We start from the raw sequence: 115343 nt of genomic DNA, 5'->3' as shown, positions 1-115343 counted from the left end.
CCAGATGTATTTGCGGCATGTCCACTCATCACAAATCCTTTATTCCCACTGCTGTCCTCTGCAGCAAATGATAATGTTGACGCAAACCATGATCCGGTTGAATTCTGGTAATTTATTTTTATTCCTCCAATCATATCATCCCATCTTGTAGTGCGTGAATCAAGATGCACGACTTTTCCTTTTCTAAAAACGACTGGAATATCAGATAGTTCTGCTTCTTTTGTATTTGCATCTATTATATTGTAAAATTTGTCAATCGTAGATTTATCAACATCTCTTATCCCTTCATCAAAGTCTACAAATATATATCCTCCATAGTTAACACCAAATCCAGTTAAAGGACCTCCGTATTCTTTCATGTAAGGATGAAGTTCACTTTCTGAATTATTGATATTTTCCCACATCGAATCCAGCCATTCTACTTTTTCTTTATCCTTTGTAAGTATAGGTACAGTTCCTCGAGTTTCAATCACATCTGAACTTTTCTTTAGGGACTCGAGTGTGGTTGATTCATATTCGGGAAAATAATATTCTTCTTCAAAAGCTTCATCTTGGCTGGAATCTGATGATTCTGCCCATGCGAAACCAGTGAGCATAATTCCTATAATACCTATAATCAATATGCTCAAGGTCATTTTAGTCATATTCTTCATTCTTATTTACCTCTTTCATTTATTTACTCCAGAGGCAAAGCTAAGCTTATATAATGAAAACGACAAACTAACCTTGCCTTTGGGCTAATGTGGAGTTTTGGTTGGTTACCAATTATCTGAACTCCACATTCTAAATGATACATTATACTAGTTCTATTTATAATTGGTGACCGTGATTTGCGAATATATTCTTTTATTTTAGATAAAAGAAGTATTTATCATAATATCGAGTCAATTTATATGTTACTTGTATATAAATGGGCTATTTTCGATCATATGATTCCAAAATATAAAAATCACTCTCTATTTGATGGAACATCTATGATCGCGATTTGAGCTTCAAACGATTTCCCTCTCATACAAATACCGTTTTTTCGGGAGCTGCAGCCAGCGGCCACATCATATTACAAATGCCGATCTATCCACATATTTTCGGCATTGGGTCAACATAATGATTAGTTTAAACTGTTTTTGTCTCAACAAAATATAGTTAAAATTTTAGTTTTCATTATTATGATATAAAATAACGAAATCTAGGCTTTGTAGAAATCCTCAATATTCTGGCAATAATTCGAGTTAAAAAATATTATGGGATGTGTGACACGGTGTTGGAATATAATCTCAATTACAGTCCACTGATGTTGATCTTTATAGTTTTTCTACAGAGCTGGAAAATGGTTCATGGAAACTACATATTGTGAAAATTTGTCGTAGATGTGGTAAAGTAGAAGGAACAATCAAAGATAAGGCATGATCAGTGTACGTGAAAGAGCAGGAATAAACTAATTAGGTGGTAGAAATGGAATCGATTATGCTGTTTTTTTCGTTTACGCTTCTTTTATTGATTATTAATATATACAATCAGTCATATTAATTATATTTGACTAAGCTGCATAAAAGGACAGATATAAGTGGGAATAATTCAGATACTCTATTAATTTAATAGGTTTTAACAGGTTTCAATAGTTTAGTACTAGAATTGAACGATCTAAGCTAAGAGGTAATGGGGGATGTTTGCAAACAAATGGACAATAATTGAAGAACTTGATAATATATCAGATCTTGAAATGTTTGTAGAAGTTACGTTATTAACGGGAGCAGTTAGAAAAGGCAGAATTCGTGCAAACAAAGATTATATTATATTGGACGATGAAAGGCGCGGAGAGAAACATATTATTCCAGTTTCTGCAATTCTTTGTGTTTCATATGGGGTTTCCTGAACGAAGATGCCAAAAAAGTATACGGCAAAATATTGATACTACCATTGTTGGAGTTGACCTAATGGCTCAAAAGAAAATTCTATACATTGCCATGAGCCTGGACGGCTATATTGCAACAAAGTCCGGAAGCGTTGATTGGCTTATCGACATTCCCGGATATGATTTCTATGACCGATTCATAGAGAACATTGGTGTTGTCGTAATGGGAAGGAAGTCCTATGAAATGATACTCTCATTTGATGTCGAATGGCCCTACAAGTTCGCGCGATCATATGTTCTTACTCATGGTAATAAGTTCGAGGATACCGACCTTGTGAAGTTTACCAACATTTCTGTTAAAGGGCTTGTGGAAGAGCTCTCCTCTGAAACGGAAAAGGATATCTGGGTCCTGGGTGGTGGGGAAGTTGTCCGGGAGTTTCTCGACTCCAAGCTCATCGATGAGATCATCATTGGGGTAATGCCCATTCTTTTAGGTGAAGGGATTCCATTATTCCGTGAATATGCACATCAGACCGAACTGAAGCTACTTGATGTAAAACAGTATGAAAAAGGAATGGTTCAGCTTCATTATGAAACATTGGCCTAAAGTTTTCTAACTGATGCGATAAATGCTCTTTCTTAGAAAAACATTATCTATCAGTATTCTCAATATAATTTGGTTAGTTAGTTAGTTAGTTAGTTAGTTAAATACTGGTCTGACATTATATCGTTTATATTGTTTAGAAATTCACAGGTATCACAATGCTTGAAAAATTATTTGATCCGGCTTCTGTGGCTGTCATCGGTGCCTCCCGAACTGAAGGGAAAGTGGGGCGGGCGGTGCTTGACAATCTGCTTGAAAGTTACAGTGGCAGGATAATCCCTATTAATCCTAAAGCCGATGAGATCCTCGGTCTGCCTTGCTATCCGACCATTCTGGACGCACCCGGGGGAGCAGAGCTTGCAGTCGTTGTTGTGCCTGCTGTGCTTGTTCCCGATGCGCTTGAAAAATGTGGTCTGGCAGGGGTAAAGAACGTAGTTGTTATTTCCGCAGGTTTCAAGGAGGCAGGTATCGAAGGCTCGAAGCTTGAACGTAGGTGTGCTGAGATCGTAAAGGAACACGGGATGCGTATGGTGGGGCCGAATTGTCTGGGTATCATTGATACTGCATCAGGTCTGAATGCTTCCTTTGCTGCATCCATGGCCAAGAAGGGCAACATCTCAATGATGTCCCAGTCAGGTGCAATATGCACTTCGACGCTTGATTGGGCGGATGCAAGAGGGGTAGGTTTCTCAAAGTTCATCAGTCTTGGGAACAAGGCAGATCTGTCCGAGAACGATTTCCTGCTTGAAATGGAGGATGATGAAAATACTGCTGTAATAGCTGCTTATCTTGAGGGTGTGAAGGACGGGCCGAAGTTCATGGAGATCGCACGCAAGGTTTCACGCAAGAAACCTATCATTGTGATAAAATCAGGCAGGACTGCGGTTGGGTCGAGAGCTGTTTCTTCTCATACCGGCACGCTCGCAGGCTCAGATGAGGCTTACAATGCTGCATTTTCTCAGAGCAATGTCATAAGGGCCGATTCCGTTGAACAGCTAATGGATCTCATGCGTGCTTTTTCCAGCCAGCCAATACCTGATGGGCGAAACATTGCTATCATCACAAATGCTGGTGGACTTGGTATTCTAGCAGCAGATGCTTGTCAGTTCGCGGGGCTTTCCCTTTCATCATTTGATGAGAGTACGATTGAAAAGCTGCGGAGCAAACTTCCTCCGGCATCCAGTCTCTATAATCCGGTAGATGTATTGGGTGACGCTCGTCCTGACATCTACGGATTTGCAATTGAAACGATACTCGATGATCCGAACGTGGATGGTGTTATCCTTCTAACTTCTCCGCAGGCAATGACGGAAATTAAGAACATTGCGGAAGTGGTTGCTGAGAAATGTGCACATACGAAGAAGCCCATATTATGCAGTTTTGTGGGGGGTACGCGGATCGAAGAGGGTGAAGCTATCCTGAATCGCCATCATATTCCGAATTATCCTTTCCCCGAAAGAGCAGTTGTTAGCATGGCTGCTCTATGCGACTATGGCGTCATGAGGGAACATGAATATGTCCTGCCTGAGAAGTTCGATGTCGATAAGGAATTCGTATCTTCTCTGCTAAAGGATGCCATCTCGAATGGGAGGCGCACTCTTGGGCTCGAATCCTTTGATATTCTCAGGGCTTATGGCATACCTGTGGTTGAAACCCTCAATGTGAAGACGTTGCAAGGTACGTTAGATGCATGTGAGAATATGGGCTATCCCGTTGTGATGAAAGTGCTTTCTGCTGATATCTCCCACAAGACCGATGTGGGGGGTGTTCGCATAGGGCTTGAGAATGCGGATGATGTTGAGCGGGCATACCTCACAATGATGTCGGATGTGAGACGCTACATGCCACACGCAGTGGTCTCTGGTGTACAGGTCCAGAAAATGATCACTGGTGGTAAGGAGGTCATCATTGGTATGAACCGGGATGTGCAATTCGGTCCACTGCTTATGTTCGGTCTTGGCGGGACATACGTGGAAGTGCTTAAGGATGTGTCATTCAGTGTTGCTCCTGTTGGAGTGGATGTGCTCAAGAAGATGGTATCATCCATCAGGACATATCCTATATTGACAGGGATAAGGGGCGAGAGTCCTTCTGATATTGCATCGATCGTTGATACTCTTTGCAGGGTGTCACAACTTGTATCGGATTTCCCTGAGATACTTGAATTTGAGATAAATCCTCTGATGGTGTTGCCTGAAGGTCAGGGATGTGTTGCCATGGACATAAGGCTGACACTTGGAGGAGAATGAATATGCTGATAATTCAAATTAGAAGAAATGGAGGTTGGGCAGTTTGGCTTCAATATTGATAAGTTCCTCTGAGAAATATTCCGGAAAAAGTTCCCTGTGTATAGGTATTGGTACTATCCTTAAGGACAAGGGTTATTCTATCGGTTACATGAAACCGGTGGGTAACATGCTGGTGGATGTTAATGGTGTGCTCTCCGATGAAGATGCAGAGCAGGCGCGTAAGGTCTTCGACCTGAAAGATGATATTAAGAACATAACTCCTATACTTCTTACTGATAACCTTGTGGAAGATGCTCTCGCAGGTGTCGAAAAGCATCTTGATAAGACAATTCTCGATGCTTATGGCGAGATATCCAGGGACAAGGATGTTGTTCTTTTGGAAGGCACAGGCGGCATTGGTGGTGGGGCAATATACGGTCTGTCCGACCCGCAGGTTGCTTCTATTGTCGGGACCAAGATCCTTCTGGTCGCCCGATATGAGTCCATACATGCTGTGGATCGTATTCTTTCTGATATTGAATTGATACACGACCCGGATATGTTCGCAGGTGTCATTCTTAACGAAGTGGATGAAGGACAGCTTGAATATGTTTGTGAGCTGTTGGTTCCCTTCCTTGAAAATAAAGGGGTCAAAGTGCTTGGTGTGCTTCCAAAGGACACTACCCTTCGTTCGGTCCCTATCTCTGAGATAGTTGAAGACCTTCACGCAGAGGTTCTTGCAGGGTCTGAGAATCTCGATGTGCTTGTGGATCACTATCTTGTGGGGGCAATGGAAGTGAATTCCGCTATCAAATATTTTAGGCGTACTCCCAATTCTGTCGTGATCACAGGGGGCGACAGGTCTGATATTCAGATGGCTGCGATCGAGGCACGTGTGAAATGTCTTGTCCTGACCGGAAATCTTCAGCCAAGTGCAGCTGTACTTGGTAGTGCGGATGAGGCACAGATACCTGTGATCCTTGTTCGGGGGGATACGATGTCTACCATTGAAAGAATGGAGCGCCTCATTGGTCGTGCAAGGTTCAGGCGCGAACATAAGCTCGGTCGTATTGTGGAGCTTATTAATGACAATGTGGATCTCAAAGAGCTGATGTCGCTGATTGGCCTCTGATCTTCTTCATTCTTTTATATTTTTGAAAACATCCTTTGGGATCCAGATGGATATACATAAATATATATTGGTTTATAGTGTCGTGCACATCATTCATTTCAATTGCAAATTCAAATTATCAGGATTATATGATCAGCATTACCGGTGATGAATACCTTGACTGCTAAAGATTTTCTCACGATAGACGATTTTGATATAGGGGATAGAACAATTCTTGTGAGGGTGGACCTGAACTCTCCAATGAGTCCTGGCGGTGGCATACTTGATGATATGAGGATCAAAAGCCATATACCGACCCTTATGGACCTGGAGGATGCGAAGGTAGTGCTGTTAGCTCACCAGAGCCGACCAGGAAAGAACGATTTCACTACTATGCAACTACATGCTGATGTGATGTCCAGTTCACTGGGTCGGAAAGTTACCTATATCGATGATATTTTTGGTACCCATGCAAGAGATAGCATCGCTTCAATGGAAAAGGGGGATGTTATCCTTCTGGAGAATGTGCGTTTCTATTCTGAAGAAAGCTTGAGAAGACCTGTTGATGAACATCAGGGGACTCATATGGTGCGAAAACTTGCTCCGCTTTTCGATATTTTCCTGAACGATGCATTTGCGGTGTCCCATCGTTCCCATCTTTCGATCACAGGGTTTTCTGGAGTTCTTCCGTCTGGAGCAGGTCGTCTTATGGAGAGGGAAATAACTTCTCTTGATGTGAGCCTTAAAGGATCTGAATCTCCATGCATATTTGTTCTTGGCGGTGCGAAGGTCGATGATTCTCTCAAGGTGGCTGAGCATGTCCTTTCAAGTGGCGGTGCTGACAGGGTTCTGGTTACAGGAGTGGTCGCAAATGTCGTGCTTGCTGCATCAGGTGTTGATATTGGTGGACCTAATATGAAGTTCATCGAATCCCAGGGATATCTTGACCAGATAGATAAGGCGAAAAATATCCTGGAGAGATTCGATGGTAAGCTCGGTTTTCCAAGGGATGTTGCTCTTAATGATAATGGAGAACGTATCGAGGCAAACATCGATGATGTGGCTTCGTCAAATCTTCCAATTAATGATATCGGTCTTGAGACCATTGTAGCGTATTCAAGCGAGATTGAAAATGCGAAGACGGTTGTTTTAAATGGTCCTGCGGGCGTTTCTGAGATAGAGGGCTTTGAGATAGGCACCTCTGAGATCATCAAGGCAGCAACAAATGCCGGTTATTCAATTGCTGGCGGTGGCCACATTACTGCTGAAGTGCGTAATATGGGTTATGAGAAGATGTTCTCACACATAAGCACAGGTGGCGGGGCATGTATTGATTATCTTGCCGGGGACCTCTTGCCTGGCATTGAAGCTTTAAAGGTTGCTGCAAAAAGATATAGGGAATTTGAATGAAATCGTTGTGGGGGTTACTATGCTAAGTGCTTCTGAAGGGGAACAGACCGTAAGGCTCGCAAGGAATACTATTGAGTCATTTCTGAAAGATGGGGAACAATCAGATTCCATTGATCTGCCGGAGGTGTTCGGTGAATTGCGTGGTGTTTTCGTGACTCTGACAAAGAACGGCAATCTGCGAGGTTGTATCGGTCATCCTTATGCGGATTCGGTTTTGGAAAGTGCAATTGTCGATTCTGCGATCTCGGCGGCCACAAGGGACCCTCGTTTTCCAATGGTCGATATTTCCGAGATGTCTGATATTATCGTAGAGGTCACGGTCCTGACACAACCGGAACTTGTCGATGTTCTTCCGGATAAGTTGCCTGAGGTCATCGAAATCGGTCGTCATGGTCTGATCGCGAAGATGGGCATGTATCAGGGGCTGTTGCTTCCGCAGGTCGCACCGGAGAACGATTTTGATGCTATCGATCTTTTAAACCATACCTGTCTAAAGGCAGGCTTGCCACAGGATGCATGGCTTACTGGTGCACAGATGTACTGGTTCGAAGGGCAGATATTCAAAGAGGTTGAGCCCCGTGGGGATATCGAGGAAAATAAGTTCAATTCCTGTTGTAAGTGAAAATAGAGTAGGTGAAAGAAATGCTTTCATCTATATTTCTTCATGGTCTTCAGAAGGTCGGTCACGTTCGTTTCTAGCTCATTTGCGGACTCTCCGATCATGAGATTTACAAGTCCTTCAGGTCCCAGTGTCCTGAAATCGGTTTTCAGGCCGATGATCGTCTTCTTCTTAGAATATGCATACCCTATTTCCCACGCTGTGCCTGAATCAATATCACTGCCGCCATCAAGGACTGCTACCACTATATCACAATTGTCAACTGCTTCAAGGTTCAACTGGAATATCTTGTTGGAGTCCATCTCTTCCCTTGCTGCTTCTGTATCGTTGGAATCTTCCTGTGGCACAAAGACATCGAATCCTAGATCTTTCAGTGCAGTTTCCAGTTTCCTGTTATAATCCTGTTCAGCTTCTGAAAAAAGTGGTGCTGCCAAATATATATTTTTGGTAGTATTCATTTTATCTCCTTTAGTCTTAATAGTGCCCTCTACGTAATGTTGGTCAAGGTTGATAATTATTCTTATTTAGAAAATAACAAGCTTAATTAGTATTGGAAATATACATAGCACCATGACCGATATGATAAATGCAGGAATTGTCGGAGCTTCCGGTTATACCGGTGGTGAACTGATGCGTCTGCTTTTGAACCATCCGTATGTCAATATTGAAACGGCTACTTCACGCCGTTTGTCAGGTGAAGCGGTAAGTGACACTCACAAACATCTGCGCGGACTGGTGGATATTGAATTTGAGGACCTTTCTCCTGAAGATATCAGGGGTAGATGTGATGTTGTCTTCGTAGCTGTACCCCATGGGACCGCAATGAACATAGTTCCCGAGCTTATTGATGATAATACTAAAGTTATCGATCTTAGTGCCGATTATCGTTTGAAGACAAGTGTCTTCGAACAGGTCTACAATATGGAGCATGTTGACCCAAGGGATGCTGTTTTCGGTCTTGTAGAACTCCATCCTGAAGTGAAGGATGAGTCCTTCGTTGCAAATCCGGGATGTTATCCCACAGGTGCAATTCTGTCAGCTGCTCCTCTTACGGCTGCAAAACTTCTCAAGATGGCCATATTCGATTCCAAATCCGGAATAACCGGGGCAGGGATAAATCCTACAATGGTGTCCCATTATCCTAACATGGCAGAAAATGTCCAGGCATATAAACTGACCACTCACAGGCATCGGGAAGAGATTCTTCAGGAACTGAACCGGTTGGACAATGCTTTCACTGATGTGAATTTCACACCACACGTTGTTCCTTCCATTCGTGGTATTCTTACCACTGCACATCTTTTCACAAAGGAGAAAATGTCGTTGGAGGATGTACGCGGTCTTTATCACGAATTCTACAAGAACAAGCCTTTTGTGAGGGTCGTTGATGATATTCCTTCCCTTAGCGCTGTAAAGGGCTCAAACTTCTGTGATATTGGGTTTGAGGTAGATGCCAACACCGGGCGTGTCGTTGTTGTTTCAGCAATTGATAATCTGGTAAAGGGTGCTTCAGGTCAGGCGATCCAGAACATGAACCTTATGTGCGGTTTTGATGAGACCACCGGTCTTCGTATAGCTGCAACATCCCCATAAATTACATAGGAGATTTGATCATGAATGTAAAAGATATTATGAGCAGTAATGTCATTGTATGCAGTCCACAGGATACTATTAGCAGTACTGCACAGTTGTTAAAGAAAAAGAACATTAGCGGTGTTCCTGTTGTTGATGAGGGCAAGGTCGTAGGGATAGTTTCCGAAGTTGACCTATTGAAATTGCTTAACATCCCTGAACATGGTGGTCTCTGGCTTCCCAGTCCTTTCGAGATAATTGAGATACCTATACGTGAGCTCATTGGTTGGGAAGATACCAAAAAGATGCTTTCTGATGTTGGTTCAAAACCTGTCAGCGACATAATGGAAAAGGATGTGTTCACGATAGGTCTGGAAAGTTCAGTGGAGGACGCTTCCAGATCAATGAGCCGGCACAAAATTAACAGACTTCCTGTTGTCGATAATGGTGAAATTGTAGGCCTTATAACCCGCGGTGACATCATTCGCGGTCTTGCAGGTATTTAAAGTGATGTTATGAAAACTAAAGATAGCGGCCTATGTGCAGTAAAAGGAGTTCGTGCTTTCGGTATCAAGCCGGGAAAAATGGGCCTTGCGATAATCGTGGCTGAAGGGAATGCTGCGGGCGTTTTTACCAGGAATAAGGTCATAGCTGCTCCACTGATCGTTACAAGGGAAGCCCTTGGTAAGAATGGCAGACTGGCAGCGGTGATAGCAAACAGTGGAAATGCCAATGCTTTTACAGGTGAGCAAGGTCTCGCCGATGCAAGGGAAATGGTCTCTATCCTTTCTGAAAGACTGGGTGTCGATAGTGACCTTGTCGCAGTGGCATCTACCGGTGTTATTGGCAGGAAGCTCGATATTGACTGGATACGTGATAATGTCGATGAAGTGATGAGCGGTCTTGTAGCATCACCTCAGGGTAACAGCCATGCTGCAAGGGCCATAATGACCACTGATACGTTCCCAAAGATGACTGCGATAGAGCTTGATTGTGGTGTATGTATAGGCGGGATCGCAAAGGGTTCCGGCATGATTGAGCCTAACATGGGAACTATGCTTGGTTTTGTCTACACTGATGCAGCTCTTTCATCGGACGTACTTGATGGATGCCTCAGGGAAGCAGTTGACCGAAGCTTCAATATGGTCGTAGTGGATGGGGACACAAGTACTAATGATATGGTGCTTCTTACAGCTACGGGAGCTACCGGTATCTCTCCTGATATAAATGAATTTAAGGAAGGACTTGAGCATGTTCTTGTAGACCTTGCAAAACAGATCGCAAAGGACGGTGAAGGTGCTACCCGGCTTATCGAAGCACAGGTAACTGGTGCAATCTCTGAGGAGGATGCTCGCCTTGTCGCAAAAGCCATTGTACGTTCTCCGCTTGTGAAATCTGCTATTTTCGGCAAGGATCCGAATTGGGGTAGAGTTGTTGCAGCAGCAGGATATTCCGGTGCTGAACTGGAGCAGGATAGGCTATCTCTTGCTTTTTCTAATGGTGTGGATACTGTTTATCTTGTGGATGGGGGTAAGATCCTCTCTGAAGATAAAGAACACCTGCAGAAGCTGGAAGCTATCATGGGAAGTTTGGAAGTCATTATCATGGTGGGCCTTGCTCTTGGCAGTGCAAATGCGAAGGCATGGGGTTGTGATCTTACGTATGATTATGTAAGGATCAATTCTGAATATACTACATGATACTGCTTTGACGTTTTTTTATCGAAGGTGATCTTATGAATATTAGAGAGTGGGAATTTGTTTATCGTGAGTCCTATGATGACATTTGTTCGTCTCTGGACAATGTAAAGGGTATGTTCGTAGCTTACAACAGTAACATTGATGCTATCAAACATGTGAGTGAGGAAGATATTTCCATGCTGTTGGCTCAGGTTGACCAAAATGAAGTCCAAGATAAGTTGTTTGAATATCCTCGGCAGATCGATTCTCCTTCCGATCTTATGGCAAGACTTATTATTGCTATGCGGGATGGAAAAGCTGCAGAGGTTCCGACAAATACGACTGATATCCATGAGTGGCTTACTGATCATTTGGGGTTTGATAATGCACGAATGGGTGGTCAGGCAGGTATAATCTCTAATCTTCTGGCATCTATCGGACAAAATGTGATAACGTATGTCCCCTGGCTTTCCGCGGAACAGGCCGAATATTTTGTAGATTCGGACAATCTTTTATTTCCTGTTGTTGAAGGCGATCAGCTTAGACTTGTTCGTCCCAGGGATGCTTATGATCCTCAAAATAAATCTAAGGTGAACTGGATACTTGAATTCTCAAAAGGTATGGGTGTCAATTTTAAAGGAGAACATTTCATTGTGCCAAGGGACAATCGTCTCATCATCTCTTCTCGTCCAAAATGGATTCGTATAGAGATGGTTCCGGAATTGTATGAGCGGATACCTTCTCTTCAGGCGAATATAGATGGTGCGCTACTTGCCGGTTATCAGATGATAAAAGAAAAGTATGAGGATGGTTCGACCTATATGGATTACATTGATAAAGCTGTCAATGTGATAGAAAGGCTAAAGGAAGGAAATCCGAATATCCGCATACATGTGGAGTTCACGTCCATTCAAAATAAGCTTATCAGACAATCTATCCTTAAATATATCGTAAAAAAGCACGTTCATTCATTGGGGCTTGATACAGTTGAAGTCGCAAATGCGTTGAACGTTCTTGGTTATGAAGAGCTTGCATATTCTGTCATCAATAAGGGCGAGAATGCGATAGTTTCTCTTTTTGAAGGTGCGGTGAAGCTTTTAAAAGAGCTGGAACTTGAAAGGGTGCACGTCCATTCTCTTGGCTTTTACATCTGTGTTGTTGCTAAGGATTGTCCTGTGTCTGTTCTCGATCATCGTAAAGCATTGTTGTTTGCTTCCACTACCGCAGCTTCACAGGCATTACTTGGGGAGATCGTTTCACTCGAAAGTACAGTTGCAGGTCTTGATGTTCCTGTTTCTGACAAAGGACATGGTGACCTTGGGAGATTGGAGGACCATCTTGTGAATAGTGGCATGTGCTGTATGGAGGATTTCGAGAATGGCTGTATTCGTACACCCCAGTATGATGCTATTGTTATTCCTACAAAGGTTGTTAGTGAGCCAGTAGCTACCGTTGGCATTGGCGATGTCATTTCAGCAGCTGCATTTGCAGGTTTTCTTTCAAAGCTTAAATGAGGTAAGATGATGAAGTTCCTCTGCGGCTACAACATGAATTTGGATGCTGTTTATTCTATTACAGGGGAAGATATTGCTGAATTGCTGGAATTAGTGGATGGGGATGTTCTATTCGACAGTTTTCAGCGTTCTTCGGGCGCTATCACTTCGATCTCTGATCTCATTGCAGGTCTTGTTGGCTGCATGCAGGATGGGACAGGCGCTGAATGGTTCATTCAGGAAGTGTCCGTTTTTAGGTTTCTGATGGACCATTTTTATGACCGGGCGGTGATACGTGTTGGTGGAAATATGGCGATCATGGCAAACGTTATGTCTGAGATGGGAGCAGAAGAGGTTGTCGTTAATCCGGTGGGGGATGTTGGATCGATAAGGCCGTTGATATCAGGAAAGAATGTGATCTTTCCAGAAGAACGTGATAATAATCTGAAAAGCAGTCTTAAAGGTGCTAAAGAAAAGATCGTACATTTTGTCTTTGACTTTAAGGAAGGGCTTAGTTTTGAGCTTTTCGGGAAGAATATCACTGTTCCGAGGGAGAACCGGTTCATTGCTACTTATGATAATGTGAATACTGAACTCTATATATCTCCTGCTTTTGAAGATTACAGTCTTGAATATGTGAAAGTTGCGAATGGTGCTATTGTTTCAGGTTTTAATCAGCTTCGTTCAAGTTATCCAGATAGTTCTGGTCCTGTTGAGAAGTTTGAAAAAGCTCTGTTTTTGATAAAGGAATGGAAAGAATTAAATTCGGATCTGCTGGTCCATGCTGAGCTTGGACATTTTTCCACCTATGAGATGGCAGTTTTCATATTTACGGAACTTTCGGGCATTGTGGACAGTATTGGGATGAACGAGGATGAAATAGCTATGTTATTTGAGATACATGGCATTCCAAAAGAACGATTTCAGGAGATAAATTCAATTGTTATAGTTGAAGCATGTGTGAAATGTATTCATGCAACCGGCCTTAAGAAAATGGTTGTCCATACTCGTGATTTTATTATATCGGTCTTTAGAGATACGGTCTCTTCATGTAATCATGAGATGCAAAGTCTGGAATTTGGAATTATGTGTGCTGCATTTTTTGCAGCGACAGGTAAACTTCCATATAGACCCGATATTGAAAGTTCCGTGACTAAGTTTTCCAGAAGTGAATACGGGTTATAGCAGATGGGAAGTGTTCAAGATCTTCTGGATGGGGATGTTGTCCAAATGGGTTCAGAAGTGGGATTGTGCGGGAAATATGGTTGTCTCAACGTTTGTATTTTGCCAACTTTGCTTTGCGATGATCCCATATCTACGGTCGGATTGGGGGATACGGTTATGTCAGCTGCATTTTTGAGATGGGTAGAACTTTTGAATAGTTAAACCCGATATATTTTCGTACATACATTTAAAGGATGTATTATTATCTTTCAGATTCAATATTATATTTATATTATGCTAGTACTTCTATATTCTTTTAAATAATACTTTCACCTCGCTTGGCTGTCTGTTATATATTTAAGTGCCAATTTATCAACTAATGAGTGCTTATAGACAGAACGAACATCATCTGACCTTATCAGAGAGAATGCAGATCCTCTCTGCAGGTACTAAATATGACAGTTGCAATCAGAGTGCTGTCTGTCATGCTTTTGGTCCCGATGGAAGGTGTATACAGCTCTATAAGACACTGTTATCGAATTCCTGTGCAGGGGAGTGTGCCTATTGTCCGAACCGCTGTGAGCGTGAGACTAAAAGAGCCTTTCTTGAACCCGTAGAAATTGCAAAGATCACCTGGTCATTTTACAGAAGGAATGCCATCGACGGTCTGTTCCTGTCTTCTGGCATCATGGGGGATGCAGAGTATACTTCGCAGAAGCAATTAGAGGTGGTGGAGCTGTTGCGTGGTCAGGGGTTTAAAGGCTACATCAATATTCGCGTGATGCCTGGCACTCCGAAATATCTGCTTGAGCAGATCGCAGACCATGCCGATAAGTTTGGTGTAAATGCAGAGACTACCAATTCCGTTAATTATTCAGAGATATGTCCGAATTTTGATTATAAGAACGATGTTCTGCAGAGGCTGAAATGGACAAGGGACCTCATTGAGAAGAAAAGAAGTGAATACTCCGGTATGGGGAAAATGGTTGGTGCAAATGACACTCAATTCGTGTTGGGTGCGGTCGCTGAGTCTGACAAAGAGGTCGTGAAGACGGTCCACAGGTTCATGGACAAGTATGCATTGCGAAGACCTTATTTTATGAGCTTTGACCCTGTCCCTGATACTCCGCTCGAGAATGGTTCACCTTCACCTAAATGGCGTGAGCAGAGGTTGTATCAGATGTCCTTTCTTTTAAAGGACTATGGTCTCAGGTCAAGCGATTTCGATGAGATCTACGATGAGTATGGCTATCTTTCAAATGCTGACCCAAAGGAAGTGCTTGCACGATCACAGCCGGATCGTTTTCCGGTGGATATCAATTCCGCTGAAATGTCCGAGTTGCTTATGGTTCCCGGAATTGGGCCGATAAGTGCTAACCGTATCGTGCGTGCCCGTCCGATAGTTTCCGAGCAGGAACTTTGCCGGGTGGGTGTGGTAGTTTCCCGTGCAAGACCTTACATTTCTATCAATGGTTCAAGGCAGATGAACCTTTCATCCTTTATGGGGGCATGTTCATGATAATAGCATTTAGGTCAAGTGTAGAAGGGGTGCTGCTTGCATGTTTAGCTTTCAGGGATGATCCTGGTTCTGAACTGATATTTGCTAACGATGTGGGGGAGCTTAAGAGGAAACTCGATCTTTCAGGTATTGAGGGTGAGATCAATATGGTAGGGTTTGATCCTTCCTATAGGTCCGAGTCCTTATCTAAGGAGATATTTGGGAAAAGTAAACCTCGTATGGCAAGGTTCGACCCTGAACCTCTAAGGTACGTAGATCTTCTTCTAAGGCACAAGGGTTGTGATCCTGCTGGACTTGTGCGATTGTTAGTTTCCTGCAATGGTGATTCTGATATACTCTATTCAGGGAATGACATGATCGCGAAACGTTACTATAATTATATGCGTGAAGTGGGCAAGGCATATGAGAGGTTGTGTATGTTCGCACGTCCGGAGCTTAAAGGTGGCATTCTGTCTGTTGTTATTGATACTCCTCACGATATTGCTGATATGTTCTGCAGGTGGCTTGTCAGAAAAAATCCAGATGTTCCTGTAGCCGTTATTAAAAATGATTCTGCGTGGGTGGGCAACGGTGATCTTATTGGACTTGATCGGTTTGCAAAGATCACTGCATCCTTTGTGGAAAGCCTTCGGTCAACATCAAGATCAGATGATGTGGATAAACTCTGGGATCTCTACTATAATTCCCAGATGATAGATTCAAGGAGAAATCCTGGGCTTGCGAAAAAAATGCAGCCTAAAAGTTCTGCTTCGGTAAGCAAGATGGCAAAAAGAGACCGGTATAAGGTTGAAAGGGGCATTGCCAGCTGTACCCTTGATAGTTTTGCATGAAGATGGGTGATATAATGAACGGGTTACAGGATATTCCGCGTATTGGTGAGAAAATGGCGAAACGCTTTCAGGAGCATTTTGGTGGGGAGGATAGGGCAATGGATGCTATTTTAAGCGGTGATATCGCAAGTATTTCCGAAGTTGAAGGAGTAGGGCAAAGATATGCTATTTCTCTTGTACACGAAGTGCGTGCACAGTTCGAAGGTGTTAGTATGGAAGATTTCCTTAAGACAAAGGAAGCTTCGGATATCTATGAGAGGCTTCTGGATATCATCAAGCAGTTCACACATACAAGATATGCAAAGGACAAGCTTCATGTCTACATACCTTATCCTGCAAGCAAAAAGGCACTCATCGAGGATATTAGGAAGGATGTTGCCGGGTATATGAGGACTGCTTGCGTATTGGGTGACAATGAAGAACTTATCACGCTTCTATCCAATGTAAAGGCTCTGGATGTCAAATGCAACCCGCCGAAAGTTAGGTCCAGGGCAATTCTGACTGCCGATAGCAAGCAGTATGAAGTTGCACGGCAGATGTTCGGGGATCTTCTGGATGTCCAGTTCGTGAAGGGTGCGGGGGAGTTCGTTGATACTGCAAGAGGGTATTCCCATGTTGTTGCTGCTGATGACAAGTGCATGGCCTTTGACCTTCCTGAAGATGTTGATCCTGAGTTCATTCCTGATATTCGCAAAGCAAATATGTGGCAGATAGTGCCGGAGAAGGAGATCTACTTCTTTGCGAGGAATCTTAATACGCTTGAATGCTGTATCCAAATGGTTGAGATATTACGCTGTTCAGGTATATGTTCCCTTGAAGATATTGCGGACGATGATATTGAAAGATTAAAGCAGACTCTTTCTCTTATAGATGGGGATGGGGATGTCAGGGAGGGTTCTGATAATCGTATCGATCGTCTTATGATGATCTCCAGAAATGTCGATAATTGTGTTTCAGAAACCATTACTGCTGCCAATGTCACTCTTAATTCCTGTCTGGAAGAGAGCAAACTTACGCTTAGTGGTCAGGACATGCTTAAGGTAATGAACGGGAAAATGGAGATAAAGGACCTGCTCGAAAAAGAGCTGTTCCATTCTTACAGTTCTGTTATCAAGACCGCAAAAGAAAAGATCGTGGCGGACCTTGCGCTTGAAAGGAATGAGCTGTTGTCCCTTGATTCCTTTTTCTCGGATGAGATCACCTATCCTCTTGAAGTGAAACAGGAATGCCTGTATTCTTTTAAGCAGCAGATCGTAAATCAAGTGGAAAAACTGAAGGTTCGGCACAAATGCAATATTGCGAGGACACTCTCGGAGTTCCATGATGTTGCTCAGAGGATGGTTCATGAAGCCCTTGATTTCGATGTGGGCTTTTCAATAGGTTGCTTTGCAAAGGAGTTCGACCTTCATCTTCCTGATTTCATTGAAGGGACTGGTATTGCGTTCGAGTCGGCATCGAACCTTTTCATAAGAACTCGGCATGGTTCGGTCGTACCTATTGATTATTCGGTAGGCAATACCTCCTATGATCCTGATGGGAATGGCAGTCGAGTTGTCCTTTTGAGTGGTGTCAATTCAGGAGGAAAGACCTCTCTGCTTGAATTGGTGGCACAGTGCGTTATTCTTGCCCACATGGGCTTCCCAACTCCTGCGGTGAACATGGAGATAGGTCTTGCGGAAGAGTTCTATCATTTCGGAAAATCCAAAGGTACCCTGGACGCCGGAGCTTTCGAGACCACACTTGTTGATTTTTCAGTTGTTGCAAACGATTCTCCAAAGCTTGTTCTGGCAGATGAACTGGAATCCATTACTGAGCCGGGAGCTTCTGCAAAGATAATTTCGGGAATACTGGAGGTGCTTTCTGAGAATGATAATGGCATGTCGATTTTCGTGTCACATTTATCAGAACTTATCCTTGAGAACACTGAATGCAATGTACGAGTTGACGGTATCGAAGCAAGCGGGCTTGATAAGGACCTGAACCTCATAGTTGAAAGGACGCCAAGGTATAATTATGTTGCAAAGAGCACTCCCGAGCTCATAGTCGAGCGTTTGTCAAGAAAGTCAAATGGTCTGGAGCAGGACTTCTATAAAAGATTGCAAAAAAAGTTCAAGTAAGCCGTAAGAATACGGCTTTTTCGCTTTGTTAGGCTGCTTTAAAGCACACCTTTTGTACTTTTGATGCCTTCGCCTTCTATTTTAACAGCACGGCGGAGGGCGTATGCAAATGCCTTGAAAAGGGCCTCTATCTTGTGGTGGTCATTGTAACCTGTGACAGCTATGTGCAGGTTCATCTTTGAATTGTCTGTGAGGGATTCAAAGAAATGTCTCACAAGTTGAGTGTTCATTTCACCAACTCTTGGAGCTTCGAACTCAGCCTTCATTACGAGATAGGTTCTTCCTCCCAGGTCCAGGACCACATCTGCAAGCGCCTCATCCATTGGGATACGTGCATCTCCGAATCTGGCAATTCCGTCCTTATCTCCGAGTGCTTCAGAGAGCGCCTGACCAAGAACTATTGCAGTGTCCTCTATCAGGTGATGTTCATCAACGATCAGGTCACCGGTGGCTTCGATGATCAGATCTAAATTTCCGTGTTTGGCAAAAGAGGTCAGCATATGGTCAAAAAATCCTATTCCGGTATCAATGTTGGATGAACCGGTGCCATCCAGCTCGAGTTCCATCTGGATGTCCGTCTCTTTTGTCTTACGTGTGATCTTTGCGTTTCTCATACTTTTCCTCTGGCCGATTTCGATAATCAATTTTTATCACTGATTATATTTATTGCTTCCGTCAATGTGAACCTTTTCTTGTATAATGCACTTCCCACAACAACACCTGCTGCACCGGTGTTCTTCAGCGTGACAATATCTTCAAGGGTGGTTACGCCACCAGATGCAATAACAGGTATGGTGACAGCATTGACAAGTTCTTCTGTAGGTTTTGGGTTTACTCCATTTAGCAGGCCTTCGGAGTCAATGTTCGTGAACAGGATGCTTCCGGCTCCCTTCTCTTCAAACTGGCTTCCCATCTCAACTGCTGTATGTTCTGATTCCTTTGTCCAACCTTCGATGGATATCTTTCCGTTCTTTGAATCGAGTGCAACATTTATGTGTTCACTTCCAAATTCATCGGAGAGTTTTTTGATAAGTTCGGGATCCTTTAACGCAGCTGTACTAAGAATTACTTTGTCAATACCAATATCGAGTAAGGTTGCAGCATCTTCGAAGGAGCGTATTCCTCCACCTACCTGGATGTATATTCCCTGTGGTTTGCATTTTTCGACGATCTTTTTTATAATAGGTGCATTTGTTCTGTTCCCTTCTATCGCACCATCAAGATCGATAAGATGTAGTGTTCTTGCACCCTGGGAAACCCAGTCAAGGGCGACTTCAACGGGGTCATCGAGGGATATCATCTCGCTTCCGGGCACGCCTTGGACGAGCTGCACACATTTGCCGCCTTTCATATCAACTGCTGGTATCACTTCAAAGCTCATCTTGTCACCTTTAGGGTATCATTCTTTCGATAGGCATCACAAGTATGTCAAAAGCACCTGCAGCTTTAAGCTTTGTAATAGTGGCAAAGATGATGTCTGCGTCCACGACGGCATGTACTGCCACGATATCTTCCTTGGATTCGACTTTCATTATAGTTGGTCCGGCAAGTCCGGGAAGTACTTCCTTTAAATCATCGACCACTGTGATTGGAGCGTTCATCATCAGATATCGCTTTGCTTTGGCATGCATTACGCTCTCAAGGGCTGTTTTGATGTGTTCTATCTTCTCTTCCGTTTTTGCGGTTTCGTGATTTGCGATCAGATATATGGATGATGAGAATACCTTTTCGATGACCTTGAGATGGTTCATTACAAGGGTCGTTCCTGAACTGGATATGTCCACAATGGCATCTGCAATGCCGACATGTGGTGTCATTTCACATGCACCGCTGACCTTTACTACATCAATTTTTATCCCGAGATCCTTGAAATACCTTGCAGTGATGCCGGGGAACTCAGTTGCCACACGCATTCCATCAAGGTCATTTGCCGATGAGATATCTGATTCTTCAGGTACTGCAAGTACAAGGTCTGCTCCTCCATATTTTAGGTCAAGGAGCATCTCAACATCTGATTCGGTCTCAGAGATAAGGTCCAGTCCGGTGATGCCGACATCTGCTGCTCCATCCTGGACATATTCCGGAATGTCTGCTGCTCTTGCGAACAGGAATGTGATCTCCGGATCGTTTGTTTTTGCAAACAGCTTTCTGTTGGAACCTCCAAGTACGGGAAGTCCTGCTTCCTTGAACATCTGTATGGTGGGCTCGTGTAATCTTCCTTTGTTAGGTATTGCAATACGTATCATATGAAGTCCTTCTCACAGAACGGGTTTAGTTGTATTTGTTCTATTTATTATAGAACTGTTCTTGGGTCTATGTCTTGAAACACATTTATCCTTTATAAGTATTGCATGGTAGCATTGAGACTATTGACATTATCTCTTTTTCTTTTTATTACTTTTTATTATTACCTGAGGTTATTAATGCGCACGTGGGTAGTAATGATTATATATAAATTGTTCATCTTATACACTAAATCCAACTGACATGTGGTTTTCACATTTCTATCTGATTTATTGAAATTTTTAAAAAGAGGCTAAATATGATCCGAAATATCAAAGTGGAACATCTCCATGAGACTCCTATCGAAAAACAGGAGACCGAACTTGTTGAAAGAAAGGGTGTAGGTCATCCGGACAGTATCAGCGACGGTCTTGCAGAAGCTGTGAGCCGTGCTCTTTGTAAAGAATACATTGACAAGTGTGGAGCTATTCTTCACCACAACACCGATGAGACTCAGATTGTTGCAGGACGCTCCCGTCCTGAGTTCGGAGGCGGTGAGGTCCTCAAGCCTATTTACACTCTTCTTGTGGGGAGGGCTACCATGGAATTCGATGGTATGGAGATCCCTGCAGAGACAGTTGCCCTTCAGGCTGCACGTGAATATGTCCGTAATACAATTCCTGCTATGGACCTTGAGCGTGATATGATCATTGATTGCAAGCTCGGTACAGGCTCTTCTGATCTTAGGGATGTTTTCACCAGGGACCATGTTCCAATGGCGAACGACACTTCATTCGGTGTAGGTCATGCTCCTTTCTCTGAACTTGAACAGGTTGTTTACAATACTGAGAGGCAGCTTTTGACGGATCTTAAGAAAAAGAAGATCCCTGGAATTGGGGAAGACATAAAGGTCATGGGTCTCAGGGAAAATAATGATATCTCTCTTACTATATGCTGTGGTATGGTCGGTAGACACATCGATGACATGGACCACTACATAAATGCAAAGGAAGAGATGACCGAATACGTTCTTGATCTTGCTACCAAGTACACCGACAGGACAGTTTCAGCCCGCATCAATGCTGCTGACAAGGTCGATGGTGGCTGTGATTGTGTTTTCCTTACCGTTACAGGTACATCTGCTGAAATGGGTGATGATGGTTCAGTAGGGCGTGGAAACAGAAGCAACGGTCTTATTACTCCAAGCAGGCCAATGAGCATGGAAGCAACAAGCGGTAAGAACCCTATCAACCACATTGGTAAGATCTATAACTTGCTCTCTACCCAGATGGCAAGGGATGTTGTCAGTGCTGTTGATGAAGTAAGCGATGTTCATATCAAGCTTCTCTCCCAGATCGGAATGCCTATCGATCAGCCACTTGTGGCAAGTGCACAGGTAATACCTGAAGATGGTGCTAACTTTGCTCACATCCAATCCGAAGCGGTAGTCGTCATTGATGACTGGCTTGAGAATATCACTAAGATTACCGATATGGTGGTTAAAGGCGAACTTGATACTTTCTAATTTCGATATATCTTATATATTGGGACATAGATGTATGCGAGATCCGTTTTCGATCAAAACTGCCCCATCCTTTTTATTTTTACGGTATTTCTGTCATTTTCTAATATTTTCTTCGATTTTTTCACATCTCTATATGCGGTTTCTACATTTCGGTCTATTCTTTGTCCATTTTGATCGTCATTATGTTCATATGCATCCCCTCTGTGGGTCGATTGGCGAAAAGAATAAGTATTATTATATCTATAGAGGGGTTGTATCTCACTCAAGTGGGATGGGATTATGCTGATTTCAGTATGACCCGCCTTAACTCAGTGGTAGAGTGCGCGGCTGTAGTATGGAATATGCGACTTGTCGCACATATCGCGCAGGCACCGCGATGTCCCCGGTTCGAGTCTGGGAGGCGGGACTTAACATCCTAAATTCGCGAAAGGTTTATATGCCTATCAGCGTATTAGGGGTGTGCTCACACAGCAAATAAACGCAATGTCCGAATAGTGTAGAGGCCTATCATGGAGCCCTGTCGAGGCTCCGACTCGGGTTCGAATCCCGGTTCGGGCGTACAATCTTACCGGCTGAAAATGCCGGTAAACATATCTTTTTCTAATACATTTTGATTTCATGTTGATTTTTTCTTTCAGGTCCTTAAAACTGCTTCTCAGTTCGGGGTTTGTGTTTTTGAGATAGCTTTATATATAATGAGCAGTTTTCGAGAAACGTTATTATAATACTGCTTACTTCCGACTGTAGCATGAAAGTGATCACATGGCATACAAAATAACAGAGAAACGTCAGTTGGTGCCGGATGTGCACCTGATGAACATCCAGGCTCCCGATGTGGCTGCGGCTGCAAATGCAGGGCAGTTCATTATTCTTCGCATCGATGAAGCCGGTGAGAGGATCCCTCTTACAATCGCAGACTACAATGCAGATGAAGGGTCTGTCACCATTATCTTCCAGGAAATGGGGAAAACGACAAAACAGCTCGCAAAGATGAGTGCCGGCGAGGATCTTCTTGATTTTGTAGGGCCTCTTGGCAAAGAGTCCGAGATCGAAAAGCTCGGGACTGTTGTGCTTGTTGGCGGCGGTGTTGGTATCGCTCCTATCTATCCTCAGGCAAAAGAATATCGTGCAGCTGGAAACAAGGTAATTTCCATTATTGGGGCACGCAATAAGGACATGCTCATACTTGAGGATGAGATGATCGCTGCCAGTGATGAAGTTCTTGTAGCGACTGATGATGGTTCAAAGGGCCACCATGGTTTTGTAACGGACCTTGTCAAGCAACTTCTTGATGGTGATGAACATATCGACAGGATCGTAGCCATCGGTCCTCCTATTATGATGCGCGCAGTTGCAGGTGTTACTGCCTCATATGATGTTGAGACACTCGTTAGCCTTAATCCGATAATGGTCGATGGTACCGGTATGTGCGGTGGCTGCCGTGTCAATGTTGGCGGTGAGGTCAAATTCGCTTGTGTGGATGGGCCTGAGTTCAACGCAAAGGATGTGGACTTCAATCTGTTGATGAGTCGTCTGTCCTTTTATCGTAAAGAAGAAGCTGATGCTATCACAAAGTCCCAGAAAGGCTGTGGGGATGATTGCAAATGTCAATAAGACCGAAAATGCCACAGCAAGCTCCTGAAGATCGTATCACTAACTTTGATGAGGTCGCTTTAGGATACACTGAAGAACAGGCTATCCTTGAAGCAGAGCGCTGCCTTGAGTGTAAGAACCCTAAATGTGTGGAAGGCTGTCCTGTGAACATTGATATTCCAGGCTTTATCTCAAAGATCAAGGAAGGCGACTTCCAGGAAGCTATCAATATCATAAAAGCCACGAATATTCTTCCTGCTGTATGCGGTCGTGTATGCCCTCAGGAAGAGCAGTGTGAGAAACTTTGTATCCTCGGAAAGAAAAGCGAACCAATTGCCATTGGTCGCCTTGAAAGGATCTGCGCAGATATTGAGCGAAAAGTTGGTGTAAAGGACCCTGTTGTAGCACAATCTACCGGTAAGACCGTGGCAATAGTCGGTTCAGGTCCTGCAGGTCTGACAGCAGCTTCTGACCTTGCAAAGGCAGGTCATTCAGTTACAATATTCGAAGCCCTGCATGAGGCAGGTGGTGTACTTGTCTATGGTATTCCTGAGTTCAGACTTCCAAAGGCAATTGTGAAGGAAGAGGTGGATCATATTCGTAAGCTCGGTGCTGATATCAAAATGGATTACGTTATCGGTCGCATACTGACCCTTGACCAGCTAACTGACAGATTCGATGCGGTCTTCCTCGGAACCGGTGCAGGTCTGCCAAAGTTCATGGGTATCGAGGGTGAGAACCTCAATGGTGTCTATTCTGCCAATGAGTTCCTTACGCGTGTGAACCTGATGAAGGCATACAATAATGATTTCGACACTCCAATAAAGCGAGGCAGCAACGTTATTGTCGTAGGTGGCGGGAATGTGGCAATGGATGCTGCACGCAGTGCTTTAAGACTTGGTGCAGATGAGGTCAGCATTGTTTACAGGCGCAGCGATGAGGAACTTCCTGCAAGGCGCGAGGAGATCGAGCATGCAAAGGAAGAAGGTATTGTGTTCCGATTACTGACCAATCCTGTGCGTATCATCGAAGGCGAGAACATGTCTGTCAATGGCGTTGAATGTATTAAGATGGAACTTGGAGAACCCGATGATTCAGGACGCAGGCGGCCTGAGGTCGTAGAAGGCTCTGAGCACATAGTCGATGCTGATATTGTTATAATGGCCATAGGTACTTCACCGAACCCCATCATTTTCGATGGTTCAAAAGGTCTCGAGGTTACGCCATGGGGTACAATTGTCGTAGATGAGTCCGGTATGTCCTCCATTGAAGGCGTTTGTGCCGGCGGTGATGCAGTGACCGGTGCAGCAACCGTTATCAGTGCAATGGGTGCAGGCAAGCTGGCAGCTGATACCATCAACAACTATCTTTCAAAATAATTGGATGAGTGGCAGATATATTGATCTGCCATCTCTTTTTTTATATTTTGCTTCTGACCATATGGAAGTATTTAATACCTGCCTATTCTATTCTTGAATTCAATGCATTTGAAAAAAAGCGATGCCCGAATTCACAAGATGCCTTCGAGAAAAGGCGTAGTTGATAAAAAGAAGCATTCAAGGAATCCAGTGTCTAACGAGCAGTCTACTATATACTGGTGTAAAAATTGCAATGTTCCCCTTCTCGATAAGAATTGTGGCGTCTGTGAAGGTGAGATATTTGAAATTAAGCTATCCGGGCCTGGCGACATAAGATTCTGTTCACCGTATGAACGTGAACTTCTAGGTAAGCTTTTGCTTTCTGAATTTGGCTGTGATCCTTTGGGTGAAAGGCTGGTCCTGTTGAACAAGATATCCGGGGAGGATAAGACCGCTCAGGTCATAGTGGACGGTCTGGACATCGGCACTCTTCTTTTTGATATGTCCCTGATGGAGCACCACTTCGAGATATCTGTGGCAGGAGCACAGGTATTTCATGGACTTATCGGTAGTAGAACCGTCACTCTGAAAAAAACAAAAATGCATCTGAACGGAAAAAAGGTCAGTTCTGAACTGATCGAAAGTTCTACCAATGACATAAAAACAGGGGACCCTGTGATAGTTGTGTCCGGTAATCTCGTTGGGGTCGGGATATCACTTGTAGATAGTGATAATATGGCAACTGCAGATTGTCCTGTCTTAAGGGTTCGGAAGATATCCAGTGGTGACCTTAAGTTAAGCTCTAGGGTAGCAACTCTCGAAGATGCCATTACTGCTAATCTTCCTCACCTGCGAAAAATTGGTAAGAACGCAATGAATACCATCAAAGGAATTGCGAGCCAGAAGGAGCACCGCAAACTTCCTGTGCATGTCTCATTCAGTGGTGGAAAAGATAGCCTTGTTGTCCTTGATCTTACTCTAAGTGCCCTGAAAGGCAGGGATGTAAGGGCATTTTTCCTTAATACCGGTATCGAATTCCCTGAAACTGTGGAATTCGTTCATTCCCATTGCGAAAATAGGGGCATCGAACTTATTGAATCAAAAGCTGAAAATGCCTTTTGGGAGAATCTTGAGAGCTTTGGTCCTCCTGCAAAGGATTTCAGGTGGTGCTGCAAGGTTTGTAAACTTGGGCCCGCGGGTGCTATCATTGATCAATGCAGCGAGAATGGGGGTGTATGTCTGACCATTGATGGGAAGCGTAAATTTGAATCATTTTCCAGGTCAAATATCTCTGCCAGCGAAAAGAACCCCTTTGTTCCGAACCAGTTGAACATATTCCCTATTCGTGATTGGCGTGCCATTGAGGTATGGCTCTATATCTATTGGAGGAAGCTCGATTATAATCCACTCTATGATGTTGGTTTTGAACGGGTGGGCTGCTACCTTTGTCCTGCAGAACTGTCTGCTGAGTATGAAAGGCTGAAAGATCTCCATCCTTCTATCTATGATCGATGGAACAGTTTCCTTTTGAAATGGGCAAGGTCTAAAGGCCTTTCTGATGAATATGTGCGGCATGGTATGTGGCGCTGGAAAGAACTTCCTCCCAAAATGCTAAAACTTGCGAGCGAACTTGGTATTGAGACCGAACCCTCCAGTGTAATTGACGATTTCGATATTACGCTGACATCTGGTTTTTCACCATGCAGGGAAGGTGGCTTTACTGTGGAGGCAAGTGTCAAAGGTGTACTTGTCAGCGAAGCTTCTGCGATTCTGAACATGCTGGGTTCAACTGTCTTTTCTGAAGAACTCGGAATGGTCCTACTTAAAATGGATTCCGGAACTGTGAAATTCTTTTCATCAGGCAGTTTGAAGGTCACAGCGAATTCCAAAGAATATGCGCATTCCTGCCTTGAAGCGACTGCTAAGCAACTTTTGCGTGCGAGTAAGTGCACTGAATGTGGTATCTGTTTGAAGGTCTGTCCTGTAAATGCCATTGAATTGGGTTCGGAAAAAGGCAGGGTATACATAAATGATTCGTGTATAAGCTGTGGGAAATGCACTGATGGATGTGTGGTACTGAAATATTCGGACAAGATCCTTTCTGCCATGTTGAATGGCAGGAAGTGAACCTCTATTTTTGAGTGAACTTTTAATAGGGTGTAATTGCTATATTATATACTAATTAATATTATTCATACATATTTAGCGTGTATTCAATGGTCACAGATATATCGGGCGATTTGTTCCCTCAAATTAGTTCCAAATGGAAAATGGTTCTTAGTGTAGCTTTAGTTCTACTTTTTTCACTATTCATCATTATTCTCCTACCCATTGCTGATGGTATCATGCTGGGAATCGTATTCGCATATATTGGCCGCCCGATCTACAATTTTATAAAAATGAAACGCCATCTCGGTGCTCTGGTGGCTACGATGTTCATTGTGATCCCTATTGTGATGATACTTGGGATGGGCATCATCGAGATCGCTAATCAGTTGATGTGGATTGCTGAGAATCAGGGGGCAGTAATTGAGTCTCTACTCGATTTCATCCGCAATCTCAATATTCCGGATGCTTATTACGAGAACATTCGGCAAACAATATGGAATTCGTCTATCTCCATCCTCCCTCTTCTTGGGAATCTGGTTTTCGTATCCTATGCCCGCGGTATAGCAATGTTCATGATTAATCTGTTAGTTGCTGTTCTAGTTTGTTATTTCCTTCTTGCGGACGGGGATGGACTTTATCGTTCTGTTCTTAGAATTATTCCAAAAGGTAATCAGCATTTAGTTAAAAGATATGTCCATCACATGGATATTATCCTTAGTGGGGTTTTCATAGGGAATGCTTATGCAGCACTCTCAGTGAGCACTCTTTCGGTCATAGTGTTCTATGCTTTCGGTCTTTCGCATGTACTTGCACTGGCGACTCTCATATTCGTAGCATCGGTAATTCCAATGTTTGCAGGTTATATGGTCTTGGTAGTGCTTACGATCGTACGTTATTTCAGTTTGGGATTTGAAAGTGCGCTGATCTTCTTTGTTGTGTCGTCGATAATTATTTATGCTCCACCTGAATTTTTCTTGCGTCCTTATCTTGCAAGCATCAAATCACACATTCATCCTTTCTTGATCATGCTGGCTTTCCTCGGTGGTGCATTTGTTGGCGGTATCGCAGGTTTCTTTGCAGCACCCATACTTCTTGGTACTTTGGTATCGGCTTACCGTGTTTATGTTGAAGATCTGGAGTATGTTTCGCCTGAGACTTCAGCAGACGAATAAAATTTTTATAATTGAAGGTTTTAGACTTTTCAGTTTATTGCTGATAGTGAGATTATCTTTTAATATAATGGATCATATTTATTTTTAACAATAAAAGCTGGTTTTTATGACAGAGGTTATAGTAAATTCTGATGTATGTGGTTTCGTACATAATATACATGGTATCCTGGATGGTGGGAATATTGTGATAGATATCGATTCTCCTTGTGAGAAGATACAAAGAATGGGGCACCTGGAGGTTCCTATACTTGAGACCCTCGATATTAAGGATAATTATGTTATTGATAGGGCTCAGAAAGAGAATTGTTCATCAAATTGCCTTGTTCCATGTGCTATTCTGAATGTTTGCAAGATAGAAGCTGGATTTCTTGCTAGGTCACTTGTCAAAAAAGCGGGTGGATTGAGCATAGAATTTAAAGATGCTTGATCATTTCTTTTTTTCTTTGTTTTTAAGGACATGCCAAATATGGTTTCTACAATTGTTATTATCGTTCAGTTCCCTTGCAAAAGTATGGGTAATTATCTTTAATTGAGGAATGGTTCTGTTTTTCTAAATTCCTTTGTGTTCTCATCACAAAGGATATTTAAAGAATGTATGTATAACATGTCGCAAGACATCAAGTAATCATCCTGTCTTTTATGATCTTTACCGGAGATACTCAGATCTTGATCTATCTTCAATATTGTAGAGGTTGTTCTATTCACAGGACCATCAAGCGGTGAAATCATGCAATTATTACTCATTCATTCCGATTATATCGAATACGAAGTAAAAAAGAGCACTCCTGTGGCGGAAGAGATCGAAGAGTCCTTTAAACAGGGTCGTCTTGAGGACGCACTTACGGCATTCATGGCCGTTGAGAGCTTCGATGAGGCAAACCCTCAGGAGATAATCGATCGCGCAGTCTCTGAGATAGAGAATGTTGCAGGTCAGGTCAAGGCAGAGAATATAATGCTTTACCCTTATGCTCATTTAAGCTCCGACCTTTCATCTCCGAAAGTAGCTGTTTCAGTCCTAAAAGGCATTGAAAATGCACTTGAGGGCAAGTACAATGTCATGAGGGCTCCATTTGGCTGGTATAAGGCGTTCCGCATCAGTTGTAAAGGTCACCCGCTTTCTGAACTTTCCCGTACTATCAGGCTGGAAGGGGCTGTGCCATGCGGAAAGGTCGTCTCTTTGGATGCTGAAAAGAAAGAGGTTGTTTCTGAAGCCCTTAAAGCCGAGGATTCTGCAAAGTCCTACTGGCGTATTCTAACGCCTGATGGTGAGCTCCACGATGCAGAAACCTTTGATCTTACAGGCCATGATAATCTTCAGAAGTTTGTGGACTATGAGATATCCAAGAATAGGAACATAGAGAAAGCACCTCCTCATGTTGAACTTATGCGTCGTCTCGAGATCGCGGATTATGAACCGGGGTCTGATTCCGGCAACATGCGCTACTATCCAAAAGGCAGGTTGATGAAATCACTGATCGAGAACTTTGTTCTCGAGGAGTCTTCAAAGATCGGGGCAATGGAGGTTGAAACTCCACTGATGTATGATATGAATCACCCGACCTTGAAAAAGTACCTTGATAGGTTCCCGGCACGTCAGTATTCGATTGAGTCTGACAAACGTCATATGTTCCTGAGATTTGCTGCATGTTTCGGTCAGTTTCTTATGAACCATGACATGACTATCTCTTACAAGAATCTCCCTCTTAAGATGATCGAGATGACGAGGTACAGTTTCAGGAAAGAACAACGTGGCGAGCTTGTCGGGCTTCGCAGACTTCGTGCTTTCACAATGCCTGATATGCATACTCTCTGTCCTGATATGGAAGCCGCTATCTCTCAATTCGGTGAACAGTACAGCATGTGTATTGATATCCTTCGTAAGATTGGTATCGATGTGAGTGACTTTGAGGTTGCTATTCGCTTTACTCGTGAGTTCTATGATGATAACAGGGAGTTCATAACCGAGCTTGCAAAGAAGGTCGATAAGCCTGTTCTTGTGGAGATGTGGGATACTCGTTTCTTCTATTTCGTACTTAAGTTCGAGTTCAATTTTGTTGATGCTATAGCAAAAGCGAGTGCACTTTCCACTGTCCAGATAGACGTGGAGAATGCAGAACGGTATGATATCAATTATGTTGATGCAAATGGCAAGATAAATCGTCCTACTATATTACATTGTTCGCCAAGTGGTGCTATAGAAAGGTGTATCTATGCCCTTCTTGAAAAGGCGGCAATGGATGCAGAAGAAGGTAAGGTTCCAAATCTTCCTGTCTGGCTTTCACCTACTCAGGTGCGTGTTATTCCAATTGCTGAACGGCATATGGATTTCGCTCAAGAGGTCGCTGATTCTCTCTTGTGTCGTGCAGATATTGATGACCGGGAAGAGACCGTTGGTAAGAAGATACGTGATGCAGGTAGAGAGTGGATTCCTTATGTGGCAGTGATCGGTGATAGTGAGGTTGAGAGCGGCAAGGTCACTGTGACAATTCGTGCAGAATCTGAACCAAAGAAGCCGATGAAAGTGGAAATGACTGCTGAAGAATTGAGTGAACGCGTATTCAATGAGATCGGTGATATGCCATATCGCAGTCTTCCTCTTGCAAAACTACTTTCCATGAGGCCAAAGTTCATTTAATGATTTGTCGGTGTTGAATTTATGAATACGACAGATGATGTGTCCTGTGCGGAGATATATGTCTCTGGCAGGGTTCAGGGAGTCTATTTCAGGGGGTTTACCCAGAAGACCGCTACTAGTTTAGGTCTGATGGGGTATGCCCAGAATCTCCCTGATGGTCGTGTCAAAGTGGTTGCTCAGGGGAAAAGGTCCTGCATTTCAGAACTGTTGGACCATTTACATATTGGCCCTGAGCTATCAAATGTTGAATGTATTGAAGTTGGCTGGATGGGTCTCTCTGATACTTTCACTGATTTTTTTATCAAAAGATGATCGTTTGACATGGGTTGCTATTATCTGGGATCTTTACGATTTTAAAAGGATATGCTCTAAATTCAGTGTTCACTTTCTTCGAACATCTCATATTCAGCTTCAGCAACCTTCTTTTCAATATCCTCTAATCCCAGTATCTCTTTTAGTTCTATGATACAATCCATGCAGACATGGCTATGGCCTATCATTCTGCCTTCTGATATTTTGTTACCATAATCCCCTTCAACGCCTGCTTCCCTACATGCTTTTCCGCAAAAGATGCAACTCATTTATACCACCTCCAATGGCAAGAACAATTATCTCATCAATTATAAGTTTCATAAATCTCTCTATATAATGTTATCGTTCTATATGAAAAAATAATGTCAGTTTGGGATGATTATTTAGGTCTGTATGTGATATTCCATATTAATGTCAAAATTTCATCCTGGCAGTGGGTCCTCTGCAATTAAGGATCATTTGAAAGCTCCCTTTTCTGACTATCAGTGGAGGCTCGAATCGATCGAGCTCATACTTGCTGAGCTGGCGGAACATTCCAATAATGGAGCTATTATTCTGGCTGAAGGGAAACGTGACATCATTTCGTTGAAAAAACTTGGTATCAACGGTCCTATCGAACTCGTCACGCAGTCCCCTCTTACGGAGATCTCTGAAAGGGTTGCAAGTGAGAAGAGACGAGTTATCATTCTTACTGATTGGGACCGGAGGGGTAACATCCTTGCTGCGAAACTTTCTGAGGACCTGGTATATCTCGGTGCTGATGTTGATATGCAGCTACGTGATAAGCTAAGTTCTTTGGTTAAAAAAGAGATCAAGGATGTTGAAAGTCTTTATACTTATATTATAAAATTAAGAAAAATAGTCACTGGTGATCAGATCGATATCTGATCACGATGTGTGACTAATCGTGTGGCACTTTTATAACTGGTCTCTACTGATGTTGTACTGCCACATTTACTGCAGTAGTACATGAGATTGCCTCCCATCTTCATACGCCTAAGATCGATCTCGCAACGATGGCATTTTAGTAAACTTGTCATAAGATCGCCTTATCCCATTATCGTGATCGAATCAAGTCTTGCAGTTCCTGCTTTTGTCCAGTATTTACATACCTTGCATACCTGCAAGCTGTCATTTTCTAGCTCAAGCTCTGAGTTACACTTTGGACATTTGTCTAATGTTTTCATTATATACCCCCACCGATCCATGATATGTAAGTAATATCGTATTATAGTGCAAAAAAGTGTATTGGAAATCCCACTCCCCAAACTCACTCCTTTGTTCTATATTGCATTTCAATATAGTCTTCGTCCTTATGGATAACCCTACCTATGTGATTCATCCATACATATAGTTTTCTTTTTTGTTCTAAAATTGCTATCATTTGCCTCTACCAAATAGCTTAAAACAGATGCATGATTAGTATGGGCCATGTTCGATGTGGTCATTGTAAGGTATGGAGAACTAGCACTTAAGAGTCCGGGTGTCAGGAATCTATATGAAAGGATCCTTGTACGGAACCTTGAAGCTATGTTGAGGCAGAAAAACGTCTCATTTTCCAGAGTTCATCGTGAATGGGGTCGTATCTTCATTACTTCCGATGACCCGGAAGCTGCAATAGCAGCTGCGGACGTCTTTGGGGTTGTTTCCACATCAGCAGCTAAAATGATAGATGCTGATGTTGATGAAGCTGCAAAGCTTTGTGCAGATATTGGTGTCGATATCATAAATGAAGGTGAGTCCTTTGGAATTCGTGCACGCCGTGTGGGTAAAGAGGGTCCTTCTTCCACGGACATTGGCAGATTATGTGGGGATGCGGTCTGGACCAGGCTTGAATCTATTGGAAGAACTCCTAAAGTGGACCTTTCAAATCCCGACCGTGAGATCTCCGTTGAAATGAGGCAGAACAAGGCATATGTTTTTACGGATATTGTCAAAGGCGTGGGTGGTCTTCCGCTTGGCAGTCAGGGTATTATGATCGTTCTAATGTCAGGTGGCATCGATTCTCCAGTGGCCGCATGGCTGATGATGAAGCGTGGTGTGAAGGTTATACCTGTCTATGCGAACAACATACCTTTTTCTGATGATAGGGCACTTGAACGTGCGATCAAAGCTGTTGAGCGGCTTCAAAAATGGTCTCCTGCAGACCCTATGAAAATGTATGAGGTTCCTCATGGAAAGAACCTTGATGAGTTCATGAAGAAGTGCATTGTGAAGAATACCTGCCTTCTCTGTAAACGCACAATGTATCGTATGGCATATGAGATCATGAAAAAAGAGAATGCTGATGGCATTATCACGGGTTCATCCATTGGTCAGGTGGCTTCACAGACCGCTGCCAATATGCATGCTGAAGTATAGGGTCTGGGAATCCCGCTTTATCATCCTCTCATAGGCCTTGACAAAACCGAAATAATCGATATTGCCAAACGTATTGGTTCCTATGATATTTCTATAATGCCAACCTCAGGCTGTGGTGCTGTTCCTGTTCATCCAGAGGTGAAGGCAGTGTTTGGTTCCATTGTCAAAGAAGAAGAAAAAGTGGACATTGAATCTCTTGTTAATGAAGCGGTTTCCAACGCAAAAGTTATCCATATGGGGGAATGAATAATCCTCTTATTACTCTTTTTTATTCATCTGATTGCTTCATTTCAATGATCTCTCTAATGGACTCGGCGGGATTTGAACCCGCGGCCTTTACGTTGCGAACGTAACGATCTACCCCTGATCTACGAGCCCTATGGATAAATAATAAAAAGAGAAATAAAAAAGTAAAAAATTTATAGTTAAACAGGTCTTCCCAATTCAGTGACCTGTACGCTCTCTACACCAGGTACTGCTGCAAAAGCTTCTTCTACAGGCTCTGTGCCGCCTTCGAGGTCGCCAACGAGGACTACTAGTTTAAGTGCTTTCAAACCAAATGCGACAGGTTCTATCTCTGAGCCAAAGATAGATGCGCCTTCTGGTAATACTGCTTCAAGCCTGATCTTAAGGTCATCCAGGTCGGTATCTACCCCTTCTGGCATGATCTTCATTGTTGCTGCTACTTCACCCATTATGATTCCTCAGGGTCCTACAAATCCGCATTTTGGACATGTGTAAGGGTTGCTCTGTTGTCTGCACTTGGTACATCTTCCAAGTTCGGTTTCGCATGTTGGGCAAGGGAGTCTTGTGAACCCTTTCTCAACAAGGTGAATTCCGCATGATGTGCATTGTTCAACTTTTGCCATATTATAAATCTCCTTTTTAATTCAGTAAATTGTATGATGCTGGAACGAAACGTATTGTTTCGCTATAAGCTATTAACGGTTTCTGTACATACGCGGTATCTAATTTAAGCATTCCCCTTGATATAAGTTCCTATTACTTTTTTTCCTTCAATGGCTGCAATCACCCTCTCAGGATGATCTCCATTCACGATCACGCATTCCATGCCGTGCTTTATCAGCATTGTGGATAACATCCGATCAGCGCATGTTTCTCCCATTACCTCAAGTTCCTTTAAGGTTATTTCCTCTATCATTTTCCCATTATTGAAAATACCATCAACATCGGTGGCTTTGACAAGTCTTGCACTCATCCTTTGTGCCACCCATGCTGCAATGGTGTCTGAGGTAACATCCCATGAATGGGGTAGTTCATCTGTATCTTTCAAAAGTCTGTATGGGAGTAATATTGATACATTTGCGTTGATATTGCTTGTATTCTCGATGGTTGGTATGCTGCTTAGATCTTCGAGAAGGTGTGCATATTGTTCCATTGCTGCTATAGCCATCCAGTGGGCTGCTTTTTCCGTGAGTGAATACTCTTTAGATATCCTGCGTATAGTATCTGCAAAGATGCCTCCGCCGGGCACAATGATCACTTGCATATTCCCTTCGGTTGCGGCAAAGTGGTCAGATATGGCCTTTATGAGCTCTGATGATCTGTCTATCAGACTTCCTCCAAGTTTAAGGACGACCTTCATGAGCAATTTCCCTTATCATTCGTTCTTTTCCTTATCCATCGATCTGGCCGCAGCATATGCGGGAAATACCTTCGATATATTCTTACTCCACTTGTCCGCAGTTGAGAAACAGTCATAACCGAGCCTTTTTGCAGCCTTTTCTATCATGAACTCTCCTAAACCTGCTGACACTATCATGTCAAGTTCATTCGCTTCAGCAACGGCAGATACTGAATTACATAGCAATTCTATCTGTCTTTCCTTAACGTTCTTTGCCAGCCGGTATATGTCCTCTTCTGATATTTCGGTAAGGTCTGCACATACAACGCGGGCAAGTCTTCTCATACAATCGATTCTGTCTTTGCCTGCACCGTCTGAAGTCTCGCATGTATAGAGTTCTTTATCGATATCTCCAAGCATCATATATGCATCTGCTGTATTTGCAAAGAGTTCAGATGATACCCGGCATGTGCCAGCATCAAGGTTTACGGTTTCAAGCAATGCCGCAAGGTTCGTGCGCAGCGTACCTGCATAGAACAGTTCATCTCTGAGCAATCTTGAAAAATCAGTATGTCCTGCAACATGTTTTCCATTCTTGATGGGAATCACATCACTTGTAGTGCTGCCTACGTCTACAAAAATGCAATCTCCGACCTCTTCTCCTATCAGGCGGGCAGATGCAGCCCAGTTTGCTGCGGCAAGTTCTCTGTTGTTTTGTGTACTTTTCTGGAAATTACCGGTATTGTTGACGTATCTCACTTCACAGTCGAAGGCGTTGTTCACTGCATCCATTATGAAGTTGATACCTTCCTCCTTGTCGACAAAACAGTCTGCCAGTTCTCCTGTCATAACAACGGCCAATCCATCAGGTTGCAGTCTGTCAGCCAGTTCCTTAAGTGCGGATGGGAGGATCGTGTCTTTCCAGAGCGGAATGTAGAGCAATTCTGTAATTTCGCCATCACTTGATGCAACTTTAGTATTTGCTCCGCCGATGTCTACTCCTATATATCTCATCTCAGTTCCTCTTTGGTGAATGAATATTCTCCGGTTATCTTTATTTCTGGCAGTGATTCTCCCATTCCGTTCTTGAGAAGGAGTTCTGCTATCTCTTTGTCCATTATCTTCGTAATACCTACAAGGGATGTTGTAGGTCTTGGATTAACATCTACTATGTATGGTCTGTCCCCAAGTATGATGTCCACTCCTATGTATCCATTGCAGCCTAATGCTCTTGTAGCTTTCTTTGCTACATCATATAGCTCCTGTTCTCTATCTGTTCTGTATGGAGTTGTACAGCCGCAATAATCTATTTTGGAAGCATCCTTTGCGGGGTCTATCTCCATCCTCTGTGCATTCACTGTTAGGGGAAGTTGTTCTTTTCCACAGATCAGGCTAACACTTAGATGTTCGCCTTCAATATACTCGGTCGCAATATGGTCTCTTCTAATATCTGGTCGGTGGCAAACAAAAGTATCTTCAGATGCACAACCATATCTGGGTTTTGTTACCCAGCATCCTTTAAATGGCATACTTTCTCCGAATGCATATGTTCTGGGGACTGCAAGCCCTGCGTTTTCGAGTATTCTGGTACATTCAAGTTTATCCGAACAGATGGATGCTGAATCTGGTGAACAACCAAGGTTCAGTGTATTCTCTTCAATTATTGCTGTAAGTCCCGGGAGTATATCTTCGGGGGCTATGACAAGTCCCGCATCACATTCTTTGGCACATTTCCTTATCGTTGCTTCGATATCTTCTTCGGATGATCTGACAGGTTTCCCGTGCTCGATGGTCGTATCGGAGGTTGTGTATATCACTTCGTGCCCGAGACGCGAAAAGCTGGATGCCAGGGTGGATAGCATTGCTTTTCCTTCCAGAAGGTAGGTGCCGCTCATCCCTGTGCTGACAGCGTATTCAGAAAGAAGTATTTTCATATAAGCTGAGATTATATCATCTTATTTGTTATTTACTGTGACTTATTCTATCTTCGATCTTTTTGAGGTGTATTTTTAACAATTAATATATATAGCAGCAATACAATTACTGAGAGAGGAATAATAAGGGATGGATATGGATATTTCAGATAATCCTTTTGTACAAGCACTGGCAGTCTCAGGCACATTGTCTTTATTCATGATAGGCATGGCTTTGGGTGTAATGCACATTTTCGAGACCGGTAAAAGTCCGATGCCTTCTTCAATGATCTTGCTGATATTTGCTGTATTGTTCATTGTAGGATCTGTCTTCTTTGAAATGAGGGGTGCCGATCAGGTCGGTGCACTTATCGGTGGATGTGTGGTATCATTTGCAGCCACGATCTCTATTTTCTCATTCTTTGGAGGCGTTGAGTTTGTGCGAACTGGTGGGCTTGGGGTATTGGGCTGGGATAAGATTGTCTCCGCACTTGCGTTGTGTATGATCGCCAGTATGTTGCTTGTCAAATTATTGTCTTATAAGATGCAAACTGATTATGCCTGATCCTATTAGATCGGGACTGGCTTTTGTGCTTGTTTTTTTTGTCTATGCTATTTAGTATTACGTATTTTTCTAACCGGTACTTATTTATAGAACATCAAACAATCAGATGTTATTATTATACCGCTCACAAATTATGGCGGAGTCGTGAGAAATGACAGGTAAATTTGGAAAGAAATCTAAATCGGAGAAGAAGTCCGATCCTTGTACTTGCTGTGCAGATGAGAATGCAGAAGCCTTAAAGGAAAATGCTTCTGATAGCACAGAGGATCTGCATACTTCCTGTGATTCTCAGATCGCTGAACTAAATGAACAAATAATGCGCCAGAGAGCGGAATTTGAGAATTTCAGAAATCGAAGCCTGCGGGAAAAAGAAGAATTTCGAAAATTTGCTCTTGAAGAAATAATGGTTGAGTTGCTTGAGGTACGTGACAACTTTGATCGTGCTCTCGAATCTGCTAAAAAAGCAGATGATGTTAATTCCATTATAGAAGGCGTTGAAATGGTGTTCAAGCAATTCACATCTATCCTCGAAAAAGAAGGTCTTAAGATGATAGATTGTGAGGGCAAGGAATTTGATCCCCATTTTCATGAGGCTATGATGCATGTGCAGACTACTGAGCACGCTGACCAGCATATTGTTGATGTCTGTAAAGCTGGTTATGAACTTAACTCAAAGGTTATCCGTCATGCGATGGTCACAGTTGCACAGAATCCGGATGAGGAATGAACGGTTCGTATCGTTTACGAAAGAAATAACTAGACTGCCGTTAATCTGATTTTAATCAAATATAAGTGAGGTATTATTATGGGAAAGATATTGGGTATTGACCTTGGAACTACTAATTCATGTATGGCTGTGATCGAAGGTGGTAAACCTACTGTAATTCCAAATGCTGAAGGTGGAAGGACAACTCCATCAGTGGTTGGTTTTTCAAAGAAGGGAGACAAGCTTGTAGGTCAGGTAGCAAAAAGACAGATGATAGCTAATCCTGGGAACAGTGTAAGTTCTATCAAACGTCATATCGGTGAAGGCGACTATAAGGTCAATCTCAGCGGTAAGGATTACACTCCGCAGGAAGTTTCCGCTATGATCCTGAGGAAGCTCAAGGATGACGCTGAAGCTTATCTAGGCGAGACCATCACTCAGACGGTTATAACTGTACCTGCTTATTTTAATGATTCTCAGAGACAGGCTACCAAAGATGCCGGACAGATCGCAGGTCTTGAGGTCCTAAGAATTATCAATGAGCCTACTGCAGCATCTCTTGCATATGGTCTTGACAAAGAGGAAGGCGACCACAAGATCCTCGTTTACGATCTCGGAGGAGGTACTTTCGATGTATCCATCCTTGAGTTAGGCGATGGTGTATTTGAAGTGCTTTCCACAAGCGGTAATACCCACCTTGGTGGTGATGATTTCGATCAGAGGATCACAGAGTTCCTTGTTGAGGAATTCAAGAAGGCTGAAGGCATCGATCTGTCAAATGACAAAGCTGCCCTCCAGCGTCTCAATGATGCTGCAGAGAAAGCAAAGATCGAGCTTTCCGGTGTTGCTTCTACAAATGTGAACCTTCCGTTCATTACAGCGGATTCCAATGGTCAGCCAAAACATATCGATATTGATATTACAAGGGCACAGTTCGAGAAGATGACCGAAGACCTTGTGGCTAAGACCCTCGAATCAATGAAGATGGCTCTTAGTGATGCGAAGTTGACCACAAAAGACATTGACCGTGTACTTCTTATCGGCGGTTCTACGAGGACCCCTGCAGTATATAATCTTGTCAAGAACTTCATCGGAAAGGATCCATACAAGAACATCAATCCTGATGAGGCAGTTGCAGTTGGTGCAGCTATTCAGGCAGGCGTTCTTTCCGGTGAGGTTCACGATGTCCTCCTTCTTGATGTCACACCACTGACAATGGGTATAGAAACTCTCGGAGGGGTTGCAACCCCACTTATCGAGAGGAACACTACAATTCCTGTTAAGAAGAGCCAGATATTTTCAACTGCGGCAGATAGCCAGCCATCTGTGGAGATTCATATCCTGCAGGGTGAGCGTGGTATCGCATCTGCGAACAAGACCCTCGGTCGTTTTGTGCTTGACGGCATACCACCTGCACCAAGGGGACTGCCACAGATCGAAGTAACATTCGATATCGATTCCAATGGTATCCTTCATGTCAATGCAAAGGATCTCGGTACCGGCAAGGAACAGTCCATCTCTATACAGAAACCAGGTGGATTGTCCGATGAAGAGATCGAGAGGATGGTAAAGGATGCAGAGTTGCACGCTGAGGAAGATAAGGCACGCAAGGAAGAGGTCGAGACAAGGAACAATGCTGATTCTCTTGTTAATGCTGCTGAAAATACCTTGAAGGAAGCTGGAGATGTTGCAACCAATGAGCAGAAAGAACAGATCGAAGCTGCGATCGCTGATCTGAAAACTGCACTTGAAGGGGAAGACCTCGAGGCTATCAAGAGCAAAACAGAAGCACTTCAGGAATCTGTCTATAAGGTTTCTGCTGCAATGTACGAGAAAGCTCAGAAAGAGGCTTCTGCTGGTGCTGAAGCTTCTGAAGATGCAAGTGGTCCTTCATCAACTGGCTCTGCATCAGATGATGATGTCGTTGATGCGGACTATGAAGTTGTTGACGAAGACAAATAAATACCTGAAGGCAATATGTGCAGATGATTTCCATCTGCACTTTTATTTACCTTTAAAGGAGTTCTAATGTCGACCACGCGAGATTATTATGAAATACTTGGTGTATCGAAAGATGCATCTGATACTGAGTTGAAAAAAGCTTACCGCAAACTTGCGATGAAATTTCATCCTGACAAGAACAAAGAAGCGGATGCTGAAGAGAAGTTCAAGGAGATCTCCGAAGCGTATGCTGTCCTTTCAGATGCTGAGAAAAAGGCGCAGTATGATCGTTTTGGACATGCGGGTATCGATGGTCGATACAGTACTGAAGACATTTTTAGAAATGCTGATTTTGGCGATTTTGGTGACCTTGGTGATATTTTCGGCAGTATTTTTGGTGGCGGTGGCGGCTTCGGCGGTTTTGGTGGCGGAGGACGCCGCAGGCAGGGGCCTACAAGAGGCTCGGACCTGAGGTATGACCTTGGCGTAACGCTGGAACAGGCTGCTTTCGGAGAAAAAGTGCATATAAATGTCCCACGTGCAGAGAATTGTGAAACCTGTGGGGGAACCGGTGCAAAAGAAGGCACAAGTCCTAAAACATGTGCTACATGTCGTGGCAGTGGCCAGGTAACCCATGCAAGAAGAACACCGCTTGGCAACTTCATGACCACAACCACTTGTGATGCTTGTCATGGAAAGGGTCAGGTAATTGAATCTCCCTGTCCTGTCTGTAGAGGTTCAGGCAAGCAAAAGAAAGTGCGCAAAATGGGTGTCTCGATTCCAAAGGGCGCTGATACAGGTCTTCGACTGAAGATGTCTGGAGAAGGCGAAGCTGGTAGCCCTGGTGCACCATCCGGTGATCTCTATATTGTCATCCATGTCAAACAACACGATGAATTCGAGCGTATTGGCGATGATATTGTTTATGGGATACCAATATCATTCTCACAGGCAGCGTTGGGCGCTGAGATAAAAGTACCGACCCTTCATGGGAAAGTGAAGATGAAGATCAAGCCAGGCACTCAGACCCATTCCATATTACGCTTAAAGGGTAAGGGTATGCCTCGCCTTCACGGACATGGTCAAGGCGACCAACTTGTGAAAGTGATCGTTGAAACGCCTACGGACCTTACTGGTAAACAGAAAGAACTACTTGATGAATTCGATAGGCTCAGCACTGGTAATTCTAAAGGTTCTAAGGGCAAGGGTTTCTTCGATAAGGTAAAGGACACATTTGAAAGTGCTATCTCTACCATATCTCCTGGTACTGTTGAATAATGGCATGTGCCGGGATCTTTTTCTTTTTTCCACTTTTATATTTGCAGTAAGCTTTAACATAGATATGTTTCATTATCCATCTTTATAATTCTATTATTTTAACAGGTCTGTGTGATTTCATGAAGATCATTATCGTAGGTGCCGGAGAAGTAGGATTTCATATTGCAAGTTCTCTCTATCTCAACAATGATGTTGTTGTCATTGATATCGATGAGGATGCATGTGCGAGAGCTGATGAACTGGATGTACAGGTTATTCAGGGTAATGGTGCAAATGTTTCTATTCTTGAGCGTCTGATAAACGATGCTGATCTCCTTGTTGCCGTAACGGGTTCAGATGAATTGAACATTGTTACCTGTACGACTGCCAAGCTGATATCTCCTTTACACAAACAGCTCAAGACAATGGCGAGGGTAACGAACCCTGATTATATCGACAGGCCTGTTGCAACGCGCACTCAGGTGGGTATCGATGTCATGATCTGCCCTGAGCTTGCTTTGGCTTCTGAGGTTGCTGAGATCCTTTCTATGCCTTCTGCAATAGATGCTGAGGTGTTTGCAGATGGAAAGGTAAAGATGATGGAATTCGTTGTCTCGGATGAAAGCGATCTTGTTGACAAAAAAATGAAAGACCTTGATATTTCTGAATGTTGTATAGTGAGTGCGCTTTATAGAGATTCGAATATTATCATTCCACATGGTGACGATGTCATCCACAAAGGTGACCATGTTGTGGTCATCGGTAAATCCGATGCCATGATGGACATTGGTAATCTCTTTGCCGGACATACGGACAATGTGAAGCGAGTTCTCATCATTGGCGGTGGGACAGTTGGTTTCTATCTTGCAAAGCTTCTGGAGAAAAGCAACACGAGCATTAAGATAATTGAAAAGAATCTGGATCGATGTGAATCGATTGCAGATCTCCTTCCAAAAGTTCTTGTCCTGAAAGGAAATGGTACCGATATACATCTTCTAAAAGAAGAGGGTGTTCAGAACATGGATGTCGTGATCTCCGTCACTGATAGTGATGAGAAAAATCTGTTATGCGCTCTTCTGTCCAAGCAACTTGGTGCAAAGAAGGTTATTGTAAGGGCTGACCATCTTGATTATGTGCCATTGTTCGAATTGGTGGGCGTAGATCGCGCGGTAAGTCCAAGGGAAGCTACGATCAATGAAGTTCTGAAGTTGACAATGGGGACTGGTATTGAAGCATTGACAATGATCGAAGGCGAAAAGGCCGAGATCATAGAATATAATGCATCCAGTACTTCTAAAGTGACTGGTAAACCTTTGAAGAATGTACGGTTCCCTGAAGGTGCTCTGGTATGTATGGTAGTACATAAAGGCGATACATTCGTTCCCCGTGGTAATTATATCATAAAAGAAGGGGATCGTGTTCTTGTGTTCTTATTACCTTCTGCACATCAAAAAGTTGAACGCTTGTTCAAGTGAAATTGGAAGGTATCTATTTTGATAAACTATAGGGTAGTATTTAGTGTATTAGGCTCACTTCTTTGTTTTCTTGGCCCCCTGATGCTCATACCTCTGGTAGTCGCACTCTATTACGGTGAATCGCCTTATCCTTTTGCAGTATCATTTGCAGTGACGACTGTTATTGGTTCTCTGCTTTCCTTTAAGTTCATATCCAGTGAGGACGAATGGGAAAAAAGAGAAGGTTTTGCCATAGTTGCATTTGGATGGTTTGCAGCTGCTTTATTTGGTTCCATACCTTACATGTTCGATGGCGTGACCCCTCTTAATGCCCTGTTCGAATCTATGTCCGGCTTTACAACCACTGGGGCAACGATCTTCGTGGATATCGAAAGTCATTCTCGAAGCCTGTTGTTCTGGAGAAGTATGACGCAGTGGATAGGTGGGATGGGTATCATCATGTTGTTCATTGCCATTCTTCCGAAATTGGGTGTTGCTGGCAGACAGATGTTTCGCGCAGAAGCTCCTGGTCCACAAGAAGATCAGCTCAAGCCGAGAATAAGGGAAACCGCAAAGATCCTGTGGGCGGTCTATGTCTCGATATCCGTACTTGAACTTATACTGTTGCTTGCAGCAGGGATGTCATTCTACGATGCTTCTACACATACTTTTACCACAATGGCGTGTGGTGGTTTTTCTACATATGCTGATAGTGTTGCTGCCTTTAACAGTCCTTTGATAGAAGGTATAATCACATTGTTCATGTTCATAGCAGGTGCAAACTTTGCTTTACATTACAAGACCCTATATTCTGACAAGAAGAGCCTTCTAAAAGACAATGAATTCAAGTTCTATTTTGCTATAGTGGCCATCTCAACCATTCTGCTGACAGGAATACTTCTGAGGGATTCTTATGATACAATACCTACAGCATTCAGATATGCGGTATTTCAGGTTCTTTCCATTCTGACTACGACCGGGTATGCAACTGCTGATTTCAATTTATGGTCTGACTCAGGAAAGGTCATACTGCTGGCCATAATGTTCATTGGGGGATGTGCCGGTTCAACTGCGGGGGGAATTAAGGTCGTCAGAGTTCTGATATTACTGAAATATGCCCGCCGTGAACTTTTCAAGGCAATTCATCCTAAGGCTATAAGGCCAGTGAAGTTCAATGGAAAAAGTGTACCCGGGGATGTTATGCATGCAATTATATCCTTTGTTGTTATATATTTCCTGATCTTTTTATTCAGTTCTTCAATTCTTGCAATTCTTGGTATGGACCTTACAAGCTCTATAACTGCATCGATTGCAACATTAGGTAATATTGGTCCCGGTTTCAATGTGGTGGGCCCAATGGCAAACTTTAGTACGGTTCCGGTGTTAGGCAAACTTATACTAATTGCTAATATGTGGATTGGAAGGTTAGAAGTATTCACTGTTATAGTTATGTTGACACCGGAGTTCTGGAAACGGTAAAAATGAGTTATTGCTTCAGCCTTTCTGGATGAAGCGAAAAAGTGATTTATTATGCTTTGTACTTAAAATCGATCTCACCCTTGATGACATCTTTAAATATTCCTCTGAGGTCCCAGAGAAGCTTTTTGTTTGCTTTGAATAATGCTTTTAACAGATTAATAAGGCTCATGCTTGTAAAGTTTATATCTCTGAGGGAATATGCAAGGGAATTGAGGTCTTCGTCAGTAAAATTAATGAACGTATCTTTGACAATAAGGCTATTGTTGATCTCTTTTCCAATTGTTGCTCTCCAGAGGTCTTCATATTCCTGAAGCGTATCTATGGAACAATCGCCTTTTCGGATAGCTTTGGCAGCAATTTCTCCTGCTATCTTTCCTGCGTCCATGGCATTGATAATTCCGCCGCCTGTTATTGGGTCTGACTGGCGTGCAGCATCTCCTACAAGCATAAGTCCATTAGCTATCGTTCTTTCAATAGTTCCACAAACCGGCACACCGCCTATCACCATTTCGATGATCTTGGCATCAGGCATGTTCTTTTCTATAAAGTCATTAAGGAGTTCTATGGGCTTATCTTTACCAGCTCTGCTACCCAGTATCCCTATTCCTACATTTGCCTTGTTCCCACCTTTTGGGAACATCCATACATAACCAGCAGGTGCTATTTCATTCCCTAGGTAGAAATAGCAGAATTCCTGGTCAATATTAGCATTACTTACGAGGTACTGTGCACAGGTTTCTATGTCAGAAGGTTTCACTGATGTTTCAATACCTGCCCAACGTCCTACCTTTGATTCTACCCCATCTGCACCAATAACTATCTTTGAGCGCACCTCATACTCTTTTCCTAAATGCATGAGCTTGATTCCGCAGACAGTATCATTTTCAATTATCAGGTCAGTTGCTCTTGTCTTGACCCGTACTTCAGCACCGGCCAATGCGCTTTCGTTAGCAAGTGCCCTGTCAAATATCTTCCGCTCGAGTACATAACCAACTTCCCCGCCGGACATCTCCTCTGCCATTTCGATCCTTGTTCCGTCCGGTGAAATGATGTATGACCCTTTTACATCTGCACATATCCATCGTGGATCTGGTTCAATATGTTGTTTTAAATGAAATTTACCTACGCCTTCAGCGCATCTGATAGGGTCGCCAATCTCCTGTCTCTTTTCTATCATCAATACGTCCAGTCCTTCCTTTGCCGCTGTTTTTGCAGCAATTGATCCTCCTGGGCCTGCACCAACAACAATGACATCGTAGTGGTCTTTCATCTGTTTACCTCAATGGCTCCGAGCGGGCATATCTTCTGACAAATGCCACATCCAGTACATTTATTGTCTACTTCAATCCATGTTTCGACAAGTTCCAGAGCTCCCGTTGGACAAACCCCTACACATGCACCGCAGTATCCACATATATATTTATTTACACTGATGCTCATTGATTATCACCGAATAGTTCAGATGTGTTGCTAGCATTATTACTTCCATTATAATATATGTTTCGTGGTATCCATTTGTCGGAATGATTGTATTATATGTTAGTACTTATAAGAAGCTGAAAATAATGGATTTTTTTCTCTTTTTGGACAATAATGCTAATATTAGTTATTTCATAATCTATTTTTTGTTCAAATTTTATGCAGCTTTTGGCAATATTGCAGGGGATATTGCTAGTGGTGCCGTACAAAAAAATCAATACTATTTTCTTACGTCGAACTAAACAACATTTTGATATGTTCTGACAACAGTTCTTCTTATGCAACATATCATGGTCTACATCACTGTGGAAAATATGGATGAAGCGCAAATGTTGGGAAAAGAGCTGGTATCAAGTAACCTTGCAGCATGTGCTAATATCCATCGCATTGACTCTGTTTACAGGTGGGGTTGCAAGATCGTTGAAGATAAGGAAGTAGTACTTATCTTAAAGACAATCTCGGAAATGTTTGATGAATTAAAAGAAACAGTAAGGTCGCTTCATAGCTACGATCTTCCATGTATTTGTTGGAACATTTCAGGGGATGAGGATTATCTACAGTGGGTCTCAGACGAAACCAGAAAGCTTTGATAAATGTGAGATCTTCACTCTTCCTTTTCCCGTCTCTGAACCGAATCTCTTCTCTGCATATTCTTTTGCCTGGCCTTTTCCGTGAAGCATGAGCTCGACTATGTCATGAGGCTCATCGATATCGGTACTTGCAAGGAATGAATCAAATATATGCATGCTTTTATCAAGTTCGTCTGTTATCTCACAATGACTTATAAAACTGCAATCGTGATATTTAACGGTGAACTCGTTAGGATGTCGTATGAAAAGTATATTAGTGCCACCGCCCTTTCCTGGGACTATCACCACATCTTCTGAAAAAGATATTATTTTTCTGATATGGTCACCGGTCACAAGAGGCAGGTCTGCCATGATTATCAATATGGGTTCGTTTGCATTTTGCAAGTATTCATTAATGGAATCGTTCAGTCCGGGCTCTGTGATGGTGACATTTCCATTAAAATCGTTTGGTATGCCCTCTGCAGAGGTCGTTAGGATGTCTATGTTCACTACTTCTGCATCGTCAAGTGCTTTAATGACATCTTTTAGCATGAGCTCTACGAACTCTTCTCTATCTTTCTTTGAGAGGATAGGGGATAACCTTGATTTTGCATTTTCGTTCTTATAAGGAATGACTGCTCTCATATTATATTTCCTCATATAATGCGTTCCTTCGCATTGGTTTACGGTCTGCGTTCGTGATTATCCATTCAAGTTCTTTTGGGGATAGGTATTCCCCATTGGCTCCTCCGGAAGCCAGGGTGATCTGGTCTTCCATAAGAGTGCCTCCAAGATCATTTGCTCCACAGGACAAGGCTACCTGTGCAAGCTTTTTGCCAAGCTTGACCCAGCAAGCCTGAAGGTTATCCACGTGGGTGTTGAGCAGTACTCTTGCAATAGCTATCAGTTTGAGGTCTTCCATTCCGGTAGTCATGAACTTTCCACTACGCAACATCTTCTCTCCAACACGGTTGTTGTAGGGCATGAAAGGCATGGTTATCAGTTCGGTGAACGCACCGGTCTCTTCCTGTATACTACGTATTGTCAGTATGTGGTCGAAGCGTTCTTCCCAGGTCTCCACATGACCGTACATTATGGTGGCATTGGTGCGCAGGCCGACCCTGTGGGATGCCTTGATGGTTTCTATCCACTGGTCCGTTGTGATCTTATCTTCGCAAATGATCTTTCGTACACGGTCCACAAGTATCTCTGCGGATGTCCCGGTAAGTGTGCCCAATCCGCTTTTTTTCAGTTCGCTAAAGGCATCTTCGATAGGTGTTTTTGAAAGGGATGAGGCATAGTAGATCTCCATGGGTGAGAATCCATGTATGGTCATATTAGGATATTTTGTGTGTATGCTTTTTACGATATCATTATAGAATTCAAGGTCCAGTTGTGGAAGATAACCGCCCTGGATGCAAATCTCCACGGCACCGGCCTTTTCTGCCTGTCCGACCTGTTCAAGTATCTCTTCAATTGTCAGTATGTATCCTTTCTCTTCCCTGAAACCGCAGAAACCACAGTTTCCTTTGCACATGTTGGTGATGTAGATGTTCTTGTTATTGACATAGGTCACTGTATCTCCAACGGCTTCTTTACGCAGGTTGTTTGCGAGTGTGAAAAGCTCAAAGGGATTTACATCAAGAAGTTCAAATGCATCTTCCTTTGTTGCTTTTCCCATGTAGGCCCGGTCTATGATATCTTCGGGAATGGTCATTATCTTATGCTCCTGTAAAGTGTATCTCTCTGAACTGGTTTCCTATCTGTGGCCCTTATGATCCATTCCAGTTCTTCTGCAGAGATGGCCTCGCCACTGGATGCTCCTGCTGAACTTGAAATACTTTCTTCCATGAGCGTGCCACCCATGTCGTTCGCACCACAGTATAGAGCCATTTGTGCAAGCTTCTTTCCAAGTTTTACCCAGCTTGTCTGGATGTTGTTGATGTGTGTATTGAGCAATATGCGTGCAATGGCATAGATCTTAAGGTCGTCTATGCCTGTGTTCATGAATCGGCCTTCTTCCATCATTTTCTCGCCTATGGGGTTATTGTAAGGCATGAACGAAAGAGGTACGAATTCAGAGAATCCACCTGTATCTTTTTGTATTCTTCTTATGGTAAGGATGTGCTCGATCCTGTCCTCCCACGTATCCACGTGGCCGTACATCATTGTTGCAGTGGTCTGAATTCCCAGTTTGTGTGCAAGGGTTACAGTGTCTATCCATTCCTGTCTTGTTAACTTGTCCGGGCAGATGATATTTCTTACTTTGTCTACAAGAATTTCGGCTGCTGTTCCAGGCATCGTGTTCAATCCGTTGGCCTTGAGTGTTTTCAGTGTTTCTTCGACTGAAAGACCACTGGCCTTTGCAGCATGATTTACTTCCATCGGAGAGAAGCAGTGGGTGTGAATGTGTGGGTAATCGGACTTGACAGCTTTGAGAATATCAATATATAGGTCAATTTTCACATTAGGTAGCAATCCGCCCTGGATGCATACTTCGGTCGCACCGGAAACATGGGCTTCCTTTATTTTATCCTTAATCTGATCAATGGAAAGTAGGTACCCTTTTTTATCCTTGAATGCACAGAATCCGCATGTTCCGATACATATATCTGTGAAATTGATGTTGCGGTTGACGATATAGGTAACGTTATCACCAACGGCTTTAGCTCTGATCTGGTCTGCAAGTTCAAACAGTTCAAAGGGTTCTATTTCCAGTAGGGTAAGAGCATCTTCTTTGGTAGTAGTACCCTGATATGCTCTCTCTTTAATTTCGTCGGGGATCATCGCTGCTTCCTCTTAAATCCGTTTTTATCAGTAAGTGTTTCTATCAGGTAGGAAAGGTTGTTGCTGTACCATCCTTTCTTTATGTGCTGTGGGTATATGGGCAATCTTTCCCGAAGTTCTATTTCTTTTATCATCTTTTGAAGTTCGATGACATCCGGCCACTCAGCTTCCGGATTTATCCAGTCAATGGTTGTGGGTGATATCCCTCCAAGGTCTGATGCACCTGCTTTTATCAATGAATATGGGTCGATAAGGTTTGGTGCGACCTGAACTGCAACATCTGAAGGCAGTATTTCTCTTGCAATCGCAACTGTATCTATCATTTCTTCTTTTGATGGGGGGGCATGGTCTGCCATAGGGGTGTCAGGTTTTGGCATGAAGTTCTGGATGATGACCTCTTGTATGTGTCCAAATTCCTTGTGAATATCTGCAATGGTATTGAGTGAACGTTTGCGGTCATCCTTTGTTTCTCCGATACCCACCAGTATGCCTGTGGTAAATGGTATCTTTAACTTGCCGGCAGTCCTTATCATTTCTATGCGGGTGGATGGTTTTTTTCCCGGAGATTCTGAATGTGCTTTCAGTTCCGCAGTAGTTTCCAGCATAAGACCCATGCTTATGTTCAAAGGCTTCAATATCTCGAGTTCTTTCCGGTTCAGAATACCGGCATTGGTATGCGGCAGAAGTCCTATTTCGATAGCAAGTTTACAAAGGTCTGCGACATACTCGACAGTAGTGGAATATCCAAGTTTTTCAAGTTCCAGTAGATATTCCGGTACTTCTTCAGCATATTCTCCAAAAACAAAAAGGGCTTCAGTACATCCTGCCTTTTCTCCCCTTTCAAGGATTGGCCTGATCTCCGACATGCTCATTAGGTGGGCTTCAGGATGTCCGGCATCGCGCCTAAAGGTGCAATAGCCGCAAAGGTTCCTGCAAATATTGGTAACAGGAATGAAAACATTGCGCGAGAATGTCACAAATTCGGGCATAATTGGTCAATGAATGAAGGATTTAGTACATAAGCTTAATTGAAGGTTCCAACTAATATATTTTTGCTGGGAACTAAATAATATTCTTGAACCCCTTATAAGAAAAAAAAGAAATCGGTGAAATGATCAATTTACTTCGCCTAAAATGAGGTTCATGGTGTTTTTAACACCAAGGGCGACCCCTTCCACTTCGATCCCACCCTTGCCTTTTGCGCCATCTCCGACCACGTATAGCCCTTTTATAGGGGTTGTATTGCCAATATCGGTCCCGGATGAAGACCTGTTGACAGGCCAGCCACCGTAATATGATTGTGTAAGAATGATCTCGTAATCCTTGTTCGGGAATATTTGTTTTAGGTCCGCTATGCCCATATCGATCTCTTCTTCAAGGTAAGGTATTTTGTCCCATTGCACCGTCTGGTGTGCCATGACCAGATGTTTTCCCCGGGGTGCGAGTTTTGGATCGATGTTAGTGACCTCATTGATACCATTGACCCTTTTTGCCGATGGTGTGAACAACACCCCCCCATGGCCTATGAGCGGTTCATTGGCAGCAAGACAGATCTTCACTCCGGCGGAGGGCTTTATCGTTCTTATCTTGTCAATGTATTGCTTGTATTGGGGTGTGGTGGGTGCATCCTTGTAAAGGTCACTTGTGAATGGGTGTCCGATATTGCTGATGACGATGTCTGACATATGCTTTTGTCCATCAATTAGGACGCCAACGGCTTTTCCGTTCTCCACCAATATCTCTGTAACTTCTGTTTTTGTCTCGATGCTTCCACCGTTTTTCCTTACAACGTCTGCAAGGGCATCGGTAACTGCTTTACAGCCACCTATTGGGACTCCTGGTCCTCCGTGTCGATAGAGATTCTCGAATATCTCAAATGCCTCCTCTACGGGAGTATCTGCTGCTTTCAGGCTCAGTGCCCAACCACAGAATGAGTCTGCCATCTGGTGAGCAATTGGCATGTTGAGGTTCTTTGTTATCCATTCTCCAAAAGAGCAGTTTTTAGGAGGCCATTTTCTGGTCGAGATTAATAATAATGCAAGTTTTATGCGGTTCCATACTGAAAATGTTGAACCAAACTCTCCAAATGAAACATCTTTGTATATTCCATTCTCAAGGTCTTCATGTATTCTCATGAATGCGGTATCGTCCTGTCTTTCAATGGTGACATCTGCACCCACTTCTCTGATAAGTTGAGCAAGTGGCCCGGTTGGTCCATGGGGTAGCATGTGAAGTGCGCCGGTGGTCAATTGATACCCTTTGATGTCGAAGTTGGTGAACCTTCCTCCTATCATTGCGAGGCGTTCGAACACTTCGACTTCATATCCTTTTCCGGATAGTTTGGCTGCGCTGAGCAACCCTCCCAGCCCTGCTCCTATTACGATCGCTTTCATTCATCTGCCTCAATCGCTTTCATGGGGCAATATGTTGCACATATTCCACAATTTACACATGCATCGGTGATGTGTGCCTTACTTTTTACGATGATCGCATCGATTTTGCAAAATGCTGTACATTGGCCGCATCCAACACAGTTGTCGTTGATCTTCATGAATCTTCCTCGAGTTGGAGTTCTTTTAGTTCCTTAATATTAAAAGTATTTTGTTCGAATTTGCGGAAATGTGTTTCATATATTTCGATGTTGTCTTATGTAGGCCTGGTAACTAAGCAATGTATTAATACTGATGCGTTCTATTTGTATTGTACTATTATTTGTGGGCGCATAGTTTTTTTTGCTGTTCTGTTTTGTATTTAGCAATGTATTCTAATTATCATTATCAATAATGACAATCCTTTTATAGTAATATATCTGATTGTAATGTGGTGATATACATGTCCACGGAAACTATACAAGTAGTAGCTCGTAAAGAAGGTGAAATGGTTTCAAAGAAGGTCAAGGCTGCGCCTTATGAATTTACTATTGCCACCCGCGCAAAGTGGGAGATGGTGATATCTAATGAGGATCTGGAACTTCGTGCTGGAGAATATAAGAAGATCGCTATTAAAGAGGTCACATTGGACGCTGACACACTTGCAATTCCATGTGCGTTTACTTATCATGCAGTTGCTTCCGTTCTGAAGGTATCTTCAAAGGAAGGAAATTGCCTTGTTGAAAGTCCGCGTACTATCAGTCATGCTTATGTATTCGGACAGGAGACTGGAAAGGTTAGGGCAGGGGACCTGCTTGGTGTATTGAATGTCTTCCCGATCATGTTCACAAGGGAAGCTATGAAACCTGTTCTTGTTAAATGAACAGCTCCAGGGGGATTTAAATGGAAAAATGCGTGATATGTGGGGATGATCAGGATTTCAAGCAATATGAGAGCTACAATATCTGTACCTCCTGTGCTGATATCATGGAAGACGTGATGAGCGAGTATTTCATGAAAACGGTGAGCGATGCTACTAAACCGAAGGCGCATGAAGGCTATCTGCACTATCTTGATAATACTAGTCGATATGTGAGTGATTACAAGAAGATCCTCTCTAAATCACACAAATATACTGTCGATATTTCTGAGCGCGCAGATAATGCTCTCCATGAAAGTAAGATACCTTCAAAGCAGCGCTATTTTGAACGAATGCATGAGGTGCTTGATTGGCTTGAGGGAACACCACAGTTCTATCATTATTATTTCAAGGAATATTACAAATGTCCGAGCTGTGACACTTCCATCTTTGATAAATATGAATCTGAAGAAGTTGGAGAGTGGCTTGTGATATCTTGTTCGAATTGTGGGGCAATGGTCAAGAAGTATTTCTCTCCAAAGATAGTCTGATATCTGTAAAGCAGATATGTCCTGCTTTCTTTGACTTTTTTTAAATTTTGCAGAATACTCACTTTTCCCACTCAAAGAAATTTCAAATATGCGTTTTTTTACTAAATTTCTATTCAAAATCTGCACAGTCCTTCTATTCTTCTCCTGTTGATATTTAGTCATCTTTTGTTATGAATGTGTGTTTTTTGGAAATAGTTATATAGAGACTACTATATCTACGATTATTAATCTTCAGGTGATTCATCATGTCAGTAATAATCGATAGTAGCAGTATTATCAATAGTTACATTCCGGTTGCTGTGTTTCTTGTTGTTTCGCTTCTGATGCCTCCGGCAACGATGGCTATGGTTAAGTTGGTAAGCCCCAGAAGCAAATCACCTAACAAATACACGACCTATGAATGTGGTTCAGATCCGTTAGGAGATGCGCGGATACAGTTCAATGTTGAGTATTATCTTTATGCGATAGCATTTGTTCTGTTCGATATCGAAGTTCTTTTCCTGTACCCATGGGCAATGATCTATCAGGGTACCTCTGTCGATATGGTAACAGCGATCGTTGAGATGCTTATCTTCATTTTTGTTCTGTTGTTCGGATATGCATACTTATGGAAGAAGGGTGCTCTTAAATGGATGAATTAAACGATAACGAAACAGTCGAGAATCAGGAGGGGTACGTGGAAGAGATCCCCGGTGTAATCACCACCACTTCCATGGCTATCACTGAATTCTTGAAAAAGACAAAGGCCCAGGATTTAATTAACTGGGGTAGGAAGAACTCTCTGTGGTTCCTGACTCAGCCAATGGGTTGCTGTGGTGTGGAAATGATCGCTACCGGTTGTGCACACTATGATACTGACAGGTTCGGTATCATCCCACGTAATTCCCCAAGGGCTGCAGATGTCATGATCATTAGTGGATATGTGACAAAGAAATACCTTCCTGCTCTTAATACGCTCTGGGAACAGATGGCTGCACCAAAGTGGGTAATTTGCATGGGTGACTGCTCTATTAGTGGTGGTCCTTTCTATGAATCTTACAGCACAGTGCAGAACATCGATAAAATGTTCCCTATAGATGTTTTTATTCCAGGATGTCCACCAAGGCCGGAAGCCCTGCTTCAGGGATTCATTGAGCTTCAGAAGAAGATCATGGCTAAAAAGGACCATGGGACGGATTATTGAGGTGATTACATGGATGCAAAAACCATTATTGATTCATTGGTTAATAAGTTCCAGGACTCCCTCGTGGATGCAAAAGCAGATTCTGATATCAGGGTATCTGCTTATCTGGAACCGGAAAAGATCGTAGAAGTCTGCCAGTACATGAAAGATGAACTTTTATTTGATCATCTCTCAAGCGAGACTGCTGTAGATTATCCTAAAAGGAACGAGATCGTGGTTGTTTATCACATTGGTTCATATGACCATTCTGTTCTAATGACCATCAAAATTAAACTTCCCCGTGATGCTCCGGAGATCGAGTCTATTGTTCCTGTTTATTGGAATGCAAATTGGTATGAAAGAGAAACATACGAACTGTTCGGTGTTAAATTTAACAATCACCCCAACCTCAAACCTCTGGTCCTCCCAGATGAATTGATGGGAGATTGGCCTTTGAGAAAGGATTACGAAGGCTTCCCGAACAGAACTGCCAGAAATTTGGTGTGAGGGTATAAATATGGATGAAACAGTTGGCCCATCAGAAATGATCGTTCACCTTGGACCTCAACATCCGATGCAACCAGGACCATTTAGGTTAAACCTGAAACTGAAAGGTGAAACCGTGGTCGATGGTGATATCGAGTTGGGATTTATTCACAAGGGTATTGAAAAAATCTTAGAAAACAAAACGTACCTTCAAGGCATACCTATCGTTGACAGGATCTGTTATCTTACAGCAATGACAAACGAAGAAGCTTATGTCGGTGCTGTTGAAAAACTTGCAGACATTGAAGTTCCTGAAAAATCCCAGTATATCAGGGTTATTGTTGAAGAACTGTCAAGATTACAGAGCCACCTTCTTGGAATGGGTGAGTTCGGTGAGTTCATTGGTTTCGTATCAATGTTCATGTATACGATCAAGGAAAGGGAAGATATTCTCTCTTTGATGGACATGGTGACAGGAGCACGTATCACACACACATTCCTCAGGTTTGGCGGTGTACGTGATGATCTTCCTGAAGGATTCAAGGAAAAATCTGTAGCCGTATTTGCAAGTCTCAGGGAACAGATAGCAGATTATGATAAGCTGTTCAACCATGATGAGATCTACAAGTTACGTTGTTTCGGTGTTGGTGTTCTTGATTCAAAGACTGCAAGAGATCTTGGGGTATCAGGACCGGCACTTCGTGCAACAGGCGTTCCTTTCGATATAAGGAAAGATGAACCTTATCTTGTTTACAAGGACCTTGATTTCAAAGTATGTACAGCTACTGACGGCGACATCGCAGCCCGTATCAATGTGAGGCTCGAAGAAATGCTGGAAGCAATGTACATAATAGAACAATGTCTTGACCAGATGCCAAGCGGCCCTATCTTCTTCGAGGATTCATTATACGGTGTAAGGACACCTGTGATGAGGGTTCCTGAGGGAGATATTTTCCACAGGGTAGAGGATCCACGTGGAGAAATGGGATTCTATGTGGTATCAGATGGTTCTGACAAACCTCACCGTGTAAAGATAAGGGGACCGGTATATCCGACAATGCAGGCATTACCTCCACTGATAAAAGGCACTACTATTGCCGATGTGGCTGCAATTGCAGGCAGTATGGACGGATGTACGAGTGAGGCGGACAGGTGATTATGATGTCTTCAGAAGTTATAGATATTCTTTTCAATCCCTGGGTTCGCACTCTGATCGGTCTTTGTCTGATCGGTGTAGTTTTCGGCGGTGCTATGATAGTTGTCTGGTTTGAACGTAAACTATCAGGCGATATTCAGTTCAGGCTTGGTCCTAAATATGTAGGTCCTTTCGGTCTGTTCCAGCTTGTGGCCGATGCTATCAAGTTGATGACCAAAGAAGATCTTATTCCATCAAAAGCAGACCGTTTACTGTTCGTATCAGCACCTATCGTGCTTATGGGTTCAGTGTTCCTGATGCTTGTGGCAATTCCATTCGGTGCAGTCTTTGTCAATGGTGTCGAGTATCCTATCGTGGGTACAGAAATGGACATAAGTATTCTTTATATTGAAGCAGTGTCTTCGATCTCTATTATCGGTGCTTTCATGTATGCATACAGTTCCAACAACAAGTATTCACTTCTTGGTGCTTTCAGGAACTTTGCAAGAATGATCGGATATGAAGTTCCACTCGGTATCACTATAGTAAGTGTAGCTGTAATGGTAGGTTCATTGAATATTGTTGAGATAGCACAGGCACAGAGCCCGATCTGGTTCATATTCCTTCAGCCTCTCGGATTCATCGTGTTCTTTATTGCATTGATGGCCGATATGGGTCGTCTTCCGTTCGATCAGAACGAATCTGAAGAAGAACTGGTCGCAGGATGGATCACAGAATACACAGGTATGAGATTTGGTCTTGGTTTCTTTGCTGAATATATCCACCTGATCCTTGGTTCAATGCTTGTTGTACTCTTGTTCCTTGGTGGCTGGAATCTACCTTCATTCCTGACAAATGTCACGATACTTGGAGTTTTCCTTCCAACATTATTCTATCTGTTGAAGGTCGCTCTTGTTATACTGACCATCATCATGCTTAGATGGGCTGTTCCAAGGTTCAGGATCGATCAGGTTGTTGACCTGAGCTGGAAAAGACTTCTCCCACTTTCATTATTGAACCTTGGATGGGCAATAATGCTGGGTATTTATCTGGGAATGTGATACCATGGTATTGAAAAATATTGTTCGAGCTGTTAAGAATATCTACAAGCCCCCTATTACCAGAAGGTATCCTGAGGTGCCCACCGAATTATCTGACAGGTTCAGGGGGCTTCAAAAACTTGATAAAAGTAAATGTATAGGCTGTGGTATTTGCGCAAACACCTGCCCCAACAGTGCGATCAAGATCGTAAGGGCAAGGGTAAACAAAGACAGTGACAAAACAAGATGGTTCCCTGCTATCGATATTAGCCACTGTATGTTCTGTGGTCTTTGTATCGATCAATGTCCACAGGATGCGCTTTCAAGCACAAAAGTCTACACAACCGGTGTGATAAGATTGACCCATGAAGAATTATTGTACACTCCGGACATGTTAGCACGTGAAATTCCGGTAGGGGAGAATGGTGAGTGAAATGATAGGTATAATCGAAGGTATCATCTTCTTTATCGTTGCTCTTGTACTGATCTCATTTGCTATCCTTTCAGTAGTAACAAAGGATATAGTCCGTGCAGCACTTGCACTGATCATCTCTATGTTTACAGTTGCCGCTGTTTACATAATGCTGAATGCACAGTTTTTGGGTATTGTCCAGATCCTTGTGTATGTAGGAGCAATTGGAGTTCTGATACTGTTCGCAGTGATGCTGACTAAGAAAACAATGGGGCGTGAGAACAATGACCAATGATCGTCCAACAATTCTGGATTCATTCATTCACCAGTTCCATCCTAAGAAACAGATAATAAAGTTGCTGAACATAGAGGCACCTTCTTTGAGAGGTGTCCTTGATACGATGTTCAGGTTAACTATCGCGGCTCTGTTCCTTGCGGTGATCTTTGTATCACTATATGGTACCGGATGGACAACAGTGGACCAGCTTCCACAGAATATTGCTGATCAAAGTAACATCAAAGCTCTGGGTGTATTGATATTTACAGACTTTGTAGTTCCATTTGAGATACTTTCCATAGTATTGCTCTCTTCATTGATCGGTGCGATCTACATGGCAAAAGGAGATGATAACTGATGATCCCATTGAATTGGTATCTGGCTCTTTCAGCTATCGTGTTCTCCATAGGACTCTATGGCTTGATGACCCATAAGAACGGTATCAGGATGCTGATGTGCGTGGAACTTATGTTAAACTCCGCAAACATTAATCTTGTTGCCTTCTCAAGTTATAATAATGATATGACAGGACAGGTATTTGCTCTGTTCTCCATTGCACTCGCAGCAGCAGAAGCAGCTATTGGATTTGCAATACTCATGTCAATTTACAGGATGCGAGATATGATAGATGTTGATAAACTTAACATATTGAGGTGGTAAAAATGGCAATGGAAAATCTTGCATTTTTAATACCACTACTCCCTGCACTCGCCTTTGTGCTGACTTTCTTCCTTGGAAAGAAGTTACCATCCGGTGGTGCAATTATTCCGATCATTGCAATAGCGATATCCTGTGTGATCTCTCTTGCTATCACAGCAGGGCTGTTGGCTAACCCCGAACATGTTGTAACACAATCTGTTCACTGGTTTGCAATACTCAATCTCGGAATATTGATCGATCCGCTTGCAGCAGTAATGCTTTTAATGGTCACTTTTGTGAGCTTGCTCATCCACATCTATGCCGTGGGTTACATGTCACATGACCCTGCAAAGCCACGTTACTTTGCAGAGACCGCACTCTTCACAGCAGCTATGCTTGGTCTGGTCCTTTCAGACAACATTCTTCAGCTGTTCGTTTGCTGGGAACTTGTTGGTCTTAGCTCATACCTGCTTATCGGATTCTGGTTCCACAAGCCTGGAGCTGCTTCAGCAGCAAAGAAGGCGTTTTTGACCACCAGGATCGGAGATGTCATGTTCCTTGCAGGTATTGTTCTGCTTTTCGCAGACATATTCGCAATACTCGAAGGCAAGCTTCCAGAAGGTGTCTATCTCCTGCAGTTCGAAGAGATATTCAAATTCATACCTGACCTCGTTGCGATCAACTCAACGGTCCTTGGTATGGAAGTAAGCCATTTGACAATTGTAACACTGTTGTTCTTCGGTGGTGCAGTTGGTAAATCAGGTCAGTTCCCACTACATGTGTGGCTTCCTGATGCAATGGAAGGTCCAACGACCGTTTCAGCACTTATCCACGCAGCAACAATGGTTACAGCAGGTGTTTACCTTGTAGCACGTACATTCCCAATGTTCCTTGCAGCACCTAGTACCTTGATTGTCGTTGCAATACTTGGAGCGTTCACTGCTTTGTTCGCAGCTACAATGGGAATTGTGATGAACGATCTTAAAAGAGTGCTTGCTTACTCGACTATCAGCCAGCTTGGTTACATGGTGCTTGGTCTTGGTCTTGGTGCAGTTATTGGTGCAGAGGCTGTTGGAGTTTCAATGTTCCACCTCATCAACCATGCATTCTTCAAGGCATTGCTCTTCCTCTGTGCAGGAAGTGTTATTCACGCTGTAGGTACGCACGACATGAGACAGCTTGGTGGTGTCCGTAAGGTCATGCCAATTACATTCGCTACAATGACCGCAGCAGCACTTGCATTAGCAGGGTTTGGTATTCCTGGCACCAGCATTGGTTTCAGTGGTTTCCTCAGTAAAGACCCGATAATCGAATATGCATACGTGTTCGCAACAGAGACCGGCAATTGGATGCCATACCTATTCGCTATAACCGCAGCATTCCTCACATCCCTGTATATCTTCAGGTTGATCTTCATGACCTTTACAGGAAAACCAAGGAGTGACTATGGTGGACACGAGTCTCCATCATCCATGACGATCCCACTGGCGATCCTTGCAGTATTTGCAGTGATCTTCGGTGCACTTTCCAGAGGTAAGTTCATGACGTTCATTGAATCGAACTTTGAACATCTTGATATGAATGCACTTGCACAACTCGGTGGCTATCATCTTGGAGCTCATGGGCACGAACCACTTCTTATCCTCTGGATGCCTCTGATTGTGGCAGTTGCAGGTCTTGTGATCGCTTATCTGATCTACAACAAGAGGGTCATTGACATGAGCAGGATCGTATCAAGTGAAAATCCTGTTTACAAGTTGCTCTATAACAGATATTATCAGCATCAGATATTTGTTGAGATCTTTTCCGTAAAGATCATTTATGAAGGTCTTGCACTTGCAAGCTTCTATTCAGACAAGATGCTGGATTGGCTTGTCAACGGAACCAGTACCTTCCTTATTGAGGCAGGAGACTCCCTCAAGAAATTCCAAACCGGAGTTATACAGGATTATGCAGCAGCCGTTGTTGCAGGAGTCGGACTACTGGTAATATTGGTCAAGCTTATCACGGAGGTCTTCTAATGTTACCAATATTATCTTTGATCGTGCTGATCCCGATTTTGTTCTCAGCCGTAACATTCTTTACAAAAACAAAGGAGCAGGCAAGGTTATCCGCATTAGTGGGTACTCTTCTTACCCTGGTCCTGACAATGTACATGTACTTCTCTTTTGATAGTACATCTGCAGCAATGCAGTTCGAAGAAGCGGCTAACTGGATCCCTTCACTTGGTATCACATACCATCTTGGTGTTGACGGTGTATCCATGCCACTTATATTGCTCAATGCAATAGTCATTCCACTGTTGATCATCTACACTTGGAATGATGTCAGAGCAGCACCTAACAGGTTCTATGCTCTGATACTTGCAATGCAGGGCGCAGTCATCGGTGTTTTCATATCACTGGACTTCTTCCTGTTCTACGTATTCTGGGAGCTTACCCTCGTACCATTGTTCTTCATGGTCAATATATGGGGAGGAGCTAACAAGAAACATGCAGCGATCAAGTTCTTCATCTACACTCACGTAGCATCTCTCGTGATGCTTTTGGGTATATTTGGACTCTACTTTAACGCATGGTCTCTTAGCGGAGTTCCAAACATGGACATGACTTATCTGATAAGCCAGTTCCAGTTCCTGGAATCCGAGATCGCTAGGGATTTAATATTCCTTGCACTATTGTTCGGTTTCATTGTGAAGACACCTGTAGTACCATTCCATTCCTGGTTACCGGATGCATATTCTGAAGCACCTACCGCAGGCAGTGTGCTCTTTATATTGCTCAAGATCGGTGGATATGGTCTGTTCAGAGTAATGCTTCCAATGTTGCCATTCACAGCAACACCAAGCCTGATGATAACTATCATGGGAGCCCTTGGTGCAATAAGTATTATTTACGGTGCATTCCTTGCACTTGCGCAGAAGGACCTTAAGAGAATGATCGCATATTCCAGTATCAGCCATATGGGATACGTAACCCTTGGTTGTGCAGGTCTTGTGAGCCTTTCAATATCCGGTGCAATGTTCCAGCAGTTCTCACACGGTTTGATCATGAGCATTATGTTCATGTCATGTGGTGTGATACAGACCAAAACTGGTACAAGTATCATCAATAATCTCGGTGGTCTTGCACAGAGGATGCCTAAGCTCACAGTGATCATGGTACTTGGTTTCATGGCTTCACTTGGATTGCCGGGATTGACCGGTTTCATCGCAGAGTTCCTCGTGTTGACATTCAGTTTCATTAACGTGCCTATTTACGTGATAATCGCTCTGCTGGCTATTGTAATTACAGCAGCATATCACCTGTGGGCATTGCAAAGGGCAATGTTTGGTCCTTTCAATGAAAAGCTTGGTGACATCGTGGATATTTCGTCCTTCCAGACGTTCTCCATGGGGATCATTGCCCTTCTCGTACTGTACTTTGGATTGAACCCAAGTCCGGTGCTGGATATGATGATAACAAATTCAGAACATATTGTCAGCCTGATGGCTGTAATGGGGGTCTAAGCAATGGTGGATCTAATGTTACTTGCACCTGAGATCACAATCCTGGTAACAGGTTTGATCGTGCTTTTGGCAGGTCTTTTCCTGTCAGCCCAGTCTAAGAAAATAGTCGGATACATAGCAACACTTGGTTGTCTCGTTGCCATGCTGCTGACCATCAGCAGCTTTGGTACTACTGCAGTGATGTTCTCTAATTCACTGAGCATTGATGCACTATCGCAGTTCTTTAAGATAGTGTTCCTTACAGTTACGACCCTTGTGTGTATTGCATCCGTAAAATACACTGATGGCAACGACCATGCAGATGAATACTATGTACTGGTGCTCTTCGCGACCATCGGTATGATGATGGTAGCATCTGCGAATGACCTCATGGTCCTGTTCGTTGCATTCGAACTAGCAAGTCTTGCAACCTATGCTCTTGCAGGTTTCGAGAAAAAGAACCCTGCTTCCATTGAAGCTTCAATGAAGTACTTCATCATCGGTTCCCTTTCAGCTGCTCTGTTGTTGCTTGGTATCGGATATGTCTATGGTGCAACAGGCACTACAAACATTGAAGGAATTGCTCAGAACATCGATCTTCTGCTCAACAGTCCAATGGGTATTCTTTCCCTTGTACTCCTGATCGCAGGATTCGGTTTCAAGATTGCTCTTGTTCCATTCCACATGTGGGCACCTGATACCTATCAGGGAGCACCTTCCCTTGTGTCTGCACTTCTGGCCGCAGGTTCCAAGAAGATGGGTATCATCGCAGCATTCAAAGTGTTCATAGGAGCTCTCATTGCACTTCAGGCAGACTGGCAGATCGCTTTTGCGATACTCGCAGTTCTGACAATGACCTATGGTAACATCGTTGCTCTGTCCCAGACAAGTGTAAAACGCATGCTTGCTTACTCGTCTCTTGCACAGGCAGGATACATCACAATGGCATTTGTGGTCATGACCCCTATGGCATTAACTGGTGGTATCCTCTATGCATTGTCACACGGTTTCATGAAAGCAGGAGCTTTCATTGCAACAGCAGCTGTGGTTTACATGGTAACATCAGAGAACAAGGACATTCTAAATGCTGACCATCTTGACAACTTCAAGGGTCTTGGCAGAAGAATGCCAATAACTGCTCTCAGTATGACCGTGTTCGTATTCGCACTGTCCGGTATCCCGCCAACAGCAGGTTACATGAGCAAGTTCATCTTGTTCTCATCAACTATCCAATCAGGTCTTGTATGGCTTGCAGTGATCGCTATTCTTAACAGCGCACTTTCACTGTACTACTATGCAAGGGTTGTCAGGTACATGTATGCAAAACCAACTGATGGAGATCGGGTCTCAGAACCACTTCCATACGTCATTGCACTGCTTCTTGCAGTTGCAGGTGTATTGGTAATAGGTATCTGGCCGGAACCTTTCGTAAACATGGCAATGGAAGCCGCAAGTGTATTGATCTAATGGAGGAATAAGATATGGCAGATTGTGATCTTTGCGGAGTATCGATTCCAACCGTATGTCCTGTAAGGGTATTCTCACCAAGGTTTGAGCTATCCTACCCCGAAGGTGTATGGAAAGGTCTTTGTGGCGGCTGTCTGGCTGCTGCTAAAAAGGCCTATGACGAATCTAGTGAAAAAGTGGCTGCAGGCACATTTGGTAAATGTGATCTTTGTGGCACAAAGACCCAGTTGCAAGATGTAGGGGTAAACGTCCCCTCATTTTCAAAAAGGTCTATTGTCAAAACAAGAAAGATATGCCTGAAATGCCTTGAAGAAACCAGTGAGTCCTTTGAGAAAAAGGATGAACTGTGTGGTGAACATCACTGAAGGTCAGTACTATACTGACCTTTCTTTTATTTCTTTTTTTAACCTCATTGCATTTTCGCTATCGATAATAGTATTATCAATATAACGAACCTTATCGTCATGCTCATTCCTGTGGAGAACGCCACGATCCTAAAACCGACCTTAGGTCCGAATATGGATACATAACGTGGGAGGATCGACCTGATGCTTAGTATGGGTAGCATGAACATACTTCCAAGCATGAGCACTATCATTGCCTGAAGATATGTTATCCCTCCGTCACTTATTAATGGTCCCAGTAACGATATTCCAATGATCGGGCTTGCCACATAGGTCGTAAGGGGAATTATGCTCTCTGCCGGGATTCCAAATATATCTGCCAGTGGCAGTACGTTGAATGTCTCGAAAGCACCTCTTTCCCTCAAAGCGAAGACAAGCGTGGTCATCGTAATGTAAATAATGGCTATTTTAGTGAAAAGCCTCTTTTGTCTATTGAATGCTTTTCGAATAGCCTCTCTTAATTTTGGTCTCTCTATCTTTTCGGGTTCTGGTAATGCACCGTTATGTTCTTTGAACCAGATCCTGCTCAGGATTATGACCACACTAACTTTCACCAACGCACTGATAATGAATACCATCACATAGAATCCACCCACAATGGGCCCAAGTGCAGGAAGGACTATCGGGATCTGGTAGGTCAATATCTCTCTTATATAAGCTGGTGTACTGTTCAAAATAGCACATAACATCATTTCACGATCATCAATAAACCCCTCGTCCTTTACTTTCACTACCATACTATTTGCAGCGACAGTTGATCCCAGGGATACCATGAATGCGGATGCACATGACTGTGGGAGATGGGTATGCTTAAAAATGGGTTCTGTGAACCGGGAAAGCTTTTGCATGATCCCCATTTCAATTAGAATTCCTGTGCCGAAAAGGCCAATAAAAATTGTAATGATGACGGGGAGTGCAAAATCGAAAACCCTTGTGAACAGATCGAACATGTATGTATGATTATAGAAGATGTAAATTAAGTTTATCTACAATTTTTTCTTCTAAGCAGATGTATCAGTTATTTCCATAAAGGACAAGTTAAAACCAAAACCTTGATATGAATTGTAATGCTTTTTTGTCTGGTGAAATTAAATGAAGAAAGATCTCATGGATATTCTGGCATGCCCGATATGCAAAGGTGACCTTGTTCTGAATATTACCAAAGAGGATGAAAAAGAGATTATTTCAGGAACTCTTTATTGTTCAAAATGTAATGAATATTTCCCGATCACGGATGGCATTCCTAATATGCTTCCTCCGGAATTGCGGGAATAACATAAACTGAGGTTGAATTCTTGCAACAGGTACACATAAACCGTCTTGGTGTTAATTCCATTGAATTTGAAACAGAGGTATTGGATATACCCTTGTCTCCCGGTGGGGAACAGAGTTTTGAGATCGTATTAATAAATTATGGGTCTCCAACGCATGTTCATTTATCTGCCAGTGATGATATCTATGGTAACCTGACATTTCTCGAAGACAATCCTTATGTTTCACACGAAGAATATATTCCGGTCATCGCAAGGATCCCTTTTGATGGTCGCTTGGTGAACAAAGGTACAGTATCTATTACGGTTGGTTATGGTTCAAAGACTGAAAGCTTTTCCGTGAGGATCGGTAATTCCGAATCCGATACTGGTCCTGTAGCGATTGATATCGATGAAAGTCTCTCATCACCATCTCCGGTAAACCCCATGCAAAATATAAATGGGTTCGGGAGGCAGTTCTCAGATGGTCTCTCTGCAATGTATTCATCCATTGGCCAGACGATCGGTACAAAACATCTCATAATTTTATTGTCTTTCGTTGCCATCGTAGCTCTTATCTATATGGTGATACGTTCATTATCTTCAGTTGATATGAATTACAGTATCAATCTCAGTTTTTACACTGCTATAGTAATATCTATATTGTTCACTTCACTGGTGGCCTATATGTTCACCAAACTTTCAAAGTTGAAAAATTAATTGAGGTAGTTGAGTCCATATGAAATATATCATAGTTACCGGCGGTGTCATGAGTGGTCTTGGAAAAGGGATCACAACGGCTTCAGTCGGCAGGAATCTGAAAAACAAAGGTTATAAGGTAACAGCGATAAAGATTGATCCTTACATCAATATTGATGCAGGCACCATGAGTCCTTACCAGCATGGTGAGGTCTATGTCCTTAAAGATGGGGGCGAGGTAGATCTTGATCTTGGTAATTATGAAAGGTTCCTTGATACTGAACTCACAAGGGATCACAACCTAACTACCGGCAAGATCTATCAGACGGTCATTGACAAGGAACGTAAAGGTGAATATCTGGGTAAGACCGTACAGATCATCCCTCATATAACCAACGAGATCAAAGATCGCATTCGCAGGATCGCGGCAAAAAGTGGTGCTGATGTCTGTCTTATTGAAGTTGGTGGAACTGTTGGTGATATCGAAAGCATGCCTTTCCTTGAGGCAGTAAGGCAAATGTACAGGGAGGAATCTCCTGAGAACATCGCATTGCTCCACGTGACATTGGTCCCTATTGACTCTCAGGGCGATCAAAAAACAAAGCCAACGCAACATTCTGTCAAAGAATTAAGGGAATTGGGCCTGACACCGCATGTAATTGTCTCAAGATGCAAGAAAGCACTTATGGAAAGTACCCGTTCCAAGATCGCTCTTTTCTGTGACGTACCTGTCGAGGCGGTCATTAGTGCGCATGACTCCGCAGACATTTATGAAGTGCCACTCCAGCTTGAAAATGAGGGTCTGAGCAATTATCTGTTAAAGAAGCTCATTCTCAAATCCACGCTTGAGGATACCAACTGGGAAGAAATGGTCATAAGGATGAACAATTGCACAGGTAATGTGAATGTGGCAATTGTAGGTAAATATACACACCTTGAAGATTCGTACATCAGTATCGTGGAATCACTCAAACATGGTGCTATCGAAATTGGTTGTAAGTTCGAAATAACCTGGTTCGATGCTGAATCATTCGATGACGATCCAAGTGAGGTCGAAAAATTGAATGGTTTTGATGGAATTCTTGTTCCTGGAGGATTTGGTGAGCGTGGGACCGAGGGAAAGATGCTCGCAATCAAATATGCCCGTGAGAACAATATCCCATATCTTGGACTTTGCCTTGGTATGCAGCTTGCTGTCATAGAGTTTGCAAGGAATGTCGTTGGACTGGATGGCGCAAACAGCAGCGAGTTCGATGAGAATACTCCATATCCGGTAATCGATCTGTTGCCTGAACAGGAGGATGTAGTGGATATGGGAGCCACAATGCGTCTTGGTGATTATGAAGCCACTCTTAAGGCAGGTTCTCTTGCTGAATCCATATATGGTGCTTCTCTCATTACTGAGCGTCACAGGCATAGGTATGAAGTAAATCCCAATTATGTGGACCGTATAGAAGAACATGGGATGATCTTTTCTGGAAAGAACAAGAACAGGATGGAAATTGCAGAAGTTCCTTCAAAAGACTTCTACTTCGCATCCCAATTCCACCCGGAGTTCAAATCCCGGCCTGGTAGGCCTTCCCCACCATTCAAAGCATTTATGGGTGCAATGCTTAAAAAGAGCAAAGAAAAGAAAGATCAATAACGGCCTTTCTTCCTTTCATTTTTCTTTATTTATGGCGCATTTTGGTATGTGCTGCAATTTTATTTCAGTCTGATCAGCTCATCTTTAAAGGTTCGACCTTCATATATTCTCTCAGTATCGTTGTAGCATAACTGCCCTTTGGCAAGCTGAAATCAAGTGTCACTCTGTACTTACCTTCGTTGAGCTCATCTTCTTCGATGAAGTATTTCGGATCAGTTGATAGCAATATTTCTCTCCTTAATCCCTTTGAACTCAGCTCTTCCATAGAAGGTACCTTAAAGCCTTCGATAGGTACGTTCAATTCCTCGATGACCTCTCTCTCTATCTCTCCCGGAACTCCAGATGCAAGTTCTGAGCTATATCCGACAAGAGGTGCTGTAACAAAGGCCCTGTTCCTTTTGACAAGATTGTTCATGCCATCGATATTGTCTTCAGTGACCCTTTCATTTCGAGATTTGTCCGGCAATCCCGCCTTGTTCTTAAAACAGACGATATCTCCCACGACAGCACGGTTCAAAGGTAATCCTTTCTTTATCCTGCTACATATTATTGTGTTATATATGTACGACTGGTAAGCATGGACAAACATCTTCCTGATGTTTGCTGGAAGTGTCTCAAAAGAACCTGCATAGTCTTCAGGCTTGGATACAAGGTGGTGCATCATGGCACGTTCATACCTTAATTGCAGGGGATATCCCTTCAGTCCTTCGATATAGTCCTTTGTTTCGAACACGCGGTTGCGTACTTCCTGCGTATCTTCGGGTTCATCGGGGTATGAAGCTGCAATATATGCCATTGCTGCTTTTTCAATATCATTTCTTACAATTGATTCTCCGACCACATGGGTAATGGGCCTTAATGCTCCGAATCGCTGTATTCCGAAAAAGTTAGGTACGCCACCTTGTTCTTTAATGGACGCAGTGGTCTGGGAAAGTCTGCTCTCAAGCTCCTTTTCATCAAGGTCAATATCTCTTACCGTGATGATGAACTCATTTCCGGTGAGATCTCCAAGTTCCAAACTTTTATTTGATCGGCCAAGTATCTTTAACTCGGTATCTTTAAGATGGACATTTTGCAGAGCTTCCTCTTCCATGTCATATATACTGATCTTCTGTGTGGTCACAGCTCTCTTATCTTTGGTACCTGCAAACCCAACACGTTTCTGGCTTATCCTTAATATTCGTGTCAGGTCCCTGATGAGGTGGTGGGTTTCCCAGTTACGCTTTGTAAGTTCTAATATCAGATATTTACCTTCGGTACCTTCTTCCCTGTTCGTAATCTCTATTACTCCGAAGTCCTCGGTCTGTTGGCGCAGTTTGCCTCCAATGCCTGGAGTTTTAGTTGTGTATAGGTCAATTCCTATCTGTTTTTCTACATTTGGAACGTTATTCATATGTCTCTCCTTCATTTGGGGACTATGTCGATGACAATTACTTCTTCAGTATCAGTGAACTTCCAACCATTTGCGGAAGGTGCAGCGTCCGCAGAAAGACCACCTGCATAAAGGCCTGATGTAGTATCCATTATGAGCCATGAGCCATATTCATCGGTCGTATAATATACAGGTACGCAACCATAATGGTCTTTCAGAGCACTGATTATCTTTGAGGTTTCTTCACCTTTTCCTATGTATGCAGTAGCAAAGACATGGGTGTCGGTGATATATAACCGGCTTGTACCTCCAATGGCCTCGATAAGGGATGAAAGCAGGATCGCTGAATCATCACAATCACCAGCTTTTACTTTAGAGAATTGCGATTAACTGCTGATTTTTTTCAAAGCAAATATTTCCAGCTAAAATTTTGAGCTTTTCTCTCTATTTCCAGCAGTTTGCTAGTATCTATTTATATACTTTCCAACTTTTTTGAATAGCTACCGCTATTCATCCTAATGATTTTCTTCTTATTGTCCTCAATTGATAGAGATTATAGCTGAATGCTGTAATCGCCATTTTGACATTTACTCTTGCCAACGTTGTTACTCTTACAAATCCTGACGTAAACACATTTTTGATAACAGCATAAGGTCTTTCTCCCTTTGCTCTTTTCCTGCTTATTCTTTTGTTTCTCATCTTATCCCTAATACCAATAGGGTGCCCTCGTACTCCCCTTTGCATAGTTGCATCATATCCTTTTGAAATTGCACCAAAGTAACCTCTATCTCTGTAAACAACTTCGCCTTCTTCAGAAAGATCCACCTGACTATCATGAACTGAGGCAGTAGTTGTCCTATATCTCCTTATCAGATCATATTCGGTATCTTCAATGGTATGTAGTTTATATCCAAAATGTGACTTAGATGCCTTTTTTGTCCATGTACCGTCCTTACATCTTCTGGTCTTTGCTTCATTTCCACGAGGAGTATCAAGATTTGCATGTCCTGGATCAGCATGTATAAATGTTGCATCCTGAATCATACCTTGCTTGATCTTCAGACCTTTCTTATTAAGTTGTCTTTGCATTTCATTCCAGATTTCATCTTCTTTTCCTGCCTGGGAAATTCGTTCTCTAAATGCCCAAACAGTAGTATGATCTGGAATTTTTGCAGGAAAGCCCAAGAATTTCCTAAAGGAAATTCTATCAGTAGCTTGTCTTTCAAGTTCAGGGTCAGATAGGCCATGCCATTGTTGCAATACTAACATTTTGAGCATGACGATTTCATCAACGTTTGGTCTGCCACCGAACTCTGTTTTATTGATATACATCTCTGCTATAATTGGACGAAATGGTTTCCAATCGATGAGAGATTCAATTTCAGAGAGCTTGTCACCGAGATTTTCAAGACGTTTGTACTCTTCTTTAAAAGCAAAGTTTGTTAAGGACATAATACAAAATTATTGTAATAGGTTATAAATATTGCTTCTGTTTGAGGGGTTTATCGGAATTCTCTTTAAGAGTTTCATTTGGAGTTGCCCAGTAATCAGTTCCCCTTGGATCGCTCATGTATTTTATATCGTTCTTTACATGATCGAACAAAGTATAGAGCTGGTAAATATTATATTCTCCCGGATACATGGCAATCGCGGATGCAGCAACTGCCCGAACGTCTTCGTTGCGTGGGTCGATCTTGTCATTGGTAGCTGTAAAGAATGGTTCTGTATTGTAAAAGTATTCTATCTCATTACCTGTTGGTATGGGGTCGGTATCTATTTCTATCTCTTCGAAGAATTCCGTTCCGTAATCGTACCAGTTACCGGAGCTTCCTTTGGCGAGAATTCCCAGCCCGATCTTCACTTCAACGATATCCGTATTTGATGGGACATCTATACAAACGAACCCTATATGTTTTTCTTCTCCCGGATAAATGGTGTATCCGGTATCATAATTTCTGAAACTTCCGCCATAGGTTTCTATACCGTATCTGTATATGAAAAGAGTAGTATCTCCAACATTCTTGATTGCGATGTCCACTACTCCGCCAGTTCCTTTGTAAAGTCCGGCATGCTGGTAAGAAGTAGAGATTGCGTAACCCGGTGAAAATGTTGAACTGGTATGCGGTTTGGTCTCGATTGGTGGCTTGTGTTCCTCTAAAACATTTGGGATTGTCAGTTCACCATTTTTCAGAATATCTTTGCTATTGCCTGAAAAATAATTGTTGATAGACAAATCCTTTACACCTGCAATACCGATGTCCGAAGTGGATGTCAGGAGCAATACAACAATTATAACTACTATTATAGTAGCCAATGACGTCATAAATGACCTGTCATATCCCATTATATAGCCCCTATCTTATACAAGTTTAAGGTTACCTGTGACCTTGTCGATGTAGTCTGCTCTTGCAGGACCAATACCCAAAACGGTAACTGTTCCAGGAGCTATCTCAGTAAGTCCGGCATCCGTTATCAGTGCGGTAGATAGTCCTTCGCGTCTTGCTTTTTCTTTAAGTTCAAAAAGGTCCTGAAGTTTCTCGACACGCAAGACCACTTTCTTTTGTCCACCTTCTTTCCAGTTCTCAAGGTCTGATCGGCTTGCCCACTCTGCAGCAGATACAGCAGCATGAGCTACTTGCACTGCAAGCTTTCCCTTCGAAAGTTTCAGGTCATCCCTGATAATGATACACTGTTTATATTCTACCATCAAAAAGTTCTCCAGTCAATAATGAATATGTTATTTCCATTATTATAAGTCGCTGCTAATATTCTTGATTATATATTTTGCAGCATTAATTCCCCATGCTTTATAAATACCTGCCACAGAAGGTGTAGCATTTATCTCCAGTATCAAGCTTTTGTCACCGTTACCATTATTGCTTCCATTCAGTTCCTCTATCAGATCGACCCCTGCAAAGTATGTACCTACTGACCTTGAAGCCTTTATGCAAAGTTCTATCTGATACGAGGACAGCTCGCAACGTGATTCATTGCCACCCTGGCTCAGATTATTGATCCATGCACCTTCTGGTGCAGTCCTGTATATTGCTGCTATTACTTTTCCATTGACTACGAATGCACGTATGTCCCTTCCCGGATTGGCAATATATTCCTGTATGTAGAGCATTCCCCTTTGCTCAAGGATCGCATCTATCGTCCCTTCCAGTTCGGAGTCATTTGTTGTTCCATCATTGTTGATTATCGTGCCGTCCTTTATTCGAACAATATCTTTCCCCTTATATCCAAAAATAGGCTTAATTACAGCATCTTCCATCCTGTCAAGGATATTCAATGCATTTCCTGTATCCTGAACTACCATTGTTTTTGGTATGGGCAGTCCTGCTTTTGCCATAAGGCTGGATGCATAATATTTATTGGCAGCATTCTGTATCGATACCGGTGAATTTATTATCGGCACACCTTCCTGTTCCAATTGCCTTAGTACATCGAAGCGGAATGAAACTCCATCAAATCCTCCTGCTCCAACATCCCTTACTATTATCACATCCAATTGTTGAAGGTCCCTGTCTGCGATCTGTAAGCTCAGGCTTTCTCCAATGATGACTTTCTTTTCCCGCAGGTCAATCATGTGGGGCTTTATATTGTTAGATACGCAAGCATTTTGGAATGCCTGGGCAGTGGGGTCGTTCCGGTCCGTGATGATGATTCCAATATGCTTCATTAAAATTAATCTCTTTTATAAGTACATCAATATATCGCAAAGTGATCGATCTTTATGCAAAGTTCTTCAGTACCCATTCCCGAAAAGTTCAAATCTCTAATGTAAATGTGAGCTTTTGAGCAAGTGCTACAAATCTAGCTTCCCATTCTGGTGAATTCGAGACTTGACCTTTGCCATTAGATAACCAGCTGAATGGGTGAATACCCATAATAAATTACTATCAGATTGTTCACTGTAGCAAATATTCCGATCAATACTACTGCGTGTCTTGTGAAATCCCATAAGATTGGTCTTTCAACCGTTCTGATGTAGAGGATGCCTAACAGGAATAGGAATAAGAGCTTCAATAGATAGGTCAGGCCAAGGGATGTAAGGAATGGATTCGATTCGAACCCATGTCCTCCGTTTATTCCTATGTATGTGGTCAGGATATCCCCGACTATGTAGAACAAAAGAACGTATCTGATGTCATGTAAGAAAGATAATAACTTACTCATAGCATTGCCTCCTGGAAAGAACCAGTTGGCTACGGATAGTATTGCCATTCTCGAGAGTAGAATCTCTACCAAAAGTGTTTCAATTCGTCTCTAAATTCTTTAATTCCGTAATCAACCACACCACTCTCCAATAGTTAGTCGGATAAATTAACGATGTTACAAATTCTATTTATGTCTTATTACATTCAAAAAAACTAAAAATATACATATACTCATATAAATACGCAAATTGTGCATATTATGGTTAAAACCGTATGAAGATAGTAATAAAATACATCTTTTTAATATATTTGCTTTTTAAAGTATCAATGAGTACGCGGGATGTGGTTCCAAGACTGGTAATCTTGAATGAGTCTTCATGTATCAAGTATCCGCAATAGCTCACAAAGCAAATGGTATGTGCCAACCTGGGGCGCATGGTGAAAGGAAACTTCATTGATTAAAACTGAGTAATAAAAGTAAGTTCCAGTAAGTTTATACCTTTTACCAACGTTTAATTACTGGGGATATATAATATGGATATTTTATGGTTAGACCAGAATGATGTAAGATCTCTTATTGGACTTTCTTCGGCAATGGAAGCTGTTGAAAAGGCATTTGAACAACATGGAAATAAGAAAGTTCAAATGCCTCCTAAATCTTATCTGTATTTTGATAAACACAATGGCGATCTTCGGACAATGCCTGCATACCTTGAAGAACAGGATATTTCAGGTGTGAAAATAGTCAATGTTCATCCTGATAATCGTGACAAGGGGTTACCTTCGGTAATGGCTCTGGTCATTTTGAACTCTACAGAGACCGGTCAACCTCTTGCTGTGATGGATGGGACCTATCTTACCGATCTGCGTACTGGTGCTGCCGGGGGGGTTGCTGCGAAATATCTTGCACGTAAGGATTCTCATATAGTAGGCATTATCGGTGCGGGGAATCAGGCGAAAACGCAGTTGCTGGCATTGTCTTTGATTTTTGATCTTCATCGTGTGAACGTCTATGACGTAAGTAAAGATCGATGTGATGATTTTAGGGAAGAGATGATGCAGAAAATGGATGCTACAATAATCGTGACCTCTACTGTGAAGGATGCGTGTGACTGTGATATTCTTGTTACGGTTACACCTGTAAGGGAGCCGCTAGTAAAAGCAGAGTGGATAAAACAGGGTACTCATATTAATGCAATTGGTGCGGATGCTGTGGGCAAAGAGGAGCTTGATCCAACACTTATTACTTCTGCAAAAGTGTTTGTGGATGATATTGTTCAGGCATCACATTCGGGGGAAGTGAATGTTCCTTTGTCAAATGGTATTATCACGGTTGATGATATTTGGGCTGAGATCGGTGAGGTCATTGCAGGGATTAAGATCGGTAGGGAAAACGAATCGGAAATTACTGTTTTTGATTCGACCGGACTTGCAATTCAGGATATTGCCGCAGCAACACTTGTTTATGATGCCGCAAAATCGAAGGGAATTGGGCGTTCTCTCTCAATGTTTTAACAAAATCTTGCGAATGTAAACAAAAAAGTTATTCTAATTTAGAAATTATATTTTTTGCCCAGCGTGCTCATTTCCATATACTGAATTAATATTTTTATTAAAAGGGTTGTACCCATCTCTTTTTTGGCGAAGCATTTACTCAGGAAGTATAATAATAATGAGCATTATATACTCTTGTATGGATATATTTATATATTACTCACTTTTATACTCTATATTAAGTAATAATGCTCTATCTTGTGCTGGTGGTACATATGAACTCACTTATTAAACCTTTAGGTTTCTTGTTATTGATCACTATCCTTTTGAGTGGTCTTACTACGATTACGAATGGTCCTTCCCTACTCCCTCATAATCCGGTGAATGATAATCATGAAACCAATTTGAATGAATGGTCTGATCACTCTCCTTCCAAGGGCGATGGTAGTCCTCAACTTAGGGTGACTAGTGGTAGTTATACTCCAGATGCTCTGGTCATTTCAATGGAACCGGTTTCTGATTTCACTTCTAATATTACATCGGGGGATGTTCCTCTTAGTGTTAAATTCATTGATATGTCAAGTGGTGCTACTTCATGGGCATGGGACTTTGATGGTGATAGCCTTATAGATTCTACTGATGCTATGTTCGTCCACATCTACACAACACCTGGAACTTACAATGTATCTCTGACAGCTACAAATCCAAATGGTAGCGATACAAAGACCATCACTGGCTACATTACAGCGCATTTGCCTGAAACCGAACCTGTCATGCCGGTTGCAAACTTTACTTCCAATGTTACTGTTGGTCTGACCCCTCTTAGCGTTAAGTTTACTGACCTTTCACTTGATGCAGCCAATGTTTCGTGGGATGTTAACGAGGATGGTATTGAGGATTCCAATGCATCGGAGTTCGTTTATGTTTATGGTGTCCCGGGCACTTACAATGTGTCCTTGGCCGCAACTAATTCTAACGGAACTGATATTAAATTCGATATGTTGAATGCATATCTTCCGGAAGAGATCCCGGAATTCCCGACAATTGCACTTCCTATACTAAGTGTCTTGGGACTGATGTTCTTTTTACAAAGAAGGAAATGATGGTGGTAATATATGGAACTTATAAAAGTAAAATGTAAAAATTGTGGACGCGAAATGCTCGTTTATGATACTCGCATGAAAGAGCAATATTGTACTATCCATTGCCTTGAATCTGCGATGGTAGATCATTCTAGGGTCAGCAAGCCAGTTATACTGGTATGTTGATCATTGTTCTATTTTTATTTAGTACTCTTTATTTTATTTTTATTTAGTTTCTTCATTGATACCGGTCTATATTTTTGCTCAAAATTCACTTACTAACGTTTTTCTCGGCAGTTTTAAATAATACTGGGGTATTATTGGAAGAATACCAATATGCTATTTATCCTGATGGAGTTTTGCTATGAGATCCATATTATTATTAAGCAGTGGCCTTGATTCTGTTGCTGCCCTTGCAATTGCATTAGATAATAGTGATGTCTTCATGGCGTTGACATTTGATTATGGACAACGGTCTGTAAAAAAAGAGATCGAATATTCCCGTATGGTTTGTGAACACTATGGGATTGAGCACAGGATAATTACGTTGAGCTGGCTTAGTTCTATAACCAATACTTCTCTTGTGAACAAAGACCTCGATGTTCCGGAGCTATCAATTAATGACCTTATAGATGGTCCTGATAATATTACTGAAGATTCTGCAAAGAGTGTGTGGGTGCCTAATCGGAATGGGGTTTTCATCAATATTGCAGCAAGCTTTGCTGAAAGCCATGGATGTGAATATGTCATCGCAGGCTTCAATGGTGAAGAGGCAAAAACATTTCCTGATAATTCCAAAGAGTTCGTGAACGCAGTTGATGAATGTTTTTCCTATTCAACTGCAAACGGCGTAAAAGTACTAGCACCACTAATCGATATGGATAAGGTGTCAATAGTGCGCAAAGCAATGGAATTGGGTGCACCACTTGAATATAGCTGGAGTTGCTATCATGGGGCTGAAGAGCCTTGTGGGGTGTGTGAAAGTTGCATGAGGAGAAAGCGTGCTTTCCTCGCGTCCGGGTTTGAAGACCCTCATATTAAAAAACGAGCTGATTTTAAAAGATAAGGTGTTTGTAATGGAATGTATCGTTCTAGATGAAAAAGTACATTATGATGGCAGCCAGATATCTTCTCTCTGGGCTTATAACCTGAAAGGCGTTCAGTATGATTCCATCGTTGCCTTCCGAGGCGGATGCGATGTCAAGATAGAACATATGATAGACCTCGAAGACAAAAGGATGGGCGATTCTATCTATTCTACGGATATGCTACATTTCTTGATAGAGCACTTCGATTCCACAGACCTTAAATTGGTCTATGCAAGACAGCGGCTCTTTACTTCAATTGTTGCAGAATCTCTCTCTGATACTGGTATAGTTACCACTCGGCAGGGGGATGATCTTTTTGTAAATGGCAAAAAGTTGACAATTTCAATTGCAAGTACTTCGTCAGTATCCCAGAAGATCCATTTTGGAATCAATGTCTACCACGACTTCTATGGTAACCTCAATGATATTGGGATCGATGAGAACAAGGCAGTAAGCTTACTTGCTGATATTGGCAAACGATATGTTGCTGAGATCCATGACATTGAAAAGGACCTGCGAAAATCACGTCCTCTGGATGTGATCTAATGGAAGCTCCTATCAGTGAGATCTTCTGTTCTGTTCAGGGTGAAGGTCCTCATGTTGGTGTGAGGCAGGCATTCGTGCGTTTCATTGGATGCAATCTGAATTGTTCCTATTGTGATACCGAACCGGCAGACCCCAGTGTCTGCATGTTTGAAAGAACACCGGGTTCGAACAGCTTTGAGAACATCCCGAATCCTCTGGTGACCTCTCAGGTAAGTGAGCTCCTTGGTAATTATGGCAATATCCATTCAGTTTCCCTGACCGGTGGCGAACCTCTTCTTCATGCGGATTTCATTTCCAAGATGGATATCCCTCATCTATTGTATCTGGAATCGAACATGACATTGCCTCATATGGCGGAAAAGATCAAAGATAAGGTCTCTTACGTTTCAGGGGACATTAAGCTCATAGATGAGTTCGAAGGTGAGGACCTTGTGACACATCTTGAACAGACCATCGAATGCTTTAGAACACTCAGACAGACAAAGGACAGGGAATGTTTCTGTAAACTGGTGGTCACAAAGGATACCGTTCCGGATGATGTATACAGGATGGTGGATGCTATATCAGACTATGTTTCCTGTGTTGTGCTTCAACCGGTTACACAAAATAATTTTTCATCAGGCATTGAATTTTTGCTTCAATTGCAAAAAAATCTGCTTGATTCAGTGGATACATTAATAATTCCTCAGACACACAAAATGTGGGGTTGCTTATAATGACAAAAATGAGACTTGGAATAATAGAATATATTGACAGTGCACACTATTTGCCGGAACACGAGACCTGTGGTATAGTTCACGGCCACACTTATAAAATAGAGGTAGTTCTAGAAGGCGAGAAACAAGAGAATGGAATGGTCATGGATTTTTACATTATCAAGAAGATCGTAAAGGAGATCCTCAAAACATACGACCATAAGCTTTTGAATGACGTTCTTCCTTTCCCAAGTGCTGAAAATATCTGTGAACACATGCATGGTCAGCTTTTTGAGCAGCTTGGGCTTCCAGTATCTGTGAAGGTATGGGAAGGTCATGGGAAATGGTGTGAATTGAACGGTTTTGAGTGAGATATTCCAAAACCTATATCTATATCTTTAAGGGTCTTAATTTAAGTTCAGATTTTTTATTAATGCCGGAGGACATATTTTGCCTGATACTGATAAAATCAATGAAGAATGTCATGATGTAAATGATGTGGATCGTGAAATTCTGCGTAAGATCTCAGAACATCCATGTTATGATAAGAACGCGCAGCATAAATTTGGTCGAATACATTTGGCTGTTGCTCCAAAATGCAATATCCAGTGCAACTATTGTGACCGTAAGTTTGATTGTGTGAACGAAAGCCGCCCTGGTGTGACAAGTGAAATATTAACTCCACAGGAAGCCCTTGAAAAGACTCGGCAGGTTCTCAAAGACCATCCTTTCATTAAGGTGGTAGCTGTGGCGGGTCCTGGTGACCCGCTGGCTAACGATGAGACCTTTGAGACTCTGGAGCTGATCAAGAACGAGTTCCCTGATGTAACTCTTTGTCTTAGTACCAATGGTCTTGCTCTGCCGGATAAAATGGATGAGCTTCTTAGGGTAGGGGTCAGCACACTTACTGTGACCCTTAATGCCATCGATCCTAAGATCCAGGCACAGATAGTTGACCATATCTCTTACAAAGGCAAATCCTATACAGGCGTTGAAGCTGCAGAGATCCTCATTGCCAACCAGCTTGAAGGAATCAAAAAAGCTGTTGAGGCAGGGATGGTCATAAAAGTGAACACCGTCCTGATCCCTGAGATCAATAAAGATCATATTGTAGAGGTTGCAAAGAAAATACGCGAAATGGGTGTTTTCATCATGAACATCATGCCTCTCATATGTCAGGCAAAGTTCGCGGACATGGAACCTCCATCCAATGAAGTACGTAAAGAGATGCAGGACTCCTGTGAACCTTATGTACAGCAGATGAGGCACTGTCGCCAATGCAGGTCTGATGCTTACGGTCTTATCGGTAAGGACCTTTCACAGATGAGTGAAGAGCGCAGGAACGTCATAAAGATGGAGTCGATCGAAAAGAAAGATCACAGTGAATGATCTTTCATTCTTTTTTATGGACATTAAAGGGTGGATCCTATTGGATATTGAACAATTAGCTTCGAATCTTCGAAATTTTGAAGGTGTGACCCGTAAAAAGCCCATTGCTGATATTGTGAACATTTTCGAGGATGTCCGTAGTGAATACAGCGAGACGATCGTTGACTTTGGCGATGATGCTGCGGTCCTGGATACTGGTGGTGATGAGGTGATCCTGTTCGCTGCTGATGCTATCTGGGGTAAGATCGCAATGGAAAGCCAATGGTGGACAGGGTACACTTCCGTAGTTGTCAATGTAAATGATATCTCTGCAATGGGTGGAAGGCCAGTTGCAATGGTCAATGTCATGTCCTCTTGTGACACGGATGCCTGCAAAGAGATGATGCGGGGCATAAAGGACGGCGTGAAGAAGTTCGGTGTTCCCATGGTGGGTGGTCATATTCACCCCGACACCCCTTACAATTCTCTTGGGGTCGCTATAATCGGAGTCGCCAAAAAGGACTGTCTTATCAGAAGTGATATGGCAAAACCCGGAGATTCGATAATTGTTGCCTATGATATGGATGGTCGGGTCGGGAAAAATTCCCCTTACAGCTGGGATACCACATCTTTCAAGGATGCTCAGACAGTTCGTGACCGCTTCCTTGTAATGCAGACCATTGCTGAAAAGAAATTGGCGATCGCAGGAAAGGATATCAGTAATCCCGGTACCATCGGAACTCTGGGTATGTTATGTGAGACCAGCAAGGTCGGTGCATCCGTGGATGTCGATAAGATCCCGATCCCAGAATATCTTGAGCTTGAACAATGGCTTAAGATATACCCTGCTACTGGTTATGTCATTACCACAAAACCGGAGAACTGCGATGAATGTATCCGTATCTTTGAAGATGTCGGCATAACTGCAGCGGTAGTTGGAAACATCAATGACTCAGGTCTCGTGGATATATACTCGGGGGAACAAAAAGCAGTTGTCTTTGACCTGAACTCTGATACTATAACTGGAATTGGATTGAGTGTAGAAGATGGTGAATGACTCTGTGGCACTGCCATCAGGCCATTCCTTTTATCAGATAAGTTTTAGTTGATATATTCTTTCATCTCTTTGAAATAATACTGTTCTGCTTCTTTTACGACCTCGAGTTTTCCTCTAAGGACTATAACGTTCCTTTCGTCACATTCCACGATGTTGACAGTAAGTTTCCTTTCGACAGGTTCCAGTTCGAACTCTTCGATCATGTCATACATTATATAAGATGGAGTTCCCGGTGGCATTATTATGTCATAAAGTTCTTCGAGCTTTTCGCCAAGTTCTTCTTCTATCTCTATCTTCTCTTTCCTTCTTTCGAGATCTCCAATTGTTAGTTTTTTTGGCATTATAATCACCTTGGGTTTAATGAATTGATGGCATGTTCTGCATAAATAGTAATCGCTGCGATGTCGGGCTGAAAGGCTGGAGTGGTATTTACATAGGTTAATATTCTTTGCTGAAAATCTTACTATTCAATGTAATAATGTTGTAAATGGAGGATATAGATGCGATTGATAGATATATCTGATTCTAATGGAATGATTCGTATAGAGTTTTTTGGATGCAATATGAAATGTCCTTATTGTGTTCATATTCATCAGCCTTTCAAAGAAGTGTCTGTGGAAGAAGTGGTCGATCTTGCCAAAAATTCCCTTTCTAAGGCAGTTCACCTTGGTGGGGCTGAGCCGACATTACAAAAAGAGCTTATTCCTCTCATAAAAGCACTTAATGAAGTTGGAAAAGAGGTTCTGTTAAAATCCAATGGGATGAAACCGGGAGTGCTGGAAGATGCATTGCCTTATGTACATGGTTTTGTCCTGGAATTGAAAGCACCTCTTGATAACTTGAAGGCTATTATGGAGCTGACGTGTATGTCTGAAGAGAAGACTAAGAAATATGTGGGTCTTTTAAGTGAGTCTCTTGAGATTGCTCACAAAAAGTGGCTGCGTATATGGGTACGTGTAATTCCTGGTTATGTGGATCCTGGGACTTTATCTTCTTTGTTCCCATATATGGAGGGTGCTTCTGAAGTTCTGTTCTATCAGTTCCTGAGCAACCCTGATTTCGATCTTCCATTCCGGGAGTTTGAAAGTGCTGTTCCTTCCTGGGATGATCTGGAAAATATTGGAAAGAAGACTCTTTTGGTCGTACCTCGTGTTATTCTGATGGGTGTTAATGGAAAATTGGTTCTTGAAAAATAAATCTAATTCTGGACACAAGTCATGTCCATAAACTTCCTCTCTAATTTTTATTCATCAATTATTATTATATTTTTATGTCCACTTGTATGTTCTCATTTCTCTACAAAATATATGTGGAATTATACTCATATAGGTAATAAAATCCTTTGAAATTAAAAATATCAAGTAAAAATAAGTCTAATTTTGAACGGCTGATAATTATTTTGGGTGTGTTGGTGGTGGTATTATATGAAACGATCATATTACCTTGCTTTAATATATATTATTAAATATATTACATTTTTCGATTATGTTAATTCGTGTAAAATGTCCTCATTTGTTTTGAATATGTCCACTGGAAATAAGGGGGTTATATGTATATGGCTACAATATGTTCAAATTTGTACGAATTAACTACACATCTAATTTAATGGATATGTTTTAATAATACAATGGACCTATTTATGGCAGGTAAACAGTTTGTTAATATACTTTAACTATTATGTGGAGCCAAACGGTGGAATATGATGCGGTAAAGCACATCGAATGCATCTACAACGTATTGACCAGTGATATTTTAGATCACTTAAAGGTCGGTGTGGCTGTATTAGATAGTGATTTGAAGGTGAAATGGGCAAATCACTTCTTGATGCATGAGCTATGTGGACAGATAAACCATGTTGTGGGGGTAGAAATATCTCAGATACTTTCTTCTATCTCTAATTCCTCTGAATGTTTTCGTCATTTCGATGTGACTGACCAACTTTGCAATGGCGAAAGGGTCGTTCTACATACTCCTCTCAAAAACGGTGTTGGCCATAGGTGGCTGGAACACCGATTGTCTCCTATTAGTTCTGATATTTATAATGAAGGCTGGATAGGCTACTTTTATGATATCACTGACCAGATGAAGTCCAAAGACTCTCTATCTTTGTTTGGGGACCACGGCTATATTTCTTTTGATAATGCCCTTTGTGAGCGTTCTGAGCGTTATCTTCTAAGTCCTTCAGAATCGATTAAAAAATATACGGATCTTCTCCTTGATGGTGAGGTAAATGAGGAACGAATACATGCGATCGAAGAGATACAAGCAAATGCTGAAAAACTGAATGGTCTTGTTCGGTCAGCCACCATGTATATGGGCAAGACCGAATTCAAATTCAAGACCCTTTTCGAGAATACAAGTGATCCAATGGTCATCTTTGATCTCGATGGGAAGATATGGGAGATAAACCAGGTTGCATGTGATGTGCTAGGTTATTCGTACTTTGAGTTGCTTGGTATGGACCACTCTATGATCTATGATGGTGGTTCCCTTACAGAAACGATCAATATTCTGAAAGATTCCGAGAAGAAACCTTCTATTCTTTTAGAATCTTTCTGCAATACAAGGGATGGGGTGTGCATTCCAGTTGAGCTTAATTGCAGGCTTATTGATTATGAAGAAAAGCCCGTTGTCCTTATTACTTCCAGGGATATGTCTGAAAGAAAGCACATTGAACATCTCTCACGTACGAATAAAGAGCTGAAATGCCTCCATGATACTAAGGATGTGTTCGTTGATATTTTACGCCATGATCTGATGAATCCTGCTGGAGTTGTCAAAGGTTATTCTGAGCTCTTGTCCAAACAGGTGGAGGGTTCGATGATGGAAAAATATGTGCGAATGATCCGCAAGAACAACAATAAGATAATCGATCTCATTGAATCGGCATCTAAATATGCAAAGCTGGAGTCGATCGAAGATATTGTTTTTGAGAGGCTCGATCTTATTCCCATTCTGAAGAATGTAATTGAGGATTTTGAGCCCCATTCCAGCAAGAAGTCGATAGACGTCTCGATAGCTGTTAGTGGGGAATGGCATGTTTATGCGAATCCAATGGTTGACACGGTGTTCGCCAACTATCTTTCGAATGCGATAAAGTATAGTCCTGAAGGGTCTAAAGTAGAGTTCGATGTCGATGATCTCGGTGATATGTGTAAAGTGCTCGTCAAGGACAATGGAATTGGGGTTCTTGATGAGGACAAACCGTTTGTTTTTGAAAGGTTCACCAGACTTAATTCCGTTCATATCAAAGGTGCGGGACTGGGGCTTGCAATTGTTAAGAGGATAGCTGAACTTCATAACGGTCAGGTGGGTGTAGATGACAATCCTGATGGAAAAGGTTGTGCCTTTTGGGTTATTTTGAAGAAATCCAGGTAATCTCACCGGAATACTTATTCGTGTTCAATGTATTTACAAAAGAGATTGCAATGCAGGAATACAAGTTAAAACGTGGTTTTTCTCCGGATATCGAACGGATCTATGAAGAGGTAGGCAAATGTTTCCCAGTTGACATCGATCGAGATGGAGATAAGCTCTCTATTTCGTATGGTGTTATTAAGGAGTTGTCTGTTTCTATGAATGGCAAGATGCTTGTAGTGGATACTGTCATGGATGTTTCTTCTGATGACGATGACCTGATCCTTGATACGAACAAGCGTTTCCGGGACTTCCTTTTGCTCGCGACCGGATATACTGCTAAGGAACGCCGAAACCAGGCAAAGAAAGCAGTTTCAAAGTAATGATATTAAAAAAAGTTCGGATATTGATCAGTAGTGACATTCGTTAATTCGGAATTCCTAAGGGATCTCAAGGTATTTGATATCCCTACCTGCCTGAGGGTGTGTGCTGGCACTGATGGTTCTGTGACCTTCCTTTTGGAGATAATGACCCGCAAGGATGTTTCAGTGGTCACTGAAGCACAGCACATCGTTAAAGCAGATACTGAGATGTCTTCTCTGTTGAAGGTCCCGGAGGGATCAGACGTGAACTATCGTTTGGTCACCCTTTTTGCAGGTGATATTCCTTTTGTGAGGGCTTTGTCATTGTCTCCTATTGAGAGAATGCCTGGTAATATTCGTCAGGATATGATGCGCGCAGATATCCCTATTGGCAAGATATTGAGGAACAGCGGCATTGAGACCCGCAGGGACTTCGATAACATTAATATTACTGATGATGACCCAATTTTCGATATCAGTAGAGTACTTTCACGCTCCTACCACATAGTCCATGATAACAATACAATGATGTGGATAAATGAGAGGTTCCCAGTGGATGAACGCTGGAATTTATAAACCCAACCGAAAGCTTCATATTTGATTTTGTGTATCAAGGAGTTGTACCCATTGATAATGATGCCTCGGTGGCTTAGGGGTATAGCGCGTCCTTGGTAAGGACGAGGTCGCGTGTTCAAATCACGCCCGAGGCTTTCTATTTCTAGTTAAAGGCTCTCACCTGCTTTGATAGGTTCAAAAAAAGTGGGTAACCTGGTATTATATGACCACAATAGAGACTAAAGTCTATTGAAACTCGCATCTCAAATGCATCTTATTCTGAAATTGATAAAGACCACCTTTTGAATTATGCAAATGACCTTTTTGCAGAGGATCTAAGTGCTGCAAGTGTATCCAAGTACCTTTATCAATTGCATCTCATTAGGAAAATGCTTGATACTAATTTTGAGATAGGTTTGTTGCCTGAAATGGAAGGCATCTATCGAGAGGATTATTGACATCACATGGACAGAGAGAAGGAATATAGGGTCGTGGATGCAGTACTTATTTCGCATACTCATGGTGATCATGCACAATATATTCATATTTTGAGAACGGATATTCCGATCTACTGCACCAAAGGTACTAAGACGATATTGCAGTGTTTGCTGTATCTTGGTACGGGAGATAATGATTTTATCGATGCTTGTGAAGCTTATACTTTCTATAATCGAAATGATCAATTATTAAGGGTCGATAGGAGAAAGGAAGAGTATATCCATCCCAGAAATTATACAATTATGATGCCAGGAGAGATCGGGACTGATGAGGTTATTGCGTTTCATAGTGAGGTGTGTGGCAACTTCAAGTCTGCATTGTGACCAATTGTTTGTCAATATGATTTCATAAGTTTTAAATAATTATTTTTATATAGATAGAGTGGAATATTTCAAAAGGTTCTCTTCATATGACCACGAAAAAAAGATCAAAGATCAAAGATGGTAGTAATCTCATCTTTGTACATGCAGCTGACCTTCATCTAGATAGTCCTTTCCTTGGACTTTCAGAAATCAATACTAAACTTAGTCAGGTGATGGCGAAGGCAACATTTGATGCCTATAACAATATCATTGATCTTTGCATTGAAAAAAATGCAGACTTCCTTCTGATTTCAGGTGATATCTATGATAGTGCTGATAAAAGTCTTTATGCCCAACTCAAGTTCCTCGAAGGTCTCAAGCGACTTTCATCTGCAGGTATTGCAGCATACATAACACATGGGAATCATGATCCACTAAATGGATGGTCTGCAAGTCTTGAATGGCCTGCTAATGTGAAAATTTTCAGTGGTGATGATGTAGAAACTGTTTTTGTGGAAAAGGATGGCAATGTGATAGCTTCCATCAATGGAATTAGTTATCGGACAAAACACATTCAAGAAAATCTGGCAAAACGTTTCCAGAAAAAGGATGCTTTATCTCCATTTACCATTGGGATGCTTCATTGTACAGTTGATTCAGGAGGAGGGCATTATCCTTATGCACCATGCAGTATCCAGGACCTTAAAGAAACAAATTATGATTATTGGGCCCTTGGTCACATACATTATCCACAGGTCCTGGAAACTGACCCTTATATCGTCTATTCCGGCAATCCACAGGGTAGAAATCCTGGAGAATTGGGAGAAAGGGGATGTACGTTAGTCGAAGTGGATCAAAAAGGCAATATAAAACTTGATTTTGTTCCCGTTGATTCTGTTCGTTGGTATGTTGAAGAATTGTATGTTGATGGACTTGAGACTGAAGCGGAACTTATTGAATTGCTTGAAGAAACAATGGATAAACTATCTGAAATTGCAGAGGGTAGGTATATTATTAGTAGATTCATACTTCGCGGGAGAAGCCCTTTGAAGCGATTTCTGATGAAAGATGATTCATTGAATGATCTTGTGCAACATCTGAGGGATGACTATGACGTTGGTTCCGGCTCAGTTTGGGTGGAAAGACTGCAAGATAAAACATCATTTCCTATCGAACGTGAAAGCCTTTTGAACAGACAAGACTTTATTTCGGATCTTTTGAGCATAACTGATGAGATATGCTCTGATAACGAGGGTCTGATGAAACTTGATGACTCATTACATCCTCTTTTTGGGAAAGGAAAAATAAGACATATTCTAATGCCACTTGATGAAGATGAGCGGATCAGGATCGCAAGAAATGCAGAAGAATTGCTTCTGGAAAAACTGATCTCGGAGGGTGAGTATGAGAATAACTGATCTGAATATAGATGGTTTTGGTAAGTTTAATGATTTTTCTATCAATGACCTAGGAGAAGGATTAACTGTACTGCATGGTGAAAATGAAGCAGGAAAATCCACTTTGCTCTCATTTATAAGAAGAATGTTTTTTGGTTTTCCTGATAAAAGAAGTAACATAAACCATTACCCACCTTTTAAGGGAGGACTGCATGGTGGGAGACTTTCAATTCAGGTAGATGCTGGGATTGGTTATACAATTGAAAGGTATGCACAAAATGGCTTGAATATTTATCTTCCCGATGGTATCATTAAAGATGAAAACGAAATTGGAAAGATACTTGGAAATGCTGACAAGGATGTTTTTGAAAATGTCTATGCTTTCGGTCTAGATGAGCTCCAAGATTTTAATAAACTAAATGGCGATTCGATAAATGGGAAATTATATAGTGCAGGAACCGGCATTGGAGCTGCTTCGATACCATATATACAAAATTTATTTGAGAAAAAAAAAGGAGCCATATTCAAACCCACAGGAAAGAAGCCACAGATCAATACTCTTTTCACTGAACTAAATAAAATCGAACAGGAAATAAACGATATTGAAGACGGGCAGTATGCATATGATCAGTTGCACAATGATATCCGATATAAGGAAAAAGAGATAAGTGATCTTAAGAATAAAAAATCAGCCCTCCTTGAAAAACAGGAACATGTAAGATCTCTTTTGTCCGTGTGGGATGACTGGGTAGATCTTCAGACTCATGGCAACAAGATAGAAGAGCTTCCGAAACTCGAATCTTTTCCCGATAATGGGCTTAATCGATATACTGGTATCAAAGGGAAGATCCAGGAACTTTATGAGAACATTGCAGGCTTGAATAGCTCTATTGAGAGAAACAGAAAAGAGCAAAGCAATATTGCTGTAGATGAATCTCTGCTCTTACAAAAGGATATAATATTTGAGTTAGGTAAGGGAATTGAAAAATACAGAGCAGAAAAAGAAGAACTTCCAAAAGTGAAAGTTTCATTGCAAACGGAAAAGAAAAGGTTTGACTCTCTGCTTCAGGAACTTGGACCGGATTGGGATGAGGGAAAGTTGAATGGATTTGACCGATCTATACCTGCAATTGATACTGTACGCAAGCGGCATAGTGAACTACAGGCAATCGATGATGAGATTAAGAATACGCGCCAAAATCTCAAAAGGATCGAAGATTTGATCTCAAGAATAAATAAGAAACATGAGGTTGTTTCTGGGAAACTGTTGAAGCAACGGTCTGCAATTTTGAACATAGCCGATCGGGTAGTAGGATATCAAGCAAATGTCGGACAAATAATCTCTAATGAGACAAAACTGGATAGTAAAAAGAAAGAGCTTACTGATATATTGCAGGATATTGGAAGTAATTGGGATGAATCTTCATTAGGGGATTTCCATCTTTCCAGTAGTGCAAAAGAATATTCCAATGCCATGGCATCTAATTTTAAGAATGCAGAATTGAATATTCACGATCTTGAAGCAAAGCTTGAATGGGCAATGCTTGAAATCAATAGGATTAATAATAATATTCTCAAAATCGATTCTAAGATCAATGCTATCAATATGAAGATCCCTGAAGATAACCTTCGTGAAATGCTTGCTTGTTTGAAGGGTCTGCGGGCAAAATATCCTTATCTTAAAGAAAAAGAGATGGACCTTAAGTCTTTGGAGAGGGACGATAATTTTGCTTCCATAATGGGAAAAGTGCCTGTTACAGTAAGCCAACATATGCCTATGTGGCCTGCAGGTGCTTTTGTAGTTTTGGGTTTTGCAGTTCTTGCCGCGGGTTTTGTTTATGAGAATTTGCATGGTGGAATTATTGTATGTATTGTTCTGTTTATTGTAGCAATCATATATTTTATATCTTTAAGAAAATCAGGTATAAGTGCACAAGTTCCTGCAATTAATGTGGATACTGCTCGACAAGATAATGTAAAAGAACAGGCAAAACGAGAAATCCAATCCATTCGTGAACAGATGCTTTCGGATGCTATCTTTTGTAACTTTAAAGCTATCCCTGAGATATCTGTACTTGAAGAGAGATATGATGATCTTAAGGAATATGCTCTTGGTCTTAAGACGATTTCATATCTCAATTTGGAGAGAGATAAACTTGAAAAAGATAAGAAAGCATCAAGTGATCAATATGCTTTTTTAGAAGCAAAACTTGATGATATGAGGTATTCTTACCAAAATATTCAGATAGAATGGAATGAATGGCTTATTTCCTGCAATCTGGATGTTGAGCTAGCACCTGATAATATCTCCGACAAGTTTGCTCTTGTTCGAGAAGGAAAAGACAAGCAGGCGGTAATCAATGATCTTCATTCTCAGCTACTAATGTGTGAAAAGTCCGTAGAGGATTTCGAGGAGGATGCTAAGAAACTGCTTGACCTATGTAAATGTGATATTACTGGGCGTCCCATTGATCTAGATATAATTAAGCTACATGATGATGTGAATGCTGAATACGCAAATACTGGGAAGGTCGAACAGTTGCAACAGGACCATGAAGAGCTTGTTGAACAGTCTGAAATGCTGAATGTTGCTCTTAAGGAAAAAGAAGCTGAAAGAAGTGTCGTTTTGAATAAATGGAAGGAATGGCTGGCAAAGTATGATCTTTCTTCAAATATGACAACTGAAAGCATCCTTGATATCTTTGCAGCTATTAGAAATTGTTATGAAATTCAAGACAATATCAAGAATCTTGCTGAAAATATCGAATCGTATACTAGCTCTATAGATGTCTATGAGGATAAAATCAGAGGGACTCTTGATGTGTGTGGAAGAAAGGGTTCTGGATTTGGTTTTGATACGGAGCTTGAGACCCTTCGTGATGATGTTGAGAAAGCGGTTAGTGAAAAGAACCAATTAGATAGCCTGATATCTGAGATGGATAAACTTTCATTCAGTCTCAAGGAAGCTGAGAATAAACATCTTGATCATTTAAATGATATGTCCACTCTTCTCAAAGAGGGGGTTGCTGATTCAGAAGATGATTTTGTCAGTAATGCAAAGATATGGGATGATCTTTCTCAAGCAAGGAATGGCTACAATATCGCAGAGTTGCATTTAAGGAAGCTTTCCGGAAATGATGATGAACATCTGATCATTATGGACGAGTTGAAGAATTCAAAGCATGATCTGTTGAAAGTGCAAGAATCTGAAATTGCTGAAAATATCAATGAGATCGATGATGAACTTGAATCTCTAAGCAATGAGAAAGGAAGTATCAAGAACCAAATAACGCAGCTTGAGGGCTATAACGAAGGCTCTACGTTAAGACTGGAACTTGGAATGCTTAAAGAAGAGCTTAATGAGAAGTCGAGAGAATGGGCAACATATTCCATTGCACAACATATTCTTTCAAAAGCAATGGAAAGATATGAGAAAGAAAGGCAACCAGCTGTTATTACTGAGGCACAGTCATTCTTTATCAATATAACAGGCGGAAAATATGAACGAATATATTCGCCTCTTGATTCTTCAGATATTTTTGTTGAAGATAAGAGTGGAACCCATAAAAATATAGTTGAACTAAGTCGAGGGACAGCCGAACAACTTTATCTTGCGTTGAGATTTGGGTTCATTAAAGAGCTTGGGAAACATTCAGAGTCATTACCAATAGTGTTTGATGATATTCTGGTCAATTTCGATCCGGTAAGAAGCAGAAATGCGATCAGTTCTATTAGTGAACTCAGTTCGTCTAATCAGGTGCTTTATTTTACCTGTCACCCAAGAACAGTGGAAATGTTTAGAGATGTCGTACATGGAGTAAAGGTGATTGAGTTAAATGAATTAGACTGATTTCAAGATTGTGTAATAATGATGCGATTGTGCTAATTAAATGAACGAGTATCACATTTATACAATTATGTTAGTGTGATTTATATTGGTTCTAGTGGAGGTAGTACATTTGAACATATCATTGTTTCTTATTACATAGAAGATGATAAAAAGATCAATAATAAGCAAATTATCCATACTTTAAAAAACATTCAAGCTGATCTTGAAAAGAAATTTAACACATTTATATATCCGCTTGAGCATGACTATTTCATCAAGATTTGGTCTGCCACCTAACTTTGTTTTGTTGCCATACGTTTCTGCTACGATTGGACGAAATGGTTTCCAATCTATGAGACATTCGATTTCGGAGAGTCTGTCATCAAGATCTTCGAGACGTTTTACTCTTTTTTAATTGCAAAGTTGGCAATAGGTGCTATATATAATGATTGCAACTGTTTGTTTATTTTTATTTCTGGTGTGGGGGGTTTGTCGGAATTCTCTATAATCATCTTTTTGAATCATCCTTAAAATCCACTGGAACTAAACTTAGAAATAGTAAACGTGTCAAATAACATATAATAGTTAGTTCTGATGACTAACATGCACATATTAGCGGGAGGGATAAAATGAGTTTATTTAACAGAATGGAAACCGTCCTTAAAGCGAAGATGAACAAGATCGTCAATCGCATGGAGGATCCCAGAGAGACACTTGATTATTCCTATGAGAAACAACTGGAAATGTTACAGGGTGTAAAAAGAGGGGTCGCTGATGTCGCAACCTCAAAGAAAAGACTTCAGCTACAGCGTTCAAAGCTGATGCAGAGCATTGATAAACTGGCAGGGCAGGCAAGAGATGCCATCAAGAGTGACAGGGAAGACCTTGCAAGACTTGCTCTTGAGCGCAAGGGAGCACTGGATATACAGGTCCAGGGACTTGACCAGCAGATAGCGGAACTTGGAAAGGAGCAAGATAAGCTTGTGGCTGCTGAGAAACGTCTTTCAACCAAGGTAGAGGTTTTCAGGACGAAGAAAGAGACGATCAAGGCACAATATACAGCTGCTGAGGCCCAGGTAAATATTAGTGAATCAGTATCAGGTATCAGTGAAGAGATGGCGGATGTAGGTCTTGCCGTTGAGAGAGCAGAGAACAAGACAGAAGATATGAAGGCACGTGCCTCTGCCCTTGATGAGCTCATTGATGCAGGCACCCTTGATGACTTCACAAGCAGTGGGGATGACATTGATAGGGAACTTGCAAAGATAAGTGCAGAATCGAATGTCGAAACGGAGCTGGCAAAACTCAGGCAGGAGGAAGGCAAATGATTATCCGGATAATGGGTGAAGGGCAGTATGAGGTCCCTGGAAGTCTGTTCGATGAGCTCAACAGCATTGATAACAGGATAGTGGAGCTTGTAGGCAAGGGAAATGAAGCTGATTACAGAACTGAACTTTTAAAGCTCATCAATGTGGTCAAGTCAAATGGAAAGCAACTGGATGATACAAGTATTGTGGAGTCCAACATCATTGTTCCGCCTGAAGATCTTAGTCTGGAAGAAGCAACGGAGATCTTTACCGGAAGCGGTCTACTCGAAGATTAAAAAAGATTCAGAATGGCATCCCCCAGAGGGGATACCATTTCTCCACATTTTTCTCGATCGGCAGTTCGTCATCCATGAGGGATTTGAGCCGCAACTCCATGGAATTGTCCCTTTCCTGATTCTTTAGTGGTACGAAAGGATAGTAATTACCCTGCTTGAAACTATATATCCAGTATACCGGTCCTTTGCTCTCAAATCGATAAACAGCACACAATATCTGTTCTGAGAATCCCTGCTCTATCAGGGTCTGGCTGATCATGTGTATGTTTGTGACAAGGTCTTCGAAATCTTTATCGTCCAGTATCACCCAGAGAAAGTTGTACTTGTCCTTCTCGATATGATACTTTGTCCCTGTTTCCTTTGTGCTGTAACTTAACAGGCCTTCTATCTCCTTTCTTGTGTTCTCATACTGGGAAAGGGACATGGACTTAAAACAGATGCCTGCCTGACCGGATGGCTGGAGGTTCAGGTTCACCTCCATTGTAATGACTGCTGTCGAGATAGAGAACAAACGTTCCGTATTCGATTCCGGCAACTTGCTCCTGCCAAGCAGGGAATCGAACATGCTTTTAAATCCCATTATAGTTCCAGCTCCCTTTGTATCTTTTCGAGTGCAGCGATCCTTTTTTCTATGGTAGGATGGGTCGATAACAGGCTCATGAAAGAACCTGAAACTGCCGGGAATATGAAAAAGGCGTTCATACCCTCCACTTCCCTCAGATCATCCTTGGGAATACGAGGCATGATCCCGCTGATCTTGGTCAGTGCCGATGCCAGATTGGAGGGCTGACCCGTGATGACAGCGGAACCCTTGTCTGCCGCAAATTCCCTGTACCTTGAAAGAGCACGTATCAGCAGGAAACTTATGATCCATACCAGCAATGAGACGATCCAGATAGCAACAATACCGCCTGATTCTTTTCTCCTGCCGCCCATGCCTCCCATACCCCCAAAGTAAAAACTGTACCTGACTATGTAGAATGCCATGGTAGATATGAAACTGGCTATGGTCAGTATCGCCATATCCCTGTTCTTGACATGGCTCAGCTCATGTGCAAGCACAGCTTCAAGTTCACCCTGGTTAAGCTGATCCATCAGACCCGTGGTCACGGCAACCACTGCATTTTTGGGACCCCTTCCAGTTGCAAAGGCATTTGGAATTGAGGTGTTCACCACTGCCACCCTGGGCATTGGCAGGTCCGCTATGGCACATAGCCGGGTGATGGTCTGGTGCAGGTCAGGAGCCTCCTGCGCAGTAACGACCTTGGCATGCATGGTCCAGAGCACCAGCCTGTCCGAGTAATAGTATTGTAATCCCATGAATGCGCCTATGAACAACACCATAAACATCTGAGGCGCACCCGCATAGAACAGGAATGCCAGAAATGCTAGATACACTGCCGCCAGCAGGAACATTGTCAACAACATCCTGCCCTCAAGTCCCCTGTCATGTTTCCATTTCAAATTAATAACTCCTTATATTCACATCAACTATGTCGATATCGTATTCATAAATGTATCTTATAGTATGATTATACGGAATTGACACTTTATGAATATATGTGATGTCTTTGATTGGTTTGATGAGAAAAGGTGCCAGGGAATGCAATATTAAGAATATAGGTCTGAAATTTTCCTGTGATAAGCTCATAGTCATCACAGGACTTAGTGGTTCAGGAAAATCATCCCTTCCTTTTGATATGATATATGCTGAAGTGCAGAGGGGATACGTGGAATCACTCTCAGCGTATGCCTAGCAATTTTAGAGGGCTTATAGAAAACCGGATTTGGGTATATTGAATAAAGATCACCTTTTATGTCTATTGAACAGAAGACTGCCAGCAAGAATCCGCGTTTTACAATTTGCACTGTTGCTGAAATATATGATTACCTCTTCATTTAGTGAGGGGAATATTACGTGAAAAAAGTGTACTCTAAAAAACCGATAACCGGCGAATAAAGAACGAAACAAAAGTAAAATAAAAAAAGGGCATTGGTATTTAAGTAGAGTTTATATGTTATCAGGACCTATATTTGTGCATGAACTGTCCCAGGTGCAAGAGCTTCAATCATAAAAAGAACGGTAAAATCGATGGACGTCAACGCTACAAATGCCATGATTGTGAGTATAACTATTCAGTGGAGCTAAAATCAACTGCTAGCCCCATGTCTGTTAAACGGCAGGCTTTACAACTCTATCTCGAAGGATTAGGATTTCGTTCAATTGGACGTTTTTTAGGAGTTAGCCACGTTTCTGTCCAAAAATGGATAAAGAAGTTTGGTCGTGAATTAGAGGATCTAAAGAGCGAAAATGAAATATCGATTGTTGAATTAGATGAAATGCACACTTATATCGGGAACAAAAAAAATATTGTTGGATCTGGATTGCTGTTGATAGAGATGGAAAAAGGTTCATAGACTGCTCTTTTGGTAGCAGGGGAACGGAAACAGGACTAAAACTCTGGAAAAAATTAAAGGGGAAGGAGATTGGAGAAGTGATGACTGATCACTGGAGGGCATATGCAGAGTTTGTTCCAGAGAAAATTCACACTCAATCCAAAGCTGAAACATATACTGTTGAAGGATATAACAGCATATTCAGGCACTTTCTGGCAAGATTGAGAAGAAAGTCAAAGTGTTATACTAAGAGTCTTGAAATGCTGAAGTACTCTGTTCTTCTTTTGATGAAGTACAGAAATAAAGAGCTAGCTATGTTTAGTTAACAATGCCAAAAAAAGAATTTATCGGATATTCTTTTTTATCCGGGATAAAAATGATGTTCTTTCATATGAATTCTTGTTGAAATCAGATTTAGGCATATCTGGTGATGTATTCTGATTTAATAATGTGTACACTTTTTCCACCGCCAAATTGTCTTCAACACATAAACAATTTTGTGATAAATATTTGCCAGCCATAATTACTCCTCCACTGTAATTTTGGTTAATCCATTTATATTATTTCTATATTCTACAGTTTGTAATAACTTATACATATATTACACGCTGAAATATTATGGATTTTTTATGTTAACCATCTTTTTTATGTTAACGATTACAACTCTTCGAGGTAGTAATTACATTAATCTATAAATACTTTTCACTATTAACATTTAACTACTCTAAGTAAATGTGAGTATTGACCATCTTCTTGTTCTTCAACTTGAAACTCTTGAAAACCATTGCTTGTATAAAAGTTAAATACACCATCATTTTTCTTTTTAGCTTCCACCCACACAGCTCTCCCCCCTACACATTTGACAGCTTCTCCTATTTTATTAAGTGCACTATTTAGTATATTTTTACCTTTAATTTGATCTTTATATGTATCATTTTTAGCTAGGAGTGCAATATAATAAGTAGGGAGATATTTATCCTCGGGATTTTTCAAATGCAATTTTTTAGCTTGTTTTTTAGTTAGCTCTGGCAAGCATATTACTTTCAAAGTTAGTGCATAATACCCTAAAATACACAATTCATCACGATTTCCATCTAAAATAAAATAAGATTTGGTATTTCCCATTTTTTCAGAATGAATTGATTTATTCTTTACAAAATCCTCTATGAAAGTTTCTCTACGACAGTCAAAATTCTCTAGCATACCCAATACTTCATCTTCTTCAAGTTGATCAAGCAATTCTTTTAAAGGTATAGTTATTGGATTGATGCTTATCACCTAACTTTCAACTTAAGTCTAAAAGACAGTTTTATTATTTTACGTTTCGGTGCTCTTATTTTGAGAAGATGGACCTTTATGACAGTAAAATAGTATCATTACATATATGTTATATGGTTTTCAATTCCAGTATTGGCTTCAAAGTCTACTTCATTTGAATATAATTTAATATTGTACATTAAATTATATTACTAACTAATTAGAAATCATATATAGCATTGTTGAAATTGATGTCTCTTTGATAAACTTAATTCTTATTCAAGTATTGACGCATATCTACTTAGAAAATAACTACTCTAATTAACTTTTTTAAATTATTACTGCAAATAGAAGTAAAGTAATAAACAATTTTAAATCTAAATCAAAAAACGAGAATGTTAATGAAATATACAAAAGATACATGATTTTTCAGATGAATAAGTTGAAGTTTTTATTAAAATCAAAAAAATAAATGATTTCTATTTTTCTAATAGCTACCAACTACACGGCTATATCTCATAATTTTATGAGTAGACAGAACAGAAGCACACTTGTTAATACCAATCTCCTTGAACTCCTTGTTATTATACTTAAAAATAGTTCAAATAATATATTTATTAAAAATTTTAAATTATATTCAAGTCCAAAATAACAAATTAACAACAAAGAGTTGTGCCATTGGCACAACTAAAAACAGAATCTCACTTTGCAAAAACACGGGGACCACGCATCATGGTGGCCTTTGGTTGATCGATCTGCTCTGAAAAGTCAAGTATTATTGGCATATCGTATGTTTCTGATTCTGCTTTTGCTGATGCAATGAGGGATACGATGTTATCGATCTGTTCTTCTCCATTGATGGGCTCTCCGGCATATATGCAGATCATGGACCCTACGTCTTCGGGGTTTAGAGCCAGGAATACTTTGTTCTCTATGCAATGGATGTATTTGATGGCATCAACATTGACATTGCAAGGGGTGAAGATATTTTCATCTTTAGCTGCTTTTATATATACGGTGTACATTTTCCAATCCTCTGTGAAGTTATTAGTTCTATCATTATATAATATAGCTACTTCAAGAATTCACAAGCCCGTATCCTTAATGATGCTTTTTGGGAGCTATGTTATCTGTGCCCTTTGGATGCGGTTGTACATGGACAACACCTCCAGACTTTTCGGTTTAAAATAAGAAGGCTGCTGTAACAAGCAAAGAAATACTTAAGTCAATGCTGAATGTTATTTCGGAGGGTGTATCCATATAAATATATACTCTCTTTTCAATTGTATCATTGTTATGCAAATCAATAATATCATATCTTTGTACGTCCAGCAGTTTGCAGGATCGCTTTTTGAATCAACGGGATCCAAACTGGCTGTGGCTGCACTGATCATTATCTCCTCAATAATCCTTGCGTTTGGTGTGGATCTTGTTTTTAAGAAAGTGCTTTTGCATTACACGGCAAAGACCAGAATCAAGATCGATGATCTTGTCCTCGAGGCTGTAAAACGTCCGATCTACTATACGTTGATATTCTTTGGGATATTTCTTGCCCTTTCAGTAGTCGGTATTGGAGAGTATTTCTTTATTGCCACCAATAATCTCTTACTGACACTTCTGGCTCTGGTATGGCTATTTGCATTGGTTAACATAAACAAGATATTGTTTGACAATGTTTTCCCAGGACTTGTGCAGAAAACGGAAACCAAAATGGATGATGAGCTCCTGCCATTGCTAAAAGGTTTGTCCGATATCATCATCGTACTTGTCGGTTTAGGTATGATCATCGAAGGTGTATGGGGAATAAATGTAGGTCCTCTCTTCGCATCTGCCGGAATCGTTGGTATTGCTATTGCGTTTGCTGCAAAGGATGCTATATCCCAATTCTTTGGTGGCCTTTCCATCTATTATGACAAGCCGTTCAAGAATGGTGATCGTATAGAGATCGGTGATGGTCAGATAGGGCTCGTGCAGGAAGTAGGTATCAGAAGTACTCGTATACTTGATTTTTACAACAATATGATAATAATTCCAAATAGTATCATTGCAAACAACAAGATCATCAACTACACTTCTCCCCAACCCCAGATGATGGTAAAAATAACTATCGGGGTAGAATATGGTTCTGACGTTTCAAAGGTAAAGGAGGTCCTGCTTAAGATCGGAAATGATATCGATCTCGTTCTGGATGATCCGTCACCTTCTGTTCGTTTTGATAATCATGGGGATTTCAGTCTTGATTTTGCTTTGATACTCTGGGTAAAATATCCTTCCGAGAAGTTCAGTGTCATCAACGAAGTAAATACTATGATAGATATCGAGTTCAAAAAAGCAGGTATCGGGATACCATTTCCCACATATACCTTGTTGAAGCCTGAATGATCCTGTATATGTTTAATCATTAACAAAATTATATATATGTGGTAACCAATCTATTTTTGAGGTGACATTTTGGATTATGAAGATATATTTAGCAGATCTTGGAACGCTTTTAAGGACAACGTTGCTGCCTTTATCGTAGCTACGATCATCGTGGTATTCGGTTCCATCTTCATTGTGACAATAGCTCCACTGTTCTATGGTCTTACTTATATGGCTGTGAAAGGTTTGAGGGGAGAAAAGGTCGAGATCAATGATGTGTTCGAGGGTTTCAATCGTTTTGTGAAAAGCTGGGTTCTTTTACTTGTCTCCGTTATCCTTATTGGTATAGGCTACATGCTCCTGGTACTTCCAGGTTTGATCCTTTCAATTCTTCTTATCTATTCCTTCCCTCTGCTTGTCATAAAGGACTATGGTGCCATGGATGCAATAAAGGAAAGTATAGATATTTCAAAGCCAAATTTTGTGGATAGTCTGGTATTGTTTATCATTGTGGCTATCATCAGTGCTATTGGTGGAATTACCTACATCGTATCCCTTGTAACCATTCCGATCATAACACTTGCATTGGTTGCAGCTGCTGAGTCCTACCTTGGATCAGAGGACAATTATACTGCTGAATATACTGATGTATCAGATGTAGATGATGGGAATGAGTGATCTTTAATTATGAGGATCTCGACGTCTTCATAGTTTTCATTTTTTTAAATTATTTCCATGGGTAACATTTATATCTATTTCAGTAATATATTTATTATATATTTTTGTTACAGTTTACTATTAAGTACACTTTATAGTATTCTATGCAATCGGGGGACTGGCTTTGTTGGAGACAAATAGTGATGTATTAAGAATTGATCATATCCCGATTGGAATAGCTTCAACGCCTTTTGATGATGCTGAGCGTTCTGTATCATTTTTATCTCTTTTACCGGGAGGCTTGGTCCTTGTTGATGTGCAGACCAGTCAGGTGGTGGACATGAATCCGGAGGGAATTGAAATGATAGGTCTCTCCAAGGATGATGTCTTGGGAAAAGACTGCCATACTTTTTTTAATAATTAGTACCAAAAAGTGTCCCCCGTTACTAGAAGCGATACTACTATTTTTGATCTTGAACTTGTTCAAGTAAATGGTAATACTATTCCTATTCATATGAACACAAAGGCTGCATCGATTGGAGGGCGTAGCTATCAACTAGTTAATTTCATGTTCTCAGATGTTAGCCAGAATGTCACGATGAATGATAATGATCCGGTCGGGAAGTTGTCAAGAGATCAGTACTCCACGATAGTTGAGAAAAGTAATGATGGGGTCGTGCTTATTTATGATCTCAAGGTCAAGTTCGTTAACAGCAAAGTGCTCAATATTACCGGTTATGATCGGGATGAAGTTATGGGTTCTGATTTTTTTAAATTAATATCTCCGGGGGACCGGAGTACATTAATGAAGTTATATCAAAAAATTCTTCATAAGGACAAAAATGTTCGAGATAGGTATGATACTTTTTTAATATCTAAATATGGTAAGAACATACCTGTTGAGATCACAGTTTCTTTCATAGAGTTCAATATGGTACCAGCCGTGATGATAATATTCAGAGATATTTCTGATAAGTTCAAAGCAAAAAAAGCTATTGGTCGCAAGCTAAATCTGGAACATACGATCTCATCGATAACTTCTCTTTTCATTGCTCCTGATGGTATTGACGTAGCAATTAATAAAGCCCTTGAAAAAATTGGTCTCCTTTGTGAATGTGACAGGGTAGGTATGTTCATGCTATGTCAGGATGGATTTGTTGCTGACAACACGAATGAATGGTGTGGTAAAGGGGTTCTGTGCCATAAAGAAGAACTACAGAAAATTCCTGTTAGTATTATTCCTTGGATAATGGAACAACTTTCCAAGGGTCAAGTGGTTTTTGTGACAGATGTAGGGAAATTACCATCACAGGCCTCTAAGGAAAAAGATCTTTTTATGAAAAAAGGAATTAGATCATTCATTTCGTTCCCTATTTATATAGATAGTAAATTTGCAGGTTTTATTTGTCTTTATAACGTTTCAGATTGCGAGGAATGGGACGAAAATGAATTGACCACCATGCAGATGATCATGGGGATCATAGGCATGGCAATTGAAAGGAATCTGAACGAAGAATCCCTTAAGACCTACGCTTATCAGTTAGCTGAAGCTAATTATCAGTTAGAATCTCTTGACAGGATGAAAGATGAGTTCCTTGCAAATCTAAGCCATGAGCTTAGGACACCCTTGAATGTTATCAAAGGGTTTGGGGGTCTCATGTCTGAAGAGAGGTTTGGTAAGCTTGATGAGAGACAACGTAAAGCAATGGATGCTGTTATGCGTAATACAACTATTCTGATTGAACTTGTTGAATCACTTCTTTACATAACTTCTGTTCAGGCAGACATGATCAAGTATAGTTTTGCTCAGATCAATGTTGAATCTTCTCTTGAGAGAGCAATTTCATTGGTGGCCTCAAATATTGAAAAGAAGAGATTAATGTTGAAAATAGATGTTAAGAAAGATCTTCCTTATATTAGAGGTGATAAAGTATATCTTGAAAAAGTGTTTGTTCACCTTCTGGGCAATGCTATCAAGTTCACTCCTGCCAGTGGTACTGTCTCAGTTTTCATGGACCGGACCCGTGATAGTTTACATATTGCAATAAAAGATACGGGCGTCGGTGTTGCGTCTGATCAGATACCTTATATGTTCCATAAGTTCCGGCAGCTAGATGGTTCTCTTACGCGTAAATATGGGGGAGTTGGTATTGGTCTCTATATTTGTAAACATATTGTTGATGCACATAAAGGAAAGATATGGATGGAAAGTGAGGAAGGCACTGGAACTGATATTCACATAATTCTTCCAATATAATCTCTTAATTTAATTTGTTATTGTAACATGCAGATCATTTCATGTACATGCAAATAAGGGATAACTCTATCCTTTGTGATCATTTTCAGATAATGTTGTGTCAGATCGACAAGATTTGGAGTATTGATATCTCCAGAAGTCAATTCTATTTCTGTAACCGAGGTTGCAACGCGATCTGCTATAATGTGACTTCATCTGAATTGATTGGAATGGGGTGAAAGGAGCAGACGTGTATTGGAAAACAAAAAAGGCAGCAAACAAGATATTGTAATTGCAACCAGATAATCAATAGTTATCTGGTCATTGTCCGTTTTCATATTTTTACGATTTGAATGTTGGATACGTTTTTATTTACCTGGATCTATCCAATATGATCTTTGGTGCTCGGTTGATCAGATTCCATATATCTCTGTACCCATTTTTACTTTCTTGATGTCTTTCTCTATGATCGAAAGCCTGTTCTTATCGACTTTAAGGCCTGCAAGCTGTTCAATGAACCAGATGGATTTTACATGGTCATCAGGGGGAAGCTTCCAATCAGATTTTTCAATATAGTAATCGATACCTTCTGCATACCTGATAAGTTCCACACGCACGTCTTCATTTATCCATCCCAGCTCTTCATAGAAGGACAGGATATCTGAAAGATGATTACATCCCACAAGCTCCATAAGGAATTCTAACCATTCCATACAGAGTTTCATATTTGTGGAATTTTTAATTATATTATTCAAATGAACATTCTCACCGTGACTTTTGTAGCTTCTGGCTCCAATGGCTTTAAATTCTTTCTCTACAAATTCAGTTAGGGATATCAGTTCATTCTTAAAAAGTTCACCACGTTCGTCGGTCTCAGCTTTGAACTCTTTGTTCGTATTGTGTGCTTTTTCTAAGCTTCTGATTATGTCGGAAGCTACAGATCTTAATTCGTGTATGTTCTTTTGCGATTCGTCTTGTATCTGGGTAAGTAGTGTCAGTGACTCATCAATTTTATCGATGCGATCGTTCGTTTCAAATATCTCTGCAGATCTTGAATTACCGAATTCTGTTATTTTCTGTATATGGGAGAATATCATTGCATTTGAGCTTGTAAGTTCAGCAATGTTTTCTTCAATGGATGCAAGTCCGGTCTGAAGTTCGCTATTATCGGAGTGAATATTTTCCAGAGTATCTTCTAATTCACTGATTCTTTTTTCGATTTTAGCAATATGATTCGTAGATTCTTCGATTCTGGCATTGATGCTGGAATTGGTGTTTTCACTATCATTTTTGATAACGGTTAGTGATTGTTCCAGCTCTCCAATATTTCCGGTAAGGGTGCCAATGTTCGTATAAAGAGATTCTTGAGATCGTTTTGAATCGGCAAGCTCTTTTTTTATTTCATCCATTGCTTCTATAGAAAGAGTTAGGGGTGAGCTTTCCACTTTTTCAATGATCTCTTCTTTCTCAATGATTATCGCATTCTCGATTGGTACTACTGTTCGAATATCGTCCAAATTAACATTTTCACTTATATCAATAGGGGGAATAGCTTTGTTTTCAGAACTTATGCCCTTATGATTTTGTTCTGATACTGCTGGGGATTCTTTATCCTGATCTGTATATTCAGGTGCAATTGGTTGGAATTCTTCCATTCTGTCGATTAATTTTTTCTTTTGAGCGATCCTTTTCAATGCATCTGTTATTGAAGCCAGGAATCCTTTCCCTTTTTTATTTGGTATTGATTTTGATGCTTCTTGAGCAGCTTTAGCGATCGGTGGCAATGTGGATTCGCGAGTTGCTGTAAATTCAGCTTCATTAATTGGTGGGAACACAGGTTTCTCAGTTGCTGTAAATTCAGTTTCATTAATTGATGGGAAAACAGGTTCCTCAGTTGCTGTAAATTCATCTTCATTAATTGATGGGAACACAGGTTCTTCAGTTGCTGTAAATTCAAATTCATTAATTGATGGGAACACAGGTTCCTCAGTTGCTGTAAATTCATCTTCATTAATTGATGGGAACACAGGCTCTTCAGCTACTGTAAATTCATCTTCATTAATTGATGGGAACATAGCTTCATCATTATTATTTTCAACCAATGGGGGTATATCGTTGTCAGGAAAGTCTGGTTCAAATAATGGTAAAGATGCTTTTTTATCATCCTTTTGGCTAGTTTTTTGAATTCTATCAATGACTGCTATATTCGATACAGTCCGCTCTACTTGATTTATGTGGACATTATCGTTTTCAAAGGGCTTGACCATGGTTATATTTTCATCTTTATCGATAGGATCAGATGTTATCTTTGGAATAAATGCCGGATGTACGGTTATTTCCGGTTTGTTATCTGGACTATTTTTTGCTTCAGAGGGTTTGATGGCATTTGCAAAAATATCCGGGGCGATTTCAGAGTCCACATCAACAGATATGTCGTTCTTCTTTTCAGATTCCCAAGGTAGGTTGGGTTCAGGCGAATGCTCATTAGAGGTATTTGCATTTCCTTTTTTATTTTCCCATGGTAGTTCACTCATTGTGGATCAACTTTTGAGTTCGATGAATTCATGATATGTGAGTAAATAGTATATATTATTGAAAATGGATTCACTCCACAGATCGAAAGTATTTCTATATTTCATCTTATATATGTCTGATATTTATTTAAGTATTACTGAATATATTTCAGTTTCTTATCAGAAATACATTTGCTTGACGCAAAAGCTGAATAATTAGAAAAGAGCTTTTTATGGTAAGAAGTTGATGTGCGATTTTACTTTGAAGTAAATAATAAGATACCCTAAGACCAACATCCCAAGTGAAACTAACCACGCCCATCTTAATATGCGTGCTAGATTTTCAGGTCGAGTTAATAAAGAAAAAGCTCTGTCGGCCAGATTTGGCCGATCAGATGAGTTTTGTTGCATGAGAAAGCCTTATGCTTTTTTGATTCTCTTCAAGCGGAATGTATTTTCTCTTTCCATTTCTTCAAGACGCAGGCGAATGAATACCATTGCTTCTGTGAGTTCAGGAATGACCTTGAACTCAAGAGCATTGACACGCCTCTTTGTCTTTTCGATGTCATCAAGAAGCTTCTTCATGGTTGTTTCGATCTCTGCTGCCAGAATTATCTTTTCAACCAGTTCTTCATATGAATCGACTGCTTCATCAATGTAAGAGCTTGTTCCGAGAAGTCCGTATCCACGCTTGTTTATGGGTTTACGCACACTTGAGGATTCGATCTTTGGCACTACTACGCCCATGATGTTGTGGCTTTCGAGCACGATCTGTGGTGCATCCTTCATTGCAAATGCAGTGGATTTTATGGTTATTCTGCCTTCCACTGATTCTGCGATGCCGATCTTCACATTGGCCTTTTCATAGGCAGCATCCAACTCGGAGCGAACATCCTTTGCTTTGCTAAGAATGTCAAAGAACTCAAGGATAAGACCGTCCCTTTTCATTTTAAGCAGCTTGTGGCCGCCTTCTGAAAGTTTGATCTTTTTCTTCAGCTCAATGAGTTCTGAACGAGTCGGTTTTACTTCTTTTGCGCCCATTGTGATCCCTCAATACTGATTCACTCGCTTTTCTGGTGAGCAGGGTGGTACTTGTCAAGGTACTTGTTATCGATCCTGGTAAGCTGTGCTTCAGGCAGCTCTGCAAGGATCTCCCATGCGATTCTTAGTGTATCGTCGATGGTACGGTCCTCGTCTCTGCTCTGGCGTACAAACCTGTCTTCGAACAAGTCAGCAAATTCCAACATCTTCCTGTCTCTTTCGGACAGTGCTTCTTTACCAACGATAGCAACAAGTCCACGAAGGTCACGGCCTTCTGCGTATGCTGCATACATCTGGTCAGACACTGCTTTGTGATCGTCCCTTGTCTTCCCTTCTCCGATACCGGAGTTCATAAGACGTGAGAGTGATGGCAATACATTGATCGGTGGGTAGATACCCTTCCTGTGAAGTTCACGGGATACCACGATCTGTCCTTCGGTGATGTAGCCGGAAAGATCAGGGATCGGGTGGGTAATATCGTCACCAGGCATTGTAAGGATGGAGAACTGAGTAACAGATCCCTTAATTCCTTTGATAACTCCTGCCCTTTCATACAGTGATGCAAGGTCAGTGTACATGTAACCTGGGTAACCACGTCTACCTGGTACCTCTTCTCTTGCTGCTCCCATCTGACGGAGTGCTTCACAGTAGTTTGTGATATCTGTCAGAATTACGAGTACGTGCATATCATGTTCGTATGCAAGGTACTCTGCAGCTGTAAGAGCCATCCTTGGAGTAACGATACGCTCAACAGCAGGGTCATCTGCAAGGTTCAGGAAAACAACAGCTCTCTCAAGAGCGCCGGTCTTTTCGAAATCGTCCATGAAGTACTGTGCTTCTTCGTTAGTGATACCCATTGCAGCGAAAACTACCGCAAAAGGTTCATCGCTACCAGGAACTTTAGCCTGCCTTGCGATCTGAAGTGCAATCTCGTTATGTGGGAGACCTGATCCGGAGAAGATAGGAAGTTTCTGTCCTCTCACAAGGGTGTTTGTACCGTCGATGGTGGAAATACCTGTCTGAATGAAATCTTCTGGTGGCATCCTGGAATATGGGTTCATTGATGCACCATTGATGTCTACTCTCTTGTCAGGTATGATCCTTGGTCCGCCATCCAGTGGTTCACCAGCTCCTGAAAGGATCCTGCCAAGCATATCCTTTGATACAGGGAGTTTGATGGTCTCACCACTGAATACTACACCTGATTCCTCGTTGAGTCCTACTGTACCTTCGAAGACCTGTACGACTACCATATCTGCAGAGGTATCGAGTACCTGTCCTCTCTTGGTGGTTCCATCAGGAAGGTTGATCTGGACAAGTTCACCATATCCTACAGGCTCGGTCTTCTCAAGGAAAATAAGTGGTCCGGAGACCTCTACAATCGTTTTGTATTCTTTGGTCATGTTCAGTTGCCTCCGATCTGTGCAAATTCTTCATCCATCTTCTTCATGACTACGTCAAGCGCTGCATCGAAGTTTTCTTCGAATTTCACTTTTGCGAGTTCATCCTTTGATTTGATGGTGATGATCTTGTTCATTGGAACTCCTGATTCAAGTGCAGCTGTTGCCAACTCTCCATATCTGGTGATAGATTTGAGGAGCTTGTACTGCTTGTCGAACGGACAGTATGTGTCAACTGGGTGGAATGCGTTCTGCTGGAGGAAATATTCCCTTACCATACGTGCAACTTCAAGTGTGAGTTGCTGATCTTCCGGAAGTGCATCGGAACCTACGAGCTGCACGATCTCCTGAAGTTCGGATTCCTGCTGGAGAAGGTCCATTGCATCATCCCTGAGCTGTGTCCAGTCAGCTCCGACGTTCTCGCTGTACCAGTCAGCAAGTCCCTGGGTGTACAGGCTGTAACTTGTAAGCCAGTTAATGGATGGGAAGTGTCTCCTCTGTGAGAGCTTTGCATCAAGTGCCCAGAATACCTTTACGATACGAAGGGTGTTCTGTGTTACAGGCTCTGAGAAGTCACCACCAGGTGGTGATACTGCACCAATTACAGTAATTGAACCATCAAGTCCTGCAAGGGAGTTAACTGCTCCTGCACGCTCATAGAATTCAGAGAGTCTTGCAGAGAGGTATGCTGGATAACCTTCTTCTCCAGGCATTTCTTCAAGCCTTGAAGAAATTTCTCTCATTGCTTCTGCCCATCTTGAACTTGAGTCTGCCATAAGTGATACATCGTATCCCATGTCTCTGTAATACTCTGCAATTGTGATTCCAGTGTATACAGATGCTTCACGAGCAGCTACAGGCATGTTGGATGTATTTGCGATAAGAACTGTCCTCTCCATGAGTGGACGACCTGTCTTTGGATCCTCGAGTTCCGGGAACTCGTTCAATACATCAGCCATTTCATTGCCGCGTTCTCCGCAACCGATGTAAACCACAATATCAGTGTCACTCCACTTAGCAAGCTGCTGCTGAGTAACTGTCTTTCCTGATCCGAATGGACCTGGGATTGCAGCTGTTCCGCCTTTTGCTATAGGGAACATACCATCAAGGATTCTCTGTCCTGTAATAAGAGGCTTGGTTGGCATGAGTTTCTTTGCTACAGGGCGTGGTCCTCGTACTGGCCACTTCTGCATCATTGAGATCTCTGTTCCATCTGTGAGAACACAGATGGTCTCATCGACCTTGAAGCTACCTGCTTTTATCTCTTTGATAGTACCAGAGATCGATGGTGGGACCATGATCTTGTGCTCGATATTTTTGGTCTCCTGGACCAAACCGAGTATGTTACCACCTTTTACCTCATCGCCTTTGCTTACTGTTGGTTTGAACTCCCAGACCCTTTCACGGTCCAGTCCGTTTGCGGTAACTCCTCTCTGAATGAAGTTGCCCATCTTTTCCTGCAACACAGGCAGAGGTCTCTGAATACCATCATAAATACTTTCTAATAATCCGGGTCCAAGTTCAACGGACAAAGGCAATCCGGTGTTCATTACAGGTTCTCCCGGTTTGAGACCGGAAGTATCTTCGTATACCTGAACAGTAGCCTGTTCGCCTTTGATCCTGATGACTTCTCCCATCAGTCCCTCGTGACCTACTTTGACCACGTCGTACATTCTCGGCTTAATTCCTATAACCGTAACAACAGGTCCTGCCACACGATAAATTTCACCATTTACTTCCACAGATCTACACCTACCGATTGTTTTATCTTTTCCCTTAAGTTCGAACTTTCACCAGTTCCTCCGAGAGTGACCACGGTTGGGTCAACAGACTCACTAAGAGTATCTCTCAGAATTTCCGGTAGTTTATTAAAGTCATCTTCATGTATCACAAAGATACCTACATCTGAATCTTTAAGCACTTTTGTGACAACAGATTCCAACTCATCACTTTTAGCTTCGTATATCTTTTTAATACCAGCTAGTCTGAATCCTGTTACAAACTCGCTGCTACCTACTACTGCTAATTCCATTAGATCACCAACTGGTTCCTGATTATTTCTTCATCAAGATTTGCTGCTTTTCCGCGCAGAATGATACGCAAATTGTGTACTTCGTTCGTCTTGTTCAGTATGTAATCCATGATCGGAACAATGGATAATGGGTACACATGTGAAAAGCTTGAAGCGGATTTGATGTTGGACCTCGTGAGTTGAGTTTCCAGTTCTATCAGTGAATCCATTTCAGTTTTTACTATTCCAGATATATCTTCCCAATAAGGATACTTCTCAAGTGACTGAACAAATTCACTGAATGGAAGTGGTAATAGCTTTTCAATCTCTTTAATACTTAAATGAAGACCGCCTTCTAGAATCAGGTCTGCAATTTCATCCTTTTCCACACCGGCATTCTTCAACCTGAAAAGGGTACTCAGGTTCTTTATGTCGATCTCAGTACGGATAAACTTTGAGAACAGTTTACTATCATTGGATTTTGGATTGTTTACTGTAGTGGACAGTCCGGTATAGTACATCTTATCAAGTTTGTTTTCGATATCAGAGAGGTTTGTCCCATCATATTCTTTTAATGTTGGGTAATAATCGGTTCCACTGAGAGCATCGATGATGCTTTCATATGATTCTTTTTCTGAAAGGCTTAACAAAAACGGATAAGACAGTTGTCCGGCGGAGACTATGCTATCATTGATCTCTTCTACAGATGCACCACAGTACTTTCCACGCAGAATGGTCTTGATGCTCCATATATCATATTTTCTAAGATATTCAGAGATCAGATAGTTCAACTCTCCTTCGGAGATATTGATCAGTTTTGTAAAAGTGACCGCAAGATTCCTGTTCAATGCGTGTTCAAATAGATCCACACCGTCATATGTTCTTGCCAGTTCATCGACATCCTGCTTATACTGTGACTCTTCGATAAAACGGGTGATCTCGTCGATTCCCATATTCATTAATCTAGGATACACTTCTCTAGGAAGAAGATTGCTTTTCATCGCGCGAACGCGTGCAGTCACATAAGCGTAATTGGAGCTACTTCCGCTCTGCTTCAGACTACTTTTTCTTGTGAATTTTTGCAAAAGCCGCATTTGGATATCACCCGAACAAGATATCAGATGTCTGTTTCAATGATTGCTCATTAACATTCTTCAAGATCATATCGTATGTATAATCTAAACGAACTGTTCCATCACTGTTTTCTATGGTCAATCCGCCAATACAATCTATATTGCCAGCGTATTCAAGAGAGGACAACTTTCTTACAAGTTTTTCTGAGTCCTTGTTAGAGTATATGTTACTGCCATTGCTATCATTTTCATCAATGATCGCTTTTAACAGTTCTTCCTGCTTTGATCCAGGAAGTGATACAATAGAATCTATTGCATTGTTGTATACCTTGTCGAGGACTTCTTTGCGAGCATTAAGCATTGCACGTTTGACTTCCAGATTTGCACTGGATATCTCTTGTTGGCGTAATCGCTTGATATCATCCTCGGCTTTTGCCAGGCGGTCTCCCATGATCTTCTTTGCAGTCTGCCTTGCATCATCAAGTATCTGTGATACTTCCGCATCAGCATCTGCATTAATCACGTTTACTTCTGTCTGTGCAGCACTCATGATATCTTTTATAACTGTCTCGAGTCCCATGCTCTGACACCTCCAAAGAATTTAAGAGCAAAAATAGCTCTTAAATCTACTTATTTAATAAGTAATGCGACGACAAGTCCAAAGATAACGATTGTTTCTGGAATTACGGTAAGGATCAAGCCTTTACCGAACAGACTTTCGTTCTCTGCCATTGCGCCGATCGCTGCTGCGCCGATATCCTTTTCTGCAATACCTGATGCAAGTCCAGTAAGTCCTACTGCGAGTCCTGCTCCAATTGCTTTTAATCCTGCCGGGTCCATCATTGTTGCTGCTGCTGCTGCGTCTACCATTTATTTATTCCTCCGTGTATTTCCTAATATATCCGAATGGGTTGTATTTTCTTCCGCCACCTTCGTAGAATTTACCGAAAAACTCTACATACTGCAATCTAAGTGCATGTAATCCAGGGGCTATTATACTCAGGACTGTGTTTAAAGCATGTCCGAATATGAATACGATTATTGCACCTATCACTGCCAAGATCCCACCCTGTGGAAGGATCATATCAAATGCTATGAGATTGACAGTTGATGCAATATAGATTGATGACAATCCTACTGCTATTAAACGAGTGTAGGAAAGTGCATTACTTAACAAGCTAGGTAATTCAATAGGTCCTTTTACGCCTTCTCCTTTTACGAGCATGACGAATCCCATAAGGAACACTATGGTCCCTACTATTTCCGTAGGAGCGATACCTGTGTAACCAAGTACTCCCAGAATAAGTCCAAGTTCTACCACAAACCAGCTGCCTTTTTCGAACATAGCTGTGGCAAATCCGTGTTTTCTATTCTCGTTTATGAATCCGAGTACATATCCAAAATTGATATGAAGCAGACCGATAAGTGCTGTTGCAGCGATCATCGTCATAACAATGTGTGTACGGTGTATTGGATATGTAATAACTTCTCCGCCAAGGGGGGAGTTAAATAGAGTTATGGTTTCAAATCCCGCTATCAATCCAGGCACAACACCGTGATCGGTATGTAAACTTGCAAGTGAGAACCCAAGGAACTCACCATAAAGAACACCAAAGATCAATGTTGATATCTGACAATAGATAAGTACGTTCATCAAAGGCTTTATTGCATCAGACTTAACCATTTTCTTGATGCCAAATGCAAGTGCTAAAAGGATCGCTGCATATCCGATGTCTCCCAGGATCATTCCATAGAAAAGTGGGAATGATATGAAGATTAGGGAAGTGGGGTCGATCTCCTTGTACTTTGGACGTGCATAAAGATCCATGATCTCCTGAAATGGTTGGGAGACCTTTGGATTATCATATTTGATCGGTATGATATCTGTATCAGCGTTCTCAATTTCCTGTTTTGAAACAAAAGCTCGTCCGCTTGTAGCAGATTCAATTGTTTTTTCAAGAATTGGGAACTGATCGTCAGGTATCCACCCATCAATGATGAATGTGTGTTCTGATGTTGCAATCTTTACTGGAGCCTCTGCCTTCTCGGCTTCGATAGTAAGCAATTCTTCACTGGCAAGTATGAATTCAAAATACTTCTCCTTAATGGAGATTATATCTGTTTCCAGTAAAACCATCTGTTGCTTTATACCTTCTTCTTCCTTTGCAATATCTGCTATCAGGGTTGAAGGGGTTCCGCTTATCTCTGGTATCCTTAATTCTCTGAATTCGAAATTAGAAAGGATCTCTGAGATATTTGCTTCATCGTCTTTCTTAATAAACAATACTAATGTCCCGGTATTCTGGTCATATTCCATCTCGTAGGTGGATGTCACCTGTGAGATAGCAGAGCCAACGTTCTCTTTGACAGAACCTGCAAAGACCTTAATGCTCTCATAGTTACGGTATAATTCCATATCTATAGGAATTGCCATAAATGGGGTAAGATCTTTCTTCAGTGCTTCGAGTTCCTTAAGACGTGAATCCAATTCAGACCGTTTCTCTGTTTTAACAGTAACCTCGATATCAAGCTGATCCAGCATTGAATCAAGCTCATTGGAAATAGTTGTATCCTTCTGTTTTGGTATTATTTCATTTTTAATACCAAGGAATGATGATATTGATCTTAATTGGATAAGTTTCTTAGAAACATCGCCTGCATTTTTGAATGGTCTGCCTAGCTTAAGTCCGGAACCGTCTTCATTGTAATTCTCAAGGTGGAACAAGTTACTACCGTGAAGTGCTTCCACGGTCGCTTCCATTATGTCCTTGTGTCCTACAATGATGGCACGACACATTTGTTTTGGCTTAAGCATGTATTGCCCTCTCAAACTCTGTTATCAGGTTTTCAACGGCTTTGTCAACGTTTGCTTCAGCTTTAACACTGATCCTTTTGGCTTCGTTCACTCCGTTGGAGATAATATCTTCAGATTCTTGTTTAATAGTTTCTTCAGCTGACTTTAGTGCATTCTGGGCAGATTTTGCTGCATCATTTTCCGCCTGCTTGATGATCTCTCTGGCTTCATTACGAGCTGCTAAATTGCGCTCGTTCTTGTTCTTAAGCCCTTCTTCCACCATTTTGGCCGCACTTTGTTCTGCTTCCTTGATTTCGGATAAGATTTTGTCTTTGGCCATATAAATCCTCGATACATCTATAATTATGTTAACTTGGCGTAATTTACACTCCCTATATCAAACTTGCATATAAATTAATCGGTTATGCCTTTCTGTCTGCGGAAATGTTAATAATTTATCATGGGAATTATGCGAAAAATCTTAAATTCTGACTAACTGCAAACTTTGTCCATAGTTGTCAGAACAAATAAATAGTAAATATTCAAATATCTCTCTTGATCGTCTATTTATGTCTCAGCTCTTCTGAGGTAAATCAACTCGCAATGGAATTTGAGCATCCTTTGGTATGGTGTGTATATATTTCTGCCTGAACTCCGGGTTGCGCATCATACAATAATCCGCAGAACCTTTGTAAGCCGCATGTTTTCCCATACGTTTCCATATCTCTTCAAGGCCATTTTCTCTAACGTTCCCGAAAGAGAGCGGTGTATAAGCGCATGGCATAACATCTCCACCCGCAGCAACATGCACCCATCTCCTGCCTGCAAAACAACCGAACTGTTCAGGTCCGTTGAAATAAGGGAATGCAGTGACTCTGGGCCCGTCCGTTTCCTTATTTTTACTCTTCTGGAACCTTTCGAGCCTTACTACATCTTTCTGGGTAATGGTCTCGTCCTCATGGTCGAGCCATCTTCCTACAGCAATTATCTCATAGATAGACATTTCCTGCATACTAAGATTATCTGCTAGAGTATAGAATTCCTCAAGGTCATCAATATTATCCGGTGATACCACAACGAACATATCTGCCATGATCCCTGCATTCAGCGTATTCCTTATGCCTGTCATACTGTTCTGGAATGCCCCTTCACGGCCCCTTACACGGTCATGCTCTTTCTCATCCGGACTATCTACGCTGATGTGTGCTGAATAAAGGCCTGCAGTCTTAAGGTCCTGTGCCCGTTCGGGTGTCAACTTGAAGCCTGATGTAAAACATGTGGCTATTGCCTTTGTTTTATCAACACTGGCGACCATGTCTGCAATATCGCTTCGAAGCATGGTCTCACCACCATCGAAAGATATCAGGTATGCTCCAAGGTCTATTGCTTCATTGACCACCCTGTTTACCTCTTCAAGTGTAAGTTCGGGGTCTGCAACAATGCCGGCAGCACCACAGTGTATGCAATTGTATGGGCATCTGTCTGTTATCCCGATCGAGAACTGGTCAGGGATACGTTTTTTCATAACTGCGCCGATCTGTGCACTTATGACCCTATTGAATGCGGGACTTGGGACGGGTGGCACCCATGTGGAAAAAATGATATTCTCATCGTCCACTAATATTGGCTTCTCTTCCCGAAATATCTTATTAATGCGTTTTATCACAGGTTTTGATACAACTGATAGTGGTCCTTCTGTATCGAGAACGACCTTTCCATTCTCCGTACTGGCATTTACTTTGATAACTGATTTGTCATATACCCGCATATTGTTCACCTGGATCTGATAGATTTTTCAATGTTTTTGGAAGCATTTCCATTGTAATATGGTCTGTAACTGTCATGAGCTTGCTTCTTGAATCGGAAGGATCGAACTCTTCCAATATGTCTTTTGCCATTCTCACGTTCTCCATTGCCAGCAAGATCGCCTTCTCTACTGCGCTCTCATATGGCATGGTCCTTCTATATATCTGCAAGATCGATATGGACTTATTGTCAGACTTCTTGTTATCGATATTCTGCGTATATTCCAGAAGGTCGTCAACGATCTGATATGCTCTTCCGAGCTTTCTCCCATAATTCTTCAATTTACTTGCAGTCTTCTCATCAGCACCTGCTATATATGCACCCATGACCGCACTAGCCGCAAAGAGGGATGCGGTTTTCTTATCGATGCAATCAAAATAGTTCATCTCTGCAAAATCCTCGGATGTGCTTTTTATGTCAATGGTCTCTCCCTCTGCCATTGCCATTCCTGCACGTCCGAACTCTTGTACTACTGGTGTACTGTATATTGAAATAAGTTCAATGGACTTTGAGATCATATAATCTCCAGCAAGCATGGCAGCTGCTGGTCCGAACTTTTTATGTGCGGACTCTACTCCTCTTCGCATGACCCCTTCGTCCAGGATATCATCGTGTATAAGGGATGCTGAGTGGATAAGCTCAATAGCAAGTGCTGCATTGGTGCAATTCTCGGATCCTTTTCCGCATATTCTGGAAGCCAGTAGTAATATTATAGGTCTGACCTTCTTTCCGCCCGACCTGCATATATGTCCGACAACTTTCTTCATCTGGGGTGAATCATCCATGTCGCTTATCATTTCGTTCATGGCATCGGTGATCTGCCGGTATTCATCCCATTGTTCGATATTCATCGCATGTCCTCATAATGTGAATTTAATATGTTTCATTTTTCATTCGGAATACTTTGAAGGGCAGCCAATAACAATTTGTTCTGCCTCTATCTTTGATTCTGATATCATGGTCCCTGTAAGACTAATGCTATTCCCTTCTACTATATTTGCAGGGAGGTCAGCTGTGTATTCAATATCTATCTCATGTTCCTTGTCTTCAGCATCCACGAGGGTGAATGAGACCATTTCCGGTGAGATGCTCAATGTCCCATTTTTGACAAGTCCCATTGTACTGACTTTCTGCCCGACATGGTCCTGCGGGCTGGTTGTGATATCTGAGACCATCAAATATCCCTGTTCGACATCAACGCCCCAAAGTCCGATCACCATAACTGCTACTATTGCAAGAATGGTGAGGATCGCCTTTCGTTTTTTATTCATTTGCAAACACCATCAATCTTTAAGTTTTCGGATCAGGGATGCAAGACGTAAGCGTGTGCGTATCAGATAAACAATGTAGGAAAGTATTATTATCCATGTAATTGCGAATGCAGTCTGAAATGCCTGATATCCCATTGCCATATCTTATCATCCTTAGCTCCAAAAAGAGCATTATATGTTGTTATTTTATGTATCTTGACGATACGATTTATATGGGTTCTGTGTAGTATAGTTCCATACTATTTAAGCAAATTGAAAGAATTGCCTTTGATAATAGCTTACATTATATTAAGTAAATAGGAGTATGATCATACATGGTAAAACCTCCACGACTTATAGCATGGGAATTGACATGGGGATGTAATCTTGCATGTGTTCATTGCAGAGGTTCATCTACATCGGAGATACCTGAGGGTGAACTTTCCACGTCTGAAGCAAAACATTTTGTCGATGAGATCGTAGAGATGGGGGATCCCATTCTCATTCTGACAGGAGGCGAACCTCTTGTTCGCAAGGATGTCTATGAGATCGCAAGATACGCTACTGACAAAGGTCTGCGTGTGGCTCTTGCGACCAACGGCACCCTTCTCAATGACGGTGTTGTGAAAAAACTGAAAGATGCAGGAGTGCAGCGTGTCAGTATAAGCATCGATGGTTC

118 protein-coding genes, 4 tRNA genes and 4 pseudogenes (2 of these 126 running past the window's edge) are annotated in these 115343 nt (G+C 41.7%); 78 read left to right on the top strand and 48 right to left on the bottom strand.

Annotated features, from left to right (window positions below):
* Positions 1-653, bottom strand: partial view of a hypothetical protein gene (locus MBUR_RS13010; RefSeq protein ID WP_011499412.1) — the 5' portion only. Its footprint begins 454 nt before the window's first position; 653 of the gene's 1107 nt are visible here — the first part of the coding sequence; it begins with the start codon at positions 651-653; its stop codon lies off the left edge, out of view.
* Positions 654-1663: 1010 nt separating this feature from the next.
* Here MBUR_RS13010 and MBUR_RS14130 point away from each other — a divergent pair.
* From MBUR_RS14130 to MBUR_RS06920, 6 genes are all read left to right on the top strand, one after another.
* On the top strand, positions 1664-1873 hold the full coding sequence (locus MBUR_RS14130) for a hypothetical protein (RefSeq protein WP_048063298.1): 210 nt from the start codon (positions 1664-1666) through the stop codon (positions 1871-1873).
* A gap of 61 nt (positions 1874-1934) precedes the next feature.
* Positions 1935-2459, top strand: a complete 525-nt coding sequence (locus MBUR_RS06940) for a dihydrofolate reductase family protein (RefSeq protein WP_011499411.1) — start codon at positions 1935-1937, stop codon at positions 2457-2459.
* A 155-nt stretch (positions 2460-2614) separates the two neighbouring features.
* Entirely contained in the window at positions 2615-4705 is a 2091-nt protein-coding gene (acs, locus tag MBUR_RS06935) for an acetate--CoA ligase alpha subunit (protein WP_011499410.1), read from the top strand.
* Between the two features lie 43 nt (positions 4706-4748).
* A complete protein-coding gene (locus MBUR_RS06930) occupies positions 4749-5816 on the top strand; it encodes a phosphotransacetylase family protein (RefSeq protein ID WP_011499409.1) in 1068 nt (355 codons plus the stop codon).
* A 144-nt stretch (positions 5817-5960) separates the two neighbouring features.
* Positions 5961-7205: a phosphoglycerate kinase gene (locus MBUR_RS06925; RefSeq protein WP_048063297.1), complete on the top strand. Its 1245-nt coding sequence runs from the start codon at positions 5961-5963 to the stop codon at positions 7203-7205.
* 19 nt (positions 7206-7224) lie between these two features.
* A complete protein-coding gene (locus MBUR_RS06920; protein ID WP_011499407.1) occupies positions 7225-7827 on the top strand; it encodes a TIGR00296 family protein in 603 nt (200 codons plus the stop codon).
* 26 nt (positions 7828-7853) lie between these two features.
* Here the strand turns inward: MBUR_RS06920 and MBUR_RS06915 are convergent, their stop codons facing one another.
* Entirely contained in the window at positions 7854-8282 is a 429-nt protein-coding gene (locus MBUR_RS06915) for a nucleoside 2-deoxyribosyltransferase (protein WP_011499406.1), read from the bottom strand.
* 121 nt (positions 8283-8403) lie between these two features.
* On the opposite strand from MBUR_RS06915, the gene argC reads away from it, so the two are divergent.
* The 8 genes and pseudogenes from argC to MBUR_RS06870 all read left to right on the top strand — a co-directional run bounded on the left by argC (position 8404) and on the right by MBUR_RS06870 (position 18198).
* A complete protein-coding gene (gene argC / locus MBUR_RS06910) occupies positions 8404-9417 on the top strand; it encodes an N-acetyl-gamma-glutamyl-phosphate reductase (protein ID WP_048063576.1) in 1014 nt (337 codons plus the stop codon).
* 20 nt (positions 9418-9437) lie between these two features.
* Entirely contained in the window at positions 9438-9902 is a 465-nt protein-coding gene (locus tag MBUR_RS06905; RefSeq protein WP_011499404.1) for a CBS domain-containing protein, read from the top strand.
* A gap of 9 nt (positions 9903-9911) precedes the next feature.
* The gene (gene argJ, locus MBUR_RS06900) at positions 9912-11096 is read left to right on the top strand and encodes a bifunctional ornithine acetyltransferase/N-acetylglutamate synthase (RefSeq protein ID WP_011499403.1); all 1185 of its coding nucleotides are present in this window, start codon (positions 9912-9914) and stop codon (positions 11094-11096) included.
* A gap of 35 nt (positions 11097-11131) precedes the next feature.
* Positions 11132-12589 (top strand): ADP-specific phosphofructokinase, encoded by a 1458-nt coding sequence (gene pfkC, locus MBUR_RS06895; protein WP_011499402.1) that lies wholly within the window; start codon positions 11132-11134, stop codon positions 12587-12589.
* 6 nt (positions 12590-12595) lie between these two features.
* Positions 12596-13954 (top strand): annotated as a pseudogene (locus MBUR_RS06890) (ADP-dependent glucokinase/phosphofructokinase).
* Positions 13955-14111: 157 nt separating this feature from the next.
* Positions 14112-15251: a helix-hairpin-helix domain-containing protein gene (locus MBUR_RS06880; RefSeq protein WP_011499399.1), complete on the top strand. Its 1140-nt coding sequence runs from the start codon at positions 14112-14114 to the stop codon at positions 15249-15251.
* Entirely contained in the window at positions 15248-16081 is an 834-nt protein-coding gene (locus tag MBUR_RS06875; protein ID WP_011499398.1) for a DUF4130 domain-containing protein, read from the top strand. Before MBUR_RS06880 ends, MBUR_RS06875 begins: the two co-directional genes overlap by 4 nt.
* A gap of 14 nt (positions 16082-16095) precedes the next feature.
* Positions 16096-18198: a helix-hairpin-helix domain-containing protein gene (locus MBUR_RS06870; RefSeq protein WP_011499397.1), complete on the top strand. Its 2103-nt coding sequence runs from the start codon at positions 16096-16098 to the stop codon at positions 18196-18198.
* A 38-nt stretch (positions 18199-18236) separates the two neighbouring features.
* On the opposite strand, the gene hisB is transcribed toward MBUR_RS06870, so the two are convergent.
* The 3 genes from hisB to hisG are packed head-to-tail and all read right to left on the bottom strand — an operon-like array spanning position 18237 to position 20444.
* Positions 18237-18812 carry an imidazoleglycerol-phosphate dehydratase HisB gene (gene hisB / locus MBUR_RS06865; protein ID WP_011499396.1) on the bottom strand — a complete coding sequence of 192 codons (576 nt, stop codon included), beginning with the start codon at positions 18810-18812 and terminating at the stop codon, positions 18237-18239.
* Positions 18813-18838: 26 nt separating this feature from the next.
* The gene (gene hisA, locus MBUR_RS06860; RefSeq protein WP_011499395.1) at positions 18839-19579 is read right to left on the bottom strand and encodes a 1-(5-phosphoribosyl)-5-[(5-phosphoribosylamino)methylideneamino]imidazole-4-carboxamide isomerase; all 741 of its coding nucleotides are present in this window, start codon (positions 19577-19579) and stop codon (positions 18839-18841) included.
* A gap of 10 nt (positions 19580-19589) precedes the next feature.
* Complete coding sequence (hisG, locus tag MBUR_RS06855) at positions 19590-20444, bottom strand: ATP phosphoribosyltransferase (RefSeq protein WP_011499394.1); 855 nt, start codon at positions 20442-20444, stop codon at positions 19590-19592.
* A gap of 296 nt (positions 20445-20740) precedes the next feature.
* Between hisG and MBUR_RS06850 the strand changes: the two genes are divergently transcribed.
* The 10 genes from MBUR_RS06850 to MBUR_RS06800 all read left to right on the top strand — a co-directional run bounded on the left by MBUR_RS06850 (position 20741) and on the right by MBUR_RS06800 (position 31125).
* Positions 20741-21946, top strand: coding sequence for a methionine adenosyltransferase (locus MBUR_RS06850; RefSeq protein ID WP_011499393.1), 1206 nt, complete (start codon positions 20741-20743; stop codon positions 21944-21946).
* A 297-nt stretch (positions 21947-22243) separates the two neighbouring features.
* Positions 22244-22352 (top strand) — tRNA-Tyr (locus tag MBUR_RS06845).
* A 79-nt stretch (positions 22353-22431) separates the two neighbouring features.
* A tRNA-Asp gene (locus MBUR_RS06840) sits at positions 22432-22504 on the top strand.
* A 204-nt stretch (positions 22505-22708) separates the two neighbouring features.
* Positions 22709-23560 (top strand): sulfide/dihydroorotate dehydrogenase-like FAD/NAD-binding protein, encoded by an 852-nt coding sequence (locus tag MBUR_RS06835; protein ID WP_011499392.1) that lies wholly within the window; start codon positions 22709-22711, stop codon positions 23558-23560.
* Complete coding sequence (gene gltA, locus MBUR_RS06830) at positions 23551-24918, top strand: NADPH-dependent glutamate synthase (RefSeq protein WP_011499391.1); 1368 nt, start codon at positions 23551-23553, stop codon at positions 24916-24918. The genes MBUR_RS06835 and gltA overlap by 10 nt, the downstream gene beginning before the upstream one ends.
* A 102-nt stretch (positions 24919-25020) precedes the next feature.
* Complete coding sequence (locus MBUR_RS06825) at positions 25021-27024, top strand: phosphoadenosine phosphosulfate reductase family protein (RefSeq protein WP_011499390.1); 2004 nt, start codon at positions 25021-25023, stop codon at positions 27022-27024.
* Positions 27025-27167: 143 nt separating this feature from the next.
* On the top strand, positions 27168-28178 hold the full coding sequence (locus MBUR_RS06820) for an AI-2E family transporter (protein WP_232221874.1): 1011 nt from the start codon (positions 27168-27170) through the stop codon (positions 28176-28178).
* 106 nt (positions 28179-28284) lie between these two features.
* Positions 28285-28605 (top strand): DUF6951 family protein, encoded by a 321-nt coding sequence (locus MBUR_RS06815; protein ID WP_011499388.1) that lies wholly within the window; start codon positions 28285-28287, stop codon positions 28603-28605.
* A 300-nt stretch (positions 28606-28905) separates the two neighbouring features.
* Entirely contained in the window at positions 28906-30813 is a 1908-nt protein-coding gene (locus MBUR_RS06805; protein WP_011499387.1) for a threonine--tRNA ligase, read from the top strand.
* 21 nt (positions 30814-30834) lie between these two features.
* Complete coding sequence (locus MBUR_RS06800) at positions 30835-31125, top strand: acylphosphatase (protein ID WP_011499386.1); 291 nt, start codon at positions 30835-30837, stop codon at positions 31123-31125.
* Between the two features lie 62 nt (positions 31126-31187).
* Here MBUR_RS06800 and MBUR_RS06795 read toward each other — a convergent pair whose 3' ends face one another.
* Positions 31188-31394 carry a hypothetical protein gene (locus MBUR_RS06795; RefSeq protein WP_048063294.1) on the bottom strand — a complete coding sequence of 69 codons (207 nt, stop codon included), beginning with the start codon at positions 31392-31394 and terminating at the stop codon, positions 31188-31190.
* A 142-nt stretch (positions 31395-31536) separates the two neighbouring features.
* Between MBUR_RS06795 and MBUR_RS06790 the strand changes: the two genes are divergently transcribed.
* Positions 31537-32013 (top strand): toprim domain-containing protein, encoded by a 477-nt coding sequence (locus tag MBUR_RS06790; RefSeq protein WP_011499385.1) that lies wholly within the window; start codon positions 31537-31539, stop codon positions 32011-32013.
* Between the two features lie 161 nt (positions 32014-32174).
* Here MBUR_RS06790 and MBUR_RS14125 read toward each other — a convergent pair whose 3' ends face one another.
* Positions 32175-32312 (bottom strand): hypothetical protein, encoded by a 138-nt coding sequence (locus tag MBUR_RS14125; protein ID WP_198003710.1) that lies wholly within the window; start codon positions 32310-32312, stop codon positions 32175-32177.
* Positions 32313-32556: 244 nt separating this feature from the next.
* Here MBUR_RS14125 and thiI point away from each other — a divergent pair.
* Positions 32557-33732 (top strand): annotated as a pseudogene (gene thiI / locus MBUR_RS06785) (tRNA uracil 4-sulfurtransferase ThiI).
* A gap of 60 nt (positions 33733-33792) precedes the next feature.
* Here thiI and MBUR_RS06780 read toward each other — a convergent pair.
* The 6 genes from MBUR_RS06780 to MBUR_RS06760 form a co-directional block, all read right to left on the bottom strand.
* Positions 33793-33864 (bottom strand) — tRNA-Ala (locus MBUR_RS06780).
* A 47-nt stretch (positions 33865-33911) separates the two neighbouring features.
* A complete protein-coding gene (locus MBUR_RS06775; RefSeq protein WP_011499382.1) occupies positions 33912-34181 on the bottom strand; it encodes an elongation factor 1-beta in 270 nt (89 codons plus the stop codon).
* Between the two features lie 9 nt (positions 34182-34190).
* Positions 34191-34355 (bottom strand): HVO_2753 family zinc finger protein, encoded by a 165-nt coding sequence (locus MBUR_RS13480; RefSeq protein WP_011499381.1) that lies wholly within the window; start codon positions 34353-34355, stop codon positions 34191-34193.
* Positions 34356-34459: 104 nt separating this feature from the next.
* Positions 34460-35092, bottom strand: a complete 633-nt coding sequence (locus tag MBUR_RS06770) for an amino acid kinase (RefSeq protein WP_011499380.1) — start codon at positions 35090-35092, stop codon at positions 34460-34462.
* Between the two features lie 15 nt (positions 35093-35107).
* Positions 35108-36085, bottom strand: a complete 978-nt coding sequence (locus MBUR_RS06765) for a hydantoinase/oxoprolinase family protein (RefSeq protein WP_011499379.1) — start codon at positions 36083-36085, stop codon at positions 35108-35110.
* Entirely contained in the window at positions 36082-37005 is a 924-nt protein-coding gene (locus tag MBUR_RS06760; protein WP_011499378.1) for an ATP-grasp domain-containing protein, read from the bottom strand. Before MBUR_RS06760 ends, MBUR_RS06765 begins: the two co-directional genes overlap by 4 nt.
* Positions 37006-37141: 136 nt before the next feature.
* Between MBUR_RS06760 and MBUR_RS06755 the strand changes: the two genes are divergently transcribed.
* The 6 genes from MBUR_RS06755 (at position 37142) to MBUR_RS06730 (ending at position 44386) form a co-directional block, all read left to right on the top strand.
* The gene (locus tag MBUR_RS06755; RefSeq protein WP_157196668.1) at positions 37142-37549 is read left to right on the top strand and encodes a heat-shock protein; all 408 of its coding nucleotides are present in this window, start codon (positions 37142-37144) and stop codon (positions 37547-37549) included.
* A 151-nt stretch (positions 37550-37700) separates the two neighbouring features.
* Complete coding sequence (gene grpE / locus MBUR_RS06750; protein ID WP_011499376.1) at positions 37701-38276, top strand: nucleotide exchange factor GrpE; 576 nt, start codon at positions 37701-37703, stop codon at positions 38274-38276.
* Positions 38277-38354: 78 nt separating this feature from the next.
* On the top strand, positions 38355-40217 hold the full coding sequence (gene dnaK, locus MBUR_RS06745) for a molecular chaperone DnaK (RefSeq protein WP_011499375.1): 1863 nt from the start codon (positions 38355-38357) through the stop codon (positions 40215-40217).
* A 66-nt stretch (positions 40218-40283) separates the two neighbouring features.
* A complete protein-coding gene (gene dnaJ, locus MBUR_RS06740) occupies positions 40284-41474 on the top strand; it encodes a molecular chaperone DnaJ (RefSeq protein WP_011499374.1) in 1191 nt (396 codons plus the stop codon).
* 119 nt (positions 41475-41593) lie between these two features.
* The gene (gene trkA, locus MBUR_RS06735) at positions 41594-42928 is read left to right on the top strand and encodes a Trk system potassium transporter TrkA (protein ID WP_011499373.1); all 1335 of its coding nucleotides are present in this window, start codon (positions 41594-41596) and stop codon (positions 42926-42928) included.
* Between the two features lie 21 nt (positions 42929-42949).
* Positions 42950-44386, top strand: a complete 1437-nt coding sequence (locus tag MBUR_RS06730; protein ID WP_048063574.1) for a TrkH family potassium uptake protein — start codon at positions 42950-42952, stop codon at positions 44384-44386.
* A 49-nt stretch (positions 44387-44435) separates the two neighbouring features.
* Here MBUR_RS06730 and MBUR_RS06725 read toward each other — a convergent pair whose 3' ends face one another.
* Both MBUR_RS06725 and MBUR_RS06720 read right to left on the bottom strand, forming a co-directional pair.
* On the bottom strand, positions 44436-45656 hold the full coding sequence (locus MBUR_RS06725; RefSeq protein WP_011499371.1) for an NAD(P)/FAD-dependent oxidoreductase: 1221 nt from the start codon (positions 45654-45656) through the stop codon (positions 44436-44438).
* Positions 45653-45826 carry a 4Fe-4S binding protein gene (locus MBUR_RS06720; RefSeq protein ID WP_011499370.1) on the bottom strand — a complete coding sequence of 58 codons (174 nt, stop codon included), beginning with the start codon at positions 45824-45826 and terminating at the stop codon, positions 45653-45655. The genes MBUR_RS06725 and MBUR_RS06720 overlap by 4 nt, the downstream gene beginning before the upstream one ends.
* 317 nt (positions 45827-46143) lie before the next feature.
* Between MBUR_RS06720 and cutA the strand changes: the two genes are divergently transcribed.
* Positions 46144-46455, top strand: a complete 312-nt coding sequence (cutA, locus tag MBUR_RS06710) for a divalent-cation tolerance protein CutA (protein WP_011499369.1) — start codon at positions 46144-46146, stop codon at positions 46453-46455.
* Here cutA and cofC read toward each other — a convergent pair.
* The 6 genes from cofC to MBUR_RS06680 all read right to left on the bottom strand — a co-directional run bounded on the left by cofC (position 46432) and on the right by MBUR_RS06680 (position 51772).
* On the bottom strand, positions 46432-47079 hold the full coding sequence (cofC, locus tag MBUR_RS06705) for a 2-phospho-L-lactate guanylyltransferase (protein ID WP_048063292.1): 648 nt from the start codon (positions 47077-47079) through the stop codon (positions 46432-46434). The genes cutA and cofC overlap by 24 nt on opposite strands.
* Before the next feature lies 1 nt (position 47080).
* Positions 47081-48151 carry a 5-amino-6-(D-ribitylamino)uracil--L-tyrosine 4-hydroxyphenyl transferase CofH gene (gene cofH / locus MBUR_RS06700; RefSeq protein ID WP_011499367.1) on the bottom strand — a complete coding sequence of 357 codons (1071 nt, stop codon included), beginning with the start codon at positions 48149-48151 and terminating at the stop codon, positions 47081-47083.
* Positions 48151-49221 (bottom strand): 5-amino-6-(D-ribitylamino)uracil--L-tyrosine 4-hydroxyphenyl transferase CofH, encoded by a 1071-nt coding sequence (cofH, locus tag MBUR_RS06695; protein WP_011499366.1) that lies wholly within the window; start codon positions 49219-49221, stop codon positions 48151-48153. Before cofH (MBUR_RS06695) ends, cofH (MBUR_RS06700) begins: the two co-directional genes overlap by 1 nt.
* A complete protein-coding gene (gene cofG, locus MBUR_RS06690; RefSeq protein ID WP_011499365.1) occupies positions 49218-50210 on the bottom strand; it encodes a 7,8-didemethyl-8-hydroxy-5-deazariboflavin synthase CofG in 993 nt (330 codons plus the stop codon). The genes cofH (MBUR_RS06695) and cofG overlap by 4 nt, the downstream gene beginning before the upstream one ends.
* Positions 50211-50336: 126 nt before the next feature.
* Positions 50337-51614 carry a phytoene desaturase family protein gene (locus tag MBUR_RS06685; protein WP_011499364.1) on the bottom strand — a complete coding sequence of 426 codons (1278 nt, stop codon included), beginning with the start codon at positions 51612-51614 and terminating at the stop codon, positions 50337-50339.
* On the bottom strand, positions 51611-51772 hold the full coding sequence (locus MBUR_RS06680) for a 4Fe-4S binding protein (RefSeq protein ID WP_011499363.1): 162 nt from the start codon (positions 51770-51772) through the stop codon (positions 51611-51613). Before MBUR_RS06680 ends, MBUR_RS06685 begins: the two co-directional genes overlap by 4 nt.
* A gap of 281 nt (positions 51773-52053) precedes the next feature.
* On the opposite strand from MBUR_RS06680, the gene MBUR_RS06675 reads away from it, so the two are divergent.
* From MBUR_RS06675 to MBUR_RS06605, 15 genes are all read left to right on the top strand, one after another.
* Entirely contained in the window at positions 52054-52473 is a 420-nt protein-coding gene (locus MBUR_RS06675; protein ID WP_011499362.1) for a DUF22 domain-containing protein, read from the top strand.
* A gap of 20 nt (positions 52474-52493) precedes the next feature.
* Positions 52494-53000, top strand: coding sequence for a hypothetical protein (locus MBUR_RS06670; protein WP_011499361.1), 507 nt, complete (start codon positions 52494-52496; stop codon positions 52998-53000).
* A 245-nt stretch (positions 53001-53245) separates the two neighbouring features.
* Complete coding sequence (gene fpoA, locus MBUR_RS06665) at positions 53246-53641, top strand: F420H2 dehydrogenase subunit FpoA (RefSeq protein WP_011499360.1); 396 nt, start codon at positions 53246-53248, stop codon at positions 53639-53641.
* Entirely contained in the window at positions 53629-54183 is a 555-nt protein-coding gene (fpoB, locus tag MBUR_RS06660) for a F(420)H(2) dehydrogenase subunit B (RefSeq protein ID WP_011499359.1), read from the top strand. Before fpoA ends, fpoB begins: the two co-directional genes overlap by 13 nt.
* A gap of 9 nt (positions 54184-54192) precedes the next feature.
* The gene (fpoC, locus tag MBUR_RS06655; protein WP_011499358.1) at positions 54193-54669 is read left to right on the top strand and encodes a F420H2 dehydrogenase subunit FpoC; all 477 of its coding nucleotides are present in this window, start codon (positions 54193-54195) and stop codon (positions 54667-54669) included.
* Positions 54670-54679: 10 nt separating this feature from the next.
* The gene (fpoD, locus tag MBUR_RS06650) at positions 54680-55804 is read left to right on the top strand and encodes a F420H2 dehydrogenase subunit FpoD (RefSeq protein WP_011499357.1); all 1125 of its coding nucleotides are present in this window, start codon (positions 54680-54682) and stop codon (positions 55802-55804) included.
* A 5-nt stretch (positions 55805-55809) separates the two neighbouring features.
* Complete coding sequence (gene fpoH / locus MBUR_RS06645) at positions 55810-56844, top strand: F420H2 dehydrogenase subunit FpoH (protein ID WP_011499356.1); 1035 nt, start codon at positions 55810-55812, stop codon at positions 56842-56844.
* Between the two features lie 4 nt (positions 56845-56848).
* Entirely contained in the window at positions 56849-57256 is a 408-nt protein-coding gene (fpoI, locus tag MBUR_RS06640) for a F420H2 dehydrogenase subunit FpoI (protein WP_011499355.1), read from the top strand.
* Between the two features lies 1 nt (position 57257).
* Positions 57258-57530, top strand: coding sequence for an NADH-quinone oxidoreductase subunit J (locus tag MBUR_RS14570; protein ID WP_269479020.1), 273 nt, complete (start codon positions 57258-57260; stop codon positions 57528-57530).
* Positions 57520-57870 (top strand): F420H2 dehydrogenase subunit FpoJ, encoded by a 351-nt coding sequence (gene fpoJ, locus MBUR_RS14565; RefSeq protein ID WP_269479019.1) that lies wholly within the window; start codon positions 57520-57522, stop codon positions 57868-57870. Before MBUR_RS14570 ends, fpoJ begins: the two co-directional genes overlap by 11 nt.
* Positions 57870-58172 carry a F420H2 dehydrogenase subunit FpoK gene (fpoK, locus tag MBUR_RS06625; RefSeq protein WP_011499354.1) on the top strand — a complete coding sequence of 101 codons (303 nt, stop codon included), beginning with the start codon at positions 57870-57872 and terminating at the stop codon, positions 58170-58172. The genes fpoJ and fpoK overlap by 1 nt, the downstream gene beginning before the upstream one ends.
* A gap of 2 nt (positions 58173-58174) precedes the next feature.
* The gene (fpoL, locus tag MBUR_RS06620) at positions 58175-60172 is read left to right on the top strand and encodes a F420H2 dehydrogenase subunit FpoL (RefSeq protein ID WP_011499353.1); all 1998 of its coding nucleotides are present in this window, start codon (positions 58175-58177) and stop codon (positions 60170-60172) included.
* Positions 60172-61659, top strand: coding sequence for a F(420)H(2) dehydrogenase subunit M (gene fpoM / locus MBUR_RS06615; RefSeq protein WP_011499352.1), 1488 nt, complete (start codon positions 60172-60174; stop codon positions 61657-61659). Before fpoL ends, fpoM begins: the two co-directional genes overlap by 1 nt.
* A gap of 3 nt (positions 61660-61662) precedes the next feature.
* Entirely contained in the window at positions 61663-63105 is a 1443-nt protein-coding gene (gene fpoN / locus MBUR_RS06610) for a F(420)H(2) dehydrogenase subunit N (protein WP_011499351.1), read from the top strand.
* Between the two features lie 14 nt (positions 63106-63119).
* Positions 63120-63470, top strand: coding sequence for a F420H2 dehydrogenase subunit FpoO (locus MBUR_RS06605; RefSeq protein WP_011499350.1), 351 nt, complete (start codon positions 63120-63122; stop codon positions 63468-63470).
* A 44-nt stretch (positions 63471-63514) separates the two neighbouring features.
* Here the strand turns inward: MBUR_RS06605 and MBUR_RS06600 are convergent, their stop codons facing one another.
* The gene (locus MBUR_RS06600) at positions 63515-64459 is read right to left on the bottom strand and encodes a nucleoside recognition domain-containing protein (RefSeq protein WP_011499349.1); all 945 of its coding nucleotides are present in this window, start codon (positions 64457-64459) and stop codon (positions 63515-63517) included.
* Between the two features lie 142 nt (positions 64460-64601).
* Here MBUR_RS06600 and MBUR_RS06595 point away from each other — a divergent pair, with 142 nt between their 5' ends.
* Genes MBUR_RS06595 through pyrG form a run of 3 tightly spaced genes read left to right on the top strand, consistent with a single transcriptional unit; the run spans position 64602 to position 67103 of the window.
* Positions 64602-64784, top strand: a complete 183-nt coding sequence (locus MBUR_RS06595) for a methytransferase partner Trm112 (protein ID WP_011499348.1) — start codon at positions 64602-64604, stop codon at positions 64782-64784.
* Positions 64785-64804: 20 nt separating this feature from the next.
* A complete protein-coding gene (locus tag MBUR_RS13005) occupies positions 64805-65479 on the top strand; it encodes a DUF7524 family protein (RefSeq protein ID WP_011499347.1) in 675 nt (224 codons plus the stop codon).
* A gap of 19 nt (positions 65480-65498) precedes the next feature.
* Positions 65499-67103, top strand: a complete 1605-nt coding sequence (pyrG, locus tag MBUR_RS06585) for a glutamine hydrolyzing CTP synthase (protein ID WP_011499346.1) — start codon at positions 65499-65501, stop codon at positions 67101-67103.
* A 73-nt stretch (positions 67104-67176) separates the two neighbouring features.
* Here the strand turns inward: pyrG and truD are convergent, their stop codons facing one another.
* The 6 genes from truD to MBUR_RS06555 form a co-directional block, all read right to left on the bottom strand.
* A complete protein-coding gene (gene truD, locus MBUR_RS06580) occupies positions 67177-68496 on the bottom strand; it encodes a tRNA pseudouridine(13) synthase TruD (RefSeq protein ID WP_011499345.1) in 1320 nt (439 codons plus the stop codon).
* A 489-nt stretch (positions 68497-68985) separates the two neighbouring features.
* A complete protein-coding gene (locus MBUR_RS06575) occupies positions 68986-69927 on the bottom strand; it encodes an IS5-like element ISMbu1 family transposase (RefSeq protein WP_011498312.1) in 942 nt (313 codons plus the stop codon).
* Positions 69928-69949: 22 nt separating this feature from the next.
* Positions 69950-70819, bottom strand: coding sequence for a hypothetical protein (locus MBUR_RS06570; protein WP_048063289.1), 870 nt, complete (start codon positions 70817-70819; stop codon positions 69950-69952).
* 15 nt (positions 70820-70834) lie between these two features.
* Complete coding sequence (pth2, locus tag MBUR_RS06565) at positions 70835-71182, bottom strand: peptidyl-tRNA hydrolase Pth2 (RefSeq protein ID WP_011499344.1); 348 nt, start codon at positions 71180-71182, stop codon at positions 70835-70837.
* Between the two features lie 42 nt (positions 71183-71224).
* The gene (gene mptN / locus MBUR_RS06560) at positions 71225-72157 is read right to left on the bottom strand and encodes a tetrahydromethanopterin:alpha-L-glutamate ligase (protein WP_011499343.1); all 933 of its coding nucleotides are present in this window, start codon (positions 72155-72157) and stop codon (positions 71225-71227) included.
* A gap of 176 nt (positions 72158-72333) precedes the next feature.
* The gene (locus tag MBUR_RS06555; protein WP_048063288.1) at positions 72334-72654 is read right to left on the bottom strand and encodes a DUF5658 family protein; all 321 of its coding nucleotides are present in this window, start codon (positions 72652-72654) and stop codon (positions 72334-72336) included.
* 515 nt (positions 72655-73169) lie between these two features.
* Here MBUR_RS06555 and ala point away from each other — a divergent pair.
* The 9 genes from ala (at position 73170) to MBUR_RS06515 (ending at position 79965) form a co-directional block, all read left to right on the top strand.
* Positions 73170-74150, top strand: a complete 981-nt coding sequence (gene ala, locus MBUR_RS06550; protein WP_011499341.1) for an alanine dehydrogenase — start codon at positions 73170-73172, stop codon at positions 74148-74150.
* A gap of 254 nt (positions 74151-74404) precedes the next feature.
* On the top strand, positions 74405-75232 hold the full coding sequence (locus tag MBUR_RS06545) for a PKD domain-containing protein (RefSeq protein WP_011499340.1): 828 nt from the start codon (positions 74405-74407) through the stop codon (positions 75230-75232).
* A 12-nt stretch (positions 75233-75244) separates the two neighbouring features.
* Positions 75245-75397 carry a hypothetical protein gene (locus tag MBUR_RS13835; RefSeq protein ID WP_157196667.1) on the top strand — a complete coding sequence of 51 codons (153 nt, stop codon included), beginning with the start codon at positions 75245-75247 and terminating at the stop codon, positions 75395-75397.
* A gap of 178 nt (positions 75398-75575) precedes the next feature.
* Positions 75576-76277: a 7-cyano-7-deazaguanine synthase QueC gene (gene queC, locus MBUR_RS06540; RefSeq protein WP_011499339.1), complete on the top strand. Its 702-nt coding sequence runs from the start codon at positions 75576-75578 to the stop codon at positions 76275-76277.
* Positions 76278-76287: 10 nt separating this feature from the next.
* Entirely contained in the window at positions 76288-76845 is a 558-nt protein-coding gene (locus MBUR_RS06535) for a DUF366 family protein (protein WP_011499338.1), read from the top strand.
* Positions 76845-77561: a 7-carboxy-7-deazaguanine synthase QueE gene (locus tag MBUR_RS06530; protein WP_011499337.1), complete on the top strand. Its 717-nt coding sequence runs from the start codon at positions 76845-76847 to the stop codon at positions 77559-77561. Before MBUR_RS06535 ends, MBUR_RS06530 begins: the two co-directional genes overlap by 1 nt.
* Entirely contained in the window at positions 77561-77911 is a 351-nt protein-coding gene (queD, locus tag MBUR_RS06525; protein WP_011499336.1) for a 6-carboxytetrahydropterin synthase QueD, read from the top strand. The genes MBUR_RS06530 and queD overlap by 1 nt, the downstream gene beginning before the upstream one ends.
* Before the next feature lie 79 nt (positions 77912-77990).
* Positions 77991-78929, top strand: a complete 939-nt coding sequence (nifB, locus tag MBUR_RS06520) for a nitrogenase cofactor biosynthesis protein NifB (RefSeq protein WP_011499335.1) — start codon at positions 77991-77993, stop codon at positions 78927-78929.
* 40 nt (positions 78930-78969) lie between these two features.
* Positions 78970-79965 (top strand): methanogenesis marker 2 protein, encoded by a 996-nt coding sequence (locus MBUR_RS06515; protein ID WP_011499334.1) that lies wholly within the window; start codon positions 78970-78972, stop codon positions 79963-79965.
* A 44-nt stretch (positions 79966-80009) separates the two neighbouring features.
* Here MBUR_RS06515 and MBUR_RS06510 read toward each other — a convergent pair whose 3' ends face one another.
* The gene (locus MBUR_RS06510; protein WP_011499333.1) at positions 80010-80306 is read right to left on the bottom strand and encodes a hypothetical protein; all 297 of its coding nucleotides are present in this window, start codon (positions 80304-80306) and stop codon (positions 80010-80012) included.
* A gap of 159 nt (positions 80307-80465) precedes the next feature.
* On the opposite strand from MBUR_RS06510, the gene MBUR_RS06505 reads away from it, so the two are divergent.
* The 9 genes from MBUR_RS06505 (at position 80466) to MBUR_RS06470 (ending at position 90286) form a co-directional block, all read left to right on the top strand.
* Positions 80466-81161, top strand: coding sequence for a radical SAM protein (locus MBUR_RS06505; protein ID WP_011499332.1), 696 nt, complete (start codon positions 80466-80468; stop codon positions 81159-81161).
* Between the two features lie 496 nt (positions 81162-81657).
* Positions 81658-83343, top strand: coding sequence for an ATP-binding protein (locus MBUR_RS13000; RefSeq protein ID WP_011499331.1), 1686 nt, complete (start codon positions 81658-81660; stop codon positions 83341-83343).
* Between the two features lie 20 nt (positions 83344-83363).
* Positions 83364-83705: a DUF5611 family protein gene (locus MBUR_RS06495; protein WP_332244194.1), complete on the top strand. Its 342-nt coding sequence runs from the start codon at positions 83364-83366 to the stop codon at positions 83703-83705.
* A gap of 33 nt (positions 83706-83738) precedes the next feature.
* On the top strand, positions 83739-84260 hold the full coding sequence (locus MBUR_RS06490) for a chorismate--pyruvate lyase family protein (RefSeq protein ID WP_011499329.1): 522 nt from the start codon (positions 83739-83741) through the stop codon (positions 84258-84260).
* Between the two features lie 62 nt (positions 84261-84322).
* Positions 84323-84394 (top strand) — tRNA-Thr (locus tag MBUR_RS06485).
* 147 nt (positions 84395-84541) lie between these two features.
* A complete protein-coding gene (locus MBUR_RS13830; RefSeq protein ID WP_157196666.1) occupies positions 84542-84697 on the top strand; it encodes a hypothetical protein in 156 nt (51 codons plus the stop codon).
* A 6-nt stretch (positions 84698-84703) separates the two neighbouring features.
* On the top strand, positions 84704-85060 hold the full coding sequence (locus tag MBUR_RS06480) for an MBL fold metallo-hydrolase (protein ID WP_011499328.1): 357 nt from the start codon (positions 84704-84706) through the stop codon (positions 85058-85060).
* Positions 85061-85146: 86 nt separating this feature from the next.
* On the top strand, positions 85147-86457 hold the full coding sequence (locus tag MBUR_RS06475; RefSeq protein WP_011499327.1) for a metallophosphoesterase family protein: 1311 nt from the start codon (positions 85147-85149) through the stop codon (positions 86455-86457).
* Positions 86444-90286, top strand: coding sequence for an AAA family ATPase (locus tag MBUR_RS06470; protein ID WP_011499326.1), 3843 nt, complete (start codon positions 86444-86446; stop codon positions 90284-90286). The genes MBUR_RS06475 and MBUR_RS06470 overlap by 14 nt, the downstream gene beginning before the upstream one ends.
* A gap of 228 nt (positions 90287-90514) precedes the next feature.
* Here MBUR_RS06470 and MBUR_RS13825 read toward each other — a convergent pair.
* Positions 90515-90705, bottom strand: a pseudogene (locus MBUR_RS13825) (IS5/IS1182 family transposase); the annotation flags it as partial.
* A 189-nt stretch (positions 90706-90894) separates the two neighbouring features.
* Between MBUR_RS13825 and MBUR_RS06465 the strand changes: the two are divergent.
* Complete coding sequence (locus tag MBUR_RS06465) at positions 90895-91593, top strand: PspA/IM30 family protein (RefSeq protein ID WP_011499325.1); 699 nt, start codon at positions 90895-90897, stop codon at positions 91591-91593.
* Positions 91590-91868: a PspA-associated protein PspAA gene (locus MBUR_RS06460; RefSeq protein WP_011499324.1), complete on the top strand. Its 279-nt coding sequence runs from the start codon at positions 91590-91592 to the stop codon at positions 91866-91868. Before MBUR_RS06465 ends, MBUR_RS06460 begins: the two co-directional genes overlap by 4 nt.
* Positions 91869-91875: 7 nt before the next feature.
* Here MBUR_RS06460 and MBUR_RS06455 read toward each other — a convergent pair whose 3' ends face one another.
* Both MBUR_RS06455 and htpX read right to left on the bottom strand, forming a co-directional pair.
* Complete coding sequence (locus MBUR_RS06455) at positions 91876-92448, bottom strand: PspA-associated protein PspAB (RefSeq protein WP_011499323.1); 573 nt, start codon at positions 92446-92448, stop codon at positions 91876-91878.
* On the bottom strand, positions 92448-93332 hold the full coding sequence (htpX, locus tag MBUR_RS06450) for a zinc metalloprotease HtpX (protein ID WP_011499322.1): 885 nt from the start codon (positions 93330-93332) through the stop codon (positions 92448-92450). Before htpX ends, MBUR_RS06455 begins: the two co-directional genes overlap by 1 nt.
* Before the next feature lie 101 nt (positions 93333-93433).
* Here htpX and MBUR_RS14740 point away from each other — a divergent pair.
* Positions 93434-93762: pseudogene (locus MBUR_RS14740) on the top strand (excinuclease ABC subunit UvrA); the annotation flags it as partial.
* Positions 93763-93908: 146 nt separating this feature from the next.
* Positions 93909-94591, top strand: a protein-coding gene (locus MBUR_RS13475) for an IS1 family transposase (protein ID WP_157196663.1) whose coding sequence is annotated in 2 segments (ribosomal slippage) — positions 93909-94229 and positions 94232-94591 — 681 coding nt in all. Because the reading frame shifts where the segments join, the coding sequence is not laid out codon by codon here.
* A gap of 382 nt (positions 94592-94973) precedes the next feature.
* Here the strand turns inward: MBUR_RS13475 and MBUR_RS06430 are convergent.
* Both MBUR_RS06430 and MBUR_RS06425 read right to left on the bottom strand, forming a co-directional pair.
* Positions 94974-95504 (bottom strand): hypothetical protein, encoded by a 531-nt coding sequence (locus tag MBUR_RS06430; protein ID WP_048063285.1) that lies wholly within the window; start codon positions 95502-95504, stop codon positions 94974-94976.
* Positions 95505-96223: 719 nt separating this feature from the next.
* Positions 96224-96547 carry a hypothetical protein gene (locus MBUR_RS06425; protein WP_011499319.1) on the bottom strand — a complete coding sequence of 108 codons (324 nt, stop codon included), beginning with the start codon at positions 96545-96547 and terminating at the stop codon, positions 96224-96226.
* Positions 96548-96818: 271 nt separating this feature from the next.
* On the opposite strand from MBUR_RS06425, the gene MBUR_RS06420 reads away from it, so the two are divergent.
* From MBUR_RS06420 to MBUR_RS12995, 4 genes are all read left to right on the top strand, one after another.
* Positions 96819-97904 carry a mechanosensitive ion channel family protein gene (locus tag MBUR_RS06420; RefSeq protein WP_011499318.1) on the top strand — a complete coding sequence of 362 codons (1086 nt, stop codon included), beginning with the start codon at positions 96819-96821 and terminating at the stop codon, positions 97902-97904.
* Between the two features lie 69 nt (positions 97905-97973).
* A complete protein-coding gene (locus tag MBUR_RS06415) occupies positions 97974-98561 on the top strand; it encodes a glycerophosphoryl diester phosphodiesterase membrane domain-containing protein (RefSeq protein WP_011499317.1) in 588 nt (195 codons plus the stop codon).
* Between the two features lie 163 nt (positions 98562-98724).
* Positions 98725-98964, top strand: coding sequence for a PAS domain-containing protein (locus MBUR_RS06410; RefSeq protein WP_011499316.1), 240 nt, complete (start codon positions 98725-98727; stop codon positions 98962-98964).
* A 9-nt stretch (positions 98965-98973) separates the two neighbouring features.
* Entirely contained in the window at positions 98974-100797 is a 1824-nt protein-coding gene (locus MBUR_RS12995; protein ID WP_011499315.1) for a sensor histidine kinase, read from the top strand.
* A gap of 392 nt (positions 100798-101189) precedes the next feature.
* Here the strand turns inward: MBUR_RS12995 and MBUR_RS06400 are convergent, their stop codons facing one another.
* The 14 genes from MBUR_RS06400 to MBUR_RS13465 all read right to left on the bottom strand — a co-directional run bounded on the left by MBUR_RS06400 (position 101190) and on the right by MBUR_RS13465 (position 114826).
* Positions 101190-103310 carry a FlaD/FlaE family flagellar protein gene (locus tag MBUR_RS06400; protein WP_011499314.1) on the bottom strand — a complete coding sequence of 707 codons (2121 nt, stop codon included), beginning with the start codon at positions 103308-103310 and terminating at the stop codon, positions 101190-101192.
* A gap of 399 nt (positions 103311-103709) precedes the next feature.
* Positions 103710-104330 carry a V-type ATP synthase subunit D gene (locus tag MBUR_RS06395; RefSeq protein ID WP_011499313.1) on the bottom strand — a complete coding sequence of 207 codons (621 nt, stop codon included), beginning with the start codon at positions 104328-104330 and terminating at the stop codon, positions 103710-103712.
* A 20-nt stretch (positions 104331-104350) separates the two neighbouring features.
* Positions 104351-105733 (bottom strand): ATP synthase subunit B, encoded by a 1383-nt coding sequence (locus MBUR_RS06390; RefSeq protein WP_011499312.1) that lies wholly within the window; start codon positions 105731-105733, stop codon positions 104351-104353.
* 2 nt (positions 105734-105735) lie between these two features.
* Complete coding sequence (locus MBUR_RS06385) at positions 105736-107472, bottom strand: ATP synthase subunit A (protein ID WP_011499311.1); 1737 nt, start codon at positions 107470-107472, stop codon at positions 105736-105738.
* A complete protein-coding gene (locus tag MBUR_RS06380; protein ID WP_011499310.1) occupies positions 107463-107762 on the bottom strand; it encodes a V-type ATP synthase subunit F in 300 nt (99 codons plus the stop codon). Before MBUR_RS06380 ends, MBUR_RS06385 begins: the two co-directional genes overlap by 10 nt.
* The gene (locus MBUR_RS06375) at positions 107762-108835 is read right to left on the bottom strand and encodes a V-type ATP synthase subunit C (protein WP_011499309.1); all 1074 of its coding nucleotides are present in this window, start codon (positions 108833-108835) and stop codon (positions 107762-107764) included. Before MBUR_RS06375 ends, MBUR_RS06380 begins: the two co-directional genes overlap by 1 nt.
* Before the next feature lie 7 nt (positions 108836-108842).
* Positions 108843-109394, bottom strand: a complete 552-nt coding sequence (locus tag MBUR_RS06370) for a V-type ATP synthase subunit E (protein ID WP_011499308.1) — start codon at positions 109392-109394, stop codon at positions 108843-108845.
* Positions 109395-109444: 50 nt separating this feature from the next.
* The gene (locus MBUR_RS06365; protein WP_011499307.1) at positions 109445-109684 is read right to left on the bottom strand and encodes a hypothetical protein; all 240 of its coding nucleotides are present in this window, start codon (positions 109682-109684) and stop codon (positions 109445-109447) included.
* Positions 109685-109688: 4 nt separating this feature from the next.
* A complete protein-coding gene (locus MBUR_RS06360; RefSeq protein WP_011499306.1) occupies positions 109689-111629 on the bottom strand; it encodes a V-type ATP synthase subunit I in 1941 nt (646 codons plus the stop codon).
* Complete coding sequence (gene ahaH, locus MBUR_RS06355) at positions 111622-111948, bottom strand: ATP synthase archaeal subunit H (protein ID WP_011499305.1); 327 nt, start codon at positions 111946-111948, stop codon at positions 111622-111624. Before ahaH ends, MBUR_RS06360 begins: the two co-directional genes overlap by 8 nt.
* Positions 111949-112182: 234 nt before the next feature.
* Positions 112183-113376 carry a radical SAM protein gene (locus MBUR_RS06350; protein ID WP_011499304.1) on the bottom strand — a complete coding sequence of 398 codons (1194 nt, stop codon included), beginning with the start codon at positions 113374-113376 and terminating at the stop codon, positions 112183-112185.
* Positions 113363-114265: a polyprenyl synthetase family protein gene (locus tag MBUR_RS06345; RefSeq protein WP_011499303.1), complete on the bottom strand. Its 903-nt coding sequence runs from the start codon at positions 114263-114265 to the stop codon at positions 113363-113365. The genes MBUR_RS06350 and MBUR_RS06345 overlap by 14 nt, the downstream gene beginning before the upstream one ends.
* 39 nt (positions 114266-114304) lie before the next feature.
* Positions 114305-114685, bottom strand: a complete 381-nt coding sequence (locus tag MBUR_RS06340) for a cytochrome c maturation protein CcmE (RefSeq protein ID WP_011499302.1) — start codon at positions 114683-114685, stop codon at positions 114305-114307.
* A 12-nt stretch (positions 114686-114697) separates the two neighbouring features.
* The gene (locus tag MBUR_RS13465) at positions 114698-114826 is read right to left on the bottom strand and encodes a CcmD family protein (RefSeq protein WP_083754950.1); all 129 of its coding nucleotides are present in this window, start codon (positions 114824-114826) and stop codon (positions 114698-114700) included.
* A gap of 173 nt (positions 114827-114999) precedes the next feature.
* On the opposite strand from MBUR_RS13465, the gene ahbD reads away from it, so the two are divergent.
* Positions 115000-115343 carry the 5' portion of a heme b synthase gene (gene ahbD / locus MBUR_RS06335; protein ID WP_011499301.1) on the top strand. 697 nt of this gene lie beyond the right edge of the window, so the window shows 344 of its 1041 coding nt (coding positions 1-344); it begins with the start codon at positions 115000-115002; its stop codon lies off the right edge, out of view.

This window comes from Methanococcoides burtonii DSM 6242 (genome assembly GCF_000013725.1).
GTDB classification, from domain to species: domain Archaea; phylum Halobacteriota; class Methanosarcinia; order Methanosarcinales; family Methanosarcinaceae; genus Methanococcoides; species Methanococcoides burtonii.
This window is presented reverse-complemented; position numbering and strand designations above follow the sequence as displayed.

Excerpts from the sequence above, each read along its gene's own strand:
- MBUR_RS14130 (WP_048063298.1), top strand. The coding sequence starts at position 1,664 with ATGTTTGCAAACAAATGGACAATAATTGAAGAACTTGATAATATATCA.
- MBUR_RS06940 (WP_011499411.1), top strand. The coding sequence starts at position 1,935 with ATGGCTCAAAAGAAAATTCTATACATTGCCATGAGCCTGGACGGCTAT.
- acs (WP_011499410.1), top strand. The coding sequence starts at position 2,615 with ATGCTTGAAAAATTATTTGATCCGGCTTCTGTGGCTGTCATCGGTGCC.
- MBUR_RS06920 (WP_011499407.1), top strand. The coding sequence starts at position 7,225 with ATGCTAAGTGCTTCTGAAGGGGAACAGACCGTAAGGCTCGCAAGGAAT.
- MBUR_RS06915 (WP_011499406.1), bottom strand. The coding sequence starts at position 8,282 with ATGAATACTACCAAAAATATATATTTGGCAGCACCACTTTTTTCAGAA.
- argC (WP_048063576.1), top strand. The coding sequence starts at position 8,404 with ATGATAAATGCAGGAATTGTCGGAGCTTCCGGTTATACCGGTGGTGAA.
- MBUR_RS06905 (WP_011499404.1), top strand. The coding sequence starts at position 9,438 with ATGAATGTAAAAGATATTATGAGCAGTAATGTCATTGTATGCAGTCCA.
- argJ (WP_011499403.1), top strand. The coding sequence starts at position 9,912 with ATGAAAACTAAAGATAGCGGCCTATGTGCAGTAAAAGGAGTTCGTGCT.
- pfkC (WP_011499402.1), top strand. The coding sequence starts at position 11,132 with ATGAATATTAGAGAGTGGGAATTTGTTTATCGTGAGTCCTATGATGAC.
- MBUR_RS06880 (WP_011499399.1), top strand. The coding sequence starts at position 14,112 with ATGAGTGCTTATAGACAGAACGAACATCATCTGACCTTATCAGAGAGA.
- MBUR_RS06875 (WP_011499398.1), top strand. The coding sequence starts at position 15,248 with ATGATAATAGCATTTAGGTCAAGTGTAGAAGGGGTGCTGCTTGCATGT.
- MBUR_RS06870 (WP_011499397.1), top strand. The coding sequence starts at position 16,096 with ATGAACGGGTTACAGGATATTCCGCGTATTGGTGAGAAAATGGCGAAA.
- hisB (WP_011499396.1), bottom strand. The coding sequence starts at position 18,812 with ATGAGAAACGCAAAGATCACACGTAAGACAAAAGAGACGGACATCCAG.
- hisA (WP_011499395.1), bottom strand. The coding sequence starts at position 19,579 with ATGAGCTTTGAAGTGATACCAGCAGTTGATATGAAAGGCGGCAAATGT.
- hisG (WP_011499394.1), bottom strand. The coding sequence starts at position 20,444 with ATGATACGTATTGCAATACCTAACAAAGGAAGATTACACGAGCCCACC.
- MBUR_RS06850 (WP_011499393.1), top strand. The coding sequence starts at position 20,741 with ATGATCCGAAATATCAAAGTGGAACATCTCCATGAGACTCCTATCGAA.
- MBUR_RS06835 (WP_011499392.1), top strand. The coding sequence starts at position 22,709 with ATGGCATACAAAATAACAGAGAAACGTCAGTTGGTGCCGGATGTGCAC.
- gltA (WP_011499391.1), top strand. The coding sequence starts at position 23,551 with ATGTCAATAAGACCGAAAATGCCACAGCAAGCTCCTGAAGATCGTATC.
- MBUR_RS06825 (WP_011499390.1), top strand. The coding sequence starts at position 25,021 with ATGCATTTGAAAAAAAGCGATGCCCGAATTCACAAGATGCCTTCGAGA.
- MBUR_RS06820 (WP_232221874.1), top strand. The coding sequence starts at position 27,168 with ATGGTTCTTAGTGTAGCTTTAGTTCTACTTTTTTCACTATTCATCATT.
- MBUR_RS06815 (WP_011499388.1), top strand. The coding sequence starts at position 28,285 with ATGACAGAGGTTATAGTAAATTCTGATGTATGTGGTTTCGTACATAAT.
- MBUR_RS06805 (WP_011499387.1), top strand. The coding sequence starts at position 28,906 with ATGCAATTATTACTCATTCATTCCGATTATATCGAATACGAAGTAAAA.
- MBUR_RS06800 (WP_011499386.1), top strand. The coding sequence starts at position 30,835 with ATGAATACGACAGATGATGTGTCCTGTGCGGAGATATATGTCTCTGGC.
- MBUR_RS06795 (WP_048063294.1), bottom strand. The coding sequence starts at position 31,394 with ATGAGTTGCATCTTTTGCGGAAAAGCATGTAGGGAAGCAGGCGTTGAA.
- MBUR_RS06790 (WP_011499385.1), top strand. The coding sequence starts at position 31,537 with ATGTCAAAATTTCATCCTGGCAGTGGGTCCTCTGCAATTAAGGATCAT.
- MBUR_RS14125 (WP_198003710.1), bottom strand. The coding sequence starts at position 32,312 with ATGAAAACATTAGACAAATGTCCAAAGTGTAACTCAGAGCTTGAGCTA.
- MBUR_RS06775 (WP_011499382.1), bottom strand. The coding sequence starts at position 34,181 with ATGGGTGAAGTAGCAGCAACAATGAAGATCATGCCAGAAGGGGTAGAT.
- MBUR_RS13480 (WP_011499381.1), bottom strand. The coding sequence starts at position 34,355 with ATGGCAAAAGTTGAACAATGCACATCATGCGGAATTCACCTTGTTGAG.
- MBUR_RS06770 (WP_011499380.1), bottom strand. The coding sequence starts at position 35,092 with ATGAAGGTCGTCCTTAAACTTGGAGGAAGTCTGATAGACAGATCATCA.
- MBUR_RS06765 (WP_011499379.1), bottom strand. The coding sequence starts at position 36,085 with ATGAGATATATAGGAGTAGACATCGGCGGAGCAAATACTAAAGTTGCA.
- MBUR_RS06760 (WP_011499378.1), bottom strand. The coding sequence starts at position 37,005 with ATGAAAATACTTCTTTCTGAATACGCTGTCAGCACAGGGATGAGCGGC.
- MBUR_RS06755 (WP_157196668.1), top strand. The coding sequence starts at position 37,142 with ATGGATATTTCAGATAATCCTTTTGTACAAGCACTGGCAGTCTCAGGC.
- grpE (WP_011499376.1), top strand. The coding sequence starts at position 37,701 with ATGACAGGTAAATTTGGAAAGAAATCTAAATCGGAGAAGAAGTCCGAT.
- dnaK (WP_011499375.1), top strand. The coding sequence starts at position 38,355 with ATGGGAAAGATATTGGGTATTGACCTTGGAACTACTAATTCATGTATG.
- dnaJ (WP_011499374.1), top strand. The coding sequence starts at position 40,284 with ATGTCGACCACGCGAGATTATTATGAAATACTTGGTGTATCGAAAGAT.
- trkA (WP_011499373.1), top strand. The coding sequence starts at position 41,594 with ATGAAGATCATTATCGTAGGTGCCGGAGAAGTAGGATTTCATATTGCA.
- MBUR_RS06725 (WP_011499371.1), bottom strand. The coding sequence starts at position 45,656 with ATGAAAGACCACTACGATGTCATTGTTGTTGGTGCAGGCCCAGGAGGA.
- MBUR_RS06720 (WP_011499370.1), bottom strand. The coding sequence starts at position 45,826 with ATGAGCATCAGTGTAAATAAATATATATGTGGATACTGCGGTGCATGT.
- cutA (WP_011499369.1), top strand. The coding sequence starts at position 46,144 with ATGCAACATATCATGGTCTACATCACTGTGGAAAATATGGATGAAGCG.
- cofC (WP_048063292.1), bottom strand. The coding sequence starts at position 47,079 with ATGAGAGCAGTCATTCCTTATAAGAACGAAAATGCAAAATCAAGGTTA.
- cofH (WP_011499367.1), bottom strand. The coding sequence starts at position 48,151 with ATGACCATTCCCGAAGATATCATAGACCGGGCCTACATGGGAAAAGCA.
- cofH (WP_011499366.1), bottom strand. The coding sequence starts at position 49,221 with ATGATCCCCGACGAAATTAAAGAGAGAGCATATCAGGGTACTACTACC.
- cofG (WP_011499365.1), bottom strand. The coding sequence starts at position 50,210 with ATGCCCGAATTTGTGACATTCTCGCGCAATGTTTTCATTCCTGTTACC.
- MBUR_RS06685 (WP_011499364.1), bottom strand. The coding sequence starts at position 51,614 with ATGAAAGCGATCGTAATAGGAGCAGGGCTGGGAGGGTTGCTCAGCGCA.
- MBUR_RS06680 (WP_011499363.1), bottom strand. The coding sequence starts at position 51,772 with ATGAAGATCAACGACAACTGTGTTGGATGCGGCCAATGTACAGCATTT.
- MBUR_RS06675 (WP_011499362.1), top strand. The coding sequence starts at position 52,054 with ATGTCCACGGAAACTATACAAGTAGTAGCTCGTAAAGAAGGTGAAATG.
- MBUR_RS06670 (WP_011499361.1), top strand. The coding sequence starts at position 52,494 with ATGGAAAAATGCGTGATATGTGGGGATGATCAGGATTTCAAGCAATAT.
- fpoA (WP_011499360.1), top strand. The coding sequence starts at position 53,246 with ATGTCAGTAATAATCGATAGTAGCAGTATTATCAATAGTTACATTCCG.
- fpoB (WP_011499359.1), top strand. The coding sequence starts at position 53,629 with ATGGATGAATTAAACGATAACGAAACAGTCGAGAATCAGGAGGGGTAC.
- fpoC (WP_011499358.1), top strand. The coding sequence starts at position 54,193 with ATGGATGCAAAAACCATTATTGATTCATTGGTTAATAAGTTCCAGGAC.
- fpoD (WP_011499357.1), top strand. The coding sequence starts at position 54,680 with ATGGATGAAACAGTTGGCCCATCAGAAATGATCGTTCACCTTGGACCT.
- fpoH (WP_011499356.1), top strand. The coding sequence starts at position 55,810 with ATGTCTTCAGAAGTTATAGATATTCTTTTCAATCCCTGGGTTCGCACT.
- fpoI (WP_011499355.1), top strand. The coding sequence starts at position 56,849 with ATGGTATTGAAAAATATTGTTCGAGCTGTTAAGAATATCTACAAGCCC.
- MBUR_RS14570 (WP_269479020.1), top strand. The coding sequence starts at position 57,258 with ATGATAGGTATAATCGAAGGTATCATCTTCTTTATCGTTGCTCTTGTA.
- fpoJ (WP_269479019.1), top strand. The coding sequence starts at position 57,520 with ATGACCAATGATCGTCCAACAATTCTGGATTCATTCATTCACCAGTTC.
- fpoK (WP_011499354.1), top strand. The coding sequence starts at position 57,870 with ATGATCCCATTGAATTGGTATCTGGCTCTTTCAGCTATCGTGTTCTCC.
- fpoL (WP_011499353.1), top strand. The coding sequence starts at position 58,175 with ATGGCAATGGAAAATCTTGCATTTTTAATACCACTACTCCCTGCACTC.
- fpoM (WP_011499352.1), top strand. The coding sequence starts at position 60,172 with ATGTTACCAATATTATCTTTGATCGTGCTGATCCCGATTTTGTTCTCA.
- fpoN (WP_011499351.1), top strand. The coding sequence starts at position 61,663 with ATGGTGGATCTAATGTTACTTGCACCTGAGATCACAATCCTGGTAACA.
- MBUR_RS06605 (WP_011499350.1), top strand. The coding sequence starts at position 63,120 with ATGGCAGATTGTGATCTTTGCGGAGTATCGATTCCAACCGTATGTCCT.
- MBUR_RS06600 (WP_011499349.1), bottom strand. The coding sequence starts at position 64,459 with ATGTTCGATCTGTTCACAAGGGTTTTCGATTTTGCACTCCCCGTCATC.
- MBUR_RS06595 (WP_011499348.1), top strand. The coding sequence starts at position 64,602 with ATGAAGAAAGATCTCATGGATATTCTGGCATGCCCGATATGCAAAGGT.
- pyrG (WP_011499346.1), top strand. The coding sequence starts at position 65,499 with ATGAAATATATCATAGTTACCGGCGGTGTCATGAGTGGTCTTGGAAAA.
- truD (WP_011499345.1), bottom strand. The coding sequence starts at position 68,496 with ATGAATAACGTTCCAAATGTAGAAAAACAGATAGGAATTGACCTATAC.
- MBUR_RS06575 (WP_011498312.1), bottom strand. The coding sequence starts at position 69,927 with ATGTCCTTAACAAACTTTGCTTTTAAAGAAGAGTACAAACGTCTTGAA.
- MBUR_RS06570 (WP_048063289.1), bottom strand. The coding sequence starts at position 70,819 with ATGGGATATGACAGGTCATTTATGACGTCATTGGCTACTATAATAGTA.
- pth2 (WP_011499344.1), bottom strand. The coding sequence starts at position 71,182 with ATGGTAGAATATAAACAGTGTATCATTATCAGGGATGACCTGAAACTT.
- mptN (WP_011499343.1), bottom strand. The coding sequence starts at position 72,157 with ATGAAGCATATTGGAATCATCATCACGGACCGGAACGACCCCACTGCC.
- MBUR_RS06555 (WP_048063288.1), bottom strand. The coding sequence starts at position 72,654 with ATGAGTAAGTTATTATCTTTCTTACATGACATCAGATACGTTCTTTTG.
- ala (WP_011499341.1), top strand. The coding sequence starts at position 73,170 with ATGGATATTTTATGGTTAGACCAGAATGATGTAAGATCTCTTATTGGA.
- MBUR_RS06545 (WP_011499340.1), top strand. The coding sequence starts at position 74,405 with ATGAACTCACTTATTAAACCTTTAGGTTTCTTGTTATTGATCACTATC.
- MBUR_RS13835 (WP_157196667.1), top strand. The coding sequence starts at position 75,245 with ATGGAACTTATAAAAGTAAAATGTAAAAATTGTGGACGCGAAATGCTC.
- queC (WP_011499339.1), top strand. The coding sequence starts at position 75,576 with ATGAGATCCATATTATTATTAAGCAGTGGCCTTGATTCTGTTGCTGCC.
- MBUR_RS06535 (WP_011499338.1), top strand. The coding sequence starts at position 76,288 with ATGGAATGTATCGTTCTAGATGAAAAAGTACATTATGATGGCAGCCAG.
- MBUR_RS06530 (WP_011499337.1), top strand. The coding sequence starts at position 76,845 with ATGGAAGCTCCTATCAGTGAGATCTTCTGTTCTGTTCAGGGTGAAGGT.
- queD (WP_011499336.1), top strand. The coding sequence starts at position 77,561 with ATGACAAAAATGAGACTTGGAATAATAGAATATATTGACAGTGCACAC.
- MBUR_RS06510 (WP_011499333.1), bottom strand. The coding sequence starts at position 80,306 with ATGCCAAAAAAACTAACAATTGGAGATCTCGAAAGAAGGAAAGAGAAG.
- MBUR_RS06505 (WP_011499332.1), top strand. The coding sequence starts at position 80,466 with ATGCGATTGATAGATATATCTGATTCTAATGGAATGATTCGTATAGAG.
- MBUR_RS06480 (WP_011499328.1), top strand. The coding sequence starts at position 84,704 with ATGGACAGAGAGAAGGAATATAGGGTCGTGGATGCAGTACTTATTTCG.
- MBUR_RS06475 (WP_011499327.1), top strand. The coding sequence starts at position 85,147 with ATGACCACGAAAAAAAGATCAAAGATCAAAGATGGTAGTAATCTCATC.
- MBUR_RS06470 (WP_011499326.1), top strand. The coding sequence starts at position 86,444 with ATGAGAATAACTGATCTGAATATAGATGGTTTTGGTAAGTTTAATGAT.
- MBUR_RS06465 (WP_011499325.1), top strand. The coding sequence starts at position 90,895 with ATGAGTTTATTTAACAGAATGGAAACCGTCCTTAAAGCGAAGATGAAC.
- MBUR_RS06460 (WP_011499324.1), top strand. The coding sequence starts at position 91,590 with ATGATTATCCGGATAATGGGTGAAGGGCAGTATGAGGTCCCTGGAAGT.
- MBUR_RS06455 (WP_011499323.1), bottom strand. The coding sequence starts at position 92,448 with ATGGGATTTAAAAGCATGTTCGATTCCCTGCTTGGCAGGAGCAAGTTG.
- MBUR_RS06425 (WP_011499319.1), bottom strand. The coding sequence starts at position 96,547 with ATGTACACCGTATATATAAAAGCAGCTAAAGATGAAAATATCTTCACC.
- MBUR_RS06420 (WP_011499318.1), top strand. The coding sequence starts at position 96,819 with ATGCAAATCAATAATATCATATCTTTGTACGTCCAGCAGTTTGCAGGA.
- MBUR_RS06400 (WP_011499314.1), bottom strand. The coding sequence starts at position 103,310 with ATGAGTGAACTACCATGGGAAAATAAAAAAGGAAATGCAAATACCTCT.
- MBUR_RS06395 (WP_011499313.1), bottom strand. The coding sequence starts at position 104,330 with ATGGGCGCAAAAGAAGTAAAACCGACTCGTTCAGAACTCATTGAGCTG.
- MBUR_RS06390 (WP_011499312.1), bottom strand. The coding sequence starts at position 105,733 with ATGACCAAAGAATACAAAACGATTGTAGAGGTCTCCGGACCACTTATT.
- MBUR_RS06380 (WP_011499310.1), bottom strand. The coding sequence starts at position 107,762 with ATGGAATTAGCAGTAGTAGGTAGCAGCGAGTTTGTAACAGGATTCAGA.
- MBUR_RS06375 (WP_011499309.1), bottom strand. The coding sequence starts at position 108,835 with ATGCGGCTTTTGCAAAAATTCACAAGAAAAAGTAGTCTGAAGCAGAGC.
- MBUR_RS06370 (WP_011499308.1), bottom strand. The coding sequence starts at position 109,394 with ATGGGACTCGAGACAGTTATAAAAGATATCATGAGTGCTGCACAGACA.
- MBUR_RS06365 (WP_011499307.1), bottom strand. The coding sequence starts at position 109,684 with ATGGTAGACGCAGCAGCAGCAGCAACAATGATGGACCCGGCAGGATTA.
- MBUR_RS06360 (WP_011499306.1), bottom strand. The coding sequence starts at position 111,629 with ATGCTTAAGCCAAAACAAATGTGTCGTGCCATCATTGTAGGACACAAG.
- ahaH (WP_011499305.1), bottom strand. The coding sequence starts at position 111,948 with ATGGCCAAAGACAAAATCTTATCCGAAATCAAGGAAGCAGAACAAAGT.
- MBUR_RS06350 (WP_011499304.1), bottom strand. The coding sequence starts at position 113,376 with ATGCGGGTATATGACAAATCAGTTATCAAAGTAAATGCCAGTACGGAG.
- MBUR_RS06345 (WP_011499303.1), bottom strand. The coding sequence starts at position 114,265 with ATGAATATCGAACAATGGGATGAATACCGGCAGATCACCGATGCCATG.
- MBUR_RS06340 (WP_011499302.1), bottom strand. The coding sequence starts at position 114,685 with ATGAATAAAAAACGAAAGGCGATCCTCACCATTCTTGCAATAGTAGCA.
- MBUR_RS13465 (WP_083754950.1), bottom strand. The coding sequence starts at position 114,826 with ATGGCAATGGGATATCAGGCATTTCAGACTGCATTCGCAATTACATGG.